91 protein-coding genes and 1 tRNA gene (2 of these 92 only partly in view) are annotated in these 115,343 nt (G+C 54.3%); 48 read left to right on the forward strand and 44 right to left on the reverse strand.

What is annotated here, in order from left to right:
- The 3 genes from EYC82_RS06270 to EYC82_RS06280 all read right to left on the reverse strand — a co-directional run.
- On the reverse strand, nt 1-391 hold the beginning of the coding sequence (locus EYC82_RS06270) for an enoyl-CoA hydratase/isomerase family protein (RefSeq protein ID WP_279248692.1). 425 nt of this gene lie to the left of the window's left edge; the window shows 391 of its 816 coding nt (coding positions 1-391); its start codon is at nt 389-391; the stop codon falls past the left edge of the window.
- A gap of 25 nt (nt 392-416) precedes the next feature.
- On the reverse strand, nt 417-2,018 hold the full coding sequence (locus EYC82_RS06275; protein WP_279248693.1) for a hypothetical protein: 1,602 nt from the start codon (nt 2,016-2,018) through the stop codon (nt 417-419).
- A 129-nt stretch (nt 2,019-2,147) separates the two neighbouring features.
- Complete coding sequence (locus EYC82_RS06280; protein WP_279248694.1) at nt 2,148-2,843, reverse strand: DUF3313 family protein; 696 nt, start codon at nt 2,841-2,843, stop codon at nt 2,148-2,150.
- A gap of 412 nt (nt 2,844-3,255) precedes the next feature.
- On the opposite strand from EYC82_RS06280, the gene EYC82_RS06285 reads away from it, so the two are divergent.
- Complete coding sequence (locus tag EYC82_RS06285; RefSeq protein ID WP_279248695.1) at nt 3,256-4,458, forward strand: CaiB/BaiF CoA transferase family protein; 1,203 nt, start codon at nt 3,256-3,258, stop codon at nt 4,456-4,458.
- A gap of 2 nt (nt 4,459-4,460) precedes the next feature.
- Nucleotides 4,461-5,462 (forward strand): NADPH:quinone oxidoreductase family protein, encoded by a 1,002-nt coding sequence (locus EYC82_RS06290; RefSeq protein ID WP_279248696.1) that lies wholly within the window; start codon nt 4,461-4,463, stop codon nt 5,460-5,462.
- Here the strand turns inward: EYC82_RS06290 and EYC82_RS06295 are convergent, their stop codons facing one another.
- Nucleotides 5,463-6,329 (reverse strand): transporter substrate-binding domain-containing protein, encoded by an 867-nt coding sequence (locus EYC82_RS06295; RefSeq protein WP_279248697.1) that lies wholly within the window; start codon nt 6,327-6,329, stop codon nt 5,463-5,465. It abuts the gene before it with no gap.
- Between the two features lie 34 nt (nt 6,330-6,363).
- On the opposite strand from EYC82_RS06295, the gene EYC82_RS06300 reads away from it, so the two are divergent.
- On the forward strand, nt 6,364-7,899 hold the full coding sequence (locus tag EYC82_RS06300; protein WP_279248698.1) for a M48 family metalloprotease: 1,536 nt from the start codon (nt 6,364-6,366) through the stop codon (nt 7,897-7,899).
- A gap of 127 nt (nt 7,900-8,026) precedes the next feature.
- Here EYC82_RS06300 and EYC82_RS06305 read toward each other — a convergent pair whose 3' ends face one another.
- Nucleotides 8,027-10,051, reverse strand: coding sequence for a DUF3604 domain-containing protein (locus EYC82_RS06305; RefSeq protein WP_279248699.1), 2,025 nt, complete (start codon nt 10,049-10,051; stop codon nt 8,027-8,029).
- A gap of 292 nt (nt 10,052-10,343) precedes the next feature.
- Entirely contained in the window at nt 10,344-11,105 is a 762-nt protein-coding gene (locus EYC82_RS06310; RefSeq protein WP_279248700.1) for an enoyl-CoA hydratase/isomerase family protein, read from the reverse strand.
- Nucleotides 11,106-11,433: 328 nt separating this feature from the next.
- Here EYC82_RS06310 and EYC82_RS06315 point away from each other — a divergent pair, with 328 nt between their 5' ends.
- The gene (locus tag EYC82_RS06315) at nt 11,434-12,270 is read left to right on the forward strand and encodes an SDR family oxidoreductase (protein WP_279248701.1); all 837 of its coding nucleotides are present in this window, start codon (nt 11,434-11,436) and stop codon (nt 12,268-12,270) included.
- 14 nt (nt 12,271-12,284) lie between these two features.
- On the opposite strand, the gene EYC82_RS06320 is transcribed toward EYC82_RS06315, so the two are convergent.
- The 4 genes from EYC82_RS06320 to EYC82_RS06335 form a co-directional block, all read right to left on the reverse strand.
- Nucleotides 12,285-13,700 (reverse strand): SDR family NAD(P)-dependent oxidoreductase, encoded by a 1,416-nt coding sequence (locus EYC82_RS06320; RefSeq protein ID WP_279248702.1) that lies wholly within the window; start codon nt 13,698-13,700, stop codon nt 12,285-12,287.
- A 32-nt stretch (nt 13,701-13,732) separates the two neighbouring features.
- Complete coding sequence (locus EYC82_RS06325) at nt 13,733-15,169, reverse strand: cryptochrome/photolyase family protein (protein ID WP_279248703.1); 1,437 nt, start codon at nt 15,167-15,169, stop codon at nt 13,733-13,735.
- Nucleotides 15,166-15,822 carry a hypothetical protein gene (locus EYC82_RS06330; RefSeq protein ID WP_279248704.1) on the reverse strand — a complete coding sequence of 219 codons (657 nt, stop codon included), beginning with the start codon at nt 15,820-15,822 and terminating at the stop codon, nt 15,166-15,168. Before EYC82_RS06330 ends, EYC82_RS06325 begins: the two co-directional genes overlap by 4 nt.
- Before the next feature lie 110 nt (nt 15,823-15,932).
- Nucleotides 15,933-16,433, reverse strand: coding sequence for a DUF2878 domain-containing protein (locus EYC82_RS06335; RefSeq protein WP_279248705.1), 501 nt, complete (start codon nt 16,431-16,433; stop codon nt 15,933-15,935).
- Between the two features lie 171 nt (nt 16,434-16,604).
- Here EYC82_RS06335 and EYC82_RS06340 point away from each other — a divergent pair, with 171 nt between their 5' ends.
- The gene (locus tag EYC82_RS06340) at nt 16,605-17,057 is read left to right on the forward strand and encodes a pyridoxamine 5'-phosphate oxidase family protein (protein WP_279248706.1); all 453 of its coding nucleotides are present in this window, start codon (nt 16,605-16,607) and stop codon (nt 17,055-17,057) included.
- Nucleotides 17,058-17,069: 12 nt separating this feature from the next.
- Here the strand turns inward: EYC82_RS06340 and folE are convergent, their stop codons facing one another.
- The 5 genes from folE to EYC82_RS06365 all read right to left on the reverse strand — a co-directional run bounded on the left by folE (nt 17,070) and on the right by EYC82_RS06365 (nt 22,297).
- Complete coding sequence (folE, locus tag EYC82_RS06345) at nt 17,070-17,750, reverse strand: GTP cyclohydrolase I FolE (RefSeq protein ID WP_279248707.1); 681 nt, start codon at nt 17,748-17,750, stop codon at nt 17,070-17,072.
- Nucleotides 17,751-18,011: 261 nt separating this feature from the next.
- On the reverse strand, nt 18,012-18,935 hold the full coding sequence (locus tag EYC82_RS06350) for a TIGR01777 family oxidoreductase (protein ID WP_279248708.1): 924 nt from the start codon (nt 18,933-18,935) through the stop codon (nt 18,012-18,014).
- Nucleotides 18,936-19,028: 93 nt separating this feature from the next.
- Nucleotides 19,029-20,282 (reverse strand): cyclopropane-fatty-acyl-phospholipid synthase, encoded by a 1,254-nt coding sequence (locus EYC82_RS06355; RefSeq protein ID WP_279248709.1) that lies wholly within the window; start codon nt 20,280-20,282, stop codon nt 19,029-19,031.
- Between the two features lie 24 nt (nt 20,283-20,306).
- Nucleotides 20,307-21,017: a DUF1365 domain-containing protein gene (locus tag EYC82_RS06360; RefSeq protein WP_279250658.1), complete on the reverse strand. Its 711-nt coding sequence runs from the start codon at nt 21,015-21,017 to the stop codon at nt 20,307-20,309.
- A gap of 20 nt (nt 21,018-21,037) precedes the next feature.
- Entirely contained in the window at nt 21,038-22,297 is a 1,260-nt protein-coding gene (locus EYC82_RS06365; RefSeq protein ID WP_279248710.1) for an NAD(P)/FAD-dependent oxidoreductase, read from the reverse strand.
- A 231-nt stretch (nt 22,298-22,528) separates the two neighbouring features.
- Here EYC82_RS06365 and EYC82_RS06370 point away from each other — a divergent pair, with 231 nt between their 5' ends.
- The 5 genes from EYC82_RS06370 (at nt 22,529) to EYC82_RS06385 (ending at nt 25,462) form a co-directional block, all read left to right on the forward strand.
- Nucleotides 22,529-23,149, forward strand: a complete 621-nt coding sequence (locus EYC82_RS06370; RefSeq protein WP_279248711.1) for a sigma-70 family RNA polymerase sigma factor — start codon at nt 22,529-22,531, stop codon at nt 23,147-23,149.
- Nucleotides 23,150-23,153: 4 nt separating this feature from the next.
- On the forward strand, nt 23,154-23,807 hold the full coding sequence (locus tag EYC82_RS06375; RefSeq protein WP_279248712.1) for a ChrR family anti-sigma-E factor: 654 nt from the start codon (nt 23,154-23,156) through the stop codon (nt 23,805-23,807).
- A gap of 183 nt (nt 23,808-23,990) precedes the next feature.
- Nucleotides 23,991-24,218 (forward strand): YgaP family membrane protein, encoded by a 228-nt coding sequence (locus EYC82_RS18130; RefSeq protein WP_423243897.1) that lies wholly within the window; start codon nt 23,991-23,993, stop codon nt 24,216-24,218.
- 64 nt (nt 24,219-24,282) lie between these two features.
- Nucleotides 24,283-24,816, forward strand: a complete 534-nt coding sequence (locus tag EYC82_RS06380; protein WP_279250659.1) for a glutathione peroxidase — start codon at nt 24,283-24,285, stop codon at nt 24,814-24,816.
- A gap of 64 nt (nt 24,817-24,880) precedes the next feature.
- Complete coding sequence (locus EYC82_RS06385; RefSeq protein WP_279248713.1) at nt 24,881-25,462, forward strand: DUF2452 domain-containing protein; 582 nt, start codon at nt 24,881-24,883, stop codon at nt 25,460-25,462.
- Nucleotides 25,463-25,615: 153 nt separating this feature from the next.
- On the opposite strand, the gene EYC82_RS06390 is transcribed toward EYC82_RS06385, so the two are convergent.
- The 3 genes from EYC82_RS06390 to EYC82_RS06400 form a co-directional block, all read right to left on the reverse strand.
- Nucleotides 25,616-25,936, reverse strand: coding sequence for a hypothetical protein (locus tag EYC82_RS06390; protein ID WP_279248714.1), 321 nt, complete (start codon nt 25,934-25,936; stop codon nt 25,616-25,618).
- A gap of 252 nt (nt 25,937-26,188) precedes the next feature.
- Nucleotides 26,189-27,598: a 2OG-Fe(II) oxygenase gene (locus tag EYC82_RS06395; protein WP_279248715.1), complete on the reverse strand. Its 1,410-nt coding sequence runs from the start codon at nt 27,596-27,598 to the stop codon at nt 26,189-26,191.
- Between the two features lie 62 nt (nt 27,599-27,660).
- Nucleotides 27,661-29,784 carry an oxidoreductase gene (locus tag EYC82_RS06400; RefSeq protein WP_279248716.1) on the reverse strand — a complete coding sequence of 708 codons (2,124 nt, stop codon included), beginning with the start codon at nt 29,782-29,784 and terminating at the stop codon, nt 27,661-27,663.
- Nucleotides 29,785-29,949: 165 nt separating this feature from the next.
- Here EYC82_RS06400 and EYC82_RS06405 point away from each other — a divergent pair, with 165 nt between their 5' ends.
- Together EYC82_RS06405 and EYC82_RS06410 are read left to right on the forward strand one after the other, a co-directional pair.
- Entirely contained in the window at nt 29,950-31,269 is a 1,320-nt protein-coding gene (locus EYC82_RS06405; protein WP_279248717.1) for a spinster family MFS transporter, read from the forward strand.
- Between the two features lie 54 nt (nt 31,270-31,323).
- Nucleotides 31,324-32,016: a hypothetical protein gene (locus tag EYC82_RS06410; RefSeq protein ID WP_279248718.1), complete on the forward strand. Its 693-nt coding sequence runs from the start codon at nt 31,324-31,326 to the stop codon at nt 32,014-32,016.
- Between the two features lie 298 nt (nt 32,017-32,314).
- Here the strand turns inward: EYC82_RS06410 and EYC82_RS06415 are convergent, their stop codons facing one another.
- Nucleotides 32,315-33,550: a serine hydrolase domain-containing protein gene (locus tag EYC82_RS06415; protein WP_279248719.1), complete on the reverse strand. Its 1,236-nt coding sequence runs from the start codon at nt 33,548-33,550 to the stop codon at nt 32,315-32,317.
- Between the two features lie 350 nt (nt 33,551-33,900).
- Between EYC82_RS06415 and EYC82_RS06420 the strand changes: the two genes are divergently transcribed.
- The 3 genes from EYC82_RS06420 to EYC82_RS06430 all read left to right on the forward strand — a co-directional run bounded on the left by EYC82_RS06420 (nt 33,901) and on the right by EYC82_RS06430 (nt 38,694).
- The gene (locus EYC82_RS06420; RefSeq protein WP_279248720.1) at nt 33,901-34,716 is read left to right on the forward strand and encodes a transporter; all 816 of its coding nucleotides are present in this window, start codon (nt 33,901-33,903) and stop codon (nt 34,714-34,716) included.
- Nucleotides 34,717-34,752: 36 nt separating this feature from the next.
- A complete protein-coding gene (locus EYC82_RS06425) occupies nt 34,753-36,285 on the forward strand; it encodes a DUF1254 domain-containing protein (RefSeq protein WP_279250660.1) in 1,533 nt (510 codons plus the stop codon).
- Between the two features lie 243 nt (nt 36,286-36,528).
- Nucleotides 36,529-38,694: a hypothetical protein gene (locus tag EYC82_RS06430; protein ID WP_279248721.1), complete on the forward strand. Its 2,166-nt coding sequence runs from the start codon at nt 36,529-36,531 to the stop codon at nt 38,692-38,694.
- 201 nt (nt 38,695-38,895) lie between these two features.
- Here the strand turns inward: EYC82_RS06430 and EYC82_RS06435 are convergent, their stop codons facing one another.
- Nucleotides 38,896-41,010: a hypothetical protein gene (locus tag EYC82_RS06435; protein WP_279248722.1), complete on the reverse strand. Its 2,115-nt coding sequence runs from the start codon at nt 41,008-41,010 to the stop codon at nt 38,896-38,898.
- Nucleotides 41,011-41,368: 358 nt separating this feature from the next.
- Between EYC82_RS06435 and EYC82_RS06440 the strand changes: the two genes are divergently transcribed.
- The 3 genes from EYC82_RS06440 to EYC82_RS06450 all read left to right on the forward strand — a co-directional run bounded on the left by EYC82_RS06440 (nt 41,369) and on the right by EYC82_RS06450 (nt 43,722).
- A complete protein-coding gene (locus EYC82_RS06440) occupies nt 41,369-42,883 on the forward strand; it encodes a DUF1254 domain-containing protein (protein ID WP_279248723.1) in 1,515 nt (504 codons plus the stop codon).
- Between the two features lie 393 nt (nt 42,884-43,276).
- Nucleotides 43,277-43,522: a type II toxin-antitoxin system ParD family antitoxin gene (locus tag EYC82_RS06445; protein ID WP_027949335.1), complete on the forward strand. Its 246-nt coding sequence runs from the start codon at nt 43,277-43,279 to the stop codon at nt 43,520-43,522.
- Entirely contained in the window at nt 43,519-43,722 is a 204-nt protein-coding gene (locus tag EYC82_RS06450; RefSeq protein ID WP_035526823.1) for a type II toxin-antitoxin system RelE/ParE family toxin, read from the forward strand. Before EYC82_RS06445 ends, EYC82_RS06450 begins: the two co-directional genes overlap by 4 nt.
- 416 nt (nt 43,723-44,138) lie before the next feature.
- Here the strand turns inward: EYC82_RS06450 and EYC82_RS06455 are convergent, their stop codons facing one another.
- Nucleotides 44,139-45,374 (reverse strand): cytochrome P450, encoded by a 1,236-nt coding sequence (locus tag EYC82_RS06455; protein ID WP_076001762.1) that lies wholly within the window; start codon nt 45,372-45,374, stop codon nt 44,139-44,141.
- Between the two features lie 69 nt (nt 45,375-45,443).
- Nucleotides 45,444-45,905, reverse strand: coding sequence for a MarR family winged helix-turn-helix transcriptional regulator (locus EYC82_RS06460; protein ID WP_051230679.1), 462 nt, complete (start codon nt 45,903-45,905; stop codon nt 45,444-45,446).
- A 67-nt stretch (nt 45,906-45,972) separates the two neighbouring features.
- Here EYC82_RS06460 and EYC82_RS06465 point away from each other — a divergent pair, with 67 nt between their 5' ends.
- The 15 genes from EYC82_RS06465 to EYC82_RS06535 all read left to right on the forward strand — a co-directional run bounded on the left by EYC82_RS06465 (nt 45,973) and on the right by EYC82_RS06535 (nt 66,604).
- Nucleotides 45,973-47,127 (forward strand): efflux RND transporter periplasmic adaptor subunit, encoded by a 1,155-nt coding sequence (locus EYC82_RS06465; protein ID WP_027951253.1) that lies wholly within the window; start codon nt 45,973-45,975, stop codon nt 47,125-47,127.
- Complete coding sequence (locus EYC82_RS06470) at nt 47,114-50,191, forward strand: efflux RND transporter permease subunit (RefSeq protein WP_051230677.1); 3,078 nt, start codon at nt 47,114-47,116, stop codon at nt 50,189-50,191. The genes EYC82_RS06465 and EYC82_RS06470 overlap by 14 nt, the downstream gene beginning before the upstream one ends.
- A 5-nt stretch (nt 50,192-50,196) precedes the next feature.
- Nucleotides 50,197-50,664, forward strand: a complete 468-nt coding sequence (locus EYC82_RS06475; RefSeq protein ID WP_027951252.1) for a PaaI family thioesterase — start codon at nt 50,197-50,199, stop codon at nt 50,662-50,664.
- A 5-nt stretch (nt 50,665-50,669) separates the two neighbouring features.
- A complete protein-coding gene (locus tag EYC82_RS06480; RefSeq protein WP_076001765.1) occupies nt 50,670-51,071 on the forward strand; it encodes a PaaI family thioesterase in 402 nt (133 codons plus the stop codon).
- A gap of 1,050 nt (nt 51,072-52,121) precedes the next feature.
- Nucleotides 52,122-52,988, forward strand: a complete 867-nt coding sequence (locus EYC82_RS06485) for a phage integrase N-terminal domain-containing protein (RefSeq protein WP_027948882.1) — start codon at nt 52,122-52,124, stop codon at nt 52,986-52,988.
- 221 nt (nt 52,989-53,209) lie between these two features.
- On the forward strand, nt 53,210-54,373 hold the full coding sequence (locus EYC82_RS06490; protein WP_027948881.1) for a tyrosine-type recombinase/integrase: 1,164 nt from the start codon (nt 53,210-53,212) through the stop codon (nt 54,371-54,373).
- A 334-nt stretch (nt 54,374-54,707) separates the two neighbouring features.
- Nucleotides 54,708-55,673, forward strand: coding sequence for an arsenic resistance protein (locus EYC82_RS06495; protein WP_279248724.1), 966 nt, complete (start codon nt 54,708-54,710; stop codon nt 55,671-55,673).
- Between the two features lie 145 nt (nt 55,674-55,818).
- Entirely contained in the window at nt 55,819-56,163 is a 345-nt protein-coding gene (locus tag EYC82_RS06500; RefSeq protein ID WP_279248725.1) for a hypothetical protein, read from the forward strand.
- Nucleotides 56,164-56,238: 75 nt separating this feature from the next.
- Nucleotides 56,239-57,564, forward strand: coding sequence for a TolC family protein (locus EYC82_RS06505; RefSeq protein ID WP_279248726.1), 1,326 nt, complete (start codon nt 56,239-56,241; stop codon nt 57,562-57,564).
- Nucleotides 57,551-58,765: an efflux RND transporter periplasmic adaptor subunit gene (locus EYC82_RS06510; protein WP_279248727.1), complete on the forward strand. Its 1,215-nt coding sequence runs from the start codon at nt 57,551-57,553 to the stop codon at nt 58,763-58,765. The genes EYC82_RS06505 and EYC82_RS06510 overlap by 14 nt, the downstream gene beginning before the upstream one ends.
- A 12-nt stretch (nt 58,766-58,777) precedes the next feature.
- Entirely contained in the window at nt 58,778-61,885 is a 3,108-nt protein-coding gene (locus EYC82_RS06515; protein ID WP_279248728.1) for an efflux RND transporter permease subunit, read from the forward strand.
- A 90-nt stretch (nt 61,886-61,975) separates the two neighbouring features.
- Nucleotides 61,976-62,911, forward strand: coding sequence for a cation diffusion facilitator family transporter (locus EYC82_RS06520; RefSeq protein WP_279248729.1), 936 nt, complete (start codon nt 61,976-61,978; stop codon nt 62,909-62,911).
- Nucleotides 62,901-63,269 carry a DUF3703 domain-containing protein gene (locus tag EYC82_RS06525; RefSeq protein ID WP_279248730.1) on the forward strand — a complete coding sequence of 123 codons (369 nt, stop codon included), beginning with the start codon at nt 62,901-62,903 and terminating at the stop codon, nt 63,267-63,269. The genes EYC82_RS06520 and EYC82_RS06525 overlap by 11 nt, the downstream gene beginning before the upstream one ends.
- 1,161 nt (nt 63,270-64,430) lie before the next feature.
- Nucleotides 64,431-65,297: a phage integrase N-terminal domain-containing protein gene (locus tag EYC82_RS06530; protein ID WP_279248731.1), complete on the forward strand. Its 867-nt coding sequence runs from the start codon at nt 64,431-64,433 to the stop codon at nt 65,295-65,297.
- 218 nt (nt 65,298-65,515) lie between these two features.
- Nucleotides 65,516-66,604: a tyrosine-type recombinase/integrase gene (locus EYC82_RS06535; protein ID WP_279248732.1), complete on the forward strand. Its 1,089-nt coding sequence runs from the start codon at nt 65,516-65,518 to the stop codon at nt 66,602-66,604.
- Between the two features lie 31 nt (nt 66,605-66,635).
- On the opposite strand, the gene EYC82_RS06540 is transcribed toward EYC82_RS06535, so the two are convergent.
- Both EYC82_RS06540 and EYC82_RS06545 read right to left on the reverse strand, forming a co-directional pair.
- Nucleotides 66,636-66,712: transfer RNA gene (locus tag EYC82_RS06540), tRNA-Arg, on the reverse strand.
- Nucleotides 66,713-67,453: 741 nt separating this feature from the next.
- Nucleotides 67,454-67,921 (reverse strand): hypothetical protein, encoded by a 468-nt coding sequence (locus EYC82_RS06545; RefSeq protein ID WP_279248733.1) that lies wholly within the window; start codon nt 67,919-67,921, stop codon nt 67,454-67,456.
- A 103-nt stretch (nt 67,922-68,024) separates the two neighbouring features.
- Here EYC82_RS06545 and EYC82_RS06550 point away from each other — a divergent pair, with 103 nt between their 5' ends.
- Together EYC82_RS06550 and EYC82_RS06555 are read left to right on the forward strand one after the other, a co-directional pair.
- Nucleotides 68,025-69,254, forward strand: a complete 1,230-nt coding sequence (locus EYC82_RS06550; RefSeq protein WP_279248734.1) for an OmpP1/FadL family transporter — start codon at nt 68,025-68,027, stop codon at nt 69,252-69,254.
- Nucleotides 69,255-69,303: 49 nt separating this feature from the next.
- A complete protein-coding gene (locus EYC82_RS06555; RefSeq protein ID WP_279248735.1) occupies nt 69,304-70,287 on the forward strand; it encodes an LLM class flavin-dependent oxidoreductase in 984 nt (327 codons plus the stop codon).
- A gap of 166 nt (nt 70,288-70,453) precedes the next feature.
- Here EYC82_RS06555 and EYC82_RS06560 read toward each other — a convergent pair whose 3' ends face one another.
- On the reverse strand, nt 70,454-71,689 hold the full coding sequence (locus tag EYC82_RS06560) for an OmpP1/FadL family transporter (RefSeq protein WP_279248736.1): 1,236 nt from the start codon (nt 71,687-71,689) through the stop codon (nt 70,454-70,456).
- Nucleotides 71,690-72,018: 329 nt separating this feature from the next.
- Between EYC82_RS06560 and EYC82_RS06565 the strand changes: the two genes are divergently transcribed.
- The 3 genes from EYC82_RS06565 (at nt 72,019) to EYC82_RS06575 (ending at nt 75,850) form a co-directional block, all read left to right on the forward strand.
- Nucleotides 72,019-73,146 (forward strand): NAD(P)H-dependent flavin oxidoreductase, encoded by a 1,128-nt coding sequence (locus tag EYC82_RS06565; RefSeq protein WP_279248737.1) that lies wholly within the window; start codon nt 72,019-72,021, stop codon nt 73,144-73,146.
- A gap of 422 nt (nt 73,147-73,568) precedes the next feature.
- The gene (locus EYC82_RS06570) at nt 73,569-74,171 is read left to right on the forward strand and encodes a GNAT family N-acetyltransferase (protein ID WP_279248738.1); all 603 of its coding nucleotides are present in this window, start codon (nt 73,569-73,571) and stop codon (nt 74,169-74,171) included.
- Between the two features lie 128 nt (nt 74,172-74,299).
- Nucleotides 74,300-75,850 (forward strand): arylsulfatase, encoded by a 1,551-nt coding sequence (locus EYC82_RS06575; protein ID WP_279248739.1) that lies wholly within the window; start codon nt 74,300-74,302, stop codon nt 75,848-75,850.
- Nucleotides 75,851-76,207: 357 nt separating this feature from the next.
- Here EYC82_RS06575 and EYC82_RS06580 read toward each other — a convergent pair whose 3' ends face one another.
- Nucleotides 76,208-78,040 carry a TolC family outer membrane protein gene (locus EYC82_RS06580; RefSeq protein WP_279248740.1) on the reverse strand — a complete coding sequence of 611 codons (1,833 nt, stop codon included), beginning with the start codon at nt 78,038-78,040 and terminating at the stop codon, nt 76,208-76,210.
- Between the two features lie 317 nt (nt 78,041-78,357).
- Here EYC82_RS06580 and EYC82_RS06585 point away from each other — a divergent pair, with 317 nt between their 5' ends.
- Entirely contained in the window at nt 78,358-79,047 is a 690-nt protein-coding gene (locus EYC82_RS06585; protein ID WP_279248741.1) for a transglutaminase-like cysteine peptidase, read from the forward strand.
- A 32-nt stretch (nt 79,048-79,079) separates the two neighbouring features.
- On the forward strand, nt 79,080-81,002 hold the full coding sequence (locus EYC82_RS06590) for a bifunctional diguanylate cyclase/phosphodiesterase (protein WP_279248742.1): 1,923 nt from the start codon (nt 79,080-79,082) through the stop codon (nt 81,000-81,002).
- Nucleotides 81,003-81,028: 26 nt separating this feature from the next.
- On the opposite strand, the gene EYC82_RS06595 is transcribed toward EYC82_RS06590, so the two are convergent.
- The 6 genes from EYC82_RS06595 to EYC82_RS06620 all read right to left on the reverse strand — a co-directional run bounded on the left by EYC82_RS06595 (nt 81,029) and on the right by EYC82_RS06620 (nt 93,934).
- A complete protein-coding gene (locus tag EYC82_RS06595; protein ID WP_279248743.1) occupies nt 81,029-81,346 on the reverse strand; it encodes a hypothetical protein in 318 nt (105 codons plus the stop codon).
- A 336-nt stretch (nt 81,347-81,682) separates the two neighbouring features.
- Entirely contained in the window at nt 81,683-87,943 is a 6,261-nt protein-coding gene (locus tag EYC82_RS06600) for a retention module-containing protein (protein ID WP_279248744.1), read from the reverse strand.
- 203 nt (nt 87,944-88,146) lie between these two features.
- Nucleotides 88,147-88,776, reverse strand: a complete 630-nt coding sequence (locus EYC82_RS06605) for a response regulator transcription factor (RefSeq protein ID WP_279248745.1) — start codon at nt 88,774-88,776, stop codon at nt 88,147-88,149.
- Nucleotides 88,776-90,209: an HlyD family type I secretion periplasmic adaptor subunit gene (locus EYC82_RS06610; protein WP_279248746.1), complete on the reverse strand. Its 1,434-nt coding sequence runs from the start codon at nt 90,207-90,209 to the stop codon at nt 88,776-88,778. The genes EYC82_RS06605 and EYC82_RS06610 overlap by 1 nt, the downstream gene beginning before the upstream one ends.
- Complete coding sequence (locus tag EYC82_RS06615; protein WP_279248747.1) at nt 90,206-92,329, reverse strand: type I secretion system permease/ATPase; 2,124 nt, start codon at nt 92,327-92,329, stop codon at nt 90,206-90,208. The genes EYC82_RS06610 and EYC82_RS06615 overlap by 4 nt, the downstream gene beginning before the upstream one ends.
- Nucleotides 92,330-92,755: 426 nt before the next feature.
- Nucleotides 92,756-93,934, reverse strand: coding sequence for a hypothetical protein (locus EYC82_RS06620; protein WP_279248748.1), 1,179 nt, complete (start codon nt 93,932-93,934; stop codon nt 92,756-92,758).
- A 143-nt stretch (nt 93,935-94,077) separates the two neighbouring features.
- On the opposite strand from EYC82_RS06620, the gene EYC82_RS06625 reads away from it, so the two are divergent.
- Nucleotides 94,078-95,340, forward strand: coding sequence for an amidohydrolase family protein (locus EYC82_RS06625; RefSeq protein ID WP_279248749.1), 1,263 nt, complete (start codon nt 94,078-94,080; stop codon nt 95,338-95,340).
- Between the two features lie 8 nt (nt 95,341-95,348).
- Here EYC82_RS06625 and EYC82_RS06630 read toward each other — a convergent pair whose 3' ends face one another.
- The 6 genes from EYC82_RS06630 to EYC82_RS06655 are packed head-to-tail and all read right to left on the reverse strand — an operon-like array spanning nt 95,349 to nt 101,320.
- Complete coding sequence (locus EYC82_RS06630) at nt 95,349-97,634, reverse strand: TonB-dependent receptor (protein ID WP_279248750.1); 2,286 nt, start codon at nt 97,632-97,634, stop codon at nt 95,349-95,351.
- A 53-nt stretch (nt 97,635-97,687) separates the two neighbouring features.
- Nucleotides 97,688-98,176, reverse strand: coding sequence for a MaoC/PaaZ C-terminal domain-containing protein (locus tag EYC82_RS06635; protein WP_279248751.1), 489 nt, complete (start codon nt 98,174-98,176; stop codon nt 97,688-97,690).
- Complete coding sequence (locus EYC82_RS06640; protein ID WP_279248752.1) at nt 98,173-99,198, reverse strand: NAD-dependent epimerase/dehydratase family protein; 1,026 nt, start codon at nt 99,196-99,198, stop codon at nt 98,173-98,175. The genes EYC82_RS06635 and EYC82_RS06640 overlap by 4 nt, the downstream gene beginning before the upstream one ends.
- 8 nt (nt 99,199-99,206) lie before the next feature.
- Entirely contained in the window at nt 99,207-99,419 is a 213-nt protein-coding gene (locus EYC82_RS06645; protein WP_279248753.1) for a ferredoxin, read from the reverse strand.
- Nucleotides 99,420-99,437: 18 nt separating this feature from the next.
- On the reverse strand, nt 99,438-100,793 hold the full coding sequence (locus EYC82_RS06650; RefSeq protein ID WP_279248754.1) for a cytochrome P450: 1,356 nt from the start codon (nt 100,791-100,793) through the stop codon (nt 99,438-99,440).
- A 2-nt stretch (nt 100,794-100,795) separates the two neighbouring features.
- Entirely contained in the window at nt 100,796-101,320 is a 525-nt protein-coding gene (locus tag EYC82_RS06655) for a hypothetical protein (protein ID WP_279248755.1), read from the reverse strand.
- Between the two features lie 92 nt (nt 101,321-101,412).
- Between EYC82_RS06655 and EYC82_RS06660 the strand changes: the two genes are divergently transcribed.
- Nucleotides 101,413-102,273 (forward strand): TIGR03619 family F420-dependent LLM class oxidoreductase, encoded by an 861-nt coding sequence (locus EYC82_RS06660; RefSeq protein ID WP_279248756.1) that lies wholly within the window; start codon nt 101,413-101,415, stop codon nt 102,271-102,273.
- Between the two features lie 39 nt (nt 102,274-102,312).
- Here the strand turns inward: EYC82_RS06660 and EYC82_RS06665 are convergent, their stop codons facing one another.
- Nucleotides 102,313-103,113 (reverse strand): glycerophosphodiester phosphodiesterase, encoded by an 801-nt coding sequence (locus EYC82_RS06665; RefSeq protein ID WP_279248757.1) that lies wholly within the window; start codon nt 103,111-103,113, stop codon nt 102,313-102,315.
- An 80-nt stretch (nt 103,114-103,193) separates the two neighbouring features.
- Between EYC82_RS06665 and EYC82_RS06670 the strand changes: the two genes are divergently transcribed.
- Both EYC82_RS06670 and EYC82_RS06675 read left to right on the forward strand, forming a co-directional pair.
- Nucleotides 103,194-104,531 (forward strand): MFS transporter, encoded by a 1,338-nt coding sequence (locus EYC82_RS06670; protein ID WP_279248758.1) that lies wholly within the window; start codon nt 103,194-103,196, stop codon nt 104,529-104,531.
- A 337-nt stretch (nt 104,532-104,868) separates the two neighbouring features.
- On the forward strand, nt 104,869-105,315 hold the full coding sequence (locus EYC82_RS06675; protein WP_279248759.1) for a hypothetical protein: 447 nt from the start codon (nt 104,869-104,871) through the stop codon (nt 105,313-105,315).
- Nucleotides 105,316-105,397: 82 nt separating this feature from the next.
- On the opposite strand, the gene EYC82_RS06680 is transcribed toward EYC82_RS06675, so the two are convergent.
- Nucleotides 105,398-106,726: a hypothetical protein gene (locus EYC82_RS06680; protein ID WP_279248760.1), complete on the reverse strand. Its 1,329-nt coding sequence runs from the start codon at nt 106,724-106,726 to the stop codon at nt 105,398-105,400.
- 69 nt (nt 106,727-106,795) lie between these two features.
- Here EYC82_RS06680 and EYC82_RS06685 point away from each other — a divergent pair, with 69 nt between their 5' ends.
- A complete protein-coding gene (locus EYC82_RS06685; RefSeq protein ID WP_279248761.1) occupies nt 106,796-107,398 on the forward strand; it encodes a TetR/AcrR family transcriptional regulator in 603 nt (200 codons plus the stop codon).
- 217 nt (nt 107,399-107,615) lie between these two features.
- Here EYC82_RS06685 and EYC82_RS06690 read toward each other — a convergent pair whose 3' ends face one another.
- On the reverse strand, nt 107,616-108,836 hold the full coding sequence (locus EYC82_RS06690) for a cytochrome P450 (protein WP_279248762.1): 1,221 nt from the start codon (nt 108,834-108,836) through the stop codon (nt 107,616-107,618).
- A 203-nt stretch (nt 108,837-109,039) separates the two neighbouring features.
- On the opposite strand from EYC82_RS06690, the gene EYC82_RS06695 reads away from it, so the two are divergent.
- Nucleotides 109,040-110,020 (forward strand): Rieske 2Fe-2S domain-containing protein, encoded by a 981-nt coding sequence (locus EYC82_RS06695; RefSeq protein ID WP_279248763.1) that lies wholly within the window; start codon nt 109,040-109,042, stop codon nt 110,018-110,020.
- Nucleotides 110,021-110,026: 6 nt separating this feature from the next.
- On the opposite strand, the gene EYC82_RS06700 is transcribed toward EYC82_RS06695, so the two are convergent.
- Nucleotides 110,027-110,791, reverse strand: coding sequence for a GDSL-type esterase/lipase family protein (locus EYC82_RS06700; protein ID WP_279248764.1), 765 nt, complete (start codon nt 110,789-110,791; stop codon nt 110,027-110,029).
- A gap of 203 nt (nt 110,792-110,994) precedes the next feature.
- Here EYC82_RS06700 and EYC82_RS06705 point away from each other — a divergent pair, with 203 nt between their 5' ends.
- Both EYC82_RS06705 and EYC82_RS06710 read left to right on the forward strand, forming a co-directional pair.
- A complete protein-coding gene (locus EYC82_RS06705) occupies nt 110,995-111,555 on the forward strand; it encodes a L,D-transpeptidase family protein (protein WP_279248765.1) in 561 nt (186 codons plus the stop codon).
- 199 nt (nt 111,556-111,754) lie between these two features.
- Nucleotides 111,755-112,000, forward strand: coding sequence for an alanine-zipper protein (locus EYC82_RS06710; RefSeq protein ID WP_279248766.1), 246 nt, complete (start codon nt 111,755-111,757; stop codon nt 111,998-112,000).
- 61 nt (nt 112,001-112,061) lie between these two features.
- Here the strand turns inward: EYC82_RS06710 and EYC82_RS06715 are convergent, their stop codons facing one another.
- On the reverse strand, nt 112,062-112,982 hold the full coding sequence (locus tag EYC82_RS06715; protein WP_279248767.1) for a L,D-transpeptidase family protein: 921 nt from the start codon (nt 112,980-112,982) through the stop codon (nt 112,062-112,064).
- A gap of 145 nt (nt 112,983-113,127) precedes the next feature.
- Nucleotides 113,128-115,343: the 3' portion of a DUF6531 domain-containing protein gene (locus tag EYC82_RS06720; RefSeq protein ID WP_279248768.1), read on the reverse strand. It continues 1,600 nt past the right edge of the window; the window shows 2,216 of its 3,816 coding nt (coding positions 1,601-3,816); the start codon falls outside the window, past its right edge; the stop codon is at nt 113,128-113,130.

A 115,343-nucleotide genomic window follows, 5' to 3' on the forward strand; every position in this document is an offset into this window, starting at 1 on the left:
GCAGAAACCCATACTTCCCTTCACTGGCAAAGATCCGCATGTCCGCCTGCATCGCTATCCCAAGGCCAACCCCTAACGCATGGCCATTAACCGCTGCGATTACCGGCTTACGCAAGTCCCATGCCTGCATACTCAAGGGACACGAACTGAAATCTGTCGTTTCCCCCGCCCCGAATGTATCTCCGTCGCCGCTAAGGTCCGCTCCTGCACAGAAGGCATTTCCACTACCGGTCAGTACCAGTACAACCACTGAGTCATCCTCATCACACTGACGATAATACTCACCCAAGCCCTCGCGAATAGTCGTATTAAACGTGTTCATTGCGTCAGGTCGATTGAAGGTGATCAGACCGATGCCTTCATTGATGTCCAGCGTTAATTCTTCGCTCACTTGTCATCTCCTTTTAGACAAAGTTTTAGGGAGCACTGGTGATCGGTACATCGAGCCGCACTCGCCCCCATGGCGTGCCGAAATGCACTCTGCCATCCTCGTCGATCAGGGTGCCGGAAAATAAACCGTTATAACGCTGTCCACCTATTACATAGTGGAACTCTGACTTGCCCGTATCCCAGTTGAGGCCCTCCAGCGTCCACTGATTCTCCCTGGCCCCAACAAAGTAGACGCGATTAGCGCCAACGCTGACCATAGGCACGGTTGAGGGCGAACTAATAGCGCTATTTACCCAGCTATTTTCAAGCCGCCGATTAATAGGGTTCCAATGGAACTTCTGCACTCCATAGGGCTGATAGTCGGGGTTGCTGCCGAGTAAAGAGATCAAAAGAGTCGACGCCCGCTCTGGCAGATACCAGGGAATGTTGCGTGGCGTATTGTTCACCACAAGGGCACCGTAACCGGCAACCACCACCGACTGTTCCGACTGTAACGCTGCAAGCGCAGGATCGCCCATATTGGCTGGCAACATGCCAGCAATCCGTTGGTCGGGCGCGCCCTCAGGCGCCTGCCAGCCCTCTGGGATGGAATCCCGCCAAAACAACACCACATTCATCAGGTCTTGTCCGTCGGTAATCACCACGAAGCGGTCTTCGTCAGCAAAACCCATCAAGGACGGTGTCGCGCCTGAACCCTGCCCCCATTCATTCAGATAGCGAGCCGTCCACGCACCATCTTTCTCGTCAGTACTCAGCCGCTCACCCGTCCACACAACCTTGTGCATATGATCCTGCGATGCGATATAGATACCACCCTCGTCATCAATAGCAAAACCATTACGCACCCAGCCTTTCCCCGCAGCGCCTGTCGCCTTGTCTTCCGCGCCCGCACTGTGGAGCATGCGAATTGTATGGACCTCGCTGAAGTCAGTGTTTACCGCCGCGATATAACCATGTTCGGTAGCGACAATCAGCCAACCGTCATATGTCATATTCAGGCCCATCACGGGCCCCGTCATTTCGGCTGGCAACTGAAATTGCTCTTTCTTCACAATGGGTGATTGGGCAACAAGAGGGTCCGCATCGCCGTAGGTAGTTATCAGACCTGTTTTACTGCCGACATAATAGGTGTGATCACGATCCAATACGGTATAGAGATTGGCAAGATCACGCAGTTTATTCATTTCACTGAAGGCCCGGTATATCGATACTATCCCATCGTTGCTTTGCTCAAATTGTCTTATTGACTCGTCTGCCCGCGCCTCGTCATATACCGCAACGCCGGGGAAAATATATTCATCGATAAGCTCCCAACTGTCGTAGTCGATCTTGACAATGCGGTCGATGCCATTACTCCAAAACACCCGTTTTCCATCGGCATAGACACCCGACGTGACAGCTCCAAAATGAGCTGGCCCTACGTGCTGGTATTGAATTTCTTCCGTTCGCAACTTCCGGGATGGTCCCGCAGGTCCTGCTTGAAGCACAGCATCCTGCTGCGCGGGGTTGCCATGGGCCAGAGAGTAACTGGAGTCGGCCAGAAAGGTATTAACCGGCGGCGGGTTGGCCGCGTGCAGGGAACCGGCAAGAATAGTTAAAAATAGCCCAATAGTAACTCTGAAGATCATAATTTCTCCACACCGAATACCTCGTTGGATCTTGAACAGTCCGTTGTTAGCACTGATAGTAGGTCGCCGGCAACGGTTAACCCATGACGGAAACGGTCAACAATCACCGGCAAAAATAACGGCGAAAGCCTACGGTTTTTCGCCGTGGTGTCGGTCGAGAAAATCGATCAACTTGTCAGCCCAACGCCCAAAGATCCGACGGGCATCCGCCTGATTAGACACACTGGTACTCCACTGAACAACACCGCTGGGCGCGCGCGCAGTGCGCCTATCTACCGCGCGACCCAGAATCTCTCCCGACACTGAATCAAACAGCTGAATGTAGAGTGTCGCTGCGCCGGACGTCGTGGTGAAGCTGCGACTACGTCCCGGGGTGCGAGTATCCGGCGCGGTGATGTCCAGATCTATAATGGCAGGCCGCACCACAAGCACATCATCCGCAGCGACTTCCACCACCTCATAGCCTGCTGACTCCAGACGGTCAGTGAACACGCGTGCAAAAAGAGTCGCCACATCGGACTTGATGCGTTCCATATCCCTCACGGTCACTCGCCCGGCGCGACTCCGGTTTTGATCCCGCTGCCAGTTCGTCCGGAACGCCACATGGGGCTCCAGAACCGCCACACGCTTGAACACACTAAAATCGGCATCGGGATCGATAAACGCCTCCGCAACACTCGAATTTTCAACTTTCACCAAATTGTCAAAGGTGCGCTCTGCTCCCTGCTCTGACTCGCCGCTCTTCTGCGCTGCATAAACGGGTAGACACAACACCATGATGAATAACGCCATGATGGCGCGCCTTTTTTCTGTGAGCATGCTCATGTCGGATTACCTTTTTTGAAAGAATTAATATTCGTATTGTTTACCCGGTAAAAAAACCTGCCCCGGACTTGCCTGATGCCCGCTTCGATAAATACCCTCAAAACCTCACGCGTCCTCAATAACAAAGAATGCTTGCAAGTCTATAATTGTGAATCTACGGGAAGCAAGCAAGAAAAGTAAACAGGCGCATGATACGTGATAAATCAGGGCGTATTTTCCTGGTAACTGTCGCGCGTAAAACCGAGGCGGCGCTGTTCACACATACGGCATAACAACGGAATCGACACCCTGCCGCCAGGTCGCTGCGACCGAATCAAAATATTGCCACGATGAATACGGAGTGCAGGACAGTAGATCCAGGCGCGTGCTACAGTGCGACCTGCGAATTTTTATACTCAGGGAGCAAGTAACGATGGAAGAGGCAAGACCTGATGATACCCGTGGTCCTTGCGCGGGCTACACCGTCTTGGAATTCGGCACGATGGTATCAGGACCGATGGCGGGACAAAATCTTGGCGACCTGGGCGCTAATGTTATTAAAGTAGAGCCCATCATGGGAGACACGGCGCGCTGGACCGGCCCACCGGAACGAGATGGTATTAACGGGTTTTTTTCGCAGTTTAATCGCAACAAGCGCGCCATCTGCGTCGATATGAAATCTCAGGAGGGCATTGATATTGTCCGCAAACTAGCCCTGAGCGCCGATGTAATTATCTGCAACTATCGCCCGGGTGTTGCCGAGCGTCTCGGCTTTGGTTACGAGAGTCTTCGAGAGCAAAATCCTGGGCTCATATTTGTGCTGGTGTCGGGGTTTGGTGCGGATGGGCCCTACTGCGAACAACCCGCTTACGACCTCGTGGTGCAGGGTATGGCCGGTACAATGCCGACACAAGGTAACGCGGGTCCGCCACAGATGATCCGCAGTGTGATTGCCGATAAAACCGCAGCGATTACTGCAGCCTCTGCCGCACTGGCCGCGCTGCTGGCAAGAGAGCGCAACGGTGGGACAGGCCAAATGGTGCACGTTCCTATGATCAACGCCTATGCGCAGATTGCGCTACCGGACATCCTGACTGGTGAAACCTTTCGCCCGGTGAAACCGGCAGAGAAATTTCTCCCGGATATCTTCCACGTCTGGACTTGCAAGGACGGCTACCTCGTAGGTATGCCCATCGAGGATAAGCAGTATGCCAATCTCTGCAAGGCTCTTGGCCGAGAGGATCTGGCTAAAGACGAACGATTCGCCCAGTTGGGCGACCGGCTCAAAAATATCAACGAAATGATCACCCTGCTCGATGGAGAATTCAGCAATCGGCCGTGGCGGGAAACACTCGCCGCCTTGAAGGAACACGACGTGCCTTTTGCACCAGTTTATAATGTGGAAGATTTCATGGGTGACCCTCAGGTACAACACAACCGCACCGTATTTGATGCCGACGATCCGCGAGGCGGCACGACTCGATTTATCCGCTATCCCGGAGTTTTCGAAAAGACACCAGCCACTCTTCGTCGCCACCCACCTCGGTACGGCGAACATACGGATGAAATTCTTGGTGAAGCGGGCTACAGCGAAAGAGATATCGAAGCACTGCGCCAGTCGCAGGCGGTGGCATAGTCATGCGAGCATGGCGGGTAAAACACTTTGGCGATCCTGCCGACGTACTCACGATGGAAGAGAATGTAACCACTGTAAAACCGGGCCGGGATCAACTTAAAATTACGGTGGAGGTCGCTGGGCTCGGGCTCCCTGACGTCTTGATGTGCCGTAATAACTATCCCTTCGTGCCCCCCCTGCCCTTCACCCCCTCCCAGGAAGCCACGGGCACCGTGACCGAGGTAGGCGAGAACGTAGATAGCGCACTGCTGGGTACGCGCGTAATGGGCCCTACCGCTTTTCAGCTGGGCCATGGCGGTTTAGCAGAAGAGTGTTTGCTCATAGCGCCCATGGCATTTCCGGTGCCCGACACGATGAGTGGCGAAGAAGCGGCGGGGTTATTTATTCCTTTTCAAACTGCCTGGGTGGGACTGGTGCATCGAGCACAGATGCGCAGTAGCGATACCGTGCTCGTGCTTGGTGCCTCGGGCAGCTCTGGCAGTGCGGCCGTTCAGCTCGCAAAAGCAAAGGGCGCAAGCGTCATTGCGGTCGCTGGTGGAGAGAGCAAGACCGCTTTTTGCACACACCTTGGTGCTGATGCGGTGATAGATTATCGCTGTGAAGACATCGCCACAAAAACACTGGAACTGACCAATGGCGTCGGTGCTTCTGTCGTCTATGACCCTGTTGGCGGTAAAGCCGGACGAGCAGGATTCTCCGCAACTGCGTTTGAGGGTCGATTCGTCATCATCGGCTATGCCAGTGGTGAATGGCCAGCCATCACACTGCCAGAAACCCTGCCAAAAAATATTTCTCTGCTTGGTGCAATGCCGGTCGGCTATTCATCTCAGTTCATGGCAGGCATTCACGGCGACCTGTTATCGCATTGGGAGAAAGGTGATCTCAAAATTGTCGGCAATCGAACATTCAATTTTGAAGAGGGCGGCAAAGCGATAGAACATATCGCAGCAGGCAGAGTAGAAGGCAAGATTGTCGTGCGTATCCAGCCTCGCCCGCACGAGTGACTATTTGTCAGTCGGAACAGCCGCGGCGGCTATCCAGTCATCGTTCTCAAGCCAACGCTTACGCAGAGCGCTGGTCAGACCAGTCTTTTCAAACGCAGTTAAGAAATTTCTGACCAGATTGGCGAATTGGGCATCATTCCCAGGAATAGCAATTCCAATGGGCTCTACAGCAATCGGTGGTTCGATAATTCCCAGCCCTGCCTCAGGGTTACGCAGCATCGCCAATTTCAAGATAGGAATATCAGCGACCATCGCGTCGATCTTACCCGACAGCAGTTCCTCTATACCCTCGCTATAGTACTTAATGGCGTACAGTGACGCCTCTGGCAGGTTTTGCTCTACAAAAAGAGCGCTCGTGGAGTTCTCCAGCGCCACCACCCGAACCTCTGAATGATTAAATTCTGCCGTCGAAATATCGGCCTGTTTGACTCTTGCCGTTGTTAGTAAAGACTTGGCTGACAGGGTATAAGGGCCGATAAAAGTCACTTTACTGGCACGCTGAGGCGTGATCGCAACCCCCGACATGACCATATCTATGCGCCCCTGATCGAGGGCGACCAACAATTCACCGAACGGTATCTCAACGATTTTCAGTTCGAGATTCATGGCAATAGCCATGGCCTGAGCGAGCTCCACATCGAAACCGACGACGGACCCCATCCTGCTACGAAAGGTAAAAGGTGGCTGATCCGCCGACATGCCGACCCGCAGTGCATCCCTCTCGATAACTCCGGTGAGGACCGGCGTCTCCGCTACAGATGCCCCAGGAAAAATGACTGCAACCAGACTCAACAAGAGACCGATCAGCACGCCGCGGTGTTTAAAAAAATTGTGCATGAGTAATCCGGTAATCATCTGAGGCTTCACGTATCGCACCTAGTATAAGAGCCTTGCCGAGTGTTTGCTACATCAGGCTATTGTGCAGAAAGAGGCGAAGCGGGAAAGCACCAGCACATCAGCTATTATTACCCTCTACGCCACGCAGATGCTATTATTCATCCCCATGATCCGCATCCTGTCCATCATGTTCGCGTTGCTTATTGCCACACCCCTGTCTGTGGCCGACCAAGGCGACAAACTACCCGGTTTTGGCGAGGGAAACTCCGTATCGCTCAACCAGGAATACTTTCTCGGCCGTGCTTGGCTTATGTCGTTTCGCCGACAGGCACCTATTCTCGAAGACCCTGTATTACAGGAATATATGGAAAATCTCATTTTCCGTCTCGCCGCGAGCAGTCAGCTTCGGGAAAGGCGTCTTGAGGTCGTACTGGTTGAGAACAAGACGATTAACGCGTTCGCCGTTCCGGGCGGCATCGTGGGCATTCACAGCGGGTTAATCTCTAAGGCCCAGAACGAGGCGCAACTCACCTCTGTACTGACCCATGAGCTGGCACATCTGAGTCAAAGGCATTTCGCACGAGGCCTTGAAGCGCAGAAAAAGTCCTCTGCTGCATCGATTGCAGGACTGCTGGGCGGATTGGTCATGATTGCTGCAGGGGCGGCAGATGCCGGCATAGCCTCAGTGATGGGCGGCCAGGCCGCCGCACAGAACAGCCAGCTGCGTTACAGCCGTCAATTTGAAAAGGAAGCGGATCGCGTTGGCATGCAAAACCAGGTCAATGCTGGCCTTGATCCCGGAGGAGCGGCGGGCATGTTTACCGTCATGCAGAAGGCGTCTCGAAGCTATGGATCACGACCGCCCGAGTTCCTGCTTACACATCCGCTGACGGAAAACCGCATCGCCGATACAAAAAACCGCTCAGCCACCTACCCACGACGGATCTACGAGGACAACCCCACCTTTCAGCTTATGCGCGCAAGAGTTGATCTGAGCTTCATTGGCGATACGAAAGAAGCGACGGCTGAGTTTCGTCGGCGTCGGGCACGAGGCGGTCGCAATGCAGTGGCCGCACAGTATGGACTCATACTGGCATTGACAGAGAATGGTAACTTGACCGAGGCCCGCGAGCTACTCAAACCCATGCGAGAATTCGCTCCGAATAATATTATTTACGGCCTTGCCGAAGCGGATATCAACATCGCCGCAAAAGATTATGAGACCGCTATTACGCAACTGAATTCCATGTTGTCGCTCTCGCCTGGGAATCATCCGATTACGATGTCACTGGGCCGAGCCTATTTTGAAAGTGGTTATTACAGCAAGGCAGACAAACTTCTGTCTCGACACGCGAGACAGCACGCTTCAGATGTCAATCTCTGGTACCTGCTGGCCGAAGTACAAGGGAAAGGAGGGAATATTTTAGGGCTTCACCAGTCCCGGGCAGAGTATTTTATGCTAAACGGGGCGATGAAGCAGGCCATAGAACAACTCAACTACGCTCTACCGCTGGCAACCAACGCAGTAACCATTGAGCGTATACACACACGCATTGCCTTCTTTCACAACCTTGATCGAGCGTTAAGGAATTTTGGTTAGTGCTGACACTAAAGAAATAGAGTGGCGACAGCGTATTGCATGACATGATCCATCTGCTGGGCAGGCGTGCATTGCACAATCTCGAGCCGGTTACGGCGGCATGGGAGCCTAGCCGCAACCCAGCGCGTCAAAGCGGCAGTGCTGTATTCTCGTTTTCGGATAGCTTACGCACCCAAATCGGGGCACTCCACGCACGCTCCTGCAGCGTGGCTGGCAGGTCCGGCCGAGGTTCAACGCCCTCGCGAATAGCATCCCAGGTAGACCAGCGACATGTCGGATTCTCCAGTACGCGTAAATAGTAAAAAGCAGCCTCCTCGCTATCGAATTCAGGATCCTGCCAAACAGTTAAAAGCTCGGGATCTCCCACGTCATTCGTTGTGGAGCAATCCGCGAGGTTAACCCTCGCCCCATTGTCAGGGCAGCGATACGTATCCGTACCGGGAGACAACCCATCCGAGCAGGCTACGTCATAGACTTTTTCCATCGGCTCACCATCGTGGATAAAACCCTTGACCACCTGCAGCCGCTGCAATGGCGTTCCTCTAGGATCGCCCGCCGCCCAGAGCAGGAAGGTCGGAGCACCTGCGCCTGCCTGCAGTTCGCCCCCCATGGGAACTCCACGCTCGTAGGCCTGGGCTATCAGGTCGTCGGCATCCAGCATGGCCGAGTCAAAGTTATTGCCGGCAAAGAAACGAACCTTAATTCTTGGACCAGAGGTAGCAAAGGTCTCTTTGCGTCGGAATGCGTCATAGATGGATTCCCGGGTATTCTCTTCTGCCCAGACACCGGCGATCCCGGACGCGCTCCAGCTTTCAAATCCACTGCCCGCGACATACTCGCGACCTTCAACTTCCTTAAGATTGCCCGGCGCGATCATTTTTATTACCGCGCCGTAGAGAAACGATGCAGGAACGGAGCCACGCCCTATCGGTTCGCCATCGAGGATTCCAGCCTTGGAAAAAAAATTAGATTCATCATCTGTGGTGGCCGCCACATGGGTATCGCTTGCGGCGACAAAACCAAACTGAAATGGATTGGTGATGCCCTGTTGCTCCAATAAAAGACCATTCTTCAATGCCTGCCTTACATAGCTGCCATCGGGCTTACTGGGAAGGCTTGTGCCTACGCGCAACTTATATATCTCGAAGTCTGCCCACTCGTCATTGGGAGACAATAGCGGGTGCGTATCAGAAGTCCCCTTGATCTGTGTAATCTCTACTAACGGTTCATTTCGCATGCGCTGCAGAGCATAATTTTCATCAAGAGGATTACCCGCCCAATCCACCAGTTTAAACATCTGACCATTCGATCCGTTAGAGTTATGAGGAATAGCCAGACTCTCAATACCCTGATCCCGCAGGTTGTCCATCCAATCCCACAAATCTTCAGGGTTCAGAGAGTTCAATCGCGAAAATGGCAGAGCCGGCAACTTGTCGCTACCGCGGAAAATCACGTTACGATGCAGATTTCCGCGGTCGTCCGAGCTGGTTGTATATTCGTATCCAACGAAAGTAGTAAACCTTCCCGGGGTGTTGTAAAGGTCTGCTGCTTCCACGATATCCAACCACGCTCGACGACCAACCTCATTTACCAGGTCTTCATTGATCGTGCCGGCCTGTATTCCTTCCAGCGTATCAGGAACGAAACCGGCAAAGTTTCCCACCCGTTGCAATACACTATCGACTCCCATATTTGAGGGGTGATTCATATCGTGCACCGACTCGGCCACGGCGTATTCAGAAAATTCCGTAGATGTGTCTGCTGCCTCTTTCACCAGTCCGAGAAACATTGCGTGATCGGTGACGGCATAAAAATCAAGTGGCGTACGTAGCTGTATCTGATATCCACTCGGGTGTTGTATCGCCTCGCCCTGGGCGAACCGATACGCATCATAAGGAGTCGCCGTCGTGCCGAAGGAGTAAGCGTCAAAGGAATACTCGGTGTGCACATGCAGATCCCCAAAATACGCATTTCGCTCTGTATTGGGTGGAGCAGACGTACGATCCAGAAGATCAAGTACGGGCTTGAGCTGCTGATCATCGGTACTGCCACTTCTTCCACCAAAATCATTGGCTTCATCGGATAGAGATCTGTCGCCACAAGCGGGGACCAAGCAGAGGAGTGACAAGGTAAGTATAAGGCTACGAAGCATGGAATATCCTCAGGCGTTATAGGCGGGTGACTGCCGCTTGGTTTCTCTGCACAAGAGGGCAGCCCGAAAGCGTTTGTGCGAGAGATGTGAAAACCGCGGCTCTACCAAAATCACCGCGAATATCGCTATATGTTACTTTTATCGTTCGATTTCACTACACCCACAGCCAGAAGTAAAGCCCGCGCCACTCAATCCTCAGCATCTCGTTGACAACAAATGAATAGGCTGTGGCTCGGCACGTAACGCCCCACTGGCGACAAACCGATGCGGTCAAGCCGACTTTATTTAGCCACTAGCGGTCTTTCCACTGCGGTGGTCGCTTCTCAATAAATGCATTAACCCCCTCCAGACAATCGTCACTGGCAGATACAGACTCCAGCAACCGATATTCGTGCTCAAGCGCATCGGCCAAACTGGCATCGGAACCGGTGAGTATCGCATCGCGAATTGCCCGCTGCGGTATCTGACTGAAATTACAATAGGGCTGGATGAAATCATGAGCGGCCTGCACTGCAATTTCCGGTGTTTCAAACAAGCTGTTGACAAGTCCCATCGATAGCGCCGCTTGTCCCGATACGGACCGCCCCCCCAGCATCATCTCCTGAGCGCGACCCGCGCCAATCAAACGAGGCAAAAGCACAGTGCCGCCATAGGCCGGCATAAGACCTATCTTAATTTCCGGCAAACCCAGCTTGGCATCGCTCTCTGCAACTCGAAAACTGCACGCCAAAGCCAGTTCAAGACCGCCACCAAGTGCCAGACCATTGATGGCCGCTATACTGAGCTTGGGAAATTCGAGCAGACGCCTAATGAGACGGTGTACTTGATCAATTCGAGCCCTGACATTATCCGGTGGACTCTTTATGTCTGAGCCGGGGCAAAAAGCGCGTCCAGCTCCGGTCAGGATAACGGCTCGGCTATCGTCTTTCTCGATAGCATCGAGCTGCGACTCGAAAAGATTCAACATATCGGTAGTAATGGCGTTCAGGGCCTCGGGGCGGTTCATTGTAAGAACCGCACAATTACCAATAGTGCTATAGGTGATTATGCTCATCTTTATACCTCTTCGGCTACAGGTTCCAAAACAAGCTGCCAATCACTATTTAGGCAGAAATTTTTACTGATCTGGCGATGCTATCACCAACACCCCACTCCTTGGCGACAGCAAGTGAGCCAAGCATAGGTATTTTTTAGTTCTGCGCCAGTATACACAGTGGCGTAACATTGCAGGACGCTTGAGACGTTTCAGTCAATAAAGCCGCTGAACGGCTTTTTAAATTATTAAAAACGGCATAACGCGCAAGATTCGACCAACGAGTAGCAGATATCGAACACCGGTATGTAATTCACTATACTGCTTACGGAGATCGAGGAAAATTATTATGAAAACAATATTAATTACGGGAACAACCAGCGGCATCGGCAAGGTGACGGCGCTGGAGCTGGCCAGTGCAGGACATCGCGTTGTAATGGCAAACCGTAATCGCGCAAAATCAGAAATGGTTCGCGATAAAATCGTCGAAGCGACTGCCAATGAGAATATCGATATTATCGACCTCGACCTGGCCTCAAGAGAATCTATTGAAAACTGCGCTAAGACATTTCTCGAAGTCTACCCATCACTCGATATTCTCATCAATAATGCGGGCCTGATGAGCAACGAGCAGGTTATTACAGCCGATGGTTTTGAGCTGCAGTTCGCCGTCAACGCATTGTCACCATTCCAGCTAACTCTGGAACTATTACCCGCTCTTGATGCGGCCGCACCCAGCCAGGTAATCTTCGTTTCCTCCCTAATGCACAAGTTTGGCAAGCTGGACGTTGACAGCTTTCAAGGCTGGAATAAATACAGCAGCAGTGGCTCGTATGGTCAAAGCAAACTTGCGATGACCATGTTGGCGTGTGAACTTGCGGAACGATTGCGCAGTCGCGATATTTCGGTCAACTCACTGCATCCCGGAGCGGTCAACACCGGCATCTTGCACAACTACTCTGCTTTCTCGCAATTTTTCCTGAAGCTCTTTTTTACGTCACCAGAAAAGGGAGCAAAAACGTCTCTGCTCCTTGCAGGCATGAACCCTGCATCTATGCCGACCGGCGAATACTTCGACCGCGGTAAAAAGGGGAAGGCCCACAAACTTACAACGGATGCATCCGCGAGGAAAAAGCTCTGGGAGGAATGTTGTGAGTGCTTAGGAAGAACGGCTAATCTGGGGTAAAAATTCTACCCCCATCAAGCCGAGAGGGCCGCGCTGCTATGCGCCGCCTCGTCGAGCAAACGTAACAACTTTGCTCGCTCTGCTGCATCCTCCCGTGTTCCAGCGACCAGGTGGGTAGACACTACCTCTCTATCGAGGAACAGTTTTCCAGTGACGCTGCCGGTCTCCCGAGCGACCGCCAACCAGACTATGGTGTCGGCACCCTGCTGCGCCGTGCGCAAGATTGGACGGGTAATTTTCCTGAATCCCGGAAGCGCACTGCGGACGCCAGGAGTATCGGCCCAGCCAGGGTGCATCGCATTGACAACAATGCCCTGTTTTTTCCAGCGCGATGCCCACTCCTCCGTGAGTACCATAAGAGCTCTTTTTTCTCTCGCATAGGCGGCACTGCCTGAATACGAGCCATTTTCGTCGTTAGGAAGCGCATCGACATCCAATTTGGAAGTATACATACCACCGGAAACAACGTTAATCACGCGGCTCTCGCCCGCCTGAATCAACAGAGGAGACAAGCCCTCCGTAAGTCGGTAAGGACTCAAAAGTAACAGTGCGTAGCTCTGTTCGAAGCCCTCGGCTGTCTGGCCACGGGGATTAAAAAGCGCTCCGGCATTGTTAATTAACACGTCTATAGATTTACCTGATTGCAAAAAGCGTTCTATCAGTGCGTCCACATCTGACATCAGGCTGAGGTCTGCCAGTTCATAACGGATCTCGTCATTACCTGTTTCCCTTTTTAGCTCTGTGACCAGTCTGTGCCCTCTCCTTTTATCTCGCACCACCAGCGTCAAGTCTGCTCCGCGAGTCGCCAGGTCATGCGCCGCCGCATGTCCCAGACCGGCAGTAGCACCAGTCAGCACGACGTGCTTGCCCAGCATGGATTTTGACATCGGATTGAAGCGTTTCAGGCCCCTAATATAACCCCAACGCGTAAAACGAGAGAGCTCCGGTAGCAGCCGAGCGGGGCCCGGAATTCCATCGCCTGCGGCACCAATGGCAAATGTATCTTCCAGTGCTGCCCTCAGCCCGTCGACAGATTCCCACCCCATGCTCTCTAAACCCTTCCTCGACAGGGAAAAAACCGGCGCAAGGATCCCCTTGAATTCGAACTTCGCTTCGTAATCTATTCGGGTACCCCGTTTAGAACGGTAAAAATGGATACTGTCAGTTACCGTAAATAATGCGCTTCGTCCTTCCAGGCGAATAAAATCAGGCGCACGAAGTTCAGTTATACGGTACAGAATTGACACACTTCCGACGGGTAAAGCGCAAACAACCTTGAATTCAGTTCCAACCCGAATCTTGCCCGCTGTCAGCTTGACCGCGCTGGTCGCTGTCGCGTCCCACTCGGCAGTAGTTGTGAAATCGCTGACGTACGCAAAGACTTCATCTATGCTTCGCGCTACGTCTACAGATTCATTCAGTGTCGTCATATCGATTCGCTCGCAGCTCTCTCAGACATACGTTACGCAGCCCGCACTTCATCATAGGCAGCCAAGGCCGTCTTGCGCGCGGTAACGTGGTCTACCAGTGGGAAAGGGTAATTATCTCCAAGACAGATTCCGGCGTCGTCAAGCACTGCCGCGGGGGCTTCCCAGGGGCTATGCACATAACGTGGCGGCAACGCGGATAGCTCAGGCACCCATTCCTTTACGTATGCACCCGCCTTATCAAACTTGACCCCTTGCGCCATTGGGCTAAAGATCCTGAAATACGGGGATGCATCAGTCCCACTGCCCGCCACCCACTGCCAATTAAACGCATTCGCAGCCAGATCAGCATCCATCAAGTAATTCCAAAACCACCGCTGCCCGGCGCGCCAATCGATCAACAAGTGCTTGCACAGGAACGATGCTGTTATCATCCGAACCCGATTGTGCATATAGCCCGTCTGTCTCAATTCACGCATACCAGCGTCGACGATTGGATAGCCGGTCTTTCCTTCCTGCCACGCAATGAGGGATTCTTTCACCCCACACCACGGGAATCGGGCAAACTCTGACCGAAAAGGCTGTTCGGGCAGGGAGGGATGGTGATAAAGCAAATGTCGCGAAAACTCTCGCCACCCCAGTTCCCGCAGATAGCTATCCGCTTCCGATTGTAAATCCGGACGACCGCGCGATGCCTCCCTGATAAAATGGAAAACACGATGCGGAGATATTTCTCCGAAACGCAAATGAGGAGATAACAAAGACGTGGCTGCCCGCTCGGGAAAGTCTCTTCCCTCGTTGTAGCCATCAAGCGCCGACTCTTCAAAAACCCGCAGGCTCTCCTTGGCGCCTGCCTCCCCCGGCGACCAATAGTCGGCCCAGCGGGCGCTCTCATCATCCGTACAGTCAAGGCCAAGATTTTCCAGAGACACTCCTGCTGCTGACTGTCCTTGCCAAAAACGTAACGTGCCACCCGCCGCGAGGTTCGGTTCCGGCAGCGTGAGACAGCACTTCCAAAATGGGGTAAACACTTTGAACGGCGTATCGCTGCGGGTTCTAACCTGCTCGGGCTCCCACAGAAGCGTGCCCCCATAGCGTTTGAGCCGCAACCCGTTTTCCGCGAGCGACTCCGCAACACGCCGCTCTGTATCGTCAGAGCAAGGCTCGTACTCTCTGGAACAGAATACGGTGTCGGCGCCAATCTCGCAGGCAAGCTGTGTCAACACCGCTTCGGGCCGACCCTGCGCTAATATCAGCTTACCACCTCTTTTTTGCAATTCACTGCCAAGCGCACTGAGACTGCGGTGCAGCCACCAGCGACTCGCCGATCCTAGCGTCCATGCGTCGTCACTCAGTTCGTCGAACACATAGCAAGCCAGCACAGGGCCCGCGGCGCTCGCCGCTGACAAACCGGGTAAATCTGTCAGGCGCAGATCAGATCTAAACCAATAAATTGAGGCAACTTCATTCATCGCGCTATCCTGCTCTCTGTCCAATCATTTACACTCAGGTCCTCGCTACCCCAGTCCAACAACTCCCAGTCCTGCGTCTCAAGGTGCTCGTAATAAATGATCACGTTGGGCATAGAACCATCTCGAGAAGCGAGATTTCCGGGGCCGTCGTAACGCAACAGCAATCGGTCATCGGAAGCGTACGTTAACAGAATAGGATCGACGAAGCGCGCGAGCAGCCACGAATCCAAACCCACCTGAATACACAAAGCTCCAGCATCACAATCTTCACGGTTATCCCGATCTGCGCGCATCGCGATGGGTGTGTCCCTGCCAGGCACAAGAAAATCGAACTGCACACTGCCGCCTGAGTTCAAAACCTCCCAGCGACTGCGCACAAAATTATCGAAGCCAGCATCCACCACCAACGCGTCATCATTTGGCGGCCCCACGGATAACTCGCTATCGAAGCGATAGTCTTTCACGACGAGTGAGGGCTGATATGGCTTACCGCGGTAATCAAGCGTCTTGGAGGCAAGGAGCTTGCCAGCATTATCGCGATACTCGACTGAGCAATATTTCTCATCGATCAGACAGCGATGCAACTCTTTATAGAGGAACTTACCACTTGCCTTGTCGAAAGCACTGCCCACTGCGCGCGTCTCAGACGCCAAGGCGCCAGTCGCTAACGAAAACAAGCAAAATGCTAGGCACGCTGCTCTACCAATCGGCCCGCATTGAAACGGGTGTGACACGCGCGCATTGTGATTTCGTTGCCTGGTGTTCATGCCGGTCCGCTATCTTTTCTATTAGCGATAGCGAGTGCTACCGGAAAGATAACAGCCCACAACACGGCCAAAATGATTGGGCCTGAAATATCCGCTGCGAAAGACACCTGCGTCAACCGAGTCCCTGCGATGTAAGACGCGGCTCCACCAACCCCTCCCACGATTGCGGCCAGTAGCGGCTTGCCGCTCAGCCCCGCGAAAGCGTGCATAAAAGTCGTGCCTAGTGCAGGCCACAAACAAGTAATCCACAAAGGAGGACCAGCAATGCTTCCGGCGATCGTGAATACGCCCACTCTAAACAGCAACTGATCAATGCAAACCCCTACCAGGGTCAGCCCGGCGATAAAACGAAGCTCCCTGACGCCCTCGCCCATCACGGCAAAGTGCACTAGCAACAGCAAAGCCGCCGCAGCAGGCGCCACGAATGCAGACTGACTCATTACAATGCCAAGCCAGGCAACATTGAACATGACACCATTTAAAAGCCGGTATGGCATAGTGAAACCCACTCTTCGGTGACGCAACCTATACCCACTTACTTTTCGTGCTGGGCTTTGTGATAATTACGCGCGATACTGGAATCAGATCACATACCTCATCCCAAACGCGTGAAGAATGGGGGCGACATTGTCTACCCCACTCAAAGTGAGTACCCCATGGAATCACTCATGAATGCAGCCACATTGAACGGTCCCTGGACCAAGCCGGAAGTCGAAGCGTTTCTCGAACAATCGACCATTCCCATTCGACTCGCCACGGTGGCGCAGGACCAATTCCCTCGCGTTATCTCGCTGTGGTTTCTTTACCAGGCGCCGTCGTTGTGTTGCGTAACACACCAATCGTCTCACCTCGCACGCATGCTGGAGGGCAACTCAAGGGTTGGCTTTGAGATATCGGGTGACTCACCGCCTTACCACGGCATCAGAGGCCAGGGAGAAGCTACTTTAACCCCTCTGGGCGACAGTTCCTTGTTGCGGGAATTACTGCTGCGCTATGTCGGCTCGCTGGAGTCCCCATTCGCGCAGTGGCTACTGTCACGTGCGGAGGGGGAGATGATTATCACCATTTCCCCATCGCGATTGTTCAGTTGGGACTATCGTGAACGGATGGGTACTTCCTGATCGTCTTTTACGTCAGGCAAAAAACTCCGACCGGGTCGATGCATTGCTTTTAAACTGACCACCCAGCGCCGTTGTCCGCGTGTTCGATCCCGCGTCCATAACACCTCTTGCTTTTACGCAATAATGAGTCGCGGCAATGGTTACGGCCACGTTCTCCGTTTCCAGAAGCGTCTGCAATGCAACAAGAATTTGCTGAGTCAACCGTTCTTGAACCTGCGGCCTTTGGGCAAAAAATCGCACAATTCTGTTGATCTTCGACAAACCGATGATTTTGGTCGATGGAATATAAGCCACTTGGGCCACCCCGTCGATAGTGACAAAGTGGTGCTCGCAGGTACTGACGACCTGTATATCACTGACCTTGACCATTTCCTCAACACCCATCTTGTTCTCGATGGCCGTTACCTTGGGAAACGTGGCATAGTCGAGTCCTGAAAACATTTCATCCACGTACATCCGCGCGATGCGTTGAGGCGTCTCTGCCAAACTGTCGTCGGTCAAGTCCAGCCCTAACGTGTGGGCGATGTCGGCAAAAGACTCTTTGATCCGTTCATACTTTTGGTCACGGCTAAGGCCGTTGTAAATGAGTGGCGTTTCCAACCCGTGCGACAACAGTACACCGCGGACAAGCTCGGCTTCTTCCGAAATTGCCAGAGACGGTGCGCTTACGGACTCCATCAGAACTGTGTTCATAGCGATTTCTCTCTCTTTTTTTGTCAAAGTTCGCGGGGCCGCATTGCCGAGCCGGCATCCCCCCTGCAATCACACTCTACTCAAAAAACCATCTCTTTGTCGATTTCGACCTGCTGGCTAGGAAAGAGACATCGTGGGGACGATACACCTCCCGTTAACATCATCCCCCACGCCGCTTTAAGTCAACGGGTCGAGCTGGGTTCTCGCACACTGTCTGGTTGCTGTAACAATAATTACGCTGCCCCACCCGCATCGGATCAACTATCGAGGCACGTCGATAGTTGCCTTGAGAGCGTCTCCCAGTTCGGGATAATCAAAGATAAAACCCGCCGCCAGTGCCCGGGCGGGCACAACGCGCTGACCCTTCAGAAGGATCTCATCTGCGAATTCACCCAGAACCAGCGAGGCCACAAACCCCGGCAGGGGCAAGAGCGCTGGACGCCCTAATACACGGCCAAGGATCTTCGCGAAATCCCTCTGCCGCACCGGATTTGGCGCTGTGCCATTGACCGCACCCTCTATGGTCGCCTCTTCGAGCAAGAAGCAGATGAGGCGCACGAGGTCCTCGACTTGAATCCAGGACCACCACTGCAAGCCAGTTCCCATGGCACCTCCCAGACCGAGGCGTGCCGGGGTCAGCATAGCCGACAAGGGACCCCCGCTTGGCCCCAGTACGATCCCGATACGCAACTGACACCCACGACATCCCTGCGGCAGTCCGTCGCGGGCGGCCTGCTCCCAGTCAGCGCATAAACGCTGTGCGTATCCGGTATTACAGCGACTGTCCTCATCTAGCAATTCGTCGTGCCAGTGCCCATACCACCCGGTCGCTGACGCTGACACAAACACCTCCGGCGACTGGTCAAGCTCACCCATCCATGAAACCAGAGCATTGGTGAGGTTTATTCGACTGTCGCGGAATTCAACTTTGCGATCGCTGTTCCATCGGCCGCTATCCAAGGGCTGGCCCGCCAGATTGACAACTCCAAACCAAAGCCCGTTGGCTCCGAGCACGTCCAGTGACTCGACGAAATCAATGCCGGGAAGAGGAAGCGCCTGTGACGCAGCGGCAGCATTGCGCGTAAGCACCGTTACCCTGTAGCCACACTGAAGCAGACTGCGACACAGGACTTTCCCGATAAAGCCGGTACCACCCGTTACTAGCAAACGTCTGGGCTCTGTCATTTGTTAGGCCGAACTAATCCATGGTTGCACGGTGCGCGCCAGAAGCACTCATCGCGTGTGCAAGCAGCGTGGCAGCGATATTCGTCCTGCACGCTAAAAACGAAAGCCCGGTTTAGCCAATGCCAGTTGCACGGTGCCGATGATGCGCTCCCTGAAACCACCCTCACAATAGCTGAGGTAGTAATCCCAGAGGCGGATAAAATCTTGATCGAAACCCATTTGTTCGACCGCTTCAGTCTGCAGCAAAAAACGCTCCCGCCACCGCGCAAGGGTAATGGCATAATCTTCTGTAATATCCCGAAGATGTACCATTTGCATATCGGTGTCTCTGGCAACATGTTCGGCCATCACGGACAGCGAAGGTAGGCAGCCACCCGGGAATATGTAACGCTTAATATAATCCACCGAATCACGCGCTTCCTCATAACGACGGTCTGGTATCGTTATTGCCTGTAGTACCATTTTCCCATCGTCTTTGAGCAGGCGAGAACAGGTTTCGAAATAGTCTTTGTAAAACTGGTGTCCCACCGCCTCTATCATCTCTATCGACACCAGTTTGTCGTATTGCCCTGTCAGGTGACGGTAGTCTTCGCATAACAGGGTCACCCTGTCCTCCAAGCCCTCCTCCTTCACCTGTTCGCACGCATACTCGTATTGCTCCGCTGAAATAGTCGTAGTGGTGACCTTACAACCATAGTGCTTGGCCGCATGTATCGCCATACCGCCCCAGCCTGTGCCAATTTCCAACAGGTGGTCATCGGGCTTAAGTGACAACTGCCGGCAAATCTCCTCCAACTTGGCCACCGAAGCCGCCTCTAGTGAGGCAGCAGGATCGGCAAACAGCGCCGCAGAGTACATCATGGTGGGATCCAGGAACAATTCGAAGAACTTATTGCCGAGATCGTAGTGCGCTGTAATATTTTCCCGTGAACCCTTTTGAGTGTTGCGTTTCAACCAATGACCGATCTTGAGGAGCATTAGCGCGATGCGAGACTGACCGGAATCCAGGCTCTCCATCGCTACCATGTTGGCACTGAACAGACGTGTTACCTGTACAGGATCAGGCGACGACCAACGCGCCTTGATGTAGGCTTCGCCTGCCCCGAGTGATCCACCGCTCAACACCTGTGCGTAGACGGCGGCGTCGTGAATGTGAATCTCTGCGTGCGGATGTGCCGGATCGTCGTGCTGCCCAAAGTGATAACTCTGGGGACCCTCGTGCATCGTCAGAGATCCAATCTCCACCTTTCCTAACAGCCGGAACAGGGTTTCCCTCGCAATCCTGTCCGTCACACGGGCTGGGGCGGTGTGCGGCATCCCGATGCTGGAAATGCGTCCATTGCTCATAGTGTCATCCTACCAAGTCGATTTTCACGGGTGTGCAAAAACGGGAACACCCTTGAGGTAAAGTTTGAGTGCCTGCCAGTAAATGCCCCACAGAACCTTTAAGGTCATGAAAGGGTATCGAGCCAGCAAACGGTTAAGATTGCGCGCAGTGAAAGGACGTGCCGACAACGCCAAGGTGGCGTCAAACACCTTCTCCCCCTGATGGTGATTGTCCATGTGCAGAATCAGCCTGTGGTCCGGCGTGCTGCTGCGCCAATGATACTGCATCGCCATCGGGTTAAAGGGCGACACATGCAATGATTTATCAAACTGGGTATTTAGCCATTTCCCGGCGGCCGGCCCGGCCAACACATAACTGTGCCGCTCATCCCAGGGCGTATTCGTGACCTCGGCTACCACCCACTCGAGATTGGATTCGTCTTCATTAAAACAATAATACACTGCAATCGGATTGATGATGTGTCCAAAATATCGCAGATTAGCCAACAGGTAAATGTGGCCCTTGTGCGTCTCGCCAGTCTCTTCAAATATGCGGCGCCTTACCTCGTCCTCCAACGCTATGGCTGGATCTCCCATAAAGTCACTGCGCTGAAACCGCCCGAATGCTGGACGGGATTGCGACCAGAACGGCGTGTCTTTGAACAGCTCACCCATTTCGCTCAAGCAAATATAAGGCATGAACACTCTGTATTGAAATGCGTGCTGCTTGGGATGTGTGCGCCGGTGACGCAACACCCCCTCGTAGAGACGTGACTTCAAGCAGCAGCCCTCTGGCTATCCTCTATAGCATTCGCAACCCGCAGGGCGCTCACTACGCCATCTTCATGAAAGCCATTGTGCCAATAGGCCCCACAATACCATGTGTTGCTCACCCCATTTATCTCGCCCCACCGCTGCTGGGCTGCGAGGCTTTCGCGCGAAAACACCGGGTGGTCATAACTAAAATGCCCGAGGATACGATGCGGGTTAATCTCATCGGTATTATTCAGTGTCACACAAAATGTTTCCGGCGCCTTGATACCCTGCAATATATTCATATTGTAGGTCACAACGGACCGCTGCTCAGCCCCGCCAAGCCTGTAATTCCAGCTGGACCAGGTTTTGCGGTTCTTAGGCAGCACTCGGGTATCCGTATGCAGCACTACATCGTTTGCCTGGTAGGGTATGGCGGCAAGCAGCTCACTCTCCGCTGCTGTGGGCTCTTCCAACAGCCTTAATGCCTGGTCGGAGTGTGTCGCTATCACTACCTGGTCAAAGGGTAAGGCTCGCCCGTCCTCCAACTGCAGTGTCACCCCAGCGGCAGACCGCTGCACTGACGCAACCGCGGTATCAGCGTAAAGGCGCTCGGAAAACCGCGCGCATAGAGGCGCCAAATACTCACGGGAGCCACCGGTAATGACCCTCCACTGGGGCCGGTTCGCCACTGACAGTAGGCCATGATTCTTGAAAAATCGCAGGAAGAATACCAAAGGGAAATCGAGAATGGTCGTCGCATCTGAGGACCAAATCGCCGATCCCATTGCTGCAAGGTACTGGCGAGTAAATTTCTCGCCATAACCATGCCTGGCCAGATAACGCCCCAGCGTTTCTTCGTTGTCCAACACGCCAGAATCCAATTCCGCCACAGATTCTCTGTTAAACCTGAGTATGTCTCGCACCATCTTAATGAAAGAGGCGGAGAAAAGATTGCTCCGTTGTGCAAACAGCGTATTCAAGCTCGCTCCGGAATACTCCAGACCCGTTTCAGGGTCAGCGACGCTAAAACCCATCTCGGTGGGGGTGCTGGCTACCCCTAACTCGTCGAGTAGCGCAATAAAGTTTGGATAGGTCCAATCATTAAAGACAATGAAGCCGGTGTCTATCGCATATCGCCGGGTGCCGAGCTCGACATCCATTGTAGCGGTGTGTCCGCCAATTCGCTTATTCGCTTCAAATACAGACACGTCGTGACTAGCGCTAAGATAATGTGCGCTGGCTAAACCCGATATGCCCGACCCGATAACCGCAATTTTCATCGCTTACTGCTCTCCCGGCCGCGGTGCAGCCACACATCCTTATGATTTATGAGTCAGTTTACGCGATTTCTCGACCCGCGGATCACACTGCCCGGTCGCTCTGTGGCTGGGGCAAGCCGTGATATCACTGCCTTCCCCGACCTCGTCGCTGACGCTCGCTAAAAAAAGTGCATCGGGGTGATCCGACTTACCTTATCGGCGTATACTAAGAAAACCTATCCGGAATTCAGAATGCTGCTTGTGGCCGAAACAACCGATAATGACCTGAACAATGCGGCAAACGACGCGCAGGTGAAAGGCGGAAGACGCACCGATGAGTGGAGCGAATGCATCACTTTGATTGCGCAAAACGAGGATAGGGCCGCCTTTACTCGTCTCTTCCGGCACTTTGCCCCCCTTATGAAAGCTTTTGCACACTCCGGCTCCACCTTGTCAGCAAATCACGCCGACGAGTTGGTGCAGGAAGTCATGCTGAAGGTATGGCAAAAAGCGGGCGCGTTTGATCCATCTAAGGCTGCGGCCAGTACCTGGGTTTACACAATAGCCAGAAACTGCCGCACTGACCTGTACCGGCGGCTGAACAAGTTCGATACCTCGCTCACCGCCGAGGATATGGGCTACGAGGCTGAAACGGAAGAAACTTTCCTGCTGCTGCACCAACAGCGCAACAGGGAGCGAATCAAGGCGCTATTAGGCGACTTGCCCAATGAGCAATCTCAGATCCTGGTGAAGGTCTATATGGAAGGTAAATCGCACTCTGAGGTTTCTGCAGAACTCGACATCCCGCTGGGTACGGTAAAGTCCCGTGTACGGCTGGCCATTCAAAAACTCCAAATACAAATCGAAAGATAGAACTATGGCTAATTTTCATCCAGAAACAGATCTTTTAACGGAATACACTGCTGGGTCTTTGCCCCTGGCACAAGCAGCCTGTATTTCAGTTCACATTCAGCACTGCGAGCATTGCCAGCAGCTCTCAAGTCAAATGAGCGAGGTGGGAGCGGCACTCTTCAATAATCTCCAGCCGCAGGCAGTGGGCGACGAGCTGTTGGACAGCGTACTGGCAAGGCTGGACGAGGAGGCGCCTCTGTCCTATGCCAAGGCTGAGGATGATCGCAACGCCACGCCGGCGATACTGCAGCGCCTGATGAGCGGTGATTTCTCTGACCTGAATTGGAAGAAGATCGGGGCTGCCCTGCGCATCAGCTATATTAAGTTAGGCGATCCGAAGCACGAGTTCGCTCTCTACCACATAAAGGCAGGTGGACGAATTCCCGAGCACACGCATCGAGGCACTGAAATGACCCTGGTACTTGAGGGCGGATTTTCGGATGCCGACGGTACATACCACAAAGGTGATTTTATTTTCAGGCGTCCGGAGGACGTGCATGCACCTACGGCGGTGCAGTCAGAGGATTGTATTTGTCTGGCAGTGCTGGACGCGCCCTTGAAGTTTACGGGTTGGAAGTTCCGCTGGATGAATCCTTTTCTCAAGCTGAAAGCAGTGTAGGCACCGAGCGCCTACTCACTTTCCGCAGGCCTGGTGTTTGCCAGGCCTATCATGGCCTGACAGCCCGTTTTCTTGATCCTCTCGCCACACACCGACTGCACAACCGCCTCGTCATACTGATCCATCTGCCAGTCAGCAGCGTAATATTATTGAATTAACAAATTGAACAACGAGGGGTTTCTCATGATTGAAAAAAACCTGGGCAATATAGAGCGAGTATTGCGTCTTGCACTCGGTCTTATCTTCGCCGCGTGGACCTTTTCTCAGTACCCTCTTAACGGTGTAGAGTGGTTCGTTTCTCTCATTTCACTGTTTTTGATTTTGAATGGCATCTTTTCCCGCTGCTATCTTTGGTATGTGCTTGACGTTAACACGAGCAGAAAACTGGCGCGTCCTACCTCAACTTGCTGACCAGGCAACCCATATTCTTCAATGCAGTTTACCTACACGCGTTGAACAAGAGGATCACACTCTTATGTACAAGCTTATCTCTTTGGTTTTTTTATTGTTCTCTGTGAACGCTGCAGCTACTTGTCCGGATTTTCTCAACCATGATCTGAGAAAGCTCCATTCGAATGACACCGTCAATCTTTGCGAGGTTGCGGCAGGCAAACCACTACTCATCGTTAATACTGCAAGCCATTGCGGCTACACGTCTCAATTCACCGGTCTTGAAAAGCTTCACGAAGCCTATAAAGAGCGGGGCCTCGTGGTGGTTGGTTTTGCGAGCAATGATTTCCGCCAGGAAGCCAAAGACGAGTCCGAAGCAGCCGCCGTTTGTTATAAGAACTACGGCGTCACGTTTACAATGATGGCACCCTCCAGCGTTCGCGGAGATAGCGCCAACCCGGTATTCACTGAGCTGGCACGGCAAACTGGCTCACCCTCCTGGAATTTTAACAAATACCTGGTGGGCAGTGACGGCGCAGTGATAGAGCAATTCGGCAGCAATACCAAGCCGCAAAGCGACGCACTAATTGCAGCGATTGAGCAGGCCGTCACGCCTTGATCACAACATTGCGTCTCCCATTATTGCATGTTTTTATCCGCGACACGCGGCACTGGATCGATCCGTGAATACGCACTCTACCTACGAGAAAAATCCTAATCCCCAAGGCAAAGGCCTTGTGCCTGTTTTGCAGGATCTGGCGAACCTGAAAACGGGTCTACTGGATCCCAAATCGCCAGGCGCTTTCCTCAGAGATTATTGCCTTTCCTCCTTTATTTTATCTGCATCCTTTGCATTCAAACCCGTGGTCGGCAAAACGTACTATCTTTACACGAGTGGCCCCGACTGGACACTGTCTCTGATCGCTCCAGGACAGTGGTCCAGTGAAAAAGCAGATACCTTTCTTGCTGCTTGTTATCTGCGACCTGACATGACGTGGGAGTTGCTAACAGACACACTCGCTTCAGACGACAGCAAGTCCCGTGATGCCTTACACCACTATATTCACGCTTTTGTCGGGAGCCTGGCGGAGCAGGAGTCCATCAGCGACAGCCTGCCACATTACGTGCGAGAGTTACCCTACTATCGACGCTTGCTAATGTGTGCTCTTTCTTCATCGCTGAAACAGTCCCTCCCCACGAGCGGCGATACGATGCAGGCGCTGTTGCAGGATTCTGCCTGCCTGTCGTTAGTCGCACCGCAATAGCGGCATACGCCCTCCACCCCCTCCTTCACTTTTCGCAATCTTTAGGCAAAAAAAACCCCACGCGATATCAGTCGCGCGGGGCTACAAGCACCTTCTCAGTATTGGGGGGGAGAGAAGGTGTTTACTGTCGGAAGGAAACTATCTCTTCCATAACTATTGGGTAAGTACCCTGCCAGAGTCATCAGTGCTGTCCGCAAGCAACACCCCTGAGCATGCATAGCGAGTCGCCTCACTTGCTGCCCCGAAACAGCGCAGCTGCCCGTCTGATTGAACGCACCAGCGCTGTCGTCGATCTGTGCTGGCAATGCTCACCGCTGTATTCTGCGGGCAAGCCGCTTCATAAATACTGAAAAAACCGCCTGTGGGCAGTATCCCAGTCTTGATCTTGTTGATCGAGCCGGTGTCGCTGGCATGTGCGCCGCCTGTCAGCAAAATGGCACACAGCGCGCCCACCTTGTATTTACTGAACATCATTCTTCTCCGTGCTTTAGAATACATTATGGTTACGGCAAGACCTACAGTTCAGATCACATCAGATAGTGCGAATAACGGCTCAGCGCTCAGACTGACGCCATGATCGAAACCTGATATTAAGGCGGTGGGGGTCGCCAAAGCGAGACATCGTGTGCCGATCAGAGGCCGACGTTAATCAACGGCGTCCACTCGGTCGTCGCAGGTAAAACTAGAATGGCCTCACGATAGAACGCATTACTGGTTCCACTACCATCATGCGGGTCGATAATGGCAGAAAATATTTGCGAAAGAAGCGCCATCCAGTGCATAAGGACGCCCGTGACGCAGTCGCCCACCTTCATAAAACACCACCTCGCCAGGCTCCAGATATACCTGATGCAGGCGATAATAGTGATCCTCCACACAAAGCGGCCAAGGGCTGTGAATATCCTGAGCCACATTTATGATGGCACTGATAATATGTGTCTCGAGACGGTCCCGATGCATCTCCAGCACCGCGCCTCGCTGATAATCCCGAATGCCATAAACGTGGGTTGGCTCGAGTAACGTGCCGCTCCACGCATTCATTTCATGCAGCAGGGACACGTGTATTGCAGCTTTCAGTGAAGCGGGCAACTCCACAACAGTACTGGCAGCACTATCGACCTCGTTCGTGCGAACGTAGTCGCCCTCTATTGTTTCTACCACGGCATCGTTACGGTTCTCGCGATAAAACGCCACTAACTTTTCGAAAAGAACAGGGTCTAACCGCGTTTTACAGAAGCCCTGCCTGGTGTATCCGTGAATATACTCGTTGGGTTCTTTGCTATACATGGGCGCGGAACCCAAGGCCCGGAACCATTTGGTGATAACGTACTTCTCTCCGCGCCTGACGGGGTGGGCGCGATGTATCGTGTTTGGGTTAGGAATACCGTTTGCATCGAGATTGTTCCAGACTATCGCGCTACCCTGTCTCGGGCGAACAACGAGGTCCAGTGACTCAAACTCCGTCTCGCCACCCTCCTCCACATTATTAAGATAAATGAAAAATGTGTAAGTGCGCTGTCCCATCGCAGTGGCGTATTTGTCGTACTGATCGGCTTCAAAATAATCCGTATGCGCTTTAAACTCCTGGCCAACGCTATAGTGCTGCCCCTGTATCACCTCCCCGTAAGAGGAGTCGACACCCAGCATCCTGCAGATTCTGGCATCAATTTCTTTTACAAATGGATCGTCGAGTCGCCCCATGTCACAAGTACTGCTCGTTCGAAACGACTCGTCCTCCTCATTGGTAGCGGCGATATAAGAATCGTGCAGCTGAGATGCAATCAGTGCCATTAGCCGAGCACATTCCTCTGAATCGAGAAAATCATCCAGCACGTAGAGCTCGGCCAGTTGCGTATCCAGTGGGCGCGCATTCGGAAGGTATATCTTATCTCGGTAAAGGCGCACTTTCTGAAAAAAAGCCTCCGCTTTAGCATCGCGACCGACCTGATTAGACACAGACAAAGGATTTTCAATGGTCCCGGGATCGGCGGAGGGCTCATACCGCATCTGCGTCACTATCTGCTGGTGACTAAAACCCTCATCGAGTAGCACCCGGAATATGCCGTCCTTGTCACAACCACGCTGGAGGTTGAGTTCTATCCACTGGAGCCAGTCGTGCGTAAACGCTCTTTCCATCGCTTCTGTCCTGCTTGTGTCCTGCTTCAACCTCGCTCTAACTTGCAACCACTCTCCACGCACTACAGCGTAACAGCAAGCTCCGCCGCCGCTTGTATAGCGCCTTCAATATAGGCGACGCCTTCACAGTCGCCGATTGCGTGCACTCGAAGACCCGCTGTGTGCAACTCCTCTTTGAGCTGGCTATTTTCGCTCGCTCCCTTGGCCACAATGACATGGTCAGCCGAGACAGTGCGCTCCTGACCCAGCGTATTCTTATAGCTCACCCGGCCTTCAGCAATGCGCACGCCTTTCGAACCCGTTGCGACCGTAACCCCATGCTGTGCCAATTCGGTGAGTAATCGCATACGACGAACCAAAAATAGGCCCTTGCCCGCTCGATCAGACTGCTCCAGAACCACAACCTCTCGCCCACGATCAGCAAGGAACTCTGCTAATTCGACACCGACCAGTTCCCCGCCAATAATAACGATACGCTTTCCTAGTGGCAGCCAGGCCCGAGAGACCAAACGCATTAAACCGGGCCGCCTCGTAAGCCCGATCTTTGCTGCGAAGCCGATCAATGACCGATTGAAACCACCTATCTTTTCGTAAAGTGTTGGGCAATATTCGCCCATTACCAGAGCCCTAAGCTCATCTCCGCTGAAAACGAAATTGCGGTTGCTGCCCTCAATTTCGGGCATGCTACGGGTAGCGCCAGTAGCGACTACCACTTCGTCAACGCCCAGGGGCTTCAGGAGACTGGCAGTCACTGTCATGCCGAGACGAACGTCTACTTCCGATTGCGCCACCTGAACTACCAACCACTTGAGCAGCTTTTGGTTGGGTTCATAGGGGATGCTGGCAAACTGCAAGGTGCCACCGAGCCGCTTCCCCGCCTCGAACAGAGTAACCCGGTGCCCACGCTGCGAAAGACGCAGGGCGACCTCCATGCCAGCGGGCCCACCGCCGACTACCGCGATATGTTTTTTGCGGTCCGTCGCCACGAGCGTCAGCTCTCGCTCCCGTGTAGTTTCAGGATTAACCGCGCACTTCATCGCCTTGCGAATGTAAATCTGACTCGCACAGCAATAACAGTATATGCAGGGACGTACGTCAGCCGGCCTATCATTCAACAGTTTTTTTGGTAGGTCAGGATCGGCCAGGATCTTCCGTCCCATGCTGAAGAAATCAAAATGTCCTTGGCCAATGTGATCGTTTGCCGCCGCCGCTTCAATTCTACCCGCACTAATCACTGGCACAGAGACCGCGCGCCGTATTGCAGTCGCATTGGTCACCATGTGCTCCGGCGGGTGAGGAATATTTGACTGGGAATGCGTCGCACCACGGTTCGAGTCGTGATAACTGGAGACGGCTAACGCGTCGACACCCGCAGCAGCCAACATACTCGCGGTCGCCGTTGCATCCTCTAATGTAATGCCGTCTTCCCGACCAAACTCCTGTGAATCCAATTTAACCCAGACAGGAAAATCCCTGCCCACACGCCCGCGGACAGCCGTCAGAACCTCCAGCAACAGCCGTGCCCGGTTTTGCAGAGTGCCACCGTACTCGTCCTCCCGCCGGTTCATCGCCGGGGATAAAAATTCAGAAATGATGTATCCGTGTCCGGCATGAATTTCAAGCGCGTCAAGGCCCGCCTCTACCGCGCGCCCTGCGGCCTGAGCGAAGCGCTCGACCAACATCTCGATATCGCTCTTTTCCATCACATGGAGCTGTGGCGCCTGAGCATCTGGATTATAGAGCGCCAGTTGCTCTTCGGTGAGCAGAAAGTCTGCCATGTCATTGCGCTGCTTTGCAGGCATAGAAGGCAACAGGACCTGGGGTGTTTCATTCCAGAAACTCTGTGCAGCTATAATACCGCCATGGTGTAGCTGGGCCGCTACTTTCGCCCCGTGCCGGTGACATGCCTTGGCCATGGCACGAAGTCCCGGAATATGTCGGTCTTCTGAAATCGCAACCTGACGAGGCTGCACAGCACCGCCAGGCCAGGCGACCCCGGTCGCCCCCATCACAATCAGCGCCGCACCACCAAGCGCTTGGCGCTCATGATAGGCAATAATCCGTTCACCACAACTGCCATCTTCTTCCGCCAGATTAGCGCCCATTGCTGCCACGGTCATACGGTTTTTCAGATGCAGGGAACCTATTTGCCCGGGCTGGCCAAGATTTGGAAAACGCGTGCTCACGTGAGTAACTCTCCACTGACTGACGATGGGTCATCATAAAACGAATCGAGGCCGTGAGCACTACCTGTGTCGAAGACACGGGATCGGTAAATTTGACAGCAACAGATGACCCGCCGATCAATTTAATCCATTATATTGTCACGCAATACAAGAAAGACTCACCCTATGAGCGATACTGATGCGCAACAGGAAAAATCCGCGCTGGGGTGTGAACACATTAATCAGCAAACCTCTCCCGCCTATGCCAACTACGTGCTGGGCGTGCTATTTATCGTCTACGTGTTCAATTTTATCGATAGACAAGTTTTATCCGTCTTTATTGGCCCTATAAAGGAGGAGTTTGGTGCCAGCGATACGCAGATGGGGCTCCTTGCTGGCTTCGCTTTCGCTCTTTTGTACACCTTTGCTGGCATACCCATCGCCCGATTAGCGGACAAGGGCAATCGGCGCAACATCATTGCTATCGGTCTGGCCGTATGGAGCGCTATGACTGTCGCCTGCGGTTTCGCCAGAAGCTTTGCCCAACTTGCCCTTGCACGAGTACTGGTAGGAATTGGCGAGGCAGCCGGTTCGCCCCCCTCTCACTCGATGATCGCCGACTACTTCAGCATGGATCGCCGGGCGACAGCGCTAGCCATTTACACCAGCGGTGCTTTCGTAGGGTCTGCGCTTGCCTACCTGGGAGGCGGCTACCTGCGCGAGTATTTTGACTGGCGCACCGCGTTTATCGTGGTCGGAGCACCAGGATTGCTTATTGCCCTATTGGTCGGATTAACTGTCAGAGAGCCTCTGCGGGGCCTCTCGGAACAACGCATCGAAGATAAAACAACGACAACACTCGGCGATACACTGAGATACCTTGTCCGCAGTCGGTCGTGGGTATTAATGATGACCGGTTTCTCACTGGTATCGATAGCCAGTTACGCTATTTTGATATGGGGTTATGAGTTTTACGAGCGCATACACCAGCTGGCACCTATTACTATCGGCAACTGGATGGGATTGATTGTCGGCATTGGAGGTAGCGTTGGCACCATACTGGGAGGCAGAATCGTGGATATACTGGGTAGGGAACGTGCATCGAGAGGAATGCGCGCTTCAGTGCTGGTGACTATGGCCGGCTTTCCGCTTGGAATTTATGCTCTGCTGGCAGAGTCCACCATTCATTCCCTGTGGGCACTCGGTCCGTTCTACCTGCTGCTCAACGTCTATCTGGCCGCCATGTACAGCAATAACCAAAATCTCGCGAAGCTACAGATGCGGGCTACGGCTGCCGCAATCATGCTGTTTATCGTTAACATTGTCGGTGCAGGTGCAGGCCCCCTTATCGTTGGCGCACTGAGCGATGCTTTTGCCGCTGAGCACGGTATCAATTCAATCCGTTATGCGCTGGTCTGCAGTCTGCTATTAGGCGCTGTGGGCTCAATCATTATTTTCTGCGCCGGGCGCACGCTGGACGCAGATCTGGAGAGAGCCCGGGCGTGAGACGGCTAGTTGATGGGTGTTTTATGCACTCGCCGTTCGCTTTATACTGTGTAAATGGAAAAAATTGTCTACCTGACCTTTCCCCCTGAAGGCTTCAACGCAACTGATTACAGGGACCAACTGCTAACACGGCTATCGCAACGTACTATTTTGAGTGACGGAGTATCGGGCCTCACGGTTAGCGTCAATGACCTCCTGCAGGATATTCCACGACCTATGCTATTGCTGGGTAACGCGGAAACGCTGGGCGCAGCTGTCTCAGTGTGGATCGACAGCCTGGATAATCGCGCACCGCTTGAGACTGTGTTAAGCGCCGATGGCACTCGTGTAGATGGCTACCTTGTCACAGAATCGATACCCCAGGCCTGCGTGGACCGCAACTGGGCCGACGGAGAACGCAGTCCCGGGGTGACACATTTCACCTGGTTTGATAAAGCGCAGGACCTGAGTGATGCTGATTTTTTTTACAACTGGTTTGAAGTGCACACGCCTTTTTCTTTCGAGCTGCACCCCTTGCGCTGGGAATATGTCCGCAACGCTGTCGCGAGGCCGCTAACCCCCGGCGCTCCAGCTGTGCGAGCCATCGTGGGCGAGCGCTTTCGGGAGCTTCGTGACTACACCGACCCGGAAAGATTGTTTGGCAGCCATGAGGCGTTGGCTAAAAGTGCTGAAGAAGCCGGCGATTTCAGCGACCCGTCGACACTGCGATCACTACCACTGTCAGAGTATATTTTGAAGACACCGTGAGCCCGCGCTCACGACAAACGAAACCCGCGCTATTGGCCCTAATAAAAAAAGCCTCATGGGCGAATGTGATCTGAGTCAGGCAAGCGGGCAGACTAGACCTTGCCGCACAGCAATAGAACAAGTGTTAGCAGCGGATAAAACACCCGTTCCAGCAAGCAACTGTAGGACTTTTTCAGTAGGCACCAGTGATTGCCTCGAGTGACCCTTATTGGCTCATAGTGATAACGAGTAGCCGAGTCGTCACACCTACGCGACTAAAGCTCTTTCGCGCTAACGCATGCCGCAATCGTGCCGCTCCCTATTGTGACTCTGCATCGACCGCGCGCTGCACCATCCGGTAGAGCCCCTCTCGCTGCGCTCCCAATCCTGCGGCGTCAGAGGCTATCGGCCAGTTACTGTTCGAAGCGATGACAAGATTCCGCTTCGGATCTATAAAAATACCCTGACCGAATATACCCTGTGCCGCATAGCTTCCATCGTCATAGGTCCACCACTGATAGCCGTAACCCTTGCCCGCAACACCAATGTCTGCCTGGCGCGTGGTAGCCGTCTCAATCCAATCCTCCGGCAAAACAGAATTACCTCCAGCAATGCCGCCAGCCAGCATGAACAGACCAAAACGTGCAAAATCAAGTGTCGCTGCCTGAATACAACAACCGCTGATCTCATGACCTGTAGAGCCGAGTAACCAACTGCCATCCTGCTGCATACCAAAAGGCCGCCAGATTTTCTCCGACAAATACTGTGATAGAGTTTTGCCGGTTGCAGCGCTCACCAACACACCGATAAGATTGGTTTCTCCGGTTTTATAGACCCAGCGACTACCCGCAGAGGTCTCTCGCGGCAACGTTCGCATGTAGCTCACCGTGACATCCAACCCCTCCTCCGCCCGATGCTCGTTGAACAACGCTACGTCACTATTTTTGTCTTCATAGTCCTCGTTCCACTGCACACCCGATGTCATGGTTAGCAGTTGCTCAATAGAAACGTCGTCGTAGGCAGATCCCTTCAGATCGGGCAGATAGCGTGAAATCTTGTCATCAATGCTAGCGATGAAGCCATCCTTTATCGCGGCACCCACCAGCGTAGAGGTAAATGATTTTGCAACCGAAAAGCTGGTCCAACGACCATCTGCAGTGAAATCAAGGCCGTATTTTTCGAAGCGTATCTTACCGTCTTGCACTATGACCATCGCAGCTGAGCGCTGCTCCACCATATAGGCCTCAATGTCGACCTCTATGCCCAGTTCCTTCCCGCGCGGCAGCGGGTAGGGATTTCCGCCTGACTCAATGGTGTGAGAGTCCGCCAGTATGGGCAGCCAATCCATTGCTCTAAACGCGGCATCGCGCTGGTCCATAGACCAAAACAAGGCATCGCGATCAGTCGGAATATTGGCAATCAATCTTCGTGTGTCCGTATCAGCGGTTATCCAAAGGATTAGCAGGCCGGACGAAATAAGAGCAACAACGAGAATCAGGCGTTTCAAGATACATCCCACGGTCAGGGTTTTCAGATCGTCGATTAGAGCACGCAAGACGATCACTCACAATGCTGAGCGGGCGCGACTCTCCCCTTTGACCTTGCAGGGCTGGTTCCCTGCACCTGCACCGGCAGCTGTGCCTATGCCACCAGTCACCATGACGACTGATGACCTCTCGAGGTAACTATGCGGGTCAAACCGATATCTCAGCGGGAACAACTGTATGTCCATATTTTTATTGTGACTATAAGCCCGCTTCGTGATAGGAGCATGAAGAAAAATCGGCTATGCTCCCAAAGCGAAAAAGAGGGTGCAACGATCTTATGCATTCCCAGACAGACTCATTCATAAATTCCCACCGCAGCTCTGGCAGCGGTCTTGCGGAACGACGGCAGGTGACAATAGTGACAAACAATTACTGTGTGAATATCGTACTGATCATCGTGCTCGCCATAGCGACCGCCACGAGAGTCGTTGCAGACGAGGCCAGCGAGCTCGCCAAGAAGCTCGCCAACCCGATCGCAAATCTAATCAGTCTACCCATTCAAGCCAACTACGATGAAAATTTTGGTGCCAGTGGCGAAGGCGAGAGATGGCTGATCAATGTTCAACCCGTCATTCCGATTTCGCTGAATGAAGACTGGAACATTATTTCACGCACCATACTCCCAATAATCGACCAGAAGAATATGCCGTTGCCGGGCATTAATAAAAGTGGACTCGGAGACATCACCCAAAGTATTTTCTTTTCCCCCAAGACACCCACATCGGCGGGCTGGATCTGGGGAGCCGGACCCGTGCTCTATCTGGACACAGCGACTGATGATGTCCTGGGCGCGGAAAAATGGGGCGCAGGGCCTACCGCTGTGGCCTTGAAGCAGGAAGGTCCCTGGACCTATGGTGCACTGATCAATCAGGTCAATTCGTTTGCCGGTGATGGCAGTCGTGAGGACATTAGTGCAATGTTTGTTCAGCCTTTCCTGTCCTATGTCACCCGCACAAAAACCACGATCAGTTTGAATACGGAGTCATCTTATAACTGGAAAGCTAATGAATGGTCTGTACCGGTAAATCTGTTCGTCGCGCAAATGCTAAAAGCGGGCAATCAAATTTTTCAGGTGGGTATCGGCGCGCGCTACTGGGCGGACTCTCCGGCTAATGGTGCAGATGACTGGGGCCTTCGCCTGCAACTGACATTTCTGTTTCCGAAAGACAGCTAACGAGCAAATATCAACCACCTGTGGAGTAAAAACGTGATGAAGCAAATAGGCCTGGTACTGACAGCCATTTTTTTGGGTTTTACTACCGCATACGCAAAAGACCCGACTCCCGGGTTCAATACGGTCATACCCGAGTCTATTCTCACAGCTGATAGCGTTGAAACATCTATTGGAACGCTTACCTTCTTTGATGGAATGCCAGACGCAGAAACTGTGGCTAAAGTGTACGATAATCTCGACACCATTCGTGCTACAGAGGTTTTTCTAAACATGGTGCCGGCGGCATCGCTGGAAGGACTGCGCCTTGGTCTTGAAAATCTCGGCATTACTCAGTCGAATCAGGTGATGATGTTCGATCAATTACTGGACTCAAACCCGCTTTTCCTTACGGGTAACACCGACACCGTATACTCAGCAGTCGTGTTTGACCTTGAGCGCGATGGACCTGTTGTTGTAGAAATTCCCGCAGGTAGCGGCCCCAGCACGGTAAACGATGCATACTTCCGCTTCGTGACAGATATGGGCGCACCAGGCCCGGACCGGGGCAAAGGAGGCAAATACCTGATTATTCCGGAGTCCTACGAGGGAGAAATCCCTGAAGGCTATTTTGAAGCCCGCTCGCCCTCCAACATTAATCTGATGGTGCTGCGAGGCTTTCTGGTTGATGGCAAAACAGATACGGCCGTCCTGTCGGTTAAACAGGGACTGAAAGTTTACCCACTGAGCCAGAAAGATAACCCGCCTGCGATGGAGTTTATCAGTGGCTCAACCGTTCCATTCAACACCGTGCACGCCAACGATTTCAGTTTTTTCAGTGAAATCAACGATGTTATCCAAAGAGAGCCCGTCGATTTTCTGGACCCTGAACTGCGTGGCCAGTTGGCGGGCATCGGCATACAGAAAGGCAGCGTTTTCGATCCCGACGAGCGCATGCGAAAGATTTTGACTGACGGGGTTGCTATCGGTAACGCGACAGCTAGAGCCCTGCTGCTAAGACCACGGGATGAAAGCGCTTTTTACTACAAGGACAGCCAATGGTTCACAGCGTTTCTGGGCGGGGATTACCAGTGGCTCATTGCTAATGGCGAGGGTGGCCGCAACCTTGATGCACGTACAGCGTTCTTTTACGGCTACACGTTGAACACACCCGCTATGGTTTTGAAAATGGTGGGGGCTGGATCTCAATATGCTGTCGCTGCAACAGACAAGGAAGGTAATTACCTCGACGGCAGCAAGACATACCGCTTGCGTATTCCAGCCGATGTTCCCGCCAACGATTTTTGGTCAGTCGTGGCATACGACCCACAAACACGCAGTGAGCTTCAAACAGGACAACCCTACCCAAGCAAAAACAACAAACGAGACGAGCTTAAGGTGAACAGCGATGGCTCGGTTGAACTGTATTTTGGTCCTACGGCACCGCAGGGCAAAAATGCTAATTGGATACAGACAGTTGCCGGAAAGGGCTGGTGGAGTATATTTCGGCTTTATGGACCATTGGAGCCGTGGTTTGACAAAACCTGGCGCCCAGGAGACTTTGAGCTGATAGACGATGCGGGCAACAACTAGCCTGAGATGGAAACACTGTGTAGTAAAAGCGATCAGACTGGGTACAAGCGGCTCCAATGCTTCATTCCATGAGGGGGGCCACTCATTAACACCCATTTTTGCTCGGACGAACCGATGGCTGCCGGGGCAACGCCCGGCTACAGGCGAAAGTCCATGACACACAACCCTATAATCACTTAGTTAATAAAACTCGGGCGGGGCCTCCATCTGCTAAGCTAGTAGTATTAAAAAAAAGGTAGTCAAATGAAACGTGTCGTTTCGCTATTACTACTGATCGTATCTACGGCCTGCTCTCATCCCTTGGAGATCGTGGGCGATGGCGACATACAGTCCTCTACTGATCAACATAACTGCTTACTGGAAGAGCAGCCCTGCGCCAATTATGTCTTTGGCAATTACACCGTAACGTATACAGCGCAGCCTAGAACGGGCTGGTTTTTTTCGCAATGGGAGGGCTGCGGCACTCAACACCCCGAGTGCTCTTTGGACATATCAGGTAGTCTTGTTAATCAATTCCTCGGGCAGACAATGCCTGCATTGAAAGCCGTGTTTGCACAAACGCCGCCCGCTGAAAATATTCTTATCTCACTTGACGTTAATAACACCGAGGCGAGACCCTTCGGAGATCTGTTTCGCAGCGTCAATCTTGATGCGGGCAAACAACTGAATGACGCCGCAGACATTGACCGAATCTCTCAACTCATGTGTACAGATTCCAGCACCTGTGCACCCGGCGCCATCCGCTACTGGGACAAGGTACAATTTGGTCGGTTTATACTTGAGCAACCCCTGAAAAACCGTCACGAAATAGCAGCGCTTCATTCGCGCGGCTTCTCGATGTTTTGGTCAATCATGGGCGTCCCTGCATTTTTGAGGGAGTCTTGCTCCAGTTGTGTTGTCACCAGCGGCAGTGATACCTATCACATCCTGAGAGAAATGAACGTCGCGGCCGATGACCCTAAAAACCCGACCGGTGAACCTATCGCCTGCTCCTGCACCGACAGCGATAACTGGTGGGCGGGCCCTCCGACTGTCGATAGCGTAGCGGGAGTCTCGTGGCTAAACTATCTGGACCTCACTGTCTCCGACTTACTGCTGGAGTTTGATAGTACCGACCCAAAGCTGCGTATTGGTCTGTGGAACGAGCCAGACCAGATCTGGTGGAAGACCAGTCAAAACGCGTTTGTGAATATGTGGTGCAACTCAACAGCGCAGATTCGTGACACGCTAGGGACAGCTTCTCCAGTATTGCTAGGCGGACCAGACGTCTCGTCCTGGGAACACGGAATTACGCCCGCAGACAGCCCTGTGCTGAGACAGATTCAGGAGACCTGCGGCGCAACCGGTAACTTCGATTTCCTGGTCTACCATAACTACAGCAAGCCCGCACAGGCGCTGCTGCAGAGTTCCGTAAGCGAAGTTCGCTCCTGGGGCCTTGACGATGAGCTAATCGTTGACGTAGGCGAGTATGCGGCGGCACTGCGTGGTGCAGATGACACAACCGGGTGTGATCTGAGTGCTATCGCCAGCTCTGATGGAGAAGTGCCTGTACCCACTGGCGAAGATTCAAGTGCTGTGCTGTGTGATCACCGTGGCGCTGCTGAAGAGGTTGCATCTGCTGCCGCAATGGCGGCACAGGATCACGGTCGACTTTATCGCTTCGAAGTCTGGGACTGGGGCACGATCGACATGGTAAACACCCGCATGGGCCTTCTGACCATCAATAATTTGCCCAAGCCCGCTGCCACGTCTTTCTGGATGCTCTCTCAACTGCAGGGCGAGCGTATCGCTGTTATCAACCAGCTGGATGGCGCGTTTCCGTTTCACCTGCTGGCCTCTCGTGAAGGCGATGAAATGGTGGTCGTCGTGGCGAGCCAGAATCAGACTGTCACCGAGCAATTCATCCGTGGACTGCTCTCCGGCGGACTCAGCTATCAGGAGGATGTCGCCCCGCTACTGAGCAGCTGCACCGCCTTTGAGAGTGAAGATCCAGAGTCGCAAATCGCAGCATTAGCGGCACAGGGCACAACAGCGCAGCAGTTGATGGATGACTGCCCTGGCCTGGATCCCGCTTTAGCGCAGTCGCTCGAGAATGCTCTCGCGTACGCTGCGCCAAGAGTGGGCCATGTCGGCGAAACCTTTCAACTGACGATTGACGCACCGGGGTGGCAAGGTCCGGTAACGCGTCATCGCCTCGACGCCTATCGCAACACCTTTGCTGAAACCTACCGTCGTTGGCCGGCGGCAGACTTCGCGGAGCCGGGGTTCGACTTCGCTGCCGAGGAGAATTATCTATGGCATTACATGACCGAGCCACTGGATGAGCTGGACGTGATAGGCGGGGAAGTGGCGATAGAGGTGCGTCCAAACTCCGTAACGCTGTTGCGGGGAGTGATCCACTCAGACTGATTGACGAGCGGGTGAGCTTGCACTCATGGTTTAGCTTTGGCTAAACGCAAGGTTTCTCTATCAATCCTTCGCGGACAGGGTTCCTATCATTAGTAGCGTTGCGCCCACTATTGGGTAGTCATTCAGGTCACCGGCGGTTAAGTGCTCGCTGATAACTAAGCAACAGGCGGTCGCACGTTCGAATCGTGCCAGGCACGCCATTTATTCCAGAACACCATTCCAGCCATCGACCAGACATGGCCCAGCCCCGCAGGCATTGATAACGATGCTTTCTGGAGACATGAAGCCGGAAATCTGCTCCATTGCCCCCGGGTCACGTCTGGGACGCTCGTGCGGGTCGTTGCCTGTTCGCGGCGGCTGGTTGATGACAGGAGGCACATGTGTGCCAGTGTCATCCCACTCGTCGTTTGGGCCAGGCCCTCCATCGAAGTACACCAGAGCTGATCCGATGTGCGGATAGGTGCTTATAGACAGCTGCTCTACAAACGGCTTGATATCGTGGTGACGGCCCTGAACTAGCGCAGGCTGATGCAGCGGGATACCCATAGTACGCGCCATGATTTCAGCGCTGGTATGCGTCACCTGATGATCCCCAAACGCGACGTGAAGCAATACATTTTTCGCCGGTGTATTGGGCAGCGGATCAGATACCAGGTGATTTGCATAGCCATTGTTCTCGCCTCTGTCCCACAGCATCTGGAACAAAGATAGCAATAACGTCTGGTCAAGAACATCCGGATAAGCCGGTGCTAGGACTGCTGAATAAAGATCAAAGTCGACACTTCGTCGTAGCAACAGCGAGTAATTCATCCCGGGCACACCCAGAACGCCGTTGTCAATATTGGGGGCAGTCGCAAGCAGCGCGCCACCCAATATTCCACCTTCGCTATTGCCGTAGTAGTAAACATGGCTACGGTCATAAACGCTCCTGCCATCAATTTGAAATGCCTCATGAGTAGCGAAACCATCAGCGTGTCGTAAAAGCTCCGCCAGATGCATCCAATTTATAAAGCCCTGCTGTGAGCGGTCGGGCAAGCTGGAAAAGTTTTTTACGCCTCGCAAGATTGCTATCGCATTTTCGACATCGGATTCCGCCATACCGATAAAGTCCATCGCACAATTCATCAAATTAAATTTATTTGATAGCGCACCCTGATGAGCCCCATTAGTAGACTGATAACGACTGCCGAGTAATCCATGGCCATATAAATAGACCCGAGTTGCGCCGCCAAACTCAGCCGATTGCGATGCCAGATTCAAAGACTGATTACTTATGTTGCAGATAAAAGGCTGCACCGTGGTGTTGTCTCCATTCATGCGGTCAGGCAAAGCGTCACCGTCATCTGCGTAGAATAACGATGACCCAGCGCTTGCATCATCACTGTCCATAAAATTAGGGACAGTGATGGTGCCTTCGATTCTTCGCCCCCAATTCTCGTCTGTCATGCTCAGGTCTTCGACACTATCGATGGTAAATTCTGGTGTGTCGCCCGCCAACGCCGCAAAAGCGGTATCCCGCATATGTAAAATACGCTCACTTAGGCTGCGCGTAGATGAGACCGTAAAGTCCCATGCGAGATACAGGTCATGACGTGCAATATTGGCACTTTGAAGGTCTGAGAATATTGCTTCAATGGCAGGGCGACGAGCCTCAGCGGCATCACTGTCTGTAGAGATATTATCGCGATACGCGCGGAACAACTCGGTAGGCGAAATTGTTTCTCCGGCAGCATTCTTCATACTGCGCAGAGCGACGATATAACGCTGCCCTTCCTGCAGGTTCTTCGCCACTCGAATGAGCAGGCTCAATTCAGCTTCATTTTGAGCATTAGAGTCAAGTTCGCTCCAGATTAGCTGTCGCTCGCCTGTTGCCGCATTTATAACAACGATAGGACTATCGTCCTGGCGACTGTCAGATAAATCAATTAAGCGCGGCGCACCAGTTGCTGCCATATCTAGGTTCGGCACTTGCGTGATCATGACAGTCCCGGGAGAAAAGCCGTCATTGCGATTCAATTCAACAGAATCAACAACGATACCAGAGGCATTAGTCGGCATAGCCTCATTCGAAAAGTTTACCAGCAGGCCGTTATCGGTGGTGTCGCTTTTGCGAGTAAAGAAATTACTGGGAAACGGCAACAAACATTTTGCGGTATCTAGCAGGTCGCAAACTTCAGCGTTGCTGTCATCAATCGATATAATCTCGTATGGCTCTACTGAGACCGCATTACCATCGTTGCTATTGCTACAGGCGGCCAGCGAAGCAATCACCGCAACTGCTAGTATTATGATCTTCACATGAAAAACCAGGGCCATCTCACATACTCCTGCTTTATAGCTATGCTTCAAAGAATAGGATAATGAAGTTTTGATGTCTAATACAGGACAAGCTTAGGGGCAGGAACGGTATTGCGTGCTCGTTAAAGAATGAACCGATATGATTTGCACGAGCACCGGCGAAAAAACTTGTCAGGGCAATCGGCGGTTTCTTCCCGAATTTTTGCAGTTCAGTGGGGAAATCTAATCCCAACAGGCTCCCAACAGGCTCCCAACAGGCTCCCAACAAGCCGTTTATATGCCCTATACTTCACCCTCAACATTTTATACTGACTAGTCTGAACGAGATTTATTTAGGCAATCAACTAACTAAGAGCGTCAAAGCCTGGAGTGAACTATGGGGTATCTAATCAAAGCATCCTATCTATCAATTATTCTCAGTATCGTGTTAACGGGATGTTCACAGAACACATCAAAGCCCACCTATTCGGCTAACGTTCCAGCTTCGCTCATCACTGCCGATAAAATTGAGACTCAATCACTGGGTGGCTTGTATTTTAATGATGGCATGCCCAATCCCGAAACTGTCGAAAAAGCCTACGATTACATAGATCTTTCCCGTGCCGTCGACTCCTTTTTAGATGGCATGCCCGCTGCCTCCATTTATGCGATGCTGGAAGGCCAAAAAGGTATTGGTTTAAAACCGAATGATATTGGTATTAGCGAAACGCTGATCGATGCACGCTCGATCTGGTTAACACCCCAAACCACAACACCTTATGCAACTGCCGAATTAGATGTCAAAAACGGGCCGGTTGTGATTGAAAATCCAGGCGCAGTGCTAGGCTTTATCGATGACGCGTTTTTTCTTCATGTTAGCGATATTGGAATGACGGGCCCAGATCAAGGCAAAGCTTTCAAGTATCTATTGGTTGGCCCTGACTATGAAGAAGAGATTCCAGAAGGGTATCATGTCATTAAAAGCAATACTTACCGACACTGGCTGATCATGCGACTGTTTGTCGTCGATGGTGATATTCAAAAAACCGTGCAGACATTTAAAGACAGTATTCAAATTTATGATTTAGCTGATGCTGCCAACCCACCCACTCAACAATTTTTTGATTTAAGTGGCATGCTTTACAACACCGTACATGCAAGCGACATGAACTTTTATGATGAACTCAATGCGGTAGTCCAATACGAGCCTGCCGATGCTTTTAATCCAGAGTTAGTGGGTCTGTTTGCCGGCATCGGCATTAAAAAAGGGGTGCCATTTGAACCCAATCCACGGATGCAAAAAATACTGGCTGACGGTGCCGCAATTGGCAGCGCCATCGCACGCGCTTTAGTTTTTAGGCCGCGTAAAGAAAGTGTGTATTTTTATCCAGGTGAGCGTCAATGGTACTCTCCATTAGCCGGTGGCAGCTCCGAGTTTCTCAATAACGGCGAGCGCGTGTTAGATGACCGAATTATGTTTCACTACTATGCCACCGGGATCACCCCGGCCATGTCAAAACCTCAAGTAGGCACAGGCTCTGTCTATGAAATGACGGCCCAAGATGCAAGCGGTGAATATCTAGATGGTGGAAAAACCTATTCCGTGACATTACCCTCCCCCATACCAGCGAACAATTTTTGGTCCTTTATGGTCTACGATAACCAAACTCGGTCAATTTTAGAAACGGATCAAAAATCGGGGGGCATCGACAGTAACAGCCCTGATATCGAGGCTAATGCGGATGGCTCTTATACTGTCTGGTTTGGCCCTCAGCCACCTAAAGGTAAATCAGGTAACTGGGTGCAAACCATTCCCGGCAAAGGCTATAGCTGCATCTTACGCCTGTACGGCCCACTCCAACCCTGGTTTGACAAAACCTGGATGCCCGGTGATTTTGAAGTACAGGAGTAATCCGTTGCAGCCAGTGGCTGAATGACGAAATGAAGCCGCCAGCAGCAGTGTCAGATCCCGCAAACATTTGCCCAAAACCCAAAAAGGCCACCCCCATGGGGTGGCCTTTTTTCTTGTATGGCGCGCCTGGCACGATTCGAACGTGCGACCGCCTGGTTCGTAGCTCAACAAATGAAATTTAACGTATTGTTTTAAATAGCTTTTCTGGCGACGCCCGTTGCCGACCAAGCACGACAACGCACCACTGAGCACGCTGATGTCGGAAATTTGTCGGAATTGTAAACGTTGTCGATCGAGCTATTTTCGCAGGCTCAATGCACCGTAAAAATACTGACTTTACAAGGTCCATCCCCAGTATTAATATTTAATACATAGTTTTTCAGGTACGCGCACATGGCCAGAAACACCTCCGTCACCCTCGGTGATCATTTTGAAGCGTTCATCACCAGTAAGATAGAACAGGGTCGCTTTCAATCTGTCAGCGAAGCAGTCCGCGCCGGGCTGCGAAAGCTGGAGGAGGATGAAGCCAGGCTTGATATGTTGAGGACTCGACTAAGGGCGGGGGAGGACAGCCCCGTTGCTGAAAACTTTGATAGCCGGGAATTTCTGGAAAAACTCCATAAAAAGCCTCTTGGGTGAAGAAGCGCTATTTCATTCGCGAACTCGCTCTAAGAGATTTGGAGGAAATTTGGCTCTTTACCCTGTCGGGGTGGAGTCTAGAACAGGCTGATGCCTATACCAGTTCTATCCTTGCCCGCCTGAATTTGCTGGCCGACAACCCCAGCGTTGGCTACTATCCATTGAACAACTGGTTCGTAGCCACAATTGTGGCAATTTAGACCCTTGTAAATCGATCACCTGGATACGGCCCGCCCTCATTACACCCCGTATCGACCCGTGTTCTCTAGTAGATACCCTACGGTTAAGCTTGAGGCCCCTCCTTTCCTTGGCACTTCTTTCAAGCCATTGTCGGTGGCGAGCTCGCTTTGAATACAGATAGGGAATCCTGCTGAGCTGCCGATGAGAATGTCACATCAAGCCGCAACTACCCCCTACTCCCTCTTTGACTGCATCCTCCATAACAAATCTGCTCGTAAACTTTTTGGGAATTTCATAAAGACGCCGCTGTATCTTATGCGACGAGGCACAAGGCATACACGAAGTGCTGCAGAATAGCTGTCTGTGAGCAGGGTAGCTGAAGTATTACCCTGCCCATGGGAGGAGGTGGTATTACATTGAAACTTTGCAATATCCGTCATGACGCCACTTCAAGGGCCCCGACATCAACAGACATCGGTAGCTTTACCCAGCCGCTAAGTATCGGGACAGGAATTCGTTTACCATTCTCAAAATCCAGTTTCATATGAGGAAGTAGATCGATGAGCCATTCGAAAGCGACCTTCGCTTCAAGCCGTGCCAGCGCGGAGCCCATGCAAAAATGTATACCTTTCCCCAACGCTAGGTGATCTTTGTTGCGTCGATGCAGATCAAAAGTCTCTGGGGCTTCATAAGTATCAGCATCGAGATTCCCGGAGGAGAAAAGCAACCAAAGCGTATCACCCTTACTGATGTTTTTGCCTCTGAACTCAACATTTCTGGTTGCAATTCGAAAAAGGCCCATTACAGGGCCGTCATAACGCAACATTTCTTCAACGAAATCAGAAATCAATGTCCTATCATTTCGCAAGTCCGCCAGCACATCGGGATGATTCAATAAGAACACTACCCCGTTGCTGATCAAGTTGGTCGTTGTTTCATTCCCTGCAAGCCACAGCAGTTTGCTTAAACCTAGTATTTCTTCTGTACGTAGATTCTCACCTTCCTCGGAAGCATCAAGCATGGCGCTGATAAGGGTATTTGCCTGTGGATTATGACGCGCCGCAGAGATGATTTCGCTCAAGCCTTCCGTCATCTCTTTACGTGAGCCGAGCTGCTGCTGAATGGAATACCCTTCTCCAGCACCAATGGCCAGGGAATCAGACCACATGCGCAAGCGATGACGTTCCTCCAACGGAATCCCCATCATCTGAGCAATTACATACACCGGCAGCGGACTGGCAAAATCATCTACCAGATCCAGCGCTTCACCATTGCGAATTTTCTGGTGGAGTTCGTCCATTAGATTTGTGGCTATTTCCACCACCGCTGGTTCCATTTCGGCGATGCGTTTTGGCGTGAAAGCCTTTGCAAACAGCGAACGAATTCTGGTGTGTTCTGGCGGATCATGCTGAATCAAGGGTAGGAAACCCATGCCGCCATTGTCATCGCGCTGTTCGCCGTCTTCTCCTGCTACGAGGCCCCCACCGGGTCCGGCTGCGGACGAGTATGTGTATGGGTCCTTGAGCATCTCGAGGATATCCTCATGCTTTGAAATAACCCAAAACCCATACTCCTGCGCATAGTAAACTGGATCGGTCTCTCGAAGATTCTTCCAAAAGGGTTGTGGCCGCGCAGCGTATTCTGCAGAGAGAAATGGAAATTCATTAGACATGGTATATTTCTCCTATTCGGGACAACCACCCACCAAATCGGCTGGCATCTTGTCCAACTTCCAATACTCTCAGTTTTCCGACAGCAAATTCGCATGTACCAATTTGAGTAAACGGTAAAATTCCTTGGCCTCTTTAGCAGACATGCCGCGCGTTGCCGCTCTGCCAATATCGCCTACCAGATCTTCAAGCGACTTCAGCATGGGGTCGATTTTATCCGTAAGGCGAACCATCTTCGCACGGCGATCACTAGTATCCTGATGTCGCGCTATCCATCCCGCTGACTCTAGTCGGTCCACAACTTTGCCCAGTGGTGGTTTCGCCATCATCAGGGAATCGGCAATACTAGTTTGCGTCTGCTCGCCGTTCATGTAGAGCAGGTAGAGCACCTGCCATTGTGTGCGAGTTAACCCCAAGTCCTTTACCTGCCTGTTAAAGAGCCGGGCGACCATCAAACTAATTTCGTGAATTAGCGTACTAACAGGCTGGTCTTGCCGCCTTGATTGTTGGCTTGCTATATCTTGCGTTGACAATTTAGTTATCCTAGTTAATATAACTACAGTTAATATTTTAGTTGTAGGTATCGCGGTTTGTCAATTCATGATGCCTCTCGAACTAGTTGGTAGCGATAGTATGCGTTACATCATGCAGACCGTGGGACCCATTTTGGCCGCAGCGATACTCATGGGCTGCGATGGCGAACCCCAAAATGGCACAACCAGTACTGGGATTACTCCACAGCCCTCGTCACCCGTTGTAGTATCGATTACGAGTCCGGAAATAGCGGCATTATCTGAGCCTATTTTTGTTACCGGCACCATTCTCGCACGCCGCTCCACCAATATTTCGCCGATGGTTGGTGGCCTCATCGAAGAAATCTATGTCAACGTTGGAAGCCGTGTTGAAGAAGGGCAGCCCTTGCTGCGTATGCGCCAGAAAGATTTCGAGATTAATGTCCTGCGTCTTTCTGAGGCTAAGCGCCTGGCAGAGGCAGAGTACAAAGACTCGGTACGCGATCTTGAAAACGCCATCGCACTCAGAGAGAAGCAAGCATTCTCTGTCGAGCAACTCGATGACAGGCGCACACAAGTTGAGGTATCGGCTGCGAAGCTCGGTATTGCAAGCGCTAATCTTGCCGAGGCGCAGAAGGAACTGGACGACTCAATAACCCGAGCACCCTACCGTGGCGTTATCACCCAGAGACATGTGGATGAAGGCGCATACGTCCCATCAATCATGCGCTCTGAGCACCCAGTCCTCCAAATCCAGGAGATTGATGTCATGGTGGCACTGGTGTTCGTGCCCGAAGTTTATTTAACTTCCATTCAGTTGGGTACGCTCGGAAGGGTTCACATACCGAGTATGAATCAAACCTATGAGTCGGAAGTGGCGCTGATCAACGATCGAATAGACCACAAAACTCGCACTATCGATGTAAGACTGGGAATACCAAATGTGGATTATGCGATCAAACCTGGGCTTTTCATTGAAGTCGAGCTGATGCCCATTTCAAGACAGGGGCTAATGTTATCACCCAACGCTACTATGGGACTGGGAAGCAGCCGCTCTGTCCTGGTGGTTGAAGATGGCGTAGTTAGTCAACGCACAGTGCAAGTACGTGAGCTTAGTGATGGTCGGCTTGAGATACTCCAGGGCGTAAGCTCAAATGCGATCCTTGTTGTAGGCCCCAGTATGCACAAGGTTTCTGATGGTTCACGGGTCACTATTTCAGAACATCCCTATGTGGATAGCTGACCTCTGCATTCGCCGGCCAGTGCTGGCGATCATGATGACCGCTGCGCTCATGATGCTGGGCGTGGTCTCCATGGGTCGAATAAGCATCGATCTGTTCCCGAGCGTTGAAGTGCCCATTGTAACGGTTGAAACAATACTCGAAGGAGCCTCTCCCAGCACGGTAGAGACAGAAGTTACCGAGAGGCTTGAAGAAGAGCTAATCGCTATATCTGGCGTCGATACAATGCGCTCGATTAGCGGTGACGGTTTTTCACAGATAATCCTTGAATTCGATATGGAGGAAAATCCCAACCTGAAGGCCCAGGAGATACGGGACAAAATCAGTCAAACTCTGCCGCTTCTGCCTGACACAGTTAGTCAGCCTGTCGTCTCCATACTTGATCCGGATTCTGAACCCATTGTCTCGGTGATTGTATCCGGCCCCTGGCCAGTGGGTGAACTCACAGCCTTCGCCAAAGATGTCGTCAAAGAGCGTTTGCAGAGAGTACCTGGCGTTGGCAGCGTGATTCTTGTCGGGGGCCGCGAGCGGGAAGTACGCATCTGGTTGAAAGCCCCACAAATGCGGGGTTACGGCGTAATTGCGGCCGATGTAATCAGCGCTATCCAACGTGAGCATGCTGACATCCCTGGCGGCCGCCTGGATTACCACAGCGGGTCCACGGAACTGACCATCAAAACCATGGGCGAAGTAACCAGCTTAAAAGAGTTGGGTGAAATCATTATTTCTCGCGATGATAAGGCGATGGTGCGCTTGATAGATGTTGCCGAAGTTGAGGATGGTCTGGAGGATGAACGCAGCTACGCGGAGCTAGATGGTAGAACAGGAGTAAGCCTCGAAATTCGCAAACAATCTGGAACCAATACCACCAGTATTGCCAAAGCAGTTAAGGCAGCGCTGACCAAACTTCAGACAGAAACACCAGCTGAAATCAACATTGTCACGGTAAGGGACAGTTCGCGATTTATCGGGTCCGCAGTGCGAGACGTGTCAAACGATATTTTGCTAGGCATCCTCCTGGTTGTCATTGTCACACTTTGCTTTTTACTCAGCGTACGCGCCACGCTAATTGTTGCAACCGCTATTCCAACGGCAATCATCGCTACTTTTTTCGCTTTCTACCTACTCGATTTTTCTATCAATATGGTATCGCTGATTGCCATATCACTGTGTGTCGGCCTGCTCGTAGACGATGCCATAGTTGTGCTGGAATCTATACACCGCGAAGTTGAAGCTGGGCTCGACCTCAATGAAGCTGCTTCAACGGGCACGCGAAAAGTTGCCACTGCCGTCATCGCATCCACCCTTTGTGTGATGGCGGTGTTCTTGCCGATTTCCTTTACCACAGGTCTGGTTGGTGTGTTTTTCTATCAATACGGTGTCACCATTGCTGTGGCAGTAGCACTATCTCTGTTTGTTTCCGTTACCCTTACGCCTATGTTGAGCTCTCGTCTGCTCAAAAAAAGTTCCGGCCATAGAGGAATGTTTGCGCTACTGGATAAGGGCTATGTACTTCTGGAAACAACCTACGTTAAGGGCGTTCGCTTCGCACTTCGCGCTCGCTGGCTTGTTCTGCTGTTGGCCGCTGCCACTGTCGGTATGGGTGTTTATAATGCGGGTCAGGTTCCCCTCTCATTTACGTCCGCAACTGATAGAAGCGAGTTTCTCGCCAAAGTCGAGCTTCCTCTGGGAACCGGTCTTACCCAGGCCAAGCGTGTTGCCACTCAAGTGAGTAAAACTGTCAGTGACCTGGAACATATTGAATTGGTGTTCACTGTTATTGGCTCCGGCGCTCAGGCCAAGGCAAACGAACTATCATTCTATTTTGGTCTGTCGCCGAAACAACAAAGGAGCAGTCATCAGTATGAAGTGATGGATGACGTCCGCACAGCGCTCGCTTTGGCCATACCCGATGCCAAGCACATCTCTTTGACAGATGTGCCCTGGATATCCGGAGGAGGATTCTTTGGTGCCGACATGGAGATGGCTTTAAGCGGCGATGATTTAGAACAACTTCGAACATACGCGGATACTATCACGAGCCAGATGGAAGAATCTGGCCTCTTCAGGGATATCAAGTCCAGCTATGAGCCAGGCAAGCCTGAATTGCAGGTTACGATAAACCGGCGCAGGGCCGCTGATTTGGGCATTTCGGTTCGAGATATCGCCGCTACTGTTGGAGCCACGATGGGTGGTGTAGATGTTACAAGTTACGAAGAGTTCGGTAATCGCTATGACGTGCGCCTGAGATATGCAGAAACGTACCGCGACGAGATCGGAAAGTTTGACCTCATTCAATTACGCGCGGCAGACAACAGCTTAATAGATTTCCGTAACGTCGCAGAGGTAAGCGTAACCAGTGGCCCGGCACAAATCGATCACTACAATCGGGCTCGAAAGATCGGTATTTCTGCAAACGCTCCCGCTGGGATCGCGACAGGCGAGCTGATGAAAAAAATGGATGAGATTATTAGTGATCTCGATATGGCTACAGGATACGAGAGTTCATATCTAGGCACTTCAGAGCAAATCAATGATATTGTCGAGGCAATATTTTTTGCACTAACAATGTCGATGCTCAGTCTATACATGATTCTGGCTAGTCAATTCAACAGCTATACTCAACCAGTAGTGATCATGCTTACCGCTCCGCTGTCTTTTGTGGGCGCATTCAGCTTGCTCGCATGGACTAACTCCGAGCTTTCAGTCTTGACACAAATCGGTCTGGTCGCGCTGATGGGTCTGGTTATGAAAAACGGCATTCTTCTGGTGGACTATGCCAATCAGGCCATAGAGCAAGGCCACAGCGCAGCGGAAGCTATGATCGAAGCGGCTCATTTACGCTTACGCCCAGTACTGATGACTGCGTTCTCTACCATATTCGGTATGATCCCTATAGCGCTGGCCACGTCTGATGGCGCTGAGTTACGCACTTCAATGGGTATACTCGTAATAGGCGGACTAATTTCCTCAACCGTGCTTACCTTATTTGTTGTTCCAGTGGTTTACACATTACTCGCCGACGCCGAAAGTCAGCTTGCCCGTCTATTAAAATCGGAAATCTGAACAAGATGGATGCACTCCAACTGGAAAAAGTTTACGAGTTGTTCAGCGCCGGGATCGGTGCTCACAGTGATATGTCACTGAAATTTGTTTCTACCGAGGAAAACCGAGTCGTATTGGAAATGCCTTTCCAGGAAAAGCATGCAACAGCGCACGAAAATGGTTCGTTGCACCCTGGCGCTCTGGCAGCCGCACTGGACAGTGCCTGCGGTTTCGTAGTCCTCCAAAGCCTCGCGGTGCCACAGGCCATTGCGACCATCAACCTGCGAATCGACCACATACATTCCGCCCCCGTAGGCACTGATGTTCGAATCCAGGCGGAGTGCTACCAGCAGATTAACGGGTTTGCCTATGTCAGTGCATTCGCCAGCAGCCTGGACGGAAGAAAGATGTTGTGTAACGCGCAAGGTATTTTCAAAATTGGCAGCCCAGGTCCTGCCCTGGATCGAAGCTTGCTCTATCGACGAGGTGATTAATCAAGATGGACAAACATCTACTCCAGTTTCTCGACGAGACGCCCTATGCGAAAAATTACGGGACCGAGCTTGTCAGATGCGAACCAGATGTCGAATGCCTGACTCCTTGGGCAGAGCATTTTACTGGTAACCCATTGTTGCAAGCGTGGCACGGAGGAGTAGTTGTAGGCGTTCTCGAGCTTACCGGTGCGTTGCAAACTTTAAAGGTATCAGCCGACGAAGTGTGCCCACTCCTATCAGCCAACATCAATTTTCTACGTCCCACCAAGGGTGATCTAGCCGTGCATACACGCGCTTACCTTGTTCGAAGTGGGAGGCAGATTCTGAATATCGATGTCATCGCCTGGCAAATCTCGCTGCAAGAGCCCACTGCTGCGGCAACACTGACTTTTGCAAGACGTAGTTAGTCACCATCCTTCTGTTCGATTTAACGCTAAATTCACGAAAAACCACCCCGTACCGCCTGCGTTCCGGCGCGAGCTCATTAGCCGCTCGCCCGAGAGAATTCTCGGTAAGAGTCTGGAAGAACACTCTTCCCCCAAGGCAATGGTGGATTTTTGCGGGTACAAATGTGCAGTTTTCGTCCGGCGTTGATAGGCTTTTCACAGCGGAGCATATCGTTTTCCGCATCAAAACCCCACGTCACTAAGGCGCGAAGCGAGTAGTGACGTGGGCAGCGCGCACATTGCGGCAATCTTGGCAACACCGAGGCTTAACGTCTTTTCAGGGGTGGTTACAGTGGAACCACCCCCTCAAAGGTGGATTGGGTCGTGTAGGCACAGTCAAATATGGCCAAAATTGCATTGCAGAGAGCTTTCAGGGCGTTTGATGGCAGCAAGTTTTCAGCTGCCGGGCAGAAACCACTCCCGATTCAGGTGAAGTTCTCTGTGACACGCGTATTCTGTGTTCCTATAATCGGCCCCAACACTGAATTTTGTCGCTGCCACTGCGCTTAAAGTGGCAAGGAAGACCCCACCTTGCGAAAGCGAACGGGGTAGGTGGATTCAGGTAGTTTTGGAATCTGCTGAACGCGTCACTCAGGACCCTTCTTGACGCAACGGTCAGCGATGACCGGGTCCCTCTTCGAACTATCGCAGTGCCGCTTCGTCTGGGTACCGCACCTTCAAATCCCTCCCGCCTGGTACGGGGATCGGTTCCATAAGCGCTGTGGATGGCCGGGCATATATGCCGGCCTGAAAGACAGTTTCTTCAACCACGCAAACGCACTGGCGGTCAGTGCGCTCTGCTCAACTTAAAAAGGAGAAATCCACCACCAGCCTTTGGCTGGATGACCGTTGGTTTGCACGGGCCAGTTTTCTTGCGAAAACACACCGTGCTGTCTATGGCCAGACACATTCAGGTCAACCGGGATTGGTGTCCCGTGATCGTACCGCTCGTCGGACCTGCGCAGCATTGTTGCCAGGTGATCAGAAACACTCACCGATGGAAACAACACTATGCGAGACCTGAACTACCAACTGAAACTCTTGTGCAAACACAGCCATGAAGGCAGCTTCGAAACCCGCGTAGGCCGTGAGCGCCAGTTGAGCGCAATCGCCAACCAGTTGCACGAGCTGGGCTTCCGGCAATTGAAGGCCTCCTCCCTCAAACAAAAGCATGTCCAGGCCCTGGTGGACGAGTGGCTGAAACAGAACCTTTCACCCGGCACCATCAAGAACCGGATGAGCTGTTTACGCTGGTGGGCCGAGAAGGTTAACAAGCGGGCCGTGGTTGCCAGCTCCAACGACTTTTATGGCATACCGGACCGGCAGTTCGTATCCGGCACCAGCAAGGCCAAGGACCTGAAAAGGGACCAACTCGCCCTGGTGAAAGATGAATATGTGAGGATGAGCCTGCGCCTGCAACAGGCCTTCGGGCTTCGACGGGAGGAAGCCCTGAAGATCCAGCCCCGCTGGGCAGACCGGGGTGATCACCTGCACCTCAAGGCCAGTTGGACCAAGGGCGGACGGGAACGCACCGTCCCCATCCGCACCCTGGAACAACGCGCCCTGCTGGAACAGGCCAAGCGGCTGGCCGGTTTCGGCTCGCTGATCCCCCGGGGCCGGCAATACATCGAGCAGCTCAGGATCTACGAACGCCACACCGCCAACGCCGGCTTATCCAAAATGCACGGCCTGCGCCATGCCTATGCCCAGCAGCGGTACCGGGAACTCACAGGTTGGCCCTGCCCCCATGCGGGCGGGCCCGCCAAAGAGCAATTAACCGGGTCACAGCGTCAGGTCGACCAGCAGGCCCGCCTGACCATCAGTGCTGAAATAGGCCATGTCAGAGCCCAGATAACTGCTGTGTACATAGGCAGATAGGGCATGCAGATCCAACCCCGCCTGATCCGACTCCGCGATGCCCCGGCCTACCTCGGGATCAACAAGAATACTTTTAATCGCGTGGTGCGCCCTGCCCTGTCTGAGGTTTCCCTGGGACAACAAACCATTCTCTTCGACAGACTTGAAATCGACGCCTGGGCGGAGGACTATATCCAACGCAACGGGCGTCGTCCTTTAGGCTCAATTCTGGAGGACGATTTATGTCAAAGCGCAACAAAATGCCGGGGCTCCGCCTCAAAAACGGGATCTGGCATATCGAAAAACGCTCGCAGTACGCCCCCGGCGGCTGGCTCCGCGAAAGCACAGGAGTATCTGGCCGCACTGAGGCAGAGCAAAAACTGATCCGTCGACTGGCGGAGATTCAAGAGGAGGCAAAGCAACAAGCCGCAGCGGTTTATACCTTCGAGGCAGCGGCACTGCGATACCTCGAAGATATTGCACAGTCGTCATCGGCAGAAACGATAGCGATACATCTGGACCAGTTGTTCGTGTATATCGGCGCACTGCCCCTGGAGCAGGTCCACGACGGCACTTTAAAGCCATTCGTGGATGAGCGGCTCCGTCTGGGGAAGGCCCCGAAATCCATTAACAATGCGATTGGTACAGCCAGTGCAGTTCTCAATCGCGCGGCGCGGGTATGGCGAAATGAGCAAGGGCTGCCGTGGCTAAAACAGGCACCGCCCAAACTCAGTCGGCTATCGCTCAAGGGGTGCCAGAAAAGACCGTACCCCTTGTCGTGGGAAGAACAGGACAGGCTTTTTTCAAGGCTCCCCCGCCACCTGGCGGATGCCGCGATGTTTGCGGTCAATACGGGATGCCGGGAACAAGAGGTCTGCCAGCTGCGCTGGGCATGGGAGGTAAAACTGGATGATCTATCCACTTTCGCCTTTGTCCTGCCCGAGTCGATCACCAAGACCAGTACCGAGCGGGTGGTGGTGCTCAACACGGTCGCGAAGGCAGTAGTCGATTCACGGCGGGGGATCCACGAGGACTTCGTGTTTACCTATCGGGGCAACCCGGTCGGGAAGTTACGGACCAGCGCGTGGATCAGGGCCTGGACGAAGGCCGGGTTACCGACGGACAGCACCATACTCAAAGGCGTTCACAATTTGCGCCATACGTTCGGCCGAAGGCTGCGAGGCGCGGCGGTTCCACTGGAAACACGCAAGGCGCTGCTGGGGCATGCCAGTGGTGATATCACCACCCACTACTCGGCAGCCGAACTCGGCGAACTGCTGGATGCCGCGGAGAAGGTGACCGATCGTGGGCGCGCGCAATCGCCCACCCTGACAGTGATAAAGCGGCAGAAGGAGGAAAGTGTCGGAAAACTGCCGGAAATGCGCGGGAAGGTTAGTGGCTGCTAAGCTGCAGACCCTTACGGAATTGGCGCGCCTGGCACGATTCGAACGTGCGACCGCCTGGTTCGTAGATATCGACTAAAATTTTAACCTGTTGTTTTTATTAAACTTTATGGTGGGTCGCCCGTTGCAAATCGCACCACCATGCACTACTCCGCAGAGCTCAAACCGGCAAAAGTCCGGCAGTAAAAACCAGCTGGATAAGAACCAGGCAGTTTGTCGATCCATGTTGTGTACCTGCGAATGCAACACTGCGGTATCAAGTGAGACCTCAACTGGACCAGGTTGACAACCTGTGGTATCCCACTGCTCCCGACAAACTCCGCGGAAGTATCGCTAGATGCGTGACAAACTGGAGCAATATCAGGTCTGGCTGTATCTGCTGACCATACTGGCGGGCATGGTCATCGGCTGGGTATGGCCGGGGCAGACCCGTCATTGGGAACTCCTGCTCTGGCCAGCCCTGGGTATTCTTCTATACACCACTTTCACTCAGGTGCCGTTGAACCACCTGAAGGCGGCGTTCGCCGATCGCCGGTTTCTGCTCGCGCTGCTGACCGGCAACTTTGTCCTGATGCCCCTGGTTATCGGCGGCTTGTTGTTGCTATTGCCGGACGAGCCCGCCATCCGTCTCGGCGTGCTCCTGGTCCTGTTGGTACCCTGCACCGACTGGTTCATCAGTTTCACCCATCTTGGCGGTGGGGATGGCGCCCGGGCGATAGCGGCTGCGCCTGTCCTCCTGATTGTCCAACTCGTATTGCTACCGGTCTATATCTGGCTCTTCATGGGTGACCTCGCCATCGAGCTGGCGGTTGGCAGCCACTTGCTGCCCGCTTTCTTCGGCCTGATTGTCACACCGCTGATTCTGGCCTGGTTGACCGAACGCATGGCGCTTAGGCATCAACAGGCGCAAACACTTGTCAGCTGGCTCGGGTGGCTACCGATACCACTGCTGGCACTGGTAGTGTTTTTGATTGCCGGTTCCCAGGTCAGCCTGGTAATCGACAATGGCTCCCTGCTCTGGTCGGCGCTCCTGGTCTTCGTACTTTACCTGGTTGCCGCCGCCATCATCGGCAAGGTGCTGAGTGGATTGTTCAGGCTCACCCCCACCGTCGGCCGTACCCTCGTCTTCAGCCTGGGCACCCGCAACTCGTTCGTCATGCTGCCGCTCGCGCTCTCACTGCCAGAGGTATGGCATGCCGCCGTCGTTGTCATCGTTTTCCAGTCCCTGGTCGAGTTGTTCGGTATGGTGGCTTTCCTCAAGTGGGTGCCTGGCCTCCTGATCCCTGACGCTACTCGGGCATGACAAACACAGAGGTTCCCTGAGGCGCTGCGTCTTGAGCAGAAGAGTCAGGCATGGCAGGTCCTTCTGGCCCATTCTCGGGCGCGCCTGTTTATCGATAAGCTAGTTTGCTATACTGGAAACCCTGCTCCAACGGGCGGTCCCGATAGTGAAACACTGGCTCATTTTGGTTTTGGCGCTGATGACTGCATTGCAGTCAGCGGTTGCTACTGCCGATTTGGATCAGGTTTATCACCCTGGAGTCGACCACCACGCTACTGAACAATGGCATAGCTCCGACGGCAATGTGGACACTCAATCAGGCGAACAGGCCCCAGCCGAGCATGATTCTGCTTCGGGGCATTGCCATCAATGCCACGGTCACCTTCAGGTCGTGCTCCTTAATGGTCCGCACGATGCGTTGGGTGCTATGCGCGATCATGGGCCCCTGAACTATCAGATCAACCTTTCCTCCGGCGCTCCTTCCGCCCCGTACCGTCCTCCTATTTCCTGATCCTGCGACCTCATTCCCCGCCCGGGGAATAACTGTCATTTAGACTTTCGTAGGAGCAGTCTCATGCTGTCTGCAATGCCCAGAAGTACTGGGTGGTGCGCTTTGCCGTATCACCTTATTCTTCATGTATTTTCCCTGCTGGTAATGGTTTTTAATCCCGCCGTTGCCTATTCGGGAGAACAGCCGTTAACCCTTTCCGAAGCGCTATCCCGAGCCATGGCGCAAAACCCTAGCCTGCAGGTGTTCGACCTTCGTCTTGAAGCCCTTGCTGGTGGCCGCTTTACCGCGGATCAAAGTCCCGCCCTGGAGACTGGCCTGGAAGTGGAAAATTTCCTGGGCAGTGACAATCTGCAGGGTGTCGACGGGGCGGAGTACACCGTGTCCCTGTCGTCGGTACTCGAACTCGGGGACAAGCGCCGGGCCCGCGTCAACGTCGTTGAATCTCGATACGGACTGATGGAGGCCGAACGCCGAGCGGAGACCCTGGATGTGCTTGGGCGGGTGACCCAGCTTTTTGTCGCCACTCTGGCGCTTCAGGAGAAGCTCCAGCTGGCCGCCGAGGCAGTGAGTCTGGCCGGGGCCACCCACGAGATCATCGCCCAGCGCGCAACCCGGGGTGCCACGCCAGAGGCCGAAGTTCTGCGTGCCAGGGCCGCGCTGATCCAGAGCCAGATCGAGCAGTCCCGCCTTCAAGCCGAGTTTGTGAACCGGAAAATGGCTCTGGCTTCCCTCTGGGGTGATACCAATCCGGACTTCAAGCTGTTGGAAGGCGACCTGTTTCAGTTCGGTTCGTCGGACGGCTTCGAGGCACTCTACCAGCGGGTCAACGACAGTCCGGCCATTCAGGTCTATGCCAGCGAGCAGCGTATCCGTGAAGCCGAAATTCAGCTGGCACGCAGTCAGTCCGAGAGTGATATCCGCTGGGAGGTCGGCATCCGCCGCTTCGAGGAACAGGATGACACAGCCTTCATCGCGGGTTTTTCCGTACCGCTCTTTGCAGGACGGCGCAATAGCGGCGAAGTACGCGCTGCCCAGGCCGCACGCAATGAGGTCGGCTATCGTCGGCAGGACACCCTGCTGCGTCTCCATTCACGTCTGTTTGAAGCCTATCACCTGCGTCAGCAGAGCATCGAGGCAGTGGAGCGGATTCGCAGCCAGATGCTGCCCGATCTGAGCGAGGCGTTAACCCAGACCCGCGATGCCTACGAGAGCGGCCGCTACAGCTATGTGGAGTGGACTGCCGCGCAGCGAGAGCTACTCGCCGCACAGATGGCACTGGTTGACGCTGCCACCACGGCGCTGCTCAACCAGGCGTTGATCGAACAACTGACGGCACAGCCGCTCGCGAGCATTCCGAGCGCTAACCCACAAATTCAGGATTCCAGCCATGCAACTAATTAAACAACTTTCTCTGCTACTGGCAGCCACCTGCCTTGCGGTCAGCCCACTGCACGCCGCTGAGCAACCACAGGGTGAATCGCAGGCAGACGCCAAGGGACCTCACGGAGGCATTCTGTTGCAGCAGGAGAATACCACGGTCGAACTGCAAATCTTTGAACGGGACGTCCCTCCCGAATATCGTGCCTGGGTTACAGACAATGGGAAGCCCGTGATCGACGACATTGAACTCAGCGTCAATCTCACACGGCTGGGCGGGCAAGTGGACACTTTCAACTTCGATTATCAAAGCGACTACTGGCTGGGGGACGGCGTGGTGAATGAACCCCATTCCTTCGACGTCGAAGTCACGCTTGCCATGGAAGGCAAGAAGTACCGCTGGCAATGGGAGTCCCACGAAGGTCGTACCCGTATCGCGCCGGATATCGCTCAACGCGCAGGGATTGCGACGGCTGAAGCGGGAACTGGAGCCATCAAGCGCACTGTGACGGCCTACGGCAACCTGACCATGGCACCTCAGCAGCTGGCGAGGGTCAGTGCCCGCTTCCCCGGCGTCATTACCCGGGTCAGCGTTGATCTGGGCGATCGTGTTACTAAAGGCGATCTGCTGGCGCAAGTGGAGTCGGATGAAAGCCTCAAAACCTACGAGCTGCGCGCTCCCATTGACGGCGTCGTGATCGAGCGCCGGGGCAGTAGCGGGGAAATGACCGGAGCGCAATCTCTGTTCGCTATTGCCGACTTGACCACCCTGTGGGCCGAACTCAAGGTGTTCCCTGGCCAGAGGGCCGAAATTGCCGTCGGCCAGAAAGTCCTGCTGCGAGCCGAGGGTATCGATCGGGAAGGCACCATTCGCCACCTGCTGCCTGCTCCCGGCACAGCCCCCTACTCTCTGGCCAGGGTGGAGGTAGACAATACTGACGGCATGCTCACTCCGGGTTTGCTGGTGACCGGGGACATTGTGGTGGAAACGGTGGACGCCACACTGACCGTAGAAAATCGCGCCTTGCAGTCCTTTCGCGACTGGACCGTGGTCTTTACCCAGGTGGACGACACCTACGAGATTCGCCCCCTGGACCTCGGTCGCAGCGATGGCACCAAGACCGAGGTGCTGGAAGGCCTGCGTGTGGGTGACCGCTACGTGGTGCAGAACAGCTACCTGATCAAGGCGGATATCGAAAAATCCGGCGCATCCCACGACCACTAACCAGGAGGCCATATGATCAATGCAATTCTACGCCTCTCGGTAGAGCGGCGGTTTTTGATGTTGTCCCTTATTCTCGTGCTTGTCGGGGTGGGGGTATGGAGCTTTCAGCGCCTGCCCATCGACGCGGTACCGGACATTACCAATGTCCAGGTGCAGATCAACACCGAAGCACCGGGTTACTCCCCCCTGGAGGCGGAACAGCGCATCACCTTTCCGGTGGAAACGGCGCTGTACGGCCTTCCCAACCTGTCGTACACCCGCTCCCTGTCACGCTACGGCCTCTCTCAGGTCACGGTGGTGTTCGAGGAGGGAACCGACCTGTACTTTGCCCGCAACCTGATCAACGAGCGCCTCGGTGCCATCAAGAATGCCCTGCCGCCCGGACTGGAACCGGAGATGGGCCCCATCGCGACCGGTCTTGGTGAAATTTTAATGTACACCGTGGAGGCACTTCCGGGTGCTACCCAGGCAGATGGTCGCCCATTGGACGCCACAGCCCTGCGAGAAATCCAGGATTGGATTATCAAGCCCCAGTTGGCCCAGGTGCCGGGAGTGATCGAAGTCAATACCATTGGGGGCTTCAACAAGCAGTACCACGTCACACCTTTGCCGCAGCTATTACTGCAATTTGGCGTCACGATGGATGACGTGGCGGAGGCCCTACGTCGCAATAACGCCAATCGGGGCGCCGGGTATATAGAGCGCAACGGCCAACAGCTGTTAGTGCGCGCACCGGGGCAGCTGGCGACGATAGGCGATATCGAACAGGTGGTGATTGCCAACCGCAATGGCGCTCCAGTGAAGGTCAGCGATGTCGCCGAGGTCGCGATTGGAAAGGAACTGCGCACCGGCGCCGCCACTCGCGACGGCAAGGAAACCGTGATGGGCACGGCCATGATGCTGGTGGGAGAGAATTCCCGATCGGTGGCGCAGGCGGTGGCCAAAAAGCTGGAGACCATCCAGCCCTCTCTACCGGACGGGATCAAGGTGGAGGCGGTGTACGATCGTACGACCCTGGTGGACAAGGCCATCGCCACGGTAGAGAAAAACCTGCTCGAGGGCGCACTGCTGGTGATCGTGGTCCTCTTCCTGCTGCTTGGCAATCTGCGCGCCGCCCTGATCACGGCTGCGGTCATTCCACTTTCGATGCTGGCCACTATCACCGGTATGGTGCAAGCGGGCGTATCGGCCAACCTGATGAGTCTGGGTGCCCTGGACTTCGGGCTGATCGTGGATGGCACGGTCATCATTGTCGAGAATTGCATACGGCGCCTGTCACAAGCACAGCACAACGGCCAGTTGCCCCTGCGAGAACGGCTCCAATTGGTGTTTGAAGCGACTAACGAAGTCATTCGTCCAAGCCTGTTCGGGGTGGCCATCATTACCGTGGTGTACCTGCCAATCTTCGCCCTCACCGGCGTCGAGGGCAAAATGTTCCACCCGATGGCGGCTACCGTGGTGATGGCGTTACTGGCGGCCATGGTCCTGTCGTTGACCGTAGTACCGGCTGCAGTGGCGGTGTTTTTGACAGGCAGGATCAGCGAAAAGGAAAGCCCTCTAATCAGTGGCGCCAAGTCGCTGTACCAGCCAGCTCTGCTGGTCGCCATGAGGTTTCGCTGGCTGGTGTTGGGCGGGGCGACGGCACTCGTCGGAGTCAGTATTTGGCTCGCGACCACGCTGGGCTCGGAGTTTATCCCACAGCTGGATGAGGGGGACATTGCGCTGCATGCACTGCGCATCCCCGGTACGGGCCTTGAGCAGGCCATTGTAATGCAGTCGCAGCTGGAAGAGCGGCTGAAGGCCTTCCCTGAAGTAGACAAGGTGTTTGCCAAGATCGGCACCCCAGAAGTGGCCACCGACCCGATGCCCCCGAGCGTGGCGGACAACTTTGTCATTCTTAAACCCCGTGACCAATGGCCAGATACCAAAAAATCCAAGGATGCACTGGTGAGAGAAATGACCGAAGCGGTCGAAATGCTGCCCGGCAACAACTACGAGTTCACCCAGCCTATCGAGATGCGCTTCAACGAGCTCATCTCCGGGGTACGGGCCGATCTCGGAATAAAGGTCTTCGGCGATGATCTAGATGAGCTGCTGCTATCTGCTAACGACATCCGCGAGGTTGTTGAGTCCATGGAGGGCGCAGCGGACATCCAGGTCGAGCAGGTGACCGGTCTACCCATGTTGTCGATCCATCCCAAGCGTATGGCACTCGCGCGTTACGGCCTGAATGTCGAAGATCTACAAGGCCTGGTGGCAGCCGGTATCGGTGGTGAAGCCGCGGGGCTGATTTACGAAGGCGACCGTCGTTTTGAACTGGTAGTACGCCTGCCAGAAACCATAAGGCGTGACGTTGATCGCCTGTCATTTCTGCCCGTTCCCTTGCCGGACGGGGGCTATGTACCCTTGTCAGAGGTGGCGGAGCTGGTGCTCGCGCCGGCTCCCAACCAGATCAGCCGCGAAAATGGAAAGCGCCGGGTGGTGGTCACCGCCAATGTGCGTGACCGCGATCTTGGTGGTTTCGTTGAAGAGGCCCAGGCTCGTATCGCACAAGAGGTGAACCTACTCGACGGGTACTGGCTGGACTACGGCGGCACATTTGAGCAACTGCAGTCGGCCAGCCAGCGACTAGCGATTGTTGTCCCCATTATTCTCGCGATCATCATCGGTCTGCTGATCATGGCATTCGGCTCATTGAAAGACGCCCTGATTATCTTTACCGGTGTGCCACTGGCACTCACTGGAGGTGTGTTGTCATTGTGGTTGCGGGGTATGCCGCTGTCGATTTCGGCAGGCGTCGGCTTTATCGCCCTGTCGGGAGTGGCAGTGCTCAATGGCCTGGTGATGGTAGCGTTCATTCGTGACCTCTGGCACCAAAACGGAGACCTTCTTACCGCTGTGGTGGAAGGCGCCTTGATGCGTCTGCGGCCGGTGCTGATGACCGCTCTGGTAGCAAGCCTCGGCTTTGTGCCGATGGCGCTCAACACCGGTACCGGAGCCGAAGTTCAGCGCCCCTTGGCCACCGTGGTGATTGGGGGCATTATCTCGTCAACACTGCTGACGCTGTTCGTTTTGCCGGTACTTTATGCCCTGCTACACAGGAAGGATGCCAAGATGTAATGGCGCCGCTCTCGGCGCTCTCCCGGCCGGGAGTGGTGTGTCGCTGAAGCGCGTACATGTTATGGTCTTTTGAGAGGTGGAGAACTACTTATGCACAACCACAGCCTTGAGGATGACGCCAGCTCCAGACGCATAGGATTGGTTTTTTTCCTGAACCTGAGCTTCACTATCATTGAGTTCATCGGCGGAATACTGACCAACAGCACAGCCATCATGGCGGACGCTGTGCACGACCTGGGTGACAGCCTGTCTATCGGCAGCGCCTGGGTACTGAACCGGTTGGGGCGCAGATCCGCCAACAGCGAATTCACCTATGGTTATCGCCGTTTGTCACTGTTCGGCGCCTTTCTCAACAGCGTGGTGCTGATTGCCGGATCGCTGTGGGTATTGAGCGAGGCTCTACCACGGCTTGCGGACCCGGTGATGCCGATGGCGGAGGGTATGCTCGCGCTGGCCATCCTGGGCGTTACCGTCAATGGGTTCGCAGCCTATCGTCTGAGCAAGGGCAACACCCTCAACGAAAAGGTGCTGAACTGGCACCTCTTGGAGGATGTGCTGGGCTGGCTGTCGGTACTGGTGGTGTCCATTACATTGATGTTTGTCGACTGGCCCATTCTCGACCCGCTGCTGTCAGTGGGCTTCACTCTCTTTATTCTGTTCAATGTGGTCCGCAATCTTTGGGCTACTGGTAAGCTATTTCTCCAGGCGGTACCTGACCGCGCGCTTCACGATAAGATTCGGAAAACACTGTTGGATGTCGACAGCGTCAGCGGCGTCCATCACCAACATCTCTGGTCACTTGACGGAGAACACCATGTGCTGACAGCCCACATTGTTGTGGACAGGAACTTTAATGCTGATGAGTACGGTCGCATCAAGAGTGCCACGGCTGAGGCACTCGAACAGTATGGGCTGGCTCACACCACCATTGAAGTTGAATGCAGTGAGGAGCTATGTCGCGATGGCACGCCGGAGCAGGACAATCGACAGACTAATCACACCGCGGGAGATCACGATGGCACCTAACTTCACCACGAAAATAGCACCCCACGTAGAGTCAGAGCTGGCCGAAGCGCGGCGATCCAGATTAGTCGGCCATGCTATGCAGGAATTTGTGCATCTCGAAAGAGCCCATGTGCTCGGTCAGGAGTCTACCTACTGGCATGTCAAAGTTCATACACTGATGCTGCTGTGGGCTCTGCGAAACCATAGAGTGCGGGAAGCGCTAGGTCAGCTCTTCCGCATTGTTGGCGCTGCCACAAAAACGGCGCTTGGATTGGTGCCGCAGGGAAATACCGGCGGAACCAACGTTAGCCCATTCAAAGCAATGCCAATCGCACCTGAGTTGGCCGCATTGATTGGAGAAGCCAAGGCCGATGTGTAGCCGTTCGCCTACGGTGGCTGCACGCGCGTGTTGATCCTGTCTCAGCCGGACGAACACCCATGTTCGCAGTTGATTGTAAAGCGCCAAAACTCGAAGGCGGCAGCATATCAGGACACCGTGTAGCTGGTTGTAGTTGTACTTTGACCGCTACAACTACAGCGACCGACAGTCTCGCAATGCGTGACTACATTTTATTGGAAAATCAACCAAAAACCCCCTCCACTCTGGGATGACTAAGTGGTGCCAGTGGCACCACTTAGTCCGTCGGCAGCTGACGGGGTTTCGTATCGTCCCGGCGCCGGCCTCGGACAGCGCGCTCAGAGCCGTTTGTACCGGCTGTGCGCGCCGATGCCAGCCCAAGTCACTGCCAAGCGCAGCGGGTAGTGACGTGGGCGCAGAGCCCCGCTCGTGCCGCAGCAAACCCTCACTCAGAACCGCCTGGTTTCTGCGGAAACCACCGAGAGAGCGTCCAGACCTGCCTCACTCCAGCGCAACCCATAACCCGGCAGGACTTGGTGCGGGTGGTGCCACTGGTACCATGAGCCCCATCGAGGCGCGGCGGGAAAAAACCCCGCCGCAAGTTGACCGGTTTTTTTGTGACAAACGCATTATCTGTTGGTCTATACTGTCGACAGTAGCGAAATTACCCGTGGCCACTACGGAAAAGTGGCAAGGAACACCCCACCTTGCATTCGCAATCGGGGTAGGCAGATTCCAATAATGGCATCTGCTGAACGCGTCGCCCAGGACCGCTCTCGACGCAAAGGTCAGTAATGACCGGGTCCATCTTCGAACCACCACGGTGCCTTATAGCTTGGGCGCCGCTCCTTCCAATCCATCCCGCTTCCAGGGATTTTTTCAAACGCCGCAGTTGCTGTCGCGGGCCCCTGCCCTCGGCCACCCACTGTTTTCTTCAACCACGCAAACACGCTGGCGGTCAGCGAGTTCTGCCCATTTCACTCAGGAGGTAATTCCACCCCAGCCTCAGGCTGGATAACCGTTGGTTTGCACGGGCCAGTTTTCTGCGAAAACACACCGTGCTGTCTATGGCCAGACACATTCAGGTCAACCGGGATTGGTGTCCCGTGATCGTACCGCCCAGCGGGCCTGCGCAGCTTCTGTTGCCAGGTGATCAGAAACACTCACCGAAGGATCAACACTATGCGCGACCTGAACTACCAACTGAAAATGTTATGCCGCCACAGCCATGAAGGCAGCTTCGAAACCCGGGTGGGCCGGGAGCGCCAGCTGACCGCCATCGCCAACCAGTTGCACGAGCTGGGCTTTCGGCAGCTGCAGGCCAAGTCTCTCAAGCAGAAGCATGTAAAGGCCCTGGTCGACCACTGGCAGGGGCAGAATCTCTCGCCGGGCACCATCAAGAACCGCATGAGCTGTTTACGCTGGTGGGCGGAGAAGGTTAACAGGCGGGCCGTGGTGGCCGGTTCCAATGATTTCTATGGCATACCGGACCGGCAGTTTGTGTCCGACAATAGTAAAGCCAAGGGCCTGGCGCGCGAGCAGCTTGACCAGGTCAAGGATGAACATGTGCGCATGAGCCTCCGCCTACAGAAGGCCTTCGGCCTGCGTAGGGAGGAAGCCCTAAAAATCCGGCCCCGCTGGGCGGACCGGGGCGACCACCTGCACCTGAAAGCCAGCTGGACCAAAGGTGGGCGGGAACGCACCGTCCCCATCCGGACCAGGGAGCAGCGCGCTCTGCTGGAGCAGGCCAAACGCCTGGCCGGGGTGGGCGCCCTGATCCCCGGGGGACGCAGCTACATCGAGCAGCTCCGGATCTACGAGCGCCACACGGCCAATGCAGGCCTCTCCAAAATGCACGGGCTGCGCCATGCCTATGCCCAACAACGCTACCTGGAACTCACCGGTTGGCCCTCCCCCCAGGGCGGCGGACCCAGCAAGAAGGACCTGACCCCGGCGCAGCAGCAGGCGGATCAGCTGGCGCGCCTGGCCATCAGCAGGGAGTTGGGCCATGTCCGCGAACAGATTACCGCGGTTTACCTGGGGAGATAGCCCATGCAGATTCAACCCCGCCTGATCCGGCTCCGCGACGCCCCCGACTACTTGGGTATGGACCGCAACCGCTTTAACCACGAGGTACGCCCTGCCCTGACCGAACTTCGGATCGGCCGCCAGGGTGTCGCCTTCGACCGCCTTGAAATGGACGCCTGGGTAGACCACTATAAGACTTGCAACGGGCGTCCCACCTCTACTTTGAGAGGAGAATCACTATGGGACGCAAGCGAAGCCCGGGGCTCAGGAATCGCGCTGGAATCTGGCATATCGAAAAGCAGATACTCGGCCACAAGATTCACGAGAGCACTGGAACAAGCGACCTCGAAACGGCGGAATTGATCCTGGCCCGCCGGATCGAGGAGATCAGGCAGGCCACCGTGTTCGGGGCCAGACCCTGCAGGCTTTTTCGAGACGCGGCAGCCAAGTTTCTTGAGGAAAATCTGCATCTGGCCAGCATCGCCGATTACGCGACGCAGCTGAAGCAGCTGGATCCCTATATCGGGAGTCTGCCAGTGGAAAAGGTGCACCTGGGAAGCCTCCAGCCCTATATAAAGGACAGGCGGCAGCAGGGTATCAAGACCAAGAGCATCAACCTCGCGCTCAGCGTGGTCAGGCGGATCCTGAATCTGGCCTCGCGGCTGTGGCGCGATGAACATGGATTGACCTGGCTGGATACACCGCCACTCATCCAGATGCTCCCGGTAACGGATGCCCGGCAGCCCTACCCCTTGTCCTGGGAGGAGCAGCGCATGCTGTTTCAGGCGCTTCCGGATCACCTGGCCCGTATGGCGCTGTTCAAGGTCAATACGGGCTGTCGTGAGCAGGAGGTATGCCAGCTGAGGTGGGACTGGGAAGTCAAGGTGCCGGAGCTGGAGACCTCAGTGTTCATCGTGCCGGGGGTAAGGGTAAAGAACCGGGAGGACAGGCTGGTGGTACTGAACCGGGTGGCAATGTCAGTGGTGGAGCAGATGCGGGGGATTCACCCCGAACATGTCTTCAGCTATAGGGGCCATGCGGTCGGCACCATCAACAACAGTGGCTGGAAGACCGCGCGCAAGAAGGCCGGGTTGGATCAGGTCAGGGTACACGACCTGAAACACACCTTCGGGCGCCGGCTACGGGCCGCCAATGTACCGCTGGAAACCCGCAAGGTGTTGCTGGGTCATCGCAACGGCGACATCACCACGCACTACTCCGCCCCCGAGCTTGAGGAGCTGATACTGGCGGTAAACAAGGTCTGCGAGGAGAAGTCCGGCAAAAGTCCGGCACTGGTAATGCTGAAACAAAAAACGGCTGGCGCCTGAGGGGCCAACCGTTTGATATTTAACGAGTTTTTGGCGCGCCTGGCACGATTCGAACGTGCGACCGCCTGGTTCGTAGCCAGGTACTCTATCCAGCTGAGCTACAGGCGCTAGAAGGCCGCAACTATAGGGTAACAAGCCCTTGCAGGTCAAGGGCTTATGCTTGACATCAGCAGCCCGCAATTGGCCCGCAGAGGATGCTCAGCGGGCCTGTGAACACTGCTCGACCACCCGCTTCGCCGAGCACAGTACTACCCTCTGCCAGATCACACCCTACCTCAGTGACGCGTCAGTTATCCTGCTGATATCACGGAAAACTCTTTCGAATTATAACCTTCATTTATAGGTTATTTGTTATTGCATTCTTTACATGAATGAAACTCTCCGCAGGTCTATCCTGAAATGAATATGAGTCATTAGGGAGCTCCTCTGTTGGCAAACGGGGTACATGGCAGGGGTGAAACAGGTCGCGATCACATTTTGTTTGCTGTGACTCACGATCTCGACGGCCAGTGCTACAGATGACCGTGCGCCCCTGTTCGCCTGCGGGCTCAACTTCGGTGGCAGTCAACTGACCTTCTGTGGCGATAGCGCCAGCAAAACCAGTGCCGGTTATGGCAAAAACGCAACCACCTCCCGACTTAACCGAGTCGCAGGCAGACGACTCAGCACACCGGTCGCATATGCTCCACCGGAGCCTGTCGGCATGTTCAAACCGGAAAAGCGATTAACGCCCAAAATGACGTTTGCAACCCTGGGGCGTTGCTGGCGCTGGACTGCCTTCAGCTGCCACTGAATCGATTCAGGCAGTCTTGTAAGCACTATCATCCATTTGCTCCGACACAGAACCACTCAGTGATCTCTCTCCGCAGCAGGCTCGTCAAAAGGCGGTTTACCCTGTCGGAGACGCAGCCAGTTGAGCCCTTTCATCACCCCGCTGCGAGACACCAGCCATTGTTCTACGTGAAACTTACCGGGAAAATTCATCAGCAGAAAACCGATCAACAAGGTCGCCAGCCCCTGCCCCGGCGTCACCAACATGATCAAACCCAGAATGACCAAAACCAGTCCCAGCAGATTTTTTAGAATCGCTAGCGCCAAGCCGACGAACGGCCTGCTGGAAGGCAAACGCCAAACCTCACGCCTCGGCCTGGTGAAGTAGTCTCGCGGTAAACGCACCACCACCCAAGGGACGCCAGCCAACGTCGCGAGCGCCGCAAGCAGCGACAGGCCGCTGGCCCACAAAAGAACACTGTGCCACTCCGAAAGAATCTCCATAAAAGACAGTTTAACACCCGCCGCGGCTAATGCGCTCTGCATCTATACCTCTTGGCATGCAACGCCAGTTAGCCGATAATCCCGTGTGCGATAAATCTGCTGGAAAAGCGTTTCTGGCTCGATGACCCGAACAACGGAAAACTCTATGATGAGACAAACGAAAGCGCTATTTCTGTTGCTGTCCTGCGCGTTAATCGCGCCAGCAGCCCTCGCCAGGCCTTATGCCGGAATCTCCGGCCTGGCGGCCACAGCGGACAGCGCAGAGACTGCAGGCAATAATCCTGCGGGGATTACTCGCTTCGCCGATCGCGCCTACTCGCTGGAATTCATGTTGTTCACCAACGACGCGAAGTGGGAGAGCCAGTTCAGCGAGACAGGGCGTGATTATATATCCCATGAATCCAGCGAGACACTCGTGCCACGCGTTGCATTCATTCAGCCTATAAACGACCGTCTTGGCGTTTCTTTGACCTTCCTGGGTGCGTCCTTTGATGACGATTTCGGCAACTGGCCGGGGCGGTATTTTATCGAAAGCTATAACTCGCTGCTGATCAGCGCCTTCCCCAGCCTCGCCTACAAGATCAATGAGCAGTGGTCAGTCGCAGGGTCCGCGGCCATCTCGTATTCGAGCTTTGAGCAGGAAAGAGCCGTGCGCAACAGCAACGATCCTGGCTTCGGGGACGGCAGTTCCAAAATCGAAACCGACAGCGTGGAGTATGGGTGGGGCGCTTCGACTCTATATCAATACAGCGATCGGACACGCTTCGGGCTCACCTACCAGTCGAAAATCGAACAAGAGCAGGAGGGCGATAACCAGTTCAGCAATCTAGGGCCCAGGACAGAAGAGATTTTCAAATCCCGTGGCCTTCTTGGCCAGGATGTTACAGTCACAGGGACTCGACCCCAATCGGTTTTACTCGGCATGTACCACGAATTCGAGAATGCCCACGCGTTCACCGTTGACCTTATCTGGAACAATTTTAGCGAGTTTCGTCTCTCAGAATTTTACTTTGATGGGGAATCCTATTCTGAAAGCAAAGAAGAGTACAACGATCTCTACGCCATCACTGCCAGCTACAGCTTTCCCGTCTCCGAGCGATGGATGCTCGGTGTGAGTGGCGCAGTTACGAATAGCATGATCGACGACGATGACCGCACCATGACCCTGCGCATGGATCAGGTATGGACCGCTGCAGTGGCCGCAGAATGGCAATGGAAAGACAATCTGGCGCTGGACATGTCTGTGGCTTATGTTGGCATTGATGACGCCCCGGTCGAGACACCCGCCCTTCCCGTGCTGGGCTCCCTGAAGGGCAAGTACGCCCGTCGCGACACCTGGCTTTTTCAGGTTGCCCTGAAATGGGGCTCACTGTAGTGACTCTCTACTCGCGCTCAAAAAGCTTCGCCTGAATCCGGAGCAACCCATGAGCCTACCGTTGTCCGTGCTCGATCAATCACTGGCGCGCAGTGCTGACGAGGCCCCTACCGCCCTGGCGGAGACGCTGGAAATGGCACGCTGGTGCGAGCAACTGGGGTATCAGCGATTTTGGGTGTCAGAGCACCACGCCTTTCCCTCAGTCGCCGGCAGTGCGCCGGAGGTGCTGTTGGCTGCTCTGGGAGCGGCAACACAGTCAATCCGTCTGGGATCAGGCGGCATCATGCTGCCCCACTACAGCCCCTACAAGGTCGCGGAAGTATTCTCATTGCTGGCAAACCTTTACCCCGGGCGAATTGACCTTGGTATCGGACGAGCCCCCGGTGCAGACATGGCCACCGCGGTTGCCCTGGCCACAGATGGGCGCCCCAAGTTTGACGCGTTTCCCGCATTAACCGGAAAATTGAGCGACTATCTCTGGAATGACGATACGCAACCGCTACTTAGCCCTCGCCCGCCAGAAAAAATCCCCTTGTGGATGCTGGGATCCAGCCCCGATAGCGCCGTGCTGGCAGCCCAGCGAGGCCTGCCCTACAACCTGGGCCTTTTTATTAACCCGCAAGCAGACGAGCGCTTAATAGGCCTTTACAAAGAGCACTATCAAGCGAGTGAGCGACAACCAGACCCTCACGCCATTTTAACAATAGGGGTTTTCTGTGCTGATACGGAAGAACGCGCCAAACAATTACAACTGACCTACGACCTCAACCTGTTTAGATTCTTCACCGGCCGGACCAACGGCGTCTCCATGACACCGGACGAAGCACTGAACTATACGATTGGCTCACAGGAAGAGGCGTTTATCGCCAGCCGCGAAAGCAGTCGCGCCGCGGGAACTCCTGAGCAGGTAAGAGAAAAGATAGAATCACTTGCAGAGCGGCACAAGGCAGACGAGATTATGGCCGTTACTAATATGTATTACCTCGAAGATCGAAAGCGTTCCTTCGAACTTTTGCAAGCGGCATTTCAATAACGGCAGTGTGCTATCAGGCCTCAAAAAAGCCGGACACAACTATCGCTATGACGCAACTTGCCTGAGCCTCTGCCTGGGGCTTACGCTTGCGACAAGGTCTACCCCTGTTCTTAACGCCAGCAAGCCCGTCCCTCTGCAGCCGGCGAACAATATCTGAGCGGTGTGCTCAGAAAATCCAGGAAAAATTCGCCATAATTTGAATGGCGCGATTTTCATCGAAGTCACCGCCGAAGCGATCCGCTTCAATCTTCGACTTTCCCAGATCCATATAGTTGATATAACCACCAAACATCCAACTGGCGCTGGGCTTATAGCGAGCACCAAACGCGTAGCGAATCGTGCGATCGAAGGGTAACTGCGCGTTGCGGTAGCGGTTTTTCACCGGACTACTGTCGTAGGAAACTCCGCCAGTCAGGTCCCAGTGTTGATCGAGCTTGTACTGCGCCCCCCACGCATAGTGCCAGGTATCCTGCCACTCAGTGGGGATACCGACGGAGCCTCTATCGGTAGACACCAACACGTTATCCAGAGCGCTCCAGTTGTCCCAGCCAAAAGTGACGTCTACTCCCCAGCGCTCATTCATGTCCTGGTGCACACTGAACCTCACGTATTGAGCCATTGTGAGTTCTGTATCCGTCGACACATCACGATAGATATCCAGATTGTTGTTGGCGATATCCAGAGGCACATTGATCTTCGCATCACCGTCAAACTTTATGTCGATTTCGCTTTGGTAAAACAAACCGAAGCGGGTCCCGGTAGCTCGCTCGTAATGCAAACCTAACGCGTAGGCGGTCTTCACGTCGTCGCCATCCAGAGACCCTTTCCCATCCTGATCTCCCAGTCCCGGCACCGCGAAATCTAAGTCTAGATCCGCATAGACCACCTGTAGTGATGCACCCAGAGACAGGTTTTCATTAACCCGGTAAGCCACGGTGGGACTCAAGGCCATTATCAGTAATGACACGTCAGTGGCCTGATAGCGGCCCGCCCAACTATCGTCGTAATCCAGACCGGCGCCGGACATTCCGCCCAGTGCGATACCCGCGCTCCAGTGCTCTGAATCGAGCTCCGGCACATACGCAAACGCACCAAAAGGCGATACGGTGCCTGCATCACCACCATCACCGCCGTCATTGCCGGGACTCTTGTAGGACGTCTTGAACTTGGATTTACCAACATATGCGCCCCCTGCTGCAAACAGGTGGTTTCCCTCGAGTGAGGTAATACTGGCGGGGTTATAGACGATAGTAATCGCTTCATCGACGCCCGCTGCGGCACCGGCGGCGGCGCGGCCGCCGGAAAAATCGCCAAATTCGTTCAACCACAATCCCCCCGCCACCGCGCCTCCCGCGTGACAGAGGGCGATTACAGTCGCGCACACATAAAGCCGTCTAGACATATCCCTGCTCCCTTTTTGTAGATCTACAGCAGTCACTGCCGGAGTCTGCTTAATCAGCCGGAAGCATAGCGGAATGCACCCCTTACTGCACCCCAAATAGGTCTCACGAGGACTTAACTCTGGCCTATTCAACGGGGCAAAGCCGGTGAGGCAGGATGAGGCACTCTCTCCGTGACCGCCGGGCGCGCAACTCTTACGGGGCGTTCCAGGGGTCAATTTTTGCTAGTTTTACCGGCCTCTACCGCCATTCATGGTGAGTAATATTTCCTATACTGTAGCTTTCTTATTGTAGTGCCAATGATTGTTTGCTAACTGCTGCGAGGAAAATTATGCAAACCGATTTCTGTAAAGAACTGGGTATTGAGGTACCTATTTTCGCCTTCACCCACTGCCGCGACGTCGTAGTAGCCGTCAGCAAGGCAGGCGGCATCGGAGTCCTGGGAGCCGTCGGATTTTCGCCTGAAAAACTGAAGGAGGAACTCGACTGGATTGACGAGCATATCGGCGACCATATTTACGGGGTGGATACGGCGATTCCGCAGAAATATGAGGGTATGGACAAGAATACACCTGAAGAGCTGGTGCAAATGCTACAGGATGCTATTCCTGAGCAGCATCGCGAATTCTCTGCCAAGATGCTCGCTGACGCCGGCGTGCCCGAGTGGCCGGCGGGGGAAGACGACGAGGTGACGCTGAGCTTCTCGGCGGTACAGGCTCAGGCCCTGGTCGACGAATCGTTAACGCGACCGAAATGCCGCATGATTGTTAATGCGCTGGGCACCCCTCCCGCCGACATCGTTGAGCAGGTGCATAAATCCGGACGACTAATCGGCGCACTGGCCGGGAGACTGAAGCATGGTTTGGCGCATAAAGAAGCCGGACTGGACTTTATCATCTGCCAGGGCTCCGAGGGTGGCGGCCATGCCGGGGAGGTCACATCCATGGTCTTGTGGCCGCAGATGATTGACGCGGTCGCCCCGCTTCCTGTGCTGGCAGCGGGTGGCATTGGAAACGGCCGACAAATAGTGGCCGCACTCGCTATGGGCGCGGAGGGCGTATGGCTGGGTTCACGCTGGCTGGTATCCGAGGAAGCGCATGCGGAACCCGCCCAGCGAGAGTCTTACCTGAGCGCGACCTCGGAGGACACCATACGTTCGCGCTCTTTCACTGGAAAAACCGCGCGTATGCTCAAAAACGAGTGGACTGAGGCCTGGGAGAGGGAGGACACTCCCGAACCACTGCCCATGCCATTACAGGGTTATCTGACATTTGATGCGGTGCGCCGCACCAGCCGTTACGCCGGCAGCGGTGATTGCCAGAAGGTCGCATTCAACCCGATCGGCCAGGTCGTGGGGCAGATAAACGAGACCGAATCCTGTCGTGATATTGTTTTCCAACTGCTCACTGAATACACAGATGCCCTGGACCATCTGAACAACCTGATGCCGGAAGACTGACGGCACACACCCGGTAAGGGCGAGACGGCTCTTTCAGCGTCTCGCCCCCCTCACCTTCCAGTGCATCACAGGGCAAGCTGAACGATCGGTAATCAGCGTCGCAAATCTCAATGATCTGTGCCACAGCAGGGTCGACCCTCTTGTCAGCAGCAGTTAAGCCCCGCTCAGGCGATGTTCTACAACGCTCAATCCGAAGAGCATCCGAGCCAGCAGCAACACGCAGGGTATGCTTGTCATGCTCATTGTTACTTCGGCGCATATCACACACAACAGCGAGGGCAACAGACTCACAGTGTCACGAAAACAGACACCCAAGAGAACACCATTTTTCGCCAAACTCAAGATGAAGCTAAACAGTGACCGTGAGCTGCCCGAGCGTTATGGTAGGACACCCTATCGTTAAAGAGACGCCAATCCCCGCAATGAATTTCACACCCGTGGACAAGTCCAACGCAGCAGAGGCCATCGAGATACTCGCGGAGGCTTTCAGTGACGACCCCGTCATCAACTGGTGCTGCAATCATCCCGCATCGCTGGCGCCCTTTTTTGCCTTTACGCTGCCCATGTTCATCGAACAACATCTCACCTATCTCGACCCTCTGGGCCGGGGGGCAGCAAGCTGGCTAGGGCCCGAGCAAAGACTGCACTGGCCGGTAACCTTTGCCACTGCCGCAACGGTCTTCAGCTTCGGCGGTCCAATAGGCATGTACCGGCTGGTGCGCAGCGGCATGCAGACAGAGCGCTATCACCCCAAGCGGCCCCATTACTACCTGTTTGCCATTGGGGTTAAATCAGGTCACAAAGGCCAGGGTATCGGAACACGTTTGATCGCGGAGATGTTGCGGCACTGTGACAACAGCAATATGCCGGCCTACCTGGAGAACTCCAAGCCGGAAAACCTGCCGTTTTACGAAGGCCACGGCTTTGAAATACAAAGAGAAATACGCTTCGCGCGCTCTGCGCCACCACTCTGGCTGATGTGGCGCGAGCCGAAAGTGAGCTCGCCCGGCGCAACACAGTCTTGATGCAGCGCAATGTTGACGCGCGATAGTTTCGTACACACGTCCGATTCCGACCACCTTCGCTTGAAAACGCACAAGGATTAGTCTTTACTTGCGTCTCTTTAGTTATATCTCAACATGGAGCAAGATTTATGACAAGGATCACGCAAATAGCTGTGTCTACTTTGCTGTTGTGCACTGCAGCATTGTCTCAAGCTGCCGATAAACCCAATATACTGGTTGTCTGGGGGGATGACGTGGGTCAGTCAAACATCAGTGCCTACACCATGGGCATGATGGGCTACCGCACGCCCAATATTGATCGCATTGCCAACGAAGGTATGATTTTTACCGACTACTACGGGGAGCAAAGCTGCACCGCAGGGCGCTCCTCTTTTATCATGGGACAGTCGGTTTTTCGCACTGGCCTGTCGAAAGTCGGGCTACCGGGCGCGGAGCTTGGCATGCAAGAGGAAGACCCCACCATCGCCGGCCTGCTGAAAAAAGAGGGCTATGTAACCGGACAATTCGGTAAAAACCACCTCGGCGACCGTGATGAGCACCTGCCGACAAATCATGGTTTCGATGAGTTCTACGGAAACCTCTATCACCTCAACGCCGAAGAAGAACCCGAGAACGAGGACTACCCCACAGACCCTGCATTTCGCAAGAAATTTGGCCCCCGGGGCGTGATCAGGTCATCCGCGGACGGTAAGATCGAAGATACCGGCCCTCTAACCAAAAAACGCATGGAAGTCGTCGATGATGATACCGTCGCTACCGCTATCAAGTTCATCGAGAAAGCAGTAAAAGAAGACAAGCCTTTCTTTGTCTGGTGGAGCGGCACCCGCATGCATTTCAGAACCCATGTAGCGAGTGAGAAAATGGCCCGCTGCAAGGCGCAATACCCTCAGGCTGACGCCTACACCTGCGGCATGCTGGAACATGATGAGCACATTGGCATCTTCCTCCAAAAGCTGGATGAGTTGAAAATCGCAGATAACACCATTATTTTTTACTCAACAGACAACGGACCTCACTACAACACCTGGCCCGATGCCGCATCAACGCCCTTCAGAGGGGAGAAGAACACCAACTGGGAAGGCGGTTGGCGCGTGCCCGCAATGGTGCGCTGGCCCGGCAATATCGAGGCGGGCTCCGTATCCAATGAAATCATGCACCACATGGACTGGCTACCCACGTTTCTGGCGGCTGCCGGTGACCCTGATGTGAAGGAGCAACTGCTCACGGGACACAGCGCAATCGGACGTAACTATAAAGTGCATCTCGATGGTTACAACTTCCTGCCTTTCCTGACTGGCGAGACGGAAACAGGGCCTCGTAAGGAGATATTCTATTTCTCCGACGATGGCGATCTTACCGCGCTGCGCTACAACGCCTGGAAGATGATCTTCATGGAACAAAAAGCGGAGGGCACCTTCCGCGTCTGGATGGAGCCTTTTGTTCCTCTGCGTGTGCCCCTTATCCTGAACCTGCGACGAGACCCTTACGAGCGGGCACCGATCACTTCCAACACCTACTATGACTGGATGCTTGATCGAGCCTACCTGCTGGTGCCCGCGCAAGAGTATGTTGGTGGATTCCTAAGCACATTCAAGGAATACCCACCCAGACAGAAAGCGGCGACCTTCGCCCTTGACGAGGTTATGGAAAAACTGTCCACACCCGCAGGCACGCCCTGATAAACGGGCTGCCGCAAAAGGCCCCTCTGGGGCCTTTTTTAATCCACAAATTTGCACTTGCCTGCCGCGACAGCTTGCCGGGATATCAAACGGCTGCATAAACCACTGGCAGCCATTTGACCACCCTCAGGACCTCAACCTCTTTTTTACTCAACCAATCACTCGCCACGAGAGCCGTTCCTGAAAGACGGCCGCTGATGCAGAGCCTTGAGGTGACTGCACGCTGCGCACACTTGTTTGACCATTCGCTGGCATGACGATAGCTCTGAACGGGCAACAGCGGAGTACACTGTTTCTAAGGGCAAAAAAAACCGCTGCCTCTTGCAAGAGCAGCGGTTTTAAACCACGGGGTATATGCTAGCCGGGGTTGACTAAAATCAGCTCTACTCGCCGGTTTTGAGCGCGTCCATCTCCATTGCGGTTGTCTGCAAGCGGCCTGCTTTCGCCGTAACCAACCGCTTTAATCTGGCTGGGGTTCACGCCATCGCGATCGATCAGCAGCGCACGTACCGCGCCTGCGCGACGCTCTGACAACCATTGATTGTACTTTTCGGTACCCACGGAATCGGTATGCCCTTCCACAACTGCACTCAGTTGCGGGTTATCCTTCAGAGTTTGCGCTGCAACACCGATTTCACTGTCAAACGCCGACTGGATAACGGACGAGTTACTCTCAAAATTCACGTTGACCTCTAGCGCCACCGATCCGTCTGCCAGCGTACGATAACGCTCGTTGCCACCAGCCAGTTCTGCCAAGGCATCCTCCATGGTCACCATCGGCTTCGGCTCGGGCGGGCATAGCGCGTGCGTATTTTCATCCATAGGATCACGTGTCAAATCCAGATCCATGGCCGCGACTTTCTCTGAGTTCACCCCGCTCACATCGAGCGACGCAAGCAACATCCCCATGTTGGACAGCGTACTGGCCTCTGCCGCTAGCAAATCGGTCTTCGCCGCGATATGTGCGCGCTGGCTGTCGAAGTATTCGTTTTGGCTGTCCAGTAAATCCAGCAGAGAGCGCTCGCCACGTCTGAATTGATCCCGATAGGCGACCCGCGTCTTGTCCTGGGCGCGCATACTCACGTCGGTCAATACCACCTGCTGGCGCAGGTTAGCCATATCGTTAAAGTCGTTACTGACGCGCTGACGCACATTGAGGCAAGCTTGCTTGCGCTCTTCTATAGCCGCGTAGTAAAGGTTATAAAATTCCCGTTTGCGTGCGGCATCGGCGCCACCGCGATAAAGATTATAGGTCAGCACCAGTTCTATGGCCTCTTCATCGAACTTACCGCTGATGCCATCGGTATCATGCTCGATGTCCTTGCGATAGCGCAGGTCGAGGCGAGGCATCATGGGAGAGTTGGTCGCATTCAAAGCTTCCTGAGATGCGCGCAAGTTTTCGATGGCCTCGTTGATGACGGGGCTGCTTTTATAAGCCACGTCCAACGCATTGGCTCGCATCTTGGGAATATCGTCACCGGGCATTTCCGGCATAGTGAGCTTGCTGCTAGGCACCATGCCGACCAGACGCTCAAAGCGAATACCTACATCGTTGAGATTCGCAATCTCTGTCACCAGATTAGTCTCGGCCAGACCAACCCTTGCAACCGCCTGGTCAAGATCAACCCCGGCACTGGCACCGCCACCGGCGCGCTCGGCAATCTGGTCATGTATCTGACGGTGAACTTTCAGGTTATCCGCTGCGTAACCGACCAGCTCCTGGAACTTTAATGTTTCAAGGTAAGCAACAGCGACTTCCAGCGCCACTTCCTCAGAGGCGCGCTTAAAGGTGTAATACTGGGAAAGCTTCTCAAAACCCAGGCGCGCTACCTCGTCGCGAGTCGCGAAGCCATCGAACAGCATCTGCGTAATGGAAAATCGGGTTGCATCGTAGCCATAAGTCCCCAGGTCAATCAGCGGCGTGTCCCGCTGCTCACGCCCGATGGTGGCAGACAGGTCTGCGCTTGGCAGATACCCGCCAAACGCACCGCGCTCGGCTTCTCCGATGGCCGCAAAGTTAAACCAGTCGGCGTTCACCCGGGGGCTAATCATGACCCCTTTGGTAATAGCTCCTCGTATGTCGTTGATTTCGTTAGATACTGCTGCTTCCTCAGTCTGTGCCTGAGCGCCCGCCACCATTATCAGGACCGCCAGGAATACCCCAAGCCACCTGCCTCTTAACAAAAACATGTCCATTTCCTCCAATTGCTACAATCACCGACACCCGCGTCTATAGTTTTTAAATGTTCAGGTATCGCCCCCTCGCATTATAGCTACAAGTTATATTTATATTGCTAAAATGCGTCTTATTCTGCATCTAATCTTAACCAGTCTAGCCACTAAATCAAGAACCGCGTCACAAATTTTATGCACGACTGCCCTATGCAGGTTAGCGGGCTACAGTCTAACTGCACTTATGCGATACCATCAGGTGCTTACAGGATTGGCCCACGCCACGTAAACGGGCTTTCCTGATTTCTCTAAACCGGCCTGAGACTCCTGCCAAGGTGCCATCACTACCACTATCTTCGCGCACCGGTCACGCCGCCTGGGCGATATTCGCTATCGCCCTGCTTACGGTGACACTGGCCGTCGCCCAGGCAGACTATGCGGTGATGCAGAAACTGGCATATTCCCGCTACGGCCCGGAAACCGTCAGGTTGGTCGATGAATGGGAAGCCGCCATAGAAAACATGCAGCGACTCTCCCACGAAGACAAGCTGATCGAGGCTAACCGTTTCTTTAATACCCGAATTCAGTGGGCACAGGACCCCGACACCTGGGGCCGCCCGGACTACTGGGCAACTCCGCTGGAGACAATGGGCCGCGGCATGGCCGACTGCGAGGATTTCGCGATCGCCAAGTACATCACGCTCATCCTGGCGGGGGTCGATAGCAGCCAGCTGAGAATCACCTACGTAAAGGCGCAATTACCCAGTGAGGGCGGGCCTGCACTCACTGCACACATGGTCCTTGCCTACTATCCGAGCGCCAACGCCGACCCACTGATTCTGGACAATCTGATAACGGAGATACTGCCCGCCTCACAACGCAGTGACCTGACGCCGGTTTACGGTTTCAACAGCCTCGGTATTTGGGTGGGCGGCGCACGAAATCCCGCGAGTCGAGAACCGGAATCACGGCTTTCTCGTTGGCGCGATCTTTTGAGGCGAGCCGCCGAGGAGGGATTGGGTTAACATGCACCTCATAATGATAAAGGAGCTTAATCATGTCGCTTCATAAGCAGCTTTGGGCGGCGATCATTGTCCTGCTGACCAGCTTACTTATTGTCAGTATTGTCATCACTACATTATCGGCGAGAGACTACCTCTCCGAGCAACTGAGCCTGAAGAATACGGATGACGCCAACAACCTCGCTCTATTCCTTGAACAAAAGGGCACAGACACTGACCTTCTCAAACTGACTGTCGCCGCTAAATTTGACACGGGTTATTACGAATTGATCGAGCTGGTGAATCCAGAGGGTAAAACAGTCATTCGCAAAGCAGCAGATGGGGTGGCAGCCAATGCACCCGGCTGGTTCGTCCGCCTGCTGACCATCAACGCGGAGACCGGGATTGCCAATGTACAGGCAGGTTGGGAGCAAATAGGTACGTTGACGCTACGCAGTCAATCTCGCTTTGCTTACGAAGAATTATGGGAAAGTAGTTACTTGCTGACCGGGCTATTCTTGCTAACCGCCTTGGTAGCTGGCGTCGCCAGCAACCTCCTGCTCAAGCGGATACTCAACCCGCTAGACATGGTCGTGGAGCAGGCACGCTCAATCGGAGAACGGCGATTCATCACCAATACGGATGAACCCCGCACTCTGGAGTTCCAGCAGCTGGTGACAGCGATGAATGACCTCTCAGCTCGTGTGAAATCAATGCTGGGGCAGGAGACCAAGCGGCTGCAAAATCTGCAGCGGGAATCCCACGTCGACAAAATTACAGGGCTGTACAACCGGGAGCCATTCTTACGCACTCTGGAATCAGCACTGCAAAGCAACGATGACAGATCCTCCGGTTCTCTGTGCATCGTTCGTGTTACCAACTTAAGCAACCTCAACAAAGAGTTTGGCCGCAAAGCTATCGACGCTCTGCTGCACGACATGGGTACTGCACTCAACCGTATTGTGGTTCAGCATAATGGCTGGTCAGCTGCACGGCTAAACGGATCGGACTTTGCCGTTATCGCCCCCCGGCTTCAAGATGCGGCTACCCTGGGTAGCGATGTACAGGGCGCGATGTCTGCTGTGCTGGAAGATCACGACACAGAAAAACAGGTGCAGTTGCCCGGAGGAACAACCGAGTATCAATTAGAGGATAGTGTATCTGCGTTGTTGTCTCGACTCGATGGTGTGCTGATTGCCTCAGAACGTGAGGGCTCCTCAACTATTGTGCAAGCGCATCCCGCCAACGTTCTCCTGCGGCCTATGCATGAACAGGCGGAACATTGGCGTAGCATTCTGGAAAAAGCAATTGCCAACCGGGAGTTCTCCCTGGCGAAATTCCCGGTAGTAGATGCGAACAACCGGCTGATACATTACGAAGCACCTGTTCGTTTGCAGGTAGACAGCAAGACATGGAACGCTGGGCAGTTCCTGCCGTGGGTCCATCGAGTGGGGCTTGCTGACGAGCTGGACAAACGGGTATTTGAGCTCGCATTGGATGAGATCGACAACACGGGTCACCCCACTGCCGTCAACTTATCTGTTGCCGCTGTTGCCGACAACAGTTTCATCAGCTGGGCCGAAAATGTCATGGAAAAGAGGACAGGTGCAATGAGCCAGCTGTGGATCGAAACTCCCGAGTCCGCGGCCTTTCGCTTCCCGGAGAACTTCAAACGACTCACCGCCCGGATCAAGGCCCACGGCGGCCGGGCAGGCATAGAACATATCGGGCACCAGTTAGCCAAGTTGGGCACACTACACGATGTAGGTTTGGACTACCTCAAGGTCGACGCCAGCTTTGTGCGCCATATAGACGCCAACCCGGGTAACCAGGCATTGCTGCGCACGCTCTGCACCGTGGGTCATACGATCGGAGTGCGGGTAATCGCCGAGGGCGTACAAAACGAGCAGGAGTGGATGGCGCTGAAAGAACTGGGCATCGACGGTGCCACCGGTCCAGGGATTTCGCTCGCGAGCTGATCGTTGGTCGCGTCGCTGCAGTCCTGTCAATCTTCACCAATCAGGTTGGACAGGCCGGTGGTCTCTGAACGCAGACGCCGCCGCCGCAGTATCTTCTCTTGTGCTTGCGGAGGTAGCTCGGTGAACAGGATAACACCCTTGCCGATGAGCAATTCCACTACGTCCTCCAGCACACGAATAAAGTCCTTATCCGTTGCACTCAGCGGCGCATCATCATGGCCCATCGCCTGAAGAAAGGCACCGAGCTCAGCGCTATTGACTGATACCTCATCGTCAAAGCCCTCCGTGCGCTGCTGGCTGACCGCGACAATCTCACCCGACTCGCTGCGTTTGACGTAAGGCATGTGGCACCCTCAAGAGAAGACAGTCTGCGCCATCCATGCGTGACGCCAATTTATGATAGCCCAGTTCGATCAGGAATCGGTAGTGACTTCACCACTGTCGATTAGGCTCTGAATGGACTCGCTGACGTCATCAACAGCGTCCACCAGATTCACGCTCTCGATCGTCATTGATTGATCGACACAGACCGCATTCGGCGCACACACTCACCAGACTGAAGGCGACCACTGCGTCACCCTTACTCATTAGGAATACCTGCGTACGCGATTCACAATCAGTAACGCAGGCGTGCTCGCGAATCGCTCCAGCACCGCGTTACTCGTCGCCCTCCGGTGGGGTCAGGAGTCGGTAAGAATCCTGCCCTGATCGACCATGGCGTTGAGAATGCTCGTCGCGTCAGCGCTCGCGTCAAGACCAAGAGCGGCCTCCAGCGCCGTTTCAGTGACACCGTCCAGATTGACAATCTGGTCTACGCTGCCCGCGCCGGCATTACTCACCACAACCTGAGCCTCACCTGAATCAAAATTCAACGACAGCTCGCCACCGCCCACAAGTAAGTCACCAATATCCAGTGCATCAAGCGCAACGTCGAAATCTTCTACCGTATCCGTATTGCTCGGCGAGTTTGTTGTCAGGGTAATATCTGTGATATCCGCATGCGCGCCCTCCCGGGTCTGAAACTCGAGCCTGTAGGTACCATCAAGACCAAGACCGCTAAGATCATCCGAGAGATTCAGCACGACGTCACCGTTCACCACACCCGCCGAGTCATCGTCGTAAGTCTCCCAGGAAGTTACATTGGTGCCGTCATCACTGTTCTCTACACGCCATCGGAACAACGATACGTTACCACCACTGGTATCGTCATCCAGATTTTCAACGCTGGCGGTGAACGTGAACGATACCGACTCGCCCGCACTGACCGAAAAGTCCGCGGATCTCACTGTTACGATGTCATTACCGCCATCGTCCGTGGAGTCCAACTGCCCTGTCAAGTCGGGCAGAGCACTCACGACCGCGGACACATTCGTATTTTGCACATCAGCCAATTCCCAGGTGAACTGCTGCGCCGCCGCAAGTCCCACGAGAGTATCGTCCGCCGACGTGGCCTCTACAATGGTGTAACTGTCGTTGTCTGTTATATCAAAGTCAACAGAGCCCGCGCCAACATTGAGCGTTGATTCCTCCGTGCCCTCGACAAACTCATCGTCTACAGCCGTAAGCGTCACATCGAAAGACGTCACACCTGCCTCGACCATCACTATCCCGGTGACCGCATCATAGCTAACGCCGGTACCCGACACAGCGGCCGTCACATCACCCGAAACCAGTGCTGACGACGCCAATCCGAAACTTTGTGTCGCCTGCGGGCCTTCTTCCAGTGTCACAGTGAAAGACTCGCTTGTTGCGCCGGCCTCTGCCAATGCGCCGCTTGCCGCCACAATACTTTGCACCAGTACTCGCGGCGCAGCCTGCAAGCTGAGTGTCGCATTGTCGCTGTCGCCATCAGCATCAGTCACAATGTAATCGATGCTCGCGGTTTCCAGTACATCGACCGTTCCCGTTACGGTATACGTGAAGGAGCCGTCCTCAAGAATTTCAACGTCACCGTACTCTCCCTCCGTGTTTTCCAGCGCAAAGGTAGCGGTACCACCATCAGTTGCAAACGTATGCGTCTGACCGTCATAGGTTACCGATACAAGAGACAGGGGTGCATCCACCCCGGTATCGTTGTCCAGCACATTCCCCACTGCAGGGACGGAATCTAGCGTCTGCAATAGCCCTAACGTTAACGAATCACCATCCTCGACAATAATGACATTGTCATCGTTCGCATCGGTGCCGCCCTCGTAGGTGTTCGCATCCTCGTCATTAGCAACATCAACGGCAATGGGCTCTAACTCGGAGAGCTCGTCAGAGCCGATGCCTCCGAAACCAATGGCATAGGCCTGATCAAAGCCGTTGCTCTCAAGGTATTGAATCCAGTAGCTCTCTTCACCCAGGCCACCAAAACCCGTGTTATTGGTGTCTGTCTCGTCGATACCATCTGTGCCCGTTCCGTTATTCTCTGTAGGCTGACCATCGGTGACAAAAATCGCCTTGGTGGCCACGGCCCCGGTTGGAAAATCAGTGCCGTTCACTTCGGCTACGACCTCTTCCAACGCGGCATCGTAGTCAGTACCTCCGTTAGCACTCAACCCATTTATGGCGGTAAGCGCATCATCCAGATCGGTATACCAATTGCCGCCATTCAAGCTGCTGGCACCAGAGGAAAAGGTGACAACATACACGGCATTGACAGTCCCCGTATCAAACAGCTCCCCAATGGCGGTTTGGGCGAGTTCCAATCGACTGGTTCCGTCAAAGTCACCCTCATCGGGTTCATTGCCTGCTTGGTCCCAACCCATACTGCCAGAGACGTCCAGTATCAGTACCACATTGTCCTTGCCAAGTATTTGGCCAGGTTCAGTAGCCGATGCGTCATCCGCTGCGGCTGTGACACCGGCATCCGTTATAGTTAGTGTCAGGGTTGACGTCGCGTCATCACCACCCGCCCCCGTCAACGTAATGGCTATTTCGCCCTGGGCCTCATCAGTGCCTGGCGCGTGCACAAATGGATCGTTCTGCGTGAATACATACGCGCCTGTAGTTTCATCAATTGTGACCTCCCAGGAACCGTCATCGGCTGTAAAGGTTGTCACGCCAGCACTGGAGCTCTCAGTCGCTGTGCCAAGCCCGGCATCGTAAGAAAAACTGACGCTGACAAAGTTATCAAACTCCAGATCTCCGGAATCCATATCGGTAGCAACATCGGCGGCGTCAGTATCCTGTGTTGCCGCAGCGCCATCTACAGCGACAGGCGTTTCATCAGTAATTGTTGTTGTAACGCTATTAAAGCCTGTGTCAATCTCCGCCTTTTCAAACGAGGGACTCGCTGCATTACTAATCACAATATTGTAGGTTTCACCATCATCCACCACGGTGTCATCTAGCGTTGTAACCTGCACAGTTGCACTGGAGACACCGGGATCTGTGCCGGTAATCGTCAGTGTCGTGCCATCCAAAGAGACGTAGTCGGTCCCTTCTGTCGCAGATAGCGTAGCACCATCAGTCGTTTCAACATCAACCGTGAAGCTCTGACCGAGCGTCAGCACAACCGGATCGCCGTTTTCATCGACCAGCGTGACTGTGTAGTCGGTGGTCGTGTCGCCCTCTACGACAGTCGCAGGGCCCTCTAAACGAGCGTAAACCGTATCGTTGTCTTCGTCAGCATCATCCGTAATCGTCGTCGTCGCCGCATTGGCATCCGAGGTATAACCGTTAGCCACCGTGCCGACCTTGACCACCTCATAATCATCACCGCCATCGGTCACACCCGTGATCGTCGCCGTCAGGTCTTCAGCAGACTCCTTGTACAAATCATCCGTCGCTGTAACAGTGACCGAGTCTGTACCCGCCGCCAGCGTCACACTGCTGGGCAGTGGGTATGGCGTAACATCACTGCCATCCGTCAACTCAACATCACCCGTCCAGGACAGGTTAACCGTAATATCGGCATCCGCCGGCGCAGTAACTGTATTGCCTGCACTGTCCACCAGCTTGATCGTGAAGACCGCGTCTTCACCCTCTTCAATCGCCGCGTCATCAACACTGATGACCGCGTAAACCGTATCGTTGTCTTCGTCAGCATCATCCGTAATCGTCGTCGTCGCCGCATTGGCATCCGAGGTATAACCGTTAGCCACCGTGCCGACCTTGACCACCTCATAATCATCACCGCCATCGGTCACACCCGTGATCGTCGCCGTCAGGTCTTCAGCAGACTCCTTGTACAAATCATCCGTCGCTGTAACAGTGACCGAGTCTGTACCCGCCGCCAGCGTCACACTGCTGGGCAGTGGGTATGGCGTAACATCACTGCCATCCGTCAACTCAACATCACCCGTCCAGGACAGGTTAACCGTAATATCGGCATCCGCCGGCGCAGTAACTGTATTGCCTGCACTGTCCACCAGCTTGATCGTGAAGACCGCGTCTTCACCCTCTTCAATCGCCGCGTCATCAACACTGATGACCGCGTAAACCGTATCGTTGTCTTCGTCAGCATCATCCGTAATCGTCGAGGTCACATCGTCTGTAGAAAGAGCAATCGCCTCGTAGAGAGTCTGTGTGACGGTCTGAGCATCAACCAGACCCACGGTGTACGTCTCGGGATCTTCTTTCTCGAAGTCATCAACCAGGTCGGCACTAAACACCTCGCCAACCTTCACTGTGCCAGCCGTCGTAGTGTAGTCGTCCGTCAACACAGCCGTGCCAGGCGTGAACTCTACATCGACATCAACAGCCGCCATAGCGGCCGTCACGTCATTAGCGTCTGGATCAGTCGCGATCACCTTGTAGTACAAGCTTTCCGATTCTTCACCTTCATTTTCCGATCCGTCTCCAATCACCTCTCCCTTGGAGTTCACCGCTACAACCTGCAGCGTGACCGTAAACGGGGGCCGTATGGCGATAGTCAGCGTCTCAGTGCTCAAATCACCATCACCATCGACTACCGTATAGTAAAAAACATCGTCCCCCGTCGCATCGTCATTGGCCGTATAGCTATACGTACCATCTGAATCCAACGTCAACTCACCCTTACTACTGATCAGCGGATTAGCCAAGCCGTTTTCCAGATCACCACTCACATAATCGGCCGAGGTCGATGCACCAGACACTTCGGTGATACCGTCAGCGCCTGCCATATCATTATCGACCACACTACCGTCCACCGTGTTTCCTGCAGCAACATCATCTGTATCCAGCTGTGCTTCCGCGGTATCGTCGATAACAACGGCATTGTAGAAGGCTGTCGCGGTATCCCCATCGACATCGGCAACGTCAACGGCTACTTGCAGCGTAATCTGATCATCGGTACTCGTGCCGACCCCATGGTTCATAGAATCCAGCAGCGTGGCGGTGACAAACACTTCGTATTCGCCATTTGCGTCCGGACCACTGATACTATCGAAGGTGATTTTAACGACCCCCCCTTCAATGACATACATTCCCGGCTGAAAACCCCCATTTTGCGAATCGAAAATCAGCGCGGCCCCACCGGCCTGCACCACATCGTCATTGGTTTCGGGGGCAGCATTACCCGAGCTCCCACCATCAAAAAATGCTTGATCAGCTCTTATTTCCAATCGCCCTAACCCATCTTCTGCGACGAGAGTAAAAGAGCCAGATTGACTCGGCAGCCCATCTGCTGCAGCCAGTGCACCGACAGACAACGCCACAGGTCCGCCCCTTACCGCCGTCGCTGGGAGCTGTGAGGTTCCTGTGCCAGTAGGGAGCAACGCCTCATCCAGGATACTTTCACCCAGTTCAATACTTATCTCTCCGGGAGTCGGAGTCGGCGTTGGAGTCGGCGTTGGCGTCGGCGTTGGCGTCGGCGTTGGCGTCGGCGTTGGAGTCGGCGTCGGCGTCGGCGTCGGCGTCGCATCGATAATTTCCACCACACCGGTACCGTCGGCTACCGTGGCATTGGTAGGATTGGACAGATTTACCAGGAAATTCTCTGTCTCTTCCAAAATATCGTCGTCGTTGGTGACCAGTCCAATGTCCTGACTCGTTTCACCGGGCGCGAAAGTAATAGTGATGAGACCCGTGACCGGGTCGTAGTCGCCCGGCGCTATTGCCGCATTGGGTTCGACACCATCGCTTGTCTGATACTGCACAGTCACCGTCTCGCTTGAGGACTCAGACAGACTGATGGTTAAGGTAGCCGTGTCGCCTTCCACGACAATATCATCGCTGATGGAGAGCGTCGGCAGGACAACGGGAGGGGGTTCCGGCGGCTGCGGAATCACAACGGTAACGTTAGCCGTGTCCTCCGCCGTGCCATCATCTGAAACAGCGGTATAGGTAAAAATATCTGTACCAAAAAAGCCCGTGTCAGGTATGTACGTTACGGTATTGTCGTCATTGATTTCCACGCGACCGCTCTGGCCATTGGTCACGGAAACGACCGTGGCACCCAACTGAAAATCATCATTGGGTAGCACATCGATAGTGACCGGCACATCCACCTCGGTAGTCGCAAAGTCATCTACCGCGTCCAGCGGAATGAAGTTTTCATCTACTGCAAACTCTGCAACCGCAGCGGCGCTGCCCTCTATGCCACTGAATTCGGAGTATTCTTCCGTAATACGACTGAGGCGCACATAGCTGTGTCCCTCGCCGTCCAATCCAGAAGCGGAGTTCTGTCCGGCATCACCGGCGGCCGTCGCAGGCACCACGTTGCCCAGGTCTTCACCAGCGTCGAGGGCGGTCAATACCTGCTGTACTGTCTCGTCCTGCAGGGCGCTCTCATCGGCGCCAACCGCAGTCTCCGCCAGCAGGTCGCCGGTAATCGCCATTTCCGTCGCGCCGGAGACACCGAGCGGGGTGCCATCAGCAAGTGCAAGCTCTACAGATCCACCGTCTGGCGTGACCACGCTCTCACCCTCGCGCAGGGTATCGCCCACTCTTAGCACACGCAGCTCGCCATCGGAGTTGCGGGCCATAGCCCGACCCGTGATCGCGGTGACTGTTGCGGTAGATTCCTGTGCCATGCCTTTCTCCCAATCCGGATCGGTAACCCGACCCTGTTTGTATAAAATTACCGGTATAGTGCTGCAATACTATGCCGGCCGACCGGCTCTGGCATTGTACTTTTGGACAGGTAAGGTGGCTGAATTACACAGTGTGACGCAGGTCACAGTCGGGTCAATGGTGGTCCGCCGGGGTCAGGCGCGTTGCAAACGGACGCCGGGGCTCAATTCACCGTATGGTAGGTGGGGACATTGTTCATCTTCAGCGCCAGTTGTACCCGGTCACGCACCTGCAATTTCTCGAAAATCGCCGATAAGTGCGCTTTGACAGTTCGCTCCGTAATACTCAGGATTTCGGCAATTTCGCGGTTGCTGGCTCCTCTTGCAACCTGCTCCGCGACCATTAGCTCGCGCGAGGTCAATTCGTTCAGGGGCTGCACCTGCGGCACCTGGGACCCCGCAGCACGCGTCGTAAGCGCCAAAAAGCGCTGCAACAAGGCGGGCGGCATCCACAACCCACCGTGCTCCACCACGGTCGCAATTTCCTGCAACTGCTCGGGTGCTGCCTCTACATGGCAATAACCGACCGCCCCCGCATTGAGGAACGCGTGGGCCTCTCCCTCCGCAGGCACACCAACCATTACGACCACAGGTCGACCCAGAGCACAGGCGGCAATCACGCGGGGCATTCTCAACTGCTCTGGCAACTGGGCTGCATCAAGCCAAAGACTGCCTGTGTCGGACAGAACCTGTTCTGTCAGCCGGGCCATTTTTGCCGCGGCACGGGCTGCAGGGAAAGCCTCACGCCAGCGCTCGCGCAATATGCCCGTGGGCGTAATAAAAACCCGGCTCATCAGCGCTCCGTGAGTGCGTATTGCTTGGCGCGAAGAATAGGCTTCATGAGGTAGGCCAGCACGCTTTTCTTGCCGGTCAGTATGTCTACTTCTACGACCATACCGGGAATAATGGGTTTGTCTTCCGCCAGGCGGGCCTCGTGGGTACGAACAGTGACTTCGTAGAAAGGCTCGCCCTCCTCATCCATAACCGTGTCCGCGCCGATATGCTCTACAACGCCCTCCAGTCCGCCATAGACGACGAAATCGTAAGCGGTGAATTTCACCAATGCTTTCTGCCCTGGCATTAAAAAAGCGATATCTCTGGGCCGGATGCGGGCCTCAAGCAGCAACGTATCATCGGCCGGCACGATCTCAATGATCTCTTTACCAGGAAGGACCACACCACCGATCGTATAGTAATAAAGCTGTTTTACCGTGCCGTTAACCGGCGAGCGAATCTCCGCGCCTTTGACTCGATCCGATAGTCCCTCCGCAGTTTCCCGCAGGGAATTGATACGCGATAGTGTGTCCGCCAACTCCTCACGGATTTCGTTGTCAAACTCCACATCTACCGTATCCAGTTTCCGGCGACCCTCCTGTATAGCAGACTCAAGACGGTTAATCTGCGCCGCCGCCTGCTTGCGCTCACCGGAGAGCTGATTCTCTTCTCGCTCCAGTCGCAGTATTTCGACCTCGGATACCGCCCCCGAATCGACCATTGGTCGAGTCATACGCAACTCCTGACTCGTCAACTCCAAAGAGCGAGCCGCCTGCGCCTCACGCGCAATGGCCTCGACCAGTTCCTCATCACGCTGTTCAAGCTGACGCTGCGCAATTTTTTGCGCCAGATCCAGCTCCGAACGTCGCGTGGTAAACAGCGCCATTTCCTCTGCAACAATATTGGGCACGGTCACCAAGAGTTCGGCGTCGGGCGCGAAGTCTGTATCCTCCACGAGCGCGCGCAACCGCGCAGCTTTGACTGAAAGCGCCTGGAACTCAGCCCGGTTTTCGCGGAAGGTGGACTGGGAGCGTGTTTGATCGAGACGAAGCAGTAGCTCACCTTGCTTAACCATGTCTCCCTCACGCACCAGAATCTTCGTGATAACACCCCCATCAAGGGACTGAATCACCTGCACCTGTCGCGACGGTATGACCTTTCCCTGACCTTTTGTCACTTCATCAATCTCTGCCAGAGCCGACCAGATCACCAGCAGCACAACAGCAATCGCCACCGCATAAAGAATCTTGCGCGCCCGCAGCGGGTATTGCTCTACGAAGGCGCGGTGAACGTCCTGCTGCCAGTCATCCGGGGTCTCAGTATCATCGGGTATCCAGGGTGCAAAAAGGACATCCACCAGCTGTCGATGCCAAGACACAGAACGCTGCTCCTGTGCCGGTGGCGTCGCGACCCCGGCCTCGCCGGGCATTCGTCCCTGCGACTCAGCACTCATTCCGCTTTCCCTACACGACCCTGCTGAAGGGCCTGCACCACAGTTTCCCGCGGCCCGTCAGCCACCAGCTTGCCCTGGTCAATTACGATAATGCGATCCACCATCTCCAACAGGGTATTGCGATGCGTCACTACCAGCCAGGTACGCCCCTGAACAAACTCCGCCAGCTGATTTTTGACCGCTACCTCGGTCGAATGATCCATAGAGCCGGTAGGCTCATCCATCAGTAATAGTGGCGGTTCGTTAATGACCCCTCGCGCCAGCGCGACGCATTTGCGCTGGCCTCCGGAGAGCGAGTCGCCGCGCTCCCCGATCATCATATCGAACCCCTGTGGATGCCGGTTAACGTAATCCGCGAGATTAGCGATCTCCACTGCCCGCACTATCGCCGCATCGGAGACCTGGACGTTCGACATAGTAAGATTGTCTCGCAGACTGCCATAGAACAAAGTGACATCCTGTGGCACGTAACCGATGCGGCTACGCAGTTCGGAAGGGTCCAGCTGCCTGCTGTCTATGCCGTCAATAAAGATGGCGCCATCCGTGGGCTGATACAAGCCCATCGCTAGTTTCTGCAGGGTGGATTTACCCGAACCGACCCGTCCCAATATGGCCACGTGCTCACCGGGCTTGATCTTGAAAGAAACATCACTGAGTGAACTCATCTCCGCGCCGGGATAGGCAAACGACACATTCTTGAACTCGATTTCACCGCGAAACATCTCGCGAGAAAGAAACTGCGTTCCCTCCGGACGCTCCACCGGTTTATCCATGACGCCTTCCAAAGTCTCCAGCGATATCTGCGCGTTATGGTACTGGGTAATAAGACCCGCTAACTGACCGAAGGGTGCCATGATGCGGCCGGACAACATGGTACAGGCGATCAATCCCCCCATGGATAATGCGCCCACAGAAATCAGATAGACCCCAGTAATAATGACAAAGATATAGACCATCTGCTGGCCCCACTGGGTCACGTTAATCGTCGAGTTTGTTATTAAACGCAATTGCACACCGACGTGCGCCAAAAAAGAAGTGGTGTCTTCCCAACGCCGCTGCACGCGCGACTCGCCATCCATCGACTTGATTGTCTCCAACCCCACAAGGCTTTCGATCAGCGTTGAGTTACGCATCGCACCTGCCCGATAAGTCGTCTCGGCCAGCTCTTTTAACTTGCCCCTCACGGACAATGCATAGCCGACAACCACTATCAGACCGATGATCACAGGAATAATCACAGGCCATGCAATCCACGCCATCACCGCGATAAAAAGCACGGCAAAAGGGAGGTCAATAAGCGTGGTAATTGACGCCGATGTAATGAAGTCCCTGAGAGATTCGAAAGAGCGCAGGTTCACTGCATAAGAGCCCACAGAAGCGGGCCTGTGCTCCAAGCGTATCCCCAGTACTCGCTCCATAATCAGGGAAGACAGCCGGATATCAACACGTTTGCTGGCGAGATCGATAAAGTAGCCCCGCATCGTGCGCAAAGAAATATCCGCGAGCAACAGTATGATGACGCCTGCCGCCAACATCCACAAGGTCTCCGTCGCGTGGTTGGGCACCACCCGGTCGTAGACGTTCATCGTGAACAAAGGCATGGCCAACGCGAACACGTTAATGAAAAAAGCGGCGAGCAGCACATCGCGATAAATGGGAGCATTGGCTCTGATCGCATCCCAAAACCAATGACCCCGCACACTTTCGCCGACCCTAGGAGCGCGAGCGTCGAAGCGGAAGCGGGGACGGCAGAAAATTACCTCACCCGTAGCCTGTGCGGATAATTCAGAACGACAAACTTCAACTACCGCTTCGTTGTGGTCGGGATACACAACCTGCGCTTTCTCGCCACTGGTATTCCAGCCGGTCAGCAGGCAAGCACGCTCACCCTCAAGGAAAATCACGGCGGGCAACAGCGCTGTCTCGATAGCGTCGACACTGCGGTGAACAAATCTGCAGGACAAACCCATTCTGGATGCCGCCCTGTCGAACAGGTCGGGGGTCAGTTGCCCTTTCTTCAGTGGCAAACCACCCGACACGGCAGCAGCCGTAGTCCCGACACCGTGAAACCGGCACAGGGCGAGCAGGCACTCTAGCAGTGGATCAACTTGGGTGCTCATATTAGGCGTCCTGCCCCCCCTCACAGTCCGGATTTTTTTATCGGCACTATTGCTAAGCCTATGAATAACCTATATTTTCCATCACCTGTAAGCATAGGGTAGAACGCCTCTGTTTACCATGCTCCATAATGAGCACAACATCACAGATCACAGATCACATCATGGCTTTTTTGCGTCCCTGCGCCGCGTTACAAGAAACCACCTACCGGCAGCAACCATAAGTGTCGAAATGAGAATCCAAAGCAAATGCTCAAAAATACCTGACGTAGCGCACCACCCCCTTAGGCGTATCGCGAACCACTAGTCTCGGAATATGCTGCGCTCCTATTGCAGGTTGAGAGGAACGCGCCCACCGATCTCAGCGGCATCACTCCCCGAGGGGGCAGATAAAGCCGTTGAGCTTCAACCATGGCCAGTAGCAAACCCTCAAGAGCGCCGGTTAAAAGGCCACAGATCCGGCAACACCATCGCCACCACCCGCATCTCCAATGACTTGCGCACCACACTGTCCATTGCCTCGCCCGCACGGGCCTGCCAAACATCGATAGTCGACTGCTCAGACTTGTCGTTGGGCGCGTGTGCGACCAATGAAGCCATCGAGTCGATCGCCTTGCGCAGGGGCGCTGTCGTTTCCGCAAGCGGCGGCGGCTTTGCCATCGCGATAGGCAGCGCAGCGCCCTTCGCCAGTTGTTCGCGCAGTTGAAGCAGTAGCTGGTAATAATGCTCTGCGACGTTCTCACCGGGAAGGGTAAAGGAACCATGTGGCTCGCCGAGGGTATCGAACACATAGGCTTGCTGGTGATTCATATGGGAGTGAAAGTACCAACGCTGCTCGTCATCGTGGAGAAACGCCCAGATATCATTCAAGCGCATATCCTCCCGTCGATCGAGAAAGGTATCGGTAGGCAAGGCGTATCGCAACTGGTGCTTGCGGGCATTCAGCGTGCGCCGGTCCATCAGGGCGAGAGGCCGGGTAATCTGTTGTAACGGTATCCACAAGTTGACGAGTGTCAGGGGTGACCAGCGATTACTGCCATCCGGTGTACGATGATTGAACATTGAGGGGGCGAAACCACGCATAATTTGCCGTAGTGGTGTTCCGCGAACGTCCTGGTCACCGTGAATGGCCAGCGCCACATCGTGGTGGTTCATCTCCGTCATCGAGCGGTGCGGATCGACTTTCAATCCGTTCGGTCCGCCCCTGCGCATCACCAGTCCCTCGGGCGCCACGTGAAGCATTTTCAGGCACCGGCCGCGGGACAGACGAAATACGCCGCCTTGCAGGTGACGCCGCAACTGTCTGGATTGGGCGTCACTGATCTCCCCGGCCACTTTCACATCGCACAACAGCGACTGTAGGCCTTCTCTATCGCGCAGATCGATGGTCTCAAAGCCCATGGAGCGCAGCCCGGGCTGCGGGTGCCCCGCCCCGCACAAGTCGCGTATCTGGCAGCGCCGGTACTCGAATTGACTGGAAAAATCCTGATCGACCGGCCGTGTAACGGCCCGCCTCAAACCCCGGCTGCCATCATCCTTGATGACCTCGGCTGGCCTTGAGAAGCCGAGATCCGCCTCCACCACCGCAGGCTGTAACGCTGTGTCCATAATGTGCTCCCAACCAATTGACCCCGTGCAACAATTTATAACAAAGCACGGTACGTTGACCACAGTCAGCTTACGAGCTTGCTATATCACGTTTCGCTCCAATACACTGGCTCGGTTAGACCCTACAGGTGCAGGAGATAGTTATGTCAAAACTCGCCATTATCAGCTCGGATTGTCACGCAGGCGCGTTGCCGGAGGGCTACAAACCTTACCTGCCTGCCGAATTTCATACGGCTGCAGATGCCTGGTGGCTGGAATACGCCCGCGAAATGATGAAGCGTATGGGCACTTTTTTCGATCAAGAGGCAGCGGAGGAATTCAACGCTCGCTCGGGGGACCAGGGCGCAGGCAGAATGGATCCAGCGGCGGCCTCTACCGCGGCCCGCGCCACGGATTCAGAACTGTGGGATTTCCTCTGCGATCCAGACAGCATCATTGCCCCTCGACGCGGCGAGTACCTCCCTGAAGTCAGACTCAAAGAGCTGGAGGAGGATGGCATCGCCGGCGAGGTCATTTTTCCCCAGATGGCGCCATTTGGCGCAGGCTTGATGCAGTACCGCCACGAGGTCTCGGCCGAGCAAAGCCTCGCTGGTAATCGCGCCTATAACCACTGGCTCGCGGACCTGTGCAAGGGTAACCCGGGGCGACATGCGGGGGTCGCCATTGTCAACGTAGACGATATCGCGACCACTGTGAGTGACATCAGGGAAGCGCATAAGATGGGCCTGTTTGGAGGAGTCCTGCTACCGACCAGCACCGGGCATCACCCGTTCTACCACGACTATCGTCGCTACGAACCCCTGTGGAGCGTTTGTGAAGAATTGAACATGCCGATTCACACACACTCGGGCTGGTCTCCGGATTACGGCGATGCGGGCAGCGCGACAATGATGTACATCAGCGAAGTCGACATGTGGGCGCAACGGCCGTTCACGGCTCTGCTGTGGTCTGGCGTTTTCGAAAAGCACCCCGGACTGAAAATGATTTTCACTGAAACAGGCTGCGCCTGGATCATTGAGACGCTGAGAGTACTGAACTTCAAGATCGATAACCCGATCTTTGCCCACTTTACCAAGAACATGTCATTGACACCGACAGAGTATTTTCAACGCAATTGTTTTATCGGCGCTTCATTTTTGGCGCCCCATGAAATTGGTAGCCGCCATGACATTGGTATCAACAAACTCATGTGGGGTTCGGACTATCCCCACATGGAGGGTACCTGGCCTGACACCATGAACAAGTTACGAGAAACCTTTCACGCCGTCAGTGAAAAGGAAGTACGCGCAATTCTGGGAGAGAACGCGATCGATGTGTTCGGCTTCGACCGCTCACTGATTGAGTCAGCAGCCAGCCGTATCGGGCCCGACATTAGCGCAATCAGGCAGGCACCGAAGGCGGCCTAAGCCGGTGATCACTGATACTGGTATTCCAGTGTGACGCCGTAGGTGAGGGGATCACCGAACGTCGCCACCCCGTAACTGAAACCCAGCTGGTCAAACTGTGTTTGCCGAATGTTGCCGATATAATACTCCTCATCCAGCAGGTTTTTTCCCCACAGCATTACTTTCAACTGGCCGTAATCTCGACCTAATTGAATCTGGGAAAGGGTCAGGTTAGCGCCCAGCAGGGTGCGCTCATCCAAATAGCCGGTAGGCACGGTCACGCCCGAGTTCGTACTGTCCTGGTAAAGCACGTTGATATTCGCGTTAAAAAGACCGAAAGACAGGGGCCGGGTATATTCGAGCGACAATGTCGCACTGTGCTTGGGGGCAAGCGCCAGGTCGTCGGTGAGTGTATCAGTAATGATCGAAGTTCCATCCGGTGAATTAGCGTCGAGGGCAAGATAGGACACACTACTGGGACCAAAGCTCGTATCGAGGTACCCGTAGTTCAGCGAAGCTGTTATCTCATCGGTGATAGCCGCAGAAATATCCCACTCCAGACCCTTTATATTAGCGTCGTCTATGTTGATAAAATCGCGCTCTCCCGCATTATTGCCTGTGGGTACGCTCTGCTGGTAATCGTCATACTCCATGTAGAACAGCGCGCCATTGATCCTCAATCTGCCATTCAGCAGATCGCCCTTGTAACCGATCTCGTAGGAAACGAGGTCCTCTTCATCGAACCCCATCTCGAAATTAGCGCGACTGGTTGAGCGCTGACTGGTGCCCCCTGACTTGTAAGCGCTGACTGCCTTGGCATACACGTTGGAAAACTCATTCAGGTCATACTGCACCGTGACCGACGGGTTAAATTTGCTAAAATCCTTATCGTACTTGGCCCTGAACGGCGCAATCCCATTAGGTTGGCCCAATGAAAAGGACACGCGGTTATTGTCTCTGGTCGCCTTGCGGCTATCGTCAGAGTAACGGGCTCCAAGCGTAAAGTGCCAGCGGTCGTTGAGCGCCGCCGGCGTCCAGGTTGCCTGCCCGAATATCGCAGCAGAGCTATTCTTGGTTTTCGTGAAATCTACCAACACACCGGGCGGCAGATTTTCGGTACCACCGCTATTGCCCGGCTGATTTTCTTCACCATCGTCCTCGTAGTAAAACAGGCCGCCCACCCAGACAAGAGAATCTGTCTCGCCCAACAACTGCAACTCCTGAGTAAACTGATTGAAGTCGGTTTGTGGTAAACCATTGGTAATCGTAAGGTTCCCGAACAGCGCCGCGGTGGGCGCTTGCGCGTTCTGCGTGAAGCCATTCAAGTCCCTGTAACCGGTTATCGACTTAAAACTCAGAACGTCATTTATCTCCAAAGCGTAGTTCAGCGTATGTGCTTTGATCTTGTTGTCGCCTTTCTCCTGAAAATCATAGGATGTCGCCTCGTCAAGCCGATCATTAGTAGCCTCAACGGGATTGCCAGCCGCATCTACCTCAGGGTTCTCAAAGACAATAGCACTCGCGAGCGGCTGACTGCGATCAAACCCCAGTGCCTGTGAGAGGCGAGCGGTATCCTTGGTGGAGGAGTGCTCATACTTATAATCCAGCGTCTGCTGATCACTGATTGTCCAATGAAAATCGCCGATAAAGGTATTGCGATCCTCGATGCCAAAATCTGCGCCCCGACCTTTATTTTCGACAATACCGTCGCGGTCGTAAGTTGTATAAGCAAACTTGACTGCGGTGTTGTCAGTGATCGGCAAATTAAGAATACTACTGGAGCGAAACAAACCGTAGTTACCAACCTGAAAATTCTGACGAAAGTCGAGAGCTTCTGTGTCGGCTGGTCGCGTGATGATATTAATCGCTCCGCCCGTCGCGTTGCGGCCATAAAGCGTGCCCTGGGGGCCGCGCAAAACTTCGATGCGCTCTGTATCTGCTGTTTCAAATGCCGTACCGACGGATGAACCGATATAAACTCCGTCCATGTATAAAGCCACAGAAGGATCTTGCGTGATTTGCACATCGTTCTGGCCAACACCGCGGATGAAAAGGCGCACAGTGGTCGACGAACCCGTAAATTCTTGCACCAGCAGGTTGGGCACGGTTGAAGCCAATCCCTTGATGTCGTTAATACCCAACTGCTCCAGCCGATTCTGGCTAAACGCGACGATGGATATAGGGACGTCCTGTAGGGATTCTGCGCGCTTTTCGGCTGTGACAATGATTTCTTCAAGGGCCGGAGCCGCAAGCACCGGACAACAGAGATAAAAAAAGCCAAGGACTGCAATCGAGATAGAGCGGCACTGTTTCATAGACCGAATACCTTTTTTTATTGCAACCAGTATACGCGATACCTGCAATATAGTTAGGGCTTGCTTGCCATTCTTGCCGGATCACGTGCCAGCATACTGGAGGCCCTGATACTAAAAACGACTACCCCCTGCTGATTCTCCAGCCGCGTATCGTAACTGACAATACCGCTATCGGGATTACTGGCAGACAGGCGCGCCGCGGCAATCACTGTCTTGCACCGCAACACATCACCGGCAAAAACTGGCTGGTGCATACGCATATCGTCAAACCCCAGACCCGCCACGGCCTGCTGCACTACACCACTCTGCCAGCGCTGGCTGGTGATACAAAAAATCGCGAAAATGTGTGCTGAACAAGCGGTCAGGTTACCGAAGATGGAGTCCCTTGCGGCGACTTCGTCGATATGAAAAGGCTGTGGATCCCACTCTCGGGCAAATTCAATCATAGTCGCGGCCGATAGCTCGTAGGTGCCTGCGAGATGCTCTTCTCCGACAACACAATCGTCGAAGAAAAACGGCTGCCCTGAGGCGGGACCGGTCATACAAGACCTGGTGTTTGCACAATGCGCGGACACTGGTCGCCGTCAAGATGCTTTTCGGCCACCATCCAGGCGATACAGTCACTGAAGGTCTGCGCGGGGTCTCGCAAGGTAATGCCACGCGCCACTAATTCATGCGTATTTTCGATCCGCGGCCACAACGTAGCATAGCGCATAGTCTCTGCTGATATGGGAGTATCCATCACACGAAATTTTCTCACGATATCGATCAGTTGACCCATCAACCTGAGCTTCCAGCCCTCCACAGGAATACGCTTGAGATCGCACCCGGACACCGATTCGACAATGTCCGCAAACTCTGTCCACTTCAGGTATACCCCTGGCACCAGGAACCGACCACCGTCTCCTTTGACTGCGAGCGAACAGATAAACGCGGCGAGGTCACGGACATCCACCTGCTGCATTCCGCCATCTCCGAAAATGCGGAACCCGTTGTCGATACGGTGCTTCAGCGCCCGCATGGAGTCGGACAGACTGGGATCATCGGGCCCCACCACGCCTCCCGGATAGACTATCGATATCGCGGCACCGCTTGCCTGCAAGCTGCGCAGATAACGCTCCGCCTCGACTTTGCTTTGCCCATAGGGAAGCTTCGACGGCGCGGGAGGCGCGCTCGCTGTGACTTTTGCGCCGTCCTCGTTAAAGATCGCGGTGATGCTGGAGACGCAGACTATCTGCTGTATACCCTGCTCCAACGCAGTGCCAACCACGTTGCGTGTACCCTCTACGTTGACCCGCAGCAACTCGTTCCGGGTCGCGCCAAGAGGCGTGCCGGCAGCAGCATGTACCACCGCATTGCACTCCGCCAGCGCCGCGGCCACCGAGTCGGACTCGGTGATATCCCCTGTCACCATCTCGGGCTGTGGCAGATTTAACTTATCGTAATAAGCGCATGCTTTGGTCTGGTCACGCACTAATAAGCGAACAGCGTGCCCCGTGGCCTGCAGTTGCCGGGCAACATGAGAGCCGACAAAACCCGTTCCTCCCGTAACCAGTATGCGCATGTGTGAGCCTAGACCTCTGCCACGGTAATCACATGATTAGGGCAGTACCGGGCTGCTGCCATGACCCTGTCACGCAGTTCTTCAGCGGGTGTTTCTTGCAATAACACCACTTGAGGATAAGCATCGTCGGTCTCTTCAACATTGAACACTTCTGCACATTCTCCGAGACACACACTGTGTCCCTGGCACAAGGCCCGGTCTATACTGATTTTCATAACCATGAATGCTTATCCTTTATGCTATGCGCGCCGACGATATCGCAAGCGGGAAGGAGAACTCGGCTTGAGCACTATTGCCGATAGATCATCCTGATAATTCTCCGCAGAATCCACGAGCTCAAAATCATACTTGGGCAGCAACGCAGCGAAAATAGATTTGAGTTGCATCAACGCGAAGGCATTACCGGCACATTTGTGGGGACCACCCCCAAAGGGAATATAGGCCCACATCATCTCCGGCGTATTGGCCCGGTCTCTGTGAGGATTAAACGTCTCGGGCTCGGGAAAAAACGCGGGGTTGCGGTGGGAGCCGTAGGTGGATATCGCTACCGTCTTGCCAGCCTCGATCAGCGTGCCATCGTAGTTGATGTCCTCGATAACACGACGCATTAGAAGCACCAATGGAGGATGCAGGCGCAGTACCTCTTCAATAAAAGCCTCCAGGCGAGGAATTTCGCGGAGATTTTCAAACGTCAGATCCTGGCCCTCGCCGAACAGCGCAGTCAGTTCTTCAAGTATATCTGCCATATACTCGGGGCATCGCGCCAATTCAACGGCGGTCCAGGCGGCCGTACCGGAACTGGTGTGATGACCTGCAAACATGGTGGCGATGACCAACCCGGTGATTTCATTATCGCTCAGGAGGGAACCATCACTGTAGGTGCCCGACATAAATGTTTCCAGGGCATCACCATAGATCTTGTCGGGATCGGCTCGACGTTCAGCGATTATCTCACTGATCAACTCCTGTAGCCGGGCGCGGGCATTGTCACGCGCCTCGAACAGCGGCTGTTGCAGGTAGGGATCAACAAAGGCGATCGCCTGCAGACCTTTCTCGAGATCATGGTAGAGCGCCTTGAATTCCGCGGTCATCCGATAACGAAAATCGGCACCCAGGAGACAATGACACGCGGTGTTCAGGGTCAGACTAATAAACTCATCAAGAAAATCCAGTTCACCCTCTTCGCCCCAGTCCGAGACCCACGCTTCAACCTCCTCAGCGATAACGGCCGCATAGCTCTTCATGTTCTGGTAGCGCAGCGCATCGACCTGAATCTTCAACTGGGTCTTCATACGGTCCGGAGGCGCATCGAATATCACCCCTTTTCCAAAAACAGGCACGGTTGCCTGATAGGCGGCCGCCCGGCTCAAGTGCTTGTCCAGCCCTTTCAGGAACGCTTCCTGGGCCCGGGGGCCGCTCATCAACACGGTTTGTTGGCCGGCCATATTGTATTCAGCCAATTCGCCACACTCGCTGTTACAGCGCATCAGAAAGCGAGCAAAATTGACACTGAACTCTTCCATATGCCCCACACCTGGTTTTTCACCGCTGACTTTTGGGGGTAGCTTGAGCTCGGGGGTTACAGCGCCAGTCATGCTCACCCCTCCTTCACTTGTTCAGACGACATTTTCGGCATTGACTTCAGAATGCCTTTATCAACGCACTCCAGAATCAGGTTTGTGATGTTGGTATAGTCATACATATCCAACTGTTCTGACCATTGATAATCGCCGCCATAGCGAAACCAGGATGCGCCAATGACCTTCATCGCGGAGCCATCCTCCCGGTTCGGTGCGCCCGGCGGTGTCTGCCACCAGGTGCAAAATGCCTCTCCCCGTTTTTCGTCGATAACAATCTTGTCATAGGGGTAAGTCCAACCCTTGTAGGGATCCATGGCTGCGCCGACGCAGTTCTCGCGTACGGTCTCCCTGCCGTTGAATTCGTACTTTCCGTTCGGTGTATCCCAACCGTAGATAACATCTGTTGTGTAAAAGTCTGCAAGATGGCGCCAGTTGCCCTCTTGCTCAGCTTTGTCATTCACCGCTATCCAGCGGCGCATCATTTCTTCAATTTCGTCACGCGTATAGTTGGCCATCGGTACTCCCGTGAACTCGTTTTTCATTTGCGTTCTACCTTACGCCCCCCTTTTTATAGTTTCAACTATAAAAAGAATCTGGCACACTGGTACACGGGTTATTTAACGGAGCGATGTACATGAAGTTCTGGCAGTCTCTTGCGTTTGTGGAAATGGACCAGATGCCTGAACTGGCACGTTTCTGCGAGGAATTAGGGTTTCACGGTGTGTCCTACGGCGACCACCTGGTAACTACCGCTGAACAGGTAGACGACTACGAGTACGGTGACAACGGCAATATTCTCTGGAACCCCGATACCCACTGGCCCGACCCCTGGGTCATGACGGCCGCTCTGGCGGAGGCGACAACAACGCTCCACTTTCTCTCCACTATTTATATTTTACCGCTGCGCGACCCACTCAGTGCCGCCAAGGCTGTCTCCACCGCCGCTTACCTGTCGGGCAACAGGGTCACGCTGGGCGTGGGCGTGGGGTGGCAAAAAGCCGAGTTCGACATGGTGGGCCTGGATTTCAAAACCCGGGGAAAACGTACCGACGAGATGCTGGAAATACTGCCGGGCCTGGTATCCGGGCGAATGACTGAATACCACGGCCGCTTTTATGACATCCCTAAAGTGAAGATGTCCCCGGGAACGACAGAACCACTGCCCATTATGGTGGGAGGATACGCCCCTGCCGCGCTCACACGTGCTGCAAGATTTGATGGCTGGATGGCTACTTCCCACGAGGAAAATGATATTTACCCACTCCTGGACAACCTCCGTGCAGCCCGAGTCGCCCAAGCAGATAGCGAGCGACACTTTGATATTTGGACTGGTGTTATCAATCCCGGACAGGGCGCACACGAGCGACTCGCGGAAGCCGGCGTCACCATGGTCAACGGCACCAATTTCCTCGACGAGAGCGGCAAGACAACCCTATCCAGCATTGATGACAAGAAGCGGCGCCTTGATCACTTCGCGGAACGCTTTCTGGGCTAGACCCCCGCGCAATACACCTGCATAGAGGTGCAGCGGGCCTCAGGGCTGGCGATCCAGTGCCTCATCGACAATCCGCTGCATCGCCACCGCATCGTTACTGAACACCCACTCAATACCGCGGTTCAGTTCGCGATAAAGGCAATTCCGTGAACCGGGAAACCCCGTTCCCAGCCGCTGGCCCTGCTCACTATGGCGCGAGCGCAGACGGTCATTCAGAAGAAGATAGTGACCACCGAGGCCTGCACAGCCCTGCGCCAGCGCGTAACGACTCAACGCTCCTACATTGAGCTCAGCGACAGGGAGGCAATATTGCGGCGAGATAAAGGGCAGACGTGCAAACATATCTGGATCAAGGGACAGCAGGTGGTAGTTCTCCCCAGGAAGCAGAGGCGCCAGTTCACTGCGCAGTATGTCCGCCTGCGCCGCCGCGTTCGGCCAGTTCTCATGCTTTAGCTCCAGCATGAGATGCATCTTGCCACCGAATTGTTCCACCACTTCTCGCAGGCTGGGAATTTGCGCTGCCCATCGTCGCAGATCATTAAATGGCACTTCCGCAAGGGTCGTGTCTATACCAAACACCCGCTCGGGAGTAGCATCATGGCAGATGACAGGAACAAGATCGCTGGTCCAGCGGATATCGCACTCCAACCCCCACACGCCACCGCGTTGCGCCCCCTCAAAGGCCGCCAGCGTATTCTCCATAATACAAACATTGTCGTATTCGCCGCGATGTGAAATAAGGCGACATCGCTCCAGAGCTGCTCGCTCCGGCTCACCGCGTGGAATCGCAGCCATAAGACCGTCCACCACGGACATTGCAATATCCAGTACACTTGCCATAGAGATGACCTGTCAGCGTAATCCCGCCAAGCGGATCACTCCGCCCGCTACAAGCATAAATGCAAGGGGAAATATTCGCCATGTCAAATGCAGGAAAGATGCCTGATTCGCGCGGCACAAGCGCGCCCGTGCAGCGCCGCGAAATTGGCGCCTGGGCATTTTTCGATTTCGCCAATTCAGGCTACACCACAGTCGTGCTCACTACGATTTACAGCACTTATTTTGTGGCTGTTATCGGCGCCGGCATGGAGGCAGCACAGCCCGGAAGCGCCACCTTTGCCTGGACGCTTTCAATCGGTGCAGCAAACCTGCTTGTGCTGTTGTGCGGACCGGTCATTGGTGCAATCGCGGATCGACGCGCGAGTAAAAAGCGATTCCTACTTCTTTCAACAACGCTCTGTGTCGGCAGCACCGCACTGCTGGCACTTGCGGGACCAGACCAACTGCAATTTGCCGTCGTGTGCTTGATCGTCTCCACCATTGCATTTTCGATAGGAGAAAATCTGATCGCAGCATTCCTTCCCGAGATTGCGACATCCGACAATATGGGTCGTATATCCGGATATGGCTGGAGCCTCGGATATTTCGGCGGCCTGCTCACATTGTCTGCCTGTCTTGCCTACATCAACTGGGCAGAAGCCAGGGACATGGCCGCTACCCATTACGTTCCCGTGTGCCTTTTCATCACAGCGCTGATATTTGCTGTAACGGCATCGCCGACTTTCATCTGGCTTCGAGAGCGCGCGACTCCAATGCCCTCCGCACCAAACCTGTCTTATGTCCGGGCCGGTCTCGACCGTGTTGTGTTGACGCTGCGCGAAGCGACCCATCTGCCCGACCTGTTTCGCTTCCTGTTGTGCCTGACCCTGTTTCAGTCAGGTGTAGCCACCGTTGTCGTTGTAGCGGCCATTTACGCCCAGCAGGTCGCGGGCTTTGACAGCCAACAATTGATCGTACTGATCATGGTCGTCAACCTGACGGCGGCTATCGGCGCCTTTGCCTTTGGCCAGGCACAGGATCGCTTTGGCTCAGTAGTCAGCCTCAGGGCAGCATTACTGATTTGGATAGCTGCAATTTTCGTTACCCAGGGCGTCGATTCTGCAGGAGGGGTGTGGCTTGCCGGAAACCTCATGGGGCTGGCGATGGGCGCCACACAGGCTGGCGGCCGCGCACTGGTCGGGCAACTGACACCCCACTCCCGAAACGGAGAGATCTTTGGCCTGTGGGGCCTTGCTAACCGGGCCGCAGCCATCATCGGACCAGTAAGTTACGGTCTGATTATCGATGCTACCTCAGGAGACTACCGGTTTGCCTTGTACTCCACGCTCGCTTTTTTTGTGGTGGGCCTGATTTTACTCGGGACCATCAGTGAGCAGCGGGGGCGAGCCGCTGCCCTGCTCGACGAACAGGCGACCTGATCATCTTGCCGATAACAACAGCGCATCAGATGCGGCACGCAACGTTTTATCTAGCGGGCAGAGGTTCATTATGGGGCTGCAAAGGGTGCCGTGACATCACGAACGACATTGGAGCATAGACATGAACGAACAAGTCGAACGTGTGCGAAAACTGGCTCCCTCCATTACTCTCACAGTGCTGAGCATGATCCAGGCGATCGCGCTGGAGCTCTACTAGAGCAAGCCGGTCGCCAGCGAATTTCTATGGACAGGCGTCTGGATAGCACTGGTAAGCTGGCTACAGTTTATCGCCCTGTTTTTCGGCATTCTCCTGATATGGCTGCTTTACGTGAGCCCTATGCTGCGCTTCCACTGGCTGCCATCACTGGAGGATACTCTGCCTCCATTCCTGATAGGACTGCTTGAATTTGCACTCATTGATCTCACCCACCCAAGCCTGGCGGGACCTTGGCTTTTTGTCCTTGCCATGGTTTTTACCACGGCGGTTTTCACTAGCCACACAATCTCACGGCGCGCACGCTCCGACCCCGCCAATGATTACTTTTTTTCACAGCAAGACTCGGCGGCGCCAACAGATTATAGGGAATCGGGAATTACGATAGCGAGCCTGGTGTTGCTGGGCACTCTTCTCTGGGTTTTTCCGCACGCATACTGGCTTGCGTCACTCGCGTTGCTGGTGACGCTGACCGGGATGAGTTACCAGTACCTAGAGGCCAGGCGCTTTTGGCTACATTCTATTAAAGACGCGTCCTCAATTGAAAACGACCATTCAAGCTCTGAGTAAAGAATATTTGCGCCACAACTTTTCAGCAACAGCCACTGGTCGCGAGGGACAAACCGCCTGTACCACGACGGAGCAGGCGCACCTACATTTGCAGCAACTGGACACGATCCCTCAGACGGGTCTGGTACAATACCGTACCCTTGGCTATTTGCACCGCCAGGGGCTCCTCTTCATCCGCGCCATCGAGACAGATATCCCAACACAAAGATCCTTGTTCACCGCAAGCCGTTACCCTCGCGCGCCTGGACACTCCCCTCACCAGACCCGCCAGCCCCTCAGTCATTCCCGCTTTTAACACCGCCTGCCAGCCACAGCCTTCCGTTTCCTGCAAGGCAGGACAATCGTGCACCCGCAGCCGCGCAGATTCTGCATCATTACGTATAACCTCCAGACGCCAGTACTCCCTTGGCTGGAACGCAGGATGAATCTCTAGTACTCGAATAACATCGTCGATACCCGACCCGCTCAGGCCCAGCCACCCACAGAGGCGCTCGCTCATAACCCAACAGCTACCCGCCATCTGGAATTCAGCCACGGCTAGCGCAGCGGTCTCGCCATAGTGCTCCGCCACTGAGCGCATCATGGCCGCAATCAGCAGATGCACCTGCACCGCAAGCTCGCGGCAAATGACAGATAAAGCTGACTGGGAGAATTGCTCCAGGTGAAGCCGCTCATGCATGTCGCCACTGTAATCCTCCAATCCTCCGGAACTACTGCCATGGGCGCGCTCTATAAAAAGGCAGGCAAGCTTTGTTTCACTCATCGCGAGTGCACTTTTCGGTTCCGCCAGCGGCAGAGCCTCCGGATCAATGTGGACGAGCCATTCGCAGTGGGGTACCCGATCCGATGGGACTCGAGGTGGACGATGAATCGCCGTCATGCGGGCTCGTGGATTAGTTGCTACCGCCGTGGCATTGAAGGTTGGATCCTCAATGTCGTGACACATCGTCTTGACCGCATCTGGTCCGCGCGGCTCGGTCTCGAGCAGTGCGCCACAACTTTTGAGCCAAAAGCGGCCTTGCTCTGGCGACTGCACCGCAAAACGCACATCAAAATACTGGTGAGTAAAACCGCATTCGAGCTGCAGGCCCTTGAAGATAGTTTCGACGCTCGAGTCACCGGAAAAACGCATGGCTTTCTGCATACGACGGGTATACACAGGGCTCGCACCCATCCAATTATCGATCGCAATCGCCTGATAGGCCTCGTCGCCATGGTTCATGCGTAAAGCTGCATAACCCGTACGGCTATTAAACTGCGCAAACAGCATCATTTCGCGGCCAAGCTGTGCCAGCTTCAAGCGATTAAATTCGAACAGATCATGCGCTGCCATAGTGATGCCACCCGCGAGAATTGCCCTGTCAAACGGTGACCAGAAGAAACCCCTGGCTACACGAAAATATATAGGCATTGTTTTATAGTTGCCACTATTTTATAGTCTCTTTGTCTATACAGGCTAGGTAATTCCAACCGCTAAACCATGCCCTCCTCCACACAGCCCAGCAAGCGTGAGATCACCCGCGATAAGGTTATCAGAGCGGCTATTGACGCCATCTATAGCGAGGGTTTTCATGCGGCGCATACCAATCGCATTGCAGAGGAGGCAGGCGTCAGCTGGGGAGTGTTGCAATACCATTTCGGTGATAAGGATGGATTGCTGCAGGCAGTCATCGATGACATTTTTGAAGACTTCGAAAATACGCTGGCAGCAACCACGTTGCAGGGCCACGACCTTAATCAGCGAGTACGTCAACTAACAGAGGTGATCTGGGGCCTTGTGAGCAAGAAGGAGTACCGGGTGAGCCTTGCGATTTTGCGCAACGCAGGAAAGGACGATAACTCATCAATCGATGGCCAAAAACAACTTAATCGATGGGCAAAAAAAATATCCGCTTTTTGGCAGCGGCTATTAGACGACCAAAATATAACAACTGGCAACAGCGAGGTCGCTCGTCATTTGTTATTCGCTGCACTGCGCGGCATGGCCGACGAAATCAACCCGAGCAACAACCGAACGCAGAAAGCGATTAACGAGGAATGCGATGCTCTGAGCGAGGCCATCACTTTCCTCCTGCAACGTTAATGGGTATTTTCAACGTGCTCGCGCCACACGGAAAAACGAGTCTCCCGCACTCAGCGCGCCAACATTAGCCTCTGGGAACAGCTGTCTATCAAGCAATGGCCGAACTCCCGGATCTTTCATACCGCGACACTTTCGGATCAAATTGCCTGAGCACTGCAACGAGTTCCGCGTGCATGATCAGCCGCTGAAACTTCAGTTGACATGAAAAACCAGACTTTCAGCTGGGTGTGACGGCAAGGTGCAAGCACTCCAGGCGACGCACAAAGATGCTGGGTACGTGCTTCACTGGGCCGGCCTCGCTCAAGCTGAATTCTTCGGTCGAAGCCAAAAGCTCCTCTAGGATTACTTTCGCTTCCATGCGCGCCAGCCTGGCCCCAACGCAAAAGTGAATACCATGGCCGAAACCAATGTGCTCGCCGCCATCGCTACGCGCGGGGTCAAGCGTGTCAGGTCGGGAAAATACTGACGGATCACGGTTGGCCGCCGCCCACTGCAGAAATACCCGCGCACCTGCTGGCAGGTTCACGCCACCTAAATAGGTCTCGTTCAGTACGACCCGGTAGTGTCCCTTGAAGGGTGACTCAAGCCGAACCACTTCTTCTACATAGGGCTCGATGAGGGATGAATTCATTCGCAGTTCCGCTTGCATCACTGTGTCCTGGGCGAGCAGCCGTATAGCACTGCCGACGAGGCTGGAAGTGGATTCTCCTGCCGCACCGACCAGCACTATCATAATCGCCACGGCCTCCTCTTCACTGATTTGTTCTGCACGGACGCCCTTGGCCAGTTCGTCAATGATAGACCCTGTTGCACTTGCAGGATCACGGGACAGGCCAAGTTCGAAATGTGATTGCAAGTAGGACCGCATCTCACCGGTAGACGCTGCCAGTTCCAGCATCCCCTCCAGTGTCGTGGTACCGGCAAGAATATCGCCTCCGCTAAACGCCCAGCCCAGCAGCAAGTCAACATCGTCAACGGGCAACCCCATTAATCGCGCCATAACTTTCACGGGAATAGGGTTAGCCAGCACTGCGACACAGTCACCTCCGCCACCGGACACCAGCCGCGAGACAGCGGCACGCACCCAGACTTTAACCTCATCTTCCATGGCCGAGACACTGCGGGCATTGAGTGTCGGCAAAACCAGCTTTCTATGTACAGCGTGGAAAGGCTCATCCGCATTAGCGATGGCATCCACTGTGCCGCCAAACTGGGACAGGTCAAACAAGCTGGGAAGACCAGCCGCATCCGTAATTAATATGCCTGTGAGATTGGCGGAGTAATCTTTCTGGTTCCGGAGCACCTCGTGTATCAGTTGCCAACTGGAGACGAGATAAACTTCGGTACCCGGCACCTGGTACACCGGCGCACTCTCCAGAAGCTCACGGTAAAAAGGGTAAGGATCCTCGATAACGCCGGGATCAAAAAGTGCACACATCGCCCGTGGCTGCGCGTTCTGATGGTTAATGGTATTCTCCTATCCTGAGTTTGGTATCAAAAATTCTGTTCGTTACCACAGTAGCAAAGAAAAAATAAACCATCACCGGGGTGACACGTCTGGCATATAAAAGCGCGTTCGCTCGGTAACTTTCCTTCACATAATACTACTTTTTGCAGCTGTTCATCACGGAGACTACACAGATGGCCACACGCTATGATAAACCCATCCCGTTTGGCTGGTTCGCGCTTGAGTACTCAAGCCAGCTGGCAATCGGCGACGTTCAAGCGCTGAGCTACTTCGGTCGGGAACTGGTGCTGTTTCGCACAGAATCTGGAGAAGCGCGCGCACTCGACGCTTTCTGCCCCCATCTCGGCGCCCACCTGGGACATGGTGGCGTAGTCAAGGGTGACCGAATCGCCTGTCCGTTTCATGGCTGGCAATTTGATGGCGACGGCGTCTGCCAGGAGGTGCCCTATGCGAAGAATATGCCACCGAGAGTCAAGGGGCGACAAACTATAAACGCTTACCCTGTTGTAGAACGTAACGCGATGATCTGGGCCTGGTACCACCCCGAAAATGCGGCCCCTGAGTTTGAGGTCGAAACCATTCCCGAAATAGGCTCTGCGGACTGGACCGAGCTGGATGTCTACGACTGGACGATCAATACCATCGTGCAGGAGACGGGGGAAAATGGCGCAGATGTTGCTCACTTCATGTTTGTTCATTCGAGCCCGGAGATGCCCGAGGGCAAGGTCACTATGGACGGCGTCAGGCGCTCGACGTTGCTCATGAACAAGGTACCCCGCATAAACGCCAAGGGCGAAACAGACGAGTCTGGCGAAGACTGGGAGTTTATAGAGGTGAACTCGATCAATGTGGGCCCGGGCCAAACCATCCAGCGGATAACAAGAGCCTTTGAAGTGGTCATGATGGGTACCATTACCCCGATTGACGACCAGCACGTTCACCTCAGGTTTGCTTTTACTATGCCCAATTCGCAATCTGATATGAACCAGGTTCTCGCCGAGGCAACACGCGATAATATCGCAGGCGGAGTTGAACAGGACATTCCCATCTGGAACCACAAGCGCTACGTGGATGATCCTATTTTGTGCGACGGAGATGGCCCTATCGCCAAGTATCGGAAGTGGTTTAGTCAGTTTTACGTCGGCGGCGGATAAGCGCTGTTATTCCTGCCGCCCCGCCCCGATCTCCTCAAGCAAGCGCGGGCGGATCACGGCTGTCCATCGCCCATACCCCTTGTCACTCAGGTGTAACCCATCGATAACGTAATTTTCGTCATCGGGCTTTCCATCCTCATCCAGCAATACCTCCGAGGTATCGATAAAATGCAGATTATTACGCGTACCTGACCACTCTTTGATCAGCCGGTTGGCTTCCAGTGCAACGGGCCACACCGACCAACGCCTAGGGGACGGCGTAATGCCGATATAGTAAATGGGGAGGTCAGCCATGGCCTCATCGACGACTCTTACAAACGCCTGATAGCGTTCAAGCAGCACAGCGGGATCCTTTCGTGCACGGGGATCGATATCGTTTGTTCCTGCGAAAACTACCACAGCGCGAGGACGGTAATCGTTGACCAGGCGCGGCGCGTAGTAAACGATATCATTGAGCTTCGCCCCACCAAAGCCATGCTGTACGACCCGCATGGGCGACATGTCCGCAGCGAGGGTATCCCAAAAGCGAATACTCGAGCTGCCCACGAACACCACACAGGTTTCAGGCGGGCACTGGCCCCGGGTTGCGGTCTCCAGTGCAACGATGTCCGCCTCCCACACCAGCGGATCTTCGCTCGCCGACTTCCTGATCTCCTGGTACACCTGCCACGCGGGCCAGCTCACCCCGATCAGCATCAGGCCGAGCAGCACAACCGAAATTTTCAGAGCCTTTTTCACTGCTATCTCTTCTTCTATGCGCCAATTTGGCATAAAGCGATGCCCGCCGTTCTGACATCACCCAAACTGCTTAACAGACATCGATCGGTCACAATGAGCAAACAGTGGCAGATTACCAAAAACCACCCTTCAAACCAGCGTTGCGCCGCCGCTATTATCGTGAGAATGCACCCGGCCAGTGAAAAATGGTATTTTTACACACTTCTCAAATATTACCCTTCTGGAGAAAAGCGCTGTTGAATCGCCGCTTGACACTGACGCTTGGCTTTTTGCTGGCGGTGGCCCTTCCGTTACAGGGAGCGACAGGAAGTACCAACGATATCTGGCTTTTTGTGAATACCAATGAACTCAATCTCGCCATTATGCAGGGCGATAACGAGGTCCTGATTTTCGAGAATATCGCTATCGGCAGTAACGGTCCGGCACTGCGCAGAAGCCGCGGTGATAAGACGACTCCTCTGGGGGAGTTCACCATCACAGAAATCAGGCGCAGCAAGCGTTTCGAGCTATTCATGGCCTTCAATTACCCCAATTTAGAACACACCGAAAGAGCCTTCGATGAGGACCGCATAGGCCCGGATATTTACCGTGTACTCCGGCGCGAACTGGACCAGGGCAACCCGCCCTCACAGGCGACCATACTGGGGGGGCAACTGGGCATCCACGGTCTTGGTGAGGGCAGTGTAAAAATCCACCAATCGGTCAATTGGACCGATGGTTGCATCGCCCTGACCAACGAGCAGGTAGCGGAGCTAGCCAGCTGGATTGATGTTGGCACCCGGGTCGTGGTCCGCTAAGCGGCAAAAAGTCGGCAAAACAAATCCTTGCGATTAGATGGCAATTCTTTGAAAATGATTGCTTGAGGCGCGCGCTGACTCCATTGTGGCAAAGCGCCCCAAAATGAACTGCACAGCCCGTTGTTTAATCGACGGCGCCGTTCAAAACTGCAAAGACCGAACAAGCCGGTTAACGGCTGATCACTTAGAGGACATGATTATGCGTAACTCGCTCAAAACAACGGCCGCAGCTTTTATGTTGGTTGCCCTGACAGGACTAACCGGCTGTGCCACCACCAGGGATCTCGATACCCTGAAAGCGATGGTAGAAAAAGCACAAGCGACCGCTGATGCTGCCGCTGCCGCTGCCGCTGCCGCTAACAGCTCTGCTGGAGAAGCTCTGGCTTGCTGCAAGGCTAACACTGAAAGAATGGACCGCATGTTCAAGGACTCAATGAACAAGTAATATCGCGGTACGCTATTTCACTAAGGGCGGGCATCACTGCAAAGTGATCCCGCCTTTTTTATTACCACACCCTGCCTTTGGTAATTGCTTCGGGCACACCCGTCTGACGGATAACTTCCCTTTCGATCGCTTTATCGTCCAGCTCCGCTGAACGCCCTGCCATTACATCGTCAAGCACCAGCATCACCCGCTCTACCATCGACCCTCTGTCGTGAGGATACTCAGGCAACGGAGGATGCACCTCCAGGTAAAGCTTTCCACCGTACCAGCCCGCCTTAACCGGCTGGTTAACAATGCGCACCTTGGTACCTGTCGGGACCTGCGGGAAAAGATATTCGATATCCTCCGGCAACATACGGATACAGCCATGAGACACCCGCATACCGACACCCAGCGGCTTATTGGTGCTGTGAATAAGATAACCAGGTATCCCCAGTTTCAGCGCGTATCGACCCATCGGGTTGTCAGGGCCCGGAGGCACGTATCTAGGCAGGGGATCACCACGCTCGGCATGCTCCTTGCGAATTGACTCAGGCGGGCGCCAGCCGGGATCCTTCACTTTGACGGTGATCGTCGTCTTGCCCAGCGGTGTGGCCCAATCCATACGACCAATACTGATCGGATAGGTCTGCACCTGCATAGGCTCTCCCTTTTTCTTGGGCGGGTAGTAGTACAAGCGCATCTCGGGAAGATTCAGGACCATACCCTCGCGCGGACCGCGGGGCAGAATGTGGTAAGAAGGCACCGTGATCTCCGTGCCTTCGCCCGGCAGCCAACGATCCACGTCCGGGTTAACGCGCTCCATCTGGTCCTGACCAATGTCCTCCCGCCGGGCAATTTCCAGCAGCGTGTCCTCGTAGGTTGCCGTGACCGTTCGCATGGAGCCGATCACATCAAAATATTCCGAGGGCAAGTCATAGGTTGCGGATAATGCCGGTGCAGACACAGTGCACACTGACAGAGCAAATAAAATGGCTTTCATGGGAGACCTGATCACAATCTGTATAGACGTCATCCATTAACGATAAAGCAGTAACAGGGGCGAATACAAGTTAAAGCCGCCGCCCTGGCGAGACCCTGAAGACGAGTCATGAGGTTGATCCGGACTCCACAGGGAGGCGATACGGTCAGTCACAACCTCCGGGAGACGGGGTACAGGCGTCGCCGAGCCCATCGGCATCCGTATCTGCCTGCCCGGCATTAGACGTCAGCGAGCAGTTATCCATGCCGTCGGATACGCCGTCACCGTCGACGTCGCGCGGCTCATCGGCCGGGTCTGTCAGCATGGCTACAGCAACGCCGTTGAGATAAATATACTCTCGGGTCACCTCTCCACTGCGGTTATGCACGGCAATGAGATTCCCGTCGAGATCATAAATAAAATGCTCAGTAAGAGTGACAGCGCCCGCCACCAGAGTCTTGCGCACCCGCTGGCCAAGCGCGTTGTGGAGATAGTCCGCAACACTATCGTGCCCGGCATACTGCACAAGACGATCGGTGTCATCGTAAGAATAAGCAGCCAGGTACAGGCTGTCTGTTGCCAGATTCCCGGTTGCTGTATAGGTAAACTGCCTGTCAGATCCGCCATCGCGGCGAGCCACGGCTGATAGCTGATTGCTGTCACCGGCAAAAATATAGGTATCGTGAAGCGATCGGGCACCCTCTTCCCTATGGAGGCTCTCCCGATTCCCCGCGCTATCGTAGCTGAAGTTGAACAAACCATAAGGCCCGTCTGCCACCACCAGTCGGTCTAACAGGTCGTAGGTGAAGAGCTGATCATTTTCCCTGTCTCCCGTATTGCCCAACGCGGTGATGTTATCGGCGAAATCATAGCTCAACACCACATTTTGACGAGCGTGAAGAGTGTCGTCCGTGCGGACTCCGGTGACCCGGCCATCGGCGTCGTAGTCCACCACACGCCGCAGGGCATTGCCATGCGTGAATGATTTCACCGGCCCGAAGGCTCGGTAACGCACGTCGTCGACAACATTGAAGCCCTCGCTCGTGGCATTCTGTTTGGTAAAGACCGCTTTTATCCTACCCAGCGCATCTCGGGAAAAGTCCACAATACGCCCGCTGGGATAGACAAGGCGCACCAACCTGCCGCCTTTGTCATAGGAAAATTCTGTGTCGAAATGTAGCTGTTCAACCCCTCGTCGCCGCGAGGTGATTTCACCGCGAACACTGTAATCGAACAGCGTATAACCGCTGCTGTCGATCCGCAGACTTGCGAGACCGTTACAGGCACTGCAAACAGGCTTGCCAAACAGAACCCAGTTATCATAAATAATCCTCACGCTTTGCCCACTCACCGCGTAGTCAATCGAAAGAAGACGATTGAGCGCATCGTATGTGTAGGCCGCAACGCGGCCACGTGCGTCAGTGCGCTCAATCATATTCCCTGCACTGTCATATCGATATCGGCTAATCCCCGTATCGGGACTGGTCAGCTGTTTTAGATTACCGAGGCCGTCATAGAGAAAACTCGTAACCAGCTCGCGCTGGTCGCTCAGCTCTTGCAGCTCGCCAGAGGCCGCATAGGCGAGGTTAACCACGCCAGAAGCGCCATCCGCTATTGATGTTACCCTTCCTAACGCATCGTAACTGCGGGTAGAGAAGCGGCCAATGGCATCCACTACGGACTCTAAATGCCCCTCACCGTGATAGTTATACTGCGTGAACTGCCCGTTCTCACCTTCGATACGGTGCAATCGATCCAGTGCGTCATGAATCAAGGTTTGTCGTTGCTCAAGCAGCCCTGCACTGTCTCTGGTATCACGTCGCCGCGTATTGCCGACCTCATCAAGATCCAGCTCTACTCGCTCTCCCAAGCCATTGGTCACTCGCCACAGGCGGTGTGCGGCGTCATACTCGAAATGGAATAGCTCATTGTCCGGCCCGGCAATGCTGACAAGTTGTCCAACACCGTCATAAGACAAGTGGGTTACCGCGCGATCGCCCTCCGCGTCCAGCGTCATACTGTCCAACCAGCCGCGCGGGGTATAGGTCAGTAAAATGACCTGTCCATTTTGATCCACGACCCTGCGGGGCTGTCCGCGACCGTTATGCTGTTCGTAACGCGTGGCATAACCGAGAGCATTGGTCGCGGTAAGCAGGTATCCTTGCGCCGAATAGGCGTAGACCGTCTCATCCGCTACATCGGTCCTGGGACCATCGACAACGAGACGCCTCAGCCGGGCACCGAACGCGTCAAAGTAGGTAGCACCGTACTGCCATTCCCGCGTCAATCCGGTCGCCGGGTCAGGACTCACATCAACCGTCAGATCGGTTTCGATCCGCCCCGTCAGGCGTCCGGTATCGGTATCGATGCCGTAGAGATACT

Source organism: Candidatus Marimicrobium litorale (assembly GCF_026262645.1).
GTDB lineage: Bacteria > Pseudomonadota > Gammaproteobacteria > Pseudomonadales > Halieaceae > Marimicrobium > Marimicrobium litorale.

Coding starts and splice junctions, on each gene's coding strand:
- EYC82_RS06275 (WP_279248693.1), bottom strand. CDS start 2,018: ATGATCTTCAGAGTTACTATTGGGCTATTTTTAACTATTCTTGCCGGT.
- EYC82_RS06280 (WP_279248694.1), bottom strand. CDS start 2,843: ATGAGCATGCTCACAGAAAAAAGGCGCGCCATCATGGCGTTATTCATC.
- EYC82_RS06285 (WP_279248695.1), top strand. CDS start 3,256: ATGGAAGAGGCAAGACCTGATGATACCCGTGGTCCTTGCGCGGGCTAC.
- EYC82_RS06290 (WP_279248696.1), top strand. CDS start 4,461: ATGCGAGCATGGCGGGTAAAACACTTTGGCGATCCTGCCGACGTACTC.
- EYC82_RS06305 (WP_279248699.1), bottom strand. CDS start 10,051: ATGCTTCGTAGCCTTATACTTACCTTGTCACTCCTCTGCTTGGTCCCC.
- EYC82_RS06310 (WP_279248700.1), bottom strand. CDS start 11,105: ATGAGCATAATCACCTATAGCACTATTGGTAATTGTGCGGTTCTTACA.
- EYC82_RS06315 (WP_279248701.1), top strand. CDS start 11,434: ATGAAAACAATATTAATTACGGGAACAACCAGCGGCATCGGCAAGGTG.
- EYC82_RS06320 (WP_279248702.1), bottom strand. CDS start 13,700: ATGACGACACTGAATGAATCTGTAGACGTAGCGCGAAGCATAGATGAA.
- EYC82_RS06325 (WP_279248703.1), bottom strand. CDS start 15,169: ATGAATGAAGTTGCCTCAATTTATTGGTTTAGATCTGATCTGCGCCTG.
- EYC82_RS06335 (WP_279248705.1), bottom strand. CDS start 16,433: ATGCCATACCGGCTTTTAAATGGTGTCATGTTCAATGTTGCCTGGCTT.
- EYC82_RS06340 (WP_279248706.1), top strand. CDS start 16,605: ATGAATGCAGCCACATTGAACGGTCCCTGGACCAAGCCGGAAGTCGAA.
- folE (WP_279248707.1), bottom strand. CDS start 17,750: ATGAACACAGTTCTGATGGAGTCCGTAAGCGCACCGTCTCTGGCAATT.
- EYC82_RS06350 (WP_279248708.1), bottom strand. CDS start 18,935: ATGACAGAGCCCAGACGTTTGCTAGTAACGGGTGGTACCGGCTTTATC.
- EYC82_RS06355 (WP_279248709.1), bottom strand. CDS start 20,282: ATGAGCAATGGACGCATTTCCAGCATCGGGATGCCGCACACCGCCCCA.
- EYC82_RS06365 (WP_279248710.1), bottom strand. CDS start 22,297: ATGAAAATTGCGGTTATCGGGTCGGGCATATCGGGTTTAGCCAGCGCA.
- EYC82_RS06370 (WP_279248711.1), top strand. CDS start 22,529: ATGCTGCTTGTGGCCGAAACAACCGATAATGACCTGAACAATGCGGCA.
- EYC82_RS06375 (WP_279248712.1), top strand. CDS start 23,154: ATGGCTAATTTTCATCCAGAAACAGATCTTTTAACGGAATACACTGCT.
- EYC82_RS18130 (WP_423243897.1), top strand. CDS start 23,991: ATGATTGAAAAAAACCTGGGCAATATAGAGCGAGTATTGCGTCTTGCA.
- EYC82_RS06380 (WP_279250659.1), top strand. CDS start 24,283: ATGTACAAGCTTATCTCTTTGGTTTTTTTATTGTTCTCTGTGAACGCT.
- EYC82_RS06390 (WP_279248714.1), bottom strand. CDS start 25,936: ATGATGTTCAGTAAATACAAGGTGGGCGCGCTGTGTGCCATTTTGCTG.
- EYC82_RS06395 (WP_279248715.1), bottom strand. CDS start 27,598: ATGGAAAGAGCGTTTACGCACGACTGGCTCCAGTGGATAGAACTCAAC.
- EYC82_RS06405 (WP_279248717.1), top strand. CDS start 29,950: ATGAGCGATACTGATGCGCAACAGGAAAAATCCGCGCTGGGGTGTGAA.
- EYC82_RS06410 (WP_279248718.1), top strand. CDS start 31,324: ATGGAAAAAATTGTCTACCTGACCTTTCCCCCTGAAGGCTTCAACGCA.
- EYC82_RS06425 (WP_279250660.1), top strand. CDS start 34,753: ATGAAGCAAATAGGCCTGGTACTGACAGCCATTTTTTTGGGTTTTACT.
- EYC82_RS06430 (WP_279248721.1), top strand. CDS start 36,529: ATGAAACGTGTCGTTTCGCTATTACTACTGATCGTATCTACGGCCTGC.
- EYC82_RS06435 (WP_279248722.1), bottom strand. CDS start 41,010: ATGGCCCTGGTTTTTCATGTGAAGATCATAATACTAGCAGTTGCGGTG.
- EYC82_RS06440 (WP_279248723.1), top strand. CDS start 41,369: ATGGGGTATCTAATCAAAGCATCCTATCTATCAATTATTCTCAGTATC.
- EYC82_RS06445 (WP_027949335.1), top strand. CDS start 43,277: ATGGCCAGAAACACCTCCGTCACCCTCGGTGATCATTTTGAAGCGTTC.
- EYC82_RS06455 (WP_076001762.1), bottom strand. CDS start 45,374: ATGTCTAATGAATTTCCATTTCTCTCTGCAGAATACGCTGCGCGGCCA.
- EYC82_RS06465 (WP_027951253.1), top strand. CDS start 45,973: ATGATGCCTCTCGAACTAGTTGGTAGCGATAGTATGCGTTACATCATG.
- EYC82_RS06470 (WP_051230677.1), top strand. CDS start 47,114: ATGTGGATAGCTGACCTCTGCATTCGCCGGCCAGTGCTGGCGATCATG.
- EYC82_RS06475 (WP_027951252.1), top strand. CDS start 50,197: ATGGATGCACTCCAACTGGAAAAAGTTTACGAGTTGTTCAGCGCCGGG.
- EYC82_RS06480 (WP_076001765.1), top strand. CDS start 50,670: ATGGACAAACATCTACTCCAGTTTCTCGACGAGACGCCCTATGCGAAA.
- EYC82_RS06485 (WP_027948882.1), top strand. CDS start 52,122: ATGCGAGACCTGAACTACCAACTGAAACTCTTGTGCAAACACAGCCAT.
- EYC82_RS06490 (WP_027948881.1), top strand. CDS start 53,210: ATGTCAAAGCGCAACAAAATGCCGGGGCTCCGCCTCAAAAACGGGATC.
- EYC82_RS06495 (WP_279248724.1), top strand. CDS start 54,708: ATGCGTGACAAACTGGAGCAATATCAGGTCTGGCTGTATCTGCTGACC.
- EYC82_RS06505 (WP_279248726.1), top strand. CDS start 56,239: ATGCCCAGAAGTACTGGGTGGTGCGCTTTGCCGTATCACCTTATTCTT.
- EYC82_RS06510 (WP_279248727.1), top strand. CDS start 57,551: ATGCAACTAATTAAACAACTTTCTCTGCTACTGGCAGCCACCTGCCTT.
- EYC82_RS06515 (WP_279248728.1), top strand. CDS start 58,778: ATGATCAATGCAATTCTACGCCTCTCGGTAGAGCGGCGGTTTTTGATG.
- EYC82_RS06520 (WP_279248729.1), top strand. CDS start 61,976: ATGCACAACCACAGCCTTGAGGATGACGCCAGCTCCAGACGCATAGGA.
- EYC82_RS06525 (WP_279248730.1), top strand. CDS start 62,901: ATGGCACCTAACTTCACCACGAAAATAGCACCCCACGTAGAGTCAGAG.
- EYC82_RS06530 (WP_279248731.1), top strand. CDS start 64,431: ATGCGCGACCTGAACTACCAACTGAAAATGTTATGCCGCCACAGCCAT.
- EYC82_RS06535 (WP_279248732.1), top strand. CDS start 65,516: ATGGGACGCAAGCGAAGCCCGGGGCTCAGGAATCGCGCTGGAATCTGG.
- EYC82_RS06545 (WP_279248733.1), bottom strand. CDS start 67,921: ATGCAGAGCGCATTAGCCGCGGCGGGTGTTAAACTGTCTTTTATGGAG.
- EYC82_RS06550 (WP_279248734.1), top strand. CDS start 68,025: ATGATGAGACAAACGAAAGCGCTATTTCTGTTGCTGTCCTGCGCGTTA.
- EYC82_RS06555 (WP_279248735.1), top strand. CDS start 69,304: ATGAGCCTACCGTTGTCCGTGCTCGATCAATCACTGGCGCGCAGTGCT.
- EYC82_RS06560 (WP_279248736.1), bottom strand. CDS start 71,689: ATGTCTAGACGGCTTTATGTGTGCGCGACTGTAATCGCCCTCTGTCAC.
- EYC82_RS06565 (WP_279248737.1), top strand. CDS start 72,019: ATGCAAACCGATTTCTGTAAAGAACTGGGTATTGAGGTACCTATTTTC.
- EYC82_RS06570 (WP_279248738.1), top strand. CDS start 73,569: ATGAATTTCACACCCGTGGACAAGTCCAACGCAGCAGAGGCCATCGAG.
- EYC82_RS06575 (WP_279248739.1), top strand. CDS start 74,300: ATGACAAGGATCACGCAAATAGCTGTGTCTACTTTGCTGTTGTGCACT.
- EYC82_RS06580 (WP_279248740.1), bottom strand. CDS start 78,040: ATGTTTTTGTTAAGAGGCAGGTGGCTTGGGGTATTCCTGGCGGTCCTG.
- EYC82_RS06590 (WP_279248742.1), top strand. CDS start 79,080: ATGTCGCTTCATAAGCAGCTTTGGGCGGCGATCATTGTCCTGCTGACC.
- EYC82_RS06595 (WP_279248743.1), bottom strand. CDS start 81,346: ATGCCTTACGTCAAACGCAGCGAGTCGGGTGAGATTGTCGCGGTCAGC.
- EYC82_RS06600 (WP_279248744.1), bottom strand. CDS start 87,943: ATGGCACAGGAATCTACCGCAACAGTCACCGCGATCACGGGTCGGGCT.
- EYC82_RS06605 (WP_279248745.1), bottom strand. CDS start 88,776: ATGAGCCGGGTTTTTATTACGCCCACGGGCATATTGCGCGAGCGCTGG.
- EYC82_RS06610 (WP_279248746.1), bottom strand. CDS start 90,209: ATGAGTGCTGAGTCGCAGGGACGAATGCCCGGCGAGGCCGGGGTCGCG.
- EYC82_RS06615 (WP_279248747.1), bottom strand. CDS start 92,329: ATGAGCACCCAAGTTGATCCACTGCTAGAGTGCCTGCTCGCCCTGTGC.
- EYC82_RS06620 (WP_279248748.1), bottom strand. CDS start 93,934: ATGGACACAGCGTTACAGCCTGCGGTGGTGGAGGCGGATCTCGGCTTC.
- EYC82_RS06625 (WP_279248749.1), top strand. CDS start 94,078: ATGTCAAAACTCGCCATTATCAGCTCGGATTGTCACGCAGGCGCGTTG.
- EYC82_RS06630 (WP_279248750.1), bottom strand. CDS start 97,634: ATGAAACAGTGCCGCTCTATCTCGATTGCAGTCCTTGGCTTTTTTTAT.
- EYC82_RS06635 (WP_279248751.1), bottom strand. CDS start 98,176: ATGACCGGTCCCGCCTCAGGGCAGCCGTTTTTCTTCGACGATTGTGTT.
- EYC82_RS06640 (WP_279248752.1), bottom strand. CDS start 99,198: ATGCGCATACTGGTTACGGGAGGAACGGGTTTTGTCGGCTCTCATGTT.
- EYC82_RS06645 (WP_279248753.1), bottom strand. CDS start 99,419: ATGGTTATGAAAATCAGTATAGACCGGGCCTTGTGCCAGGGACACAGT.
- EYC82_RS06650 (WP_279248754.1), bottom strand. CDS start 100,793: ATGACTGGCGCTGTAACCCCCGAGCTCAAGCTACCCCCAAAAGTCAGC.
- EYC82_RS06655 (WP_279248755.1), bottom strand. CDS start 101,320: ATGAAAAACGAGTTCACGGGAGTACCGATGGCCAACTATACGCGTGAC.
- EYC82_RS06660 (WP_279248756.1), top strand. CDS start 101,413: ATGAAGTTCTGGCAGTCTCTTGCGTTTGTGGAAATGGACCAGATGCCT.
- EYC82_RS06665 (WP_279248757.1), bottom strand. CDS start 103,113: ATGGCAAGTGTACTGGATATTGCAATGTCCGTGGTGGACGGTCTTATG.
- EYC82_RS06670 (WP_279248758.1), top strand. CDS start 103,194: ATGTCAAATGCAGGAAAGATGCCTGATTCGCGCGGCACAAGCGCGCCC.
- EYC82_RS06675 (WP_279248759.1), top strand. CDS start 104,869: ATGCTGCGCTTCCACTGGCTGCCATCACTGGAGGATACTCTGCCTCCA.
- EYC82_RS06680 (WP_279248760.1), bottom strand. CDS start 106,726: ATGCCTATATATTTTCGTGTAGCCAGGGGTTTCTTCTGGTCACCGTTT.
- EYC82_RS06685 (WP_279248761.1), top strand. CDS start 106,796: ATGCCCTCCTCCACACAGCCCAGCAAGCGTGAGATCACCCGCGATAAG.
- EYC82_RS06690 (WP_279248762.1), bottom strand. CDS start 108,836: ATGTGTGCACTTTTTGATCCCGGCGTTATCGAGGATCCTTACCCTTTT.
- EYC82_RS06695 (WP_279248763.1), top strand. CDS start 109,040: ATGGCCACACGCTATGATAAACCCATCCCGTTTGGCTGGTTCGCGCTT.
- EYC82_RS06700 (WP_279248764.1), bottom strand. CDS start 110,791: ATGCCAAATTGGCGCATAGAAGAAGAGATAGCAGTGAAAAAGGCTCTG.
- EYC82_RS06710 (WP_279248766.1), top strand. CDS start 111,755: ATGCGTAACTCGCTCAAAACAACGGCCGCAGCTTTTATGTTGGTTGCC.
- EYC82_RS06715 (WP_279248767.1), bottom strand. CDS start 112,982: ATGAAAGCCATTTTATTTGCTCTGTCAGTGTGCACTGTGTCTGCACCG.